At 71.2% G+C, this 113354-nt stretch carries 105 protein-coding genes, 4 tRNA genes and 1 pseudogene (1 of these 110 only partly in view); 77 read left to right on the top strand and 33 right to left on the bottom strand.

Annotation, left to right across the window (positions count from 1 at the left end):
- The 18 genes from ACGFI1_RS22170 to ACGFI1_RS22085 all read left to right on the top strand — a co-directional run.
- A protein-coding gene (locus tag ACGFI1_RS22170; protein ID WP_392787419.1) for a DUF4229 domain-containing protein crosses the window boundary here: on the top strand, positions 1–159 show its 3' portion. 81 nt of this gene lie to the left of the window's left edge; only the last 159 of its 240 coding nucleotides appear in the window; its start codon lies beyond the left edge, outside the window; it ends in the stop codon at positions 157–159.
- An 85-nt stretch (positions 160–244) separates the two neighbouring features.
- The gene (locus ACGFI1_RS22165) at positions 245–946 is read left to right on the top strand and encodes a demethylmenaquinone methyltransferase (protein ID WP_392787416.1); all 702 of its coding nucleotides are present in this window, start codon (positions 245–247) and stop codon (positions 944–946) included.
- A gap of 136 nt (positions 947–1082) precedes the next feature.
- Entirely contained in the window at positions 1083–2339 is a 1257-nt protein-coding gene (locus tag ACGFI1_RS22160; RefSeq protein ID WP_364545938.1) for a geranylgeranyl reductase family protein, read from the top strand.
- 181 nt (positions 2340–2520) lie between these two features.
- The gene (locus ACGFI1_RS22155) at positions 2521–2880 is read left to right on the top strand and encodes an NADH-quinone oxidoreductase subunit A (protein WP_138636821.1); all 360 of its coding nucleotides are present in this window, start codon (positions 2521–2523) and stop codon (positions 2878–2880) included.
- Position 2881: 1 nt separating this feature from the next.
- Positions 2882–3427 carry a NuoB/complex I 20 kDa subunit family protein gene (locus tag ACGFI1_RS22150; RefSeq protein ID WP_089324571.1) on the top strand — a complete coding sequence of 182 codons (546 nt, stop codon included), beginning with the start codon at positions 2882–2884 and terminating at the stop codon, positions 3425–3427.
- Positions 3428–4207 carry an NADH-quinone oxidoreductase subunit C gene (locus ACGFI1_RS22145; protein ID WP_392732729.1) on the top strand — a complete coding sequence of 260 codons (780 nt, stop codon included), beginning with the start codon at positions 3428–3430 and terminating at the stop codon, positions 4205–4207.
- A complete protein-coding gene (locus tag ACGFI1_RS22140; RefSeq protein ID WP_138636824.1) occupies positions 4204–5550 on the top strand; it encodes an NADH-quinone oxidoreductase subunit D in 1347 nt (448 codons plus the stop codon). The genes ACGFI1_RS22145 and ACGFI1_RS22140 overlap by 4 nt, the downstream gene beginning before the upstream one ends.
- Positions 5547–6326, top strand: coding sequence for an NADH-quinone oxidoreductase subunit NuoE (gene nuoE / locus ACGFI1_RS22135; protein WP_386874589.1), 780 nt, complete (start codon positions 5547–5549; stop codon positions 6324–6326). Before ACGFI1_RS22140 ends, nuoE begins: the two co-directional genes overlap by 4 nt.
- Positions 6323–7621: an NADH-quinone oxidoreductase subunit NuoF gene (gene nuoF / locus ACGFI1_RS22130; RefSeq protein WP_138636826.1), complete on the top strand. Its 1299-nt coding sequence runs from the start codon at positions 6323–6325 to the stop codon at positions 7619–7621. Before nuoE ends, nuoF begins: the two co-directional genes overlap by 4 nt.
- Positions 7618–10080: an NADH-quinone oxidoreductase subunit G gene (locus tag ACGFI1_RS22125; protein ID WP_392787412.1), complete on the top strand. Its 2463-nt coding sequence runs from the start codon at positions 7618–7620 to the stop codon at positions 10078–10080. Before nuoF ends, ACGFI1_RS22125 begins: the two co-directional genes overlap by 4 nt.
- The gene (gene nuoH, locus ACGFI1_RS22120; RefSeq protein ID WP_138636828.1) at positions 10077–11417 is read left to right on the top strand and encodes an NADH-quinone oxidoreductase subunit NuoH; all 1341 of its coding nucleotides are present in this window, start codon (positions 10077–10079) and stop codon (positions 11415–11417) included. Before ACGFI1_RS22125 ends, nuoH begins: the two co-directional genes overlap by 4 nt.
- On the top strand, positions 11404–11958 hold the full coding sequence (gene nuoI / locus ACGFI1_RS22115; protein ID WP_138636829.1) for an NADH-quinone oxidoreductase subunit NuoI: 555 nt from the start codon (positions 11404–11406) through the stop codon (positions 11956–11958). The genes nuoH and nuoI overlap by 14 nt, the downstream gene beginning before the upstream one ends.
- Entirely contained in the window at positions 11955–12863 is a 909-nt protein-coding gene (locus ACGFI1_RS22110) for an NADH-quinone oxidoreductase subunit J (protein ID WP_392787409.1), read from the top strand. Before nuoI ends, ACGFI1_RS22110 begins: the two co-directional genes overlap by 4 nt.
- Positions 12860–13159, top strand: a complete 300-nt coding sequence (gene nuoK, locus ACGFI1_RS22105) for an NADH-quinone oxidoreductase subunit NuoK (RefSeq protein ID WP_392787407.1) — start codon at positions 12860–12862, stop codon at positions 13157–13159. The genes ACGFI1_RS22110 and nuoK (ACGFI1_RS22105) overlap by 4 nt, the downstream gene beginning before the upstream one ends.
- A 10-nt stretch (positions 13160–13169) precedes the next feature.
- Positions 13170–15086 (top strand): NADH-quinone oxidoreductase subunit L, encoded by a 1917-nt coding sequence (nuoL, locus tag ACGFI1_RS22100; protein WP_386874586.1) that lies wholly within the window; start codon positions 13170–13172, stop codon positions 15084–15086.
- Positions 15083–16663 carry an NADH-quinone oxidoreductase subunit M gene (locus tag ACGFI1_RS22095; RefSeq protein ID WP_364545954.1) on the top strand — a complete coding sequence of 527 codons (1581 nt, stop codon included), beginning with the start codon at positions 15083–15085 and terminating at the stop codon, positions 16661–16663. The genes nuoL and ACGFI1_RS22095 overlap by 4 nt, the downstream gene beginning before the upstream one ends.
- Positions 16660–18246 (top strand): NADH-quinone oxidoreductase subunit NuoN, encoded by a 1587-nt coding sequence (gene nuoN, locus ACGFI1_RS22090; RefSeq protein WP_138636833.1) that lies wholly within the window; start codon positions 16660–16662, stop codon positions 18244–18246. The genes ACGFI1_RS22095 and nuoN overlap by 4 nt, the downstream gene beginning before the upstream one ends.
- A gap of 9 nt (positions 18247–18255) precedes the next feature.
- Entirely contained in the window at positions 18256–19296 is a 1041-nt protein-coding gene (locus tag ACGFI1_RS22085; RefSeq protein ID WP_138636834.1) for a polyprenyl synthetase family protein, read from the top strand.
- Here the strand turns inward: ACGFI1_RS22085 and ACGFI1_RS22080 are convergent.
- Positions 19272–20504 carry an MFS transporter gene (locus tag ACGFI1_RS22080; protein ID WP_392787405.1) on the bottom strand — a complete coding sequence of 411 codons (1233 nt, stop codon included), beginning with the start codon at positions 20502–20504 and terminating at the stop codon, positions 19272–19274. The two genes, ACGFI1_RS22085 and ACGFI1_RS22080, sit on opposite strands and share 25 nt — an antisense overlap.
- 96 nt (positions 20505–20600) lie before the next feature.
- On the opposite strand from ACGFI1_RS22080, the gene ACGFI1_RS22075 reads away from it, so the two are divergent.
- Complete coding sequence (locus tag ACGFI1_RS22075) at positions 20601–21545, top strand: LysR family transcriptional regulator (protein ID WP_392787403.1); 945 nt, start codon at positions 20601–20603, stop codon at positions 21543–21545.
- Here the strand turns inward: ACGFI1_RS22075 and ACGFI1_RS22070 are convergent.
- From ACGFI1_RS22070 to rarD, 9 genes are all read right to left on the bottom strand, one after another.
- Positions 21542–22153 carry a GTP-binding protein gene (locus ACGFI1_RS22070; protein ID WP_364545964.1) on the bottom strand — a complete coding sequence of 204 codons (612 nt, stop codon included), beginning with the start codon at positions 22151–22153 and terminating at the stop codon, positions 21542–21544. The genes ACGFI1_RS22075 and ACGFI1_RS22070 overlap by 4 nt on opposite strands.
- Positions 22134–22565 (bottom strand): DUF742 domain-containing protein, encoded by a 432-nt coding sequence (locus ACGFI1_RS22065; protein ID WP_138636838.1) that lies wholly within the window; start codon positions 22563–22565, stop codon positions 22134–22136. The genes ACGFI1_RS22070 and ACGFI1_RS22065 overlap by 20 nt, the downstream gene beginning before the upstream one ends.
- Positions 22562–22987: a roadblock/LC7 domain-containing protein gene (locus ACGFI1_RS22060; protein ID WP_138636839.1), complete on the bottom strand. Its 426-nt coding sequence runs from the start codon at positions 22985–22987 to the stop codon at positions 22562–22564. Before ACGFI1_RS22060 ends, ACGFI1_RS22065 begins: the two co-directional genes overlap by 4 nt.
- Positions 22984–25596, bottom strand: coding sequence for a sensor histidine kinase (locus ACGFI1_RS22055; RefSeq protein ID WP_392787400.1), 2613 nt, complete (start codon positions 25594–25596; stop codon positions 22984–22986). The genes ACGFI1_RS22060 and ACGFI1_RS22055 overlap by 4 nt, the downstream gene beginning before the upstream one ends.
- 229 nt (positions 25597–25825) lie before the next feature.
- A complete protein-coding gene (locus tag ACGFI1_RS22050; protein ID WP_392787397.1) occupies positions 25826–27472 on the bottom strand; it encodes a prenyltransferase/squalene oxidase repeat-containing protein in 1647 nt (548 codons plus the stop codon).
- Positions 27469–28371, bottom strand: coding sequence for a terpene synthase family protein (locus ACGFI1_RS22045; protein ID WP_392787396.1), 903 nt, complete (start codon positions 28369–28371; stop codon positions 27469–27471). Before ACGFI1_RS22045 ends, ACGFI1_RS22050 begins: the two co-directional genes overlap by 4 nt.
- Positions 28372–28377: 6 nt before the next feature.
- Positions 28378–29748 (bottom strand): cytochrome P450, encoded by a 1371-nt coding sequence (locus ACGFI1_RS22040; protein ID WP_138641433.1) that lies wholly within the window; start codon positions 29746–29748, stop codon positions 28378–28380.
- A gap of 275 nt (positions 29749–30023) precedes the next feature.
- Entirely contained in the window at positions 30024–30365 is a 342-nt protein-coding gene (locus ACGFI1_RS22035; RefSeq protein ID WP_392787392.1) for a hypothetical protein, read from the bottom strand.
- A 47-nt stretch (positions 30366–30412) separates the two neighbouring features.
- On the bottom strand, positions 30413–31267 hold the full coding sequence (rarD, locus tag ACGFI1_RS22030) for an EamA family transporter RarD (RefSeq protein WP_392787546.1): 855 nt from the start codon (positions 31265–31267) through the stop codon (positions 30413–30415).
- Positions 31268–31477: 210 nt separating this feature from the next.
- On the opposite strand from rarD, the gene ACGFI1_RS22025 reads away from it, so the two are divergent.
- The 3 genes from ACGFI1_RS22025 (at position 31478) to ACGFI1_RS22015 (ending at position 33342) form a co-directional block, all read left to right on the top strand.
- Positions 31478–31966: a DUF1877 family protein gene (locus ACGFI1_RS22025; protein WP_392787391.1), complete on the top strand. Its 489-nt coding sequence runs from the start codon at positions 31478–31480 to the stop codon at positions 31964–31966.
- Between the two features lie 237 nt (positions 31967–32203).
- Complete coding sequence (locus tag ACGFI1_RS22020) at positions 32204–32974, top strand: methylenetetrahydrofolate reductase (protein ID WP_205719717.1); 771 nt, start codon at positions 32204–32206, stop codon at positions 32972–32974.
- Positions 32971–33342, top strand: a complete 372-nt coding sequence (locus ACGFI1_RS22015; RefSeq protein WP_240808578.1) for a thioesterase family protein — start codon at positions 32971–32973, stop codon at positions 33340–33342. The genes ACGFI1_RS22020 and ACGFI1_RS22015 overlap by 4 nt, the downstream gene beginning before the upstream one ends.
- Before the next feature lie 261 nt (positions 33343–33603).
- Here ACGFI1_RS22015 and ACGFI1_RS22010 read toward each other — a convergent pair whose 3' ends face one another.
- The 3 genes from ACGFI1_RS22010 to ACGFI1_RS22000 form a co-directional block, all read right to left on the bottom strand.
- Positions 33604–34434 (bottom strand): ABC transporter permease, encoded by an 831-nt coding sequence (locus ACGFI1_RS22010; protein ID WP_392787389.1) that lies wholly within the window; start codon positions 34432–34434, stop codon positions 33604–33606.
- Positions 34431–36908, bottom strand: coding sequence for a CocE/NonD family hydrolase (locus tag ACGFI1_RS22005; RefSeq protein ID WP_392787386.1), 2478 nt, complete (start codon positions 36906–36908; stop codon positions 34431–34433). Before ACGFI1_RS22005 ends, ACGFI1_RS22010 begins: the two co-directional genes overlap by 4 nt.
- Before the next feature lie 68 nt (positions 36909–36976).
- A complete protein-coding gene (locus ACGFI1_RS22000; RefSeq protein WP_392787383.1) occupies positions 36977–37663 on the bottom strand; it encodes a TetR/AcrR family transcriptional regulator in 687 nt (228 codons plus the stop codon).
- Positions 37664–37776: 113 nt separating this feature from the next.
- On the opposite strand from ACGFI1_RS22000, the gene ACGFI1_RS21995 reads away from it, so the two are divergent.
- Positions 37777–40356, top strand: coding sequence for an MFS transporter (locus ACGFI1_RS21995; RefSeq protein WP_392787381.1), 2580 nt, complete (start codon positions 37777–37779; stop codon positions 40354–40356).
- A 94-nt stretch (positions 40357–40450) separates the two neighbouring features.
- A complete protein-coding gene (locus ACGFI1_RS21990; protein WP_392787379.1) occupies positions 40451–41248 on the top strand; it encodes a YceI family protein in 798 nt (265 codons plus the stop codon).
- Between the two features lie 10 nt (positions 41249–41258).
- On the opposite strand, the gene ACGFI1_RS21985 is transcribed toward ACGFI1_RS21990, so the two are convergent.
- The 5 genes from ACGFI1_RS21985 to ACGFI1_RS21965 all read right to left on the bottom strand — a co-directional run bounded on the left by ACGFI1_RS21985 (position 41259) and on the right by ACGFI1_RS21965 (position 48521).
- Positions 41259–42044: a SecDF P1 head subdomain-containing protein gene (locus ACGFI1_RS21985; protein WP_392732714.1), complete on the bottom strand. Its 786-nt coding sequence runs from the start codon at positions 42042–42044 to the stop codon at positions 41259–41261.
- Between the two features lie 379 nt (positions 42045–42423).
- Positions 42424–43455 carry a 2-oxoacid:ferredoxin oxidoreductase subunit beta gene (locus tag ACGFI1_RS21980; RefSeq protein WP_392787544.1) on the bottom strand — a complete coding sequence of 344 codons (1032 nt, stop codon included), beginning with the start codon at positions 43453–43455 and terminating at the stop codon, positions 42424–42426.
- Between the two features lie 73 nt (positions 43456–43528).
- Positions 43529–45370 carry a 2-oxoacid:acceptor oxidoreductase subunit alpha gene (locus tag ACGFI1_RS21975; RefSeq protein ID WP_138640513.1) on the bottom strand — a complete coding sequence of 614 codons (1842 nt, stop codon included), beginning with the start codon at positions 45368–45370 and terminating at the stop codon, positions 43529–43531.
- A 326-nt stretch (positions 45371–45696) separates the two neighbouring features.
- A complete protein-coding gene (locus ACGFI1_RS21970; protein WP_392787377.1) occupies positions 45697–47172 on the bottom strand; it encodes a hypothetical protein in 1476 nt (491 codons plus the stop codon).
- 278 nt (positions 47173–47450) lie between these two features.
- Positions 47451–48521, bottom strand: a complete 1071-nt coding sequence (locus ACGFI1_RS21965; protein ID WP_387075484.1) for a hypothetical protein — start codon at positions 48519–48521, stop codon at positions 47451–47453.
- A gap of 366 nt (positions 48522–48887) precedes the next feature.
- Here ACGFI1_RS21965 and ACGFI1_RS21960 point away from each other — a divergent pair, with 366 nt between their 5' ends.
- From ACGFI1_RS21960 to ACGFI1_RS21945, 4 genes are read left to right on the top strand one after another with little or no spacing between them, the layout of a single operon-like run.
- Positions 48888–49259 (top strand): NADH-quinone oxidoreductase subunit A, encoded by a 372-nt coding sequence (locus ACGFI1_RS21960; protein ID WP_138642371.1) that lies wholly within the window; start codon positions 48888–48890, stop codon positions 49257–49259.
- Between the two features lie 27 nt (positions 49260–49286).
- Complete coding sequence (gene nuoB, locus ACGFI1_RS44375) at positions 49287–50237, top strand: NADH-quinone oxidoreductase subunit NuoB (protein ID WP_449202371.1); 951 nt, start codon at positions 49287–49289, stop codon at positions 50235–50237.
- Positions 50234–50785: an NADH-quinone oxidoreductase subunit C gene (locus tag ACGFI1_RS21950; protein ID WP_301173971.1), complete on the top strand. Its 552-nt coding sequence runs from the start codon at positions 50234–50236 to the stop codon at positions 50783–50785. Before nuoB ends, ACGFI1_RS21950 begins: the two co-directional genes overlap by 4 nt.
- Entirely contained in the window at positions 50778–51734 is a 957-nt protein-coding gene (locus ACGFI1_RS21945) for a complex I subunit 1/NuoH family protein (RefSeq protein WP_301173970.1), read from the top strand. Before ACGFI1_RS21950 ends, ACGFI1_RS21945 begins: the two co-directional genes overlap by 8 nt.
- A gap of 15 nt (positions 51735–51749) precedes the next feature.
- Here ACGFI1_RS21945 and ACGFI1_RS21940 read toward each other — a convergent pair whose 3' ends face one another.
- A complete protein-coding gene (locus ACGFI1_RS21940; RefSeq protein WP_392787374.1) occupies positions 51750–52346 on the bottom strand; it encodes a helix-hairpin-helix domain-containing protein in 597 nt (198 codons plus the stop codon).
- Positions 52347–52682: 336 nt separating this feature from the next.
- On the opposite strand from ACGFI1_RS21940, the gene ACGFI1_RS21935 reads away from it, so the two are divergent.
- From ACGFI1_RS21935 to htpX, 7 genes are all read left to right on the top strand, one after another.
- Positions 52683–53243 carry a NuoI/complex I 23 kDa subunit family protein gene (locus tag ACGFI1_RS21935; RefSeq protein WP_392787372.1) on the top strand — a complete coding sequence of 187 codons (561 nt, stop codon included), beginning with the start codon at positions 52683–52685 and terminating at the stop codon, positions 53241–53243.
- Positions 53240–53830 carry an NADH-quinone oxidoreductase subunit J family protein gene (locus ACGFI1_RS21930; protein ID WP_392787369.1) on the top strand — a complete coding sequence of 197 codons (591 nt, stop codon included), beginning with the start codon at positions 53240–53242 and terminating at the stop codon, positions 53828–53830. Before ACGFI1_RS21935 ends, ACGFI1_RS21930 begins: the two co-directional genes overlap by 4 nt.
- Positions 53830–54210, top strand: a complete 381-nt coding sequence (gene nuoK / locus ACGFI1_RS21925; RefSeq protein WP_392787366.1) for an NADH-quinone oxidoreductase subunit NuoK — start codon at positions 53830–53832, stop codon at positions 54208–54210. Before ACGFI1_RS21930 ends, nuoK (ACGFI1_RS21925) begins: the two co-directional genes overlap by 1 nt.
- The gene (locus ACGFI1_RS21920) at positions 54207–56216 is read left to right on the top strand and encodes an NADH-quinone oxidoreductase subunit 5 family protein (protein WP_392787364.1); all 2010 of its coding nucleotides are present in this window, start codon (positions 54207–54209) and stop codon (positions 56214–56216) included. Before nuoK (ACGFI1_RS21925) ends, ACGFI1_RS21920 begins: the two co-directional genes overlap by 4 nt.
- 5 nt (positions 56217–56221) lie before the next feature.
- Entirely contained in the window at positions 56222–57715 is a 1494-nt protein-coding gene (locus ACGFI1_RS21915; protein WP_392787541.1) for a complex I subunit 4 family protein, read from the top strand.
- Positions 57715–59169, top strand: a complete 1455-nt coding sequence (locus ACGFI1_RS21910) for an NADH-quinone oxidoreductase subunit N (protein WP_392732707.1) — start codon at positions 57715–57717, stop codon at positions 59167–59169. Before ACGFI1_RS21915 ends, ACGFI1_RS21910 begins: the two co-directional genes overlap by 1 nt.
- A 65-nt stretch (positions 59170–59234) precedes the next feature.
- A complete protein-coding gene (htpX, locus tag ACGFI1_RS21905; RefSeq protein ID WP_301173963.1) occupies positions 59235–60089 on the top strand; it encodes a zinc metalloprotease HtpX in 855 nt (284 codons plus the stop codon).
- 98 nt (positions 60090–60187) lie between these two features.
- Here htpX and ACGFI1_RS21900 read toward each other — a convergent pair whose 3' ends face one another.
- Positions 60188–60676, bottom strand: a complete 489-nt coding sequence (locus tag ACGFI1_RS21900) for a YajQ family cyclic di-GMP-binding protein (RefSeq protein ID WP_138641835.1) — start codon at positions 60674–60676, stop codon at positions 60188–60190.
- A 113-nt stretch (positions 60677–60789) separates the two neighbouring features.
- On the opposite strand from ACGFI1_RS21900, the gene ACGFI1_RS21895 reads away from it, so the two are divergent.
- Positions 60790–60871, top strand: a tRNA-Tyr gene (locus ACGFI1_RS21895).
- A gap of 121 nt (positions 60872–60992) precedes the next feature.
- On the opposite strand, the gene ACGFI1_RS21890 is transcribed toward ACGFI1_RS21895, so the two are convergent.
- The 3 genes from ACGFI1_RS21890 to ACGFI1_RS21880 all read right to left on the bottom strand — a co-directional run bounded on the left by ACGFI1_RS21890 (position 60993) and on the right by ACGFI1_RS21880 (position 63067).
- Positions 60993–61508: a hypothetical protein gene (locus ACGFI1_RS21890; protein ID WP_392787362.1), complete on the bottom strand. Its 516-nt coding sequence runs from the start codon at positions 61506–61508 to the stop codon at positions 60993–60995.
- A gap of 32 nt (positions 61509–61540) precedes the next feature.
- Positions 61541–62047 carry a class F sortase gene (locus ACGFI1_RS21885; protein ID WP_392787360.1) on the bottom strand — a complete coding sequence of 169 codons (507 nt, stop codon included), beginning with the start codon at positions 62045–62047 and terminating at the stop codon, positions 61541–61543.
- A gap of 462 nt (positions 62048–62509) precedes the next feature.
- Positions 62510–63067, bottom strand: coding sequence for a hypothetical protein (locus ACGFI1_RS21880; protein WP_392787357.1), 558 nt, complete (start codon positions 63065–63067; stop codon positions 62510–62512).
- 232 nt (positions 63068–63299) lie between these two features.
- On the opposite strand from ACGFI1_RS21880, the pseudogene ACGFI1_RS21875 reads away from it, so the two are divergent.
- Positions 63300–63766, top strand: a pseudogene (locus ACGFI1_RS21875) (hypothetical protein); the annotation flags it as partial.
- Between the two features lie 63 nt (positions 63767–63829).
- On the opposite strand, the gene ACGFI1_RS21870 reads toward ACGFI1_RS21875, so the two are convergent.
- The 5 genes from ACGFI1_RS21870 to ACGFI1_RS21850 all read right to left on the bottom strand — a co-directional run bounded on the left by ACGFI1_RS21870 (position 63830) and on the right by ACGFI1_RS21850 (position 67331).
- Positions 63830–64348 carry a hypothetical protein gene (locus ACGFI1_RS21870; RefSeq protein WP_392787552.1) on the bottom strand — a complete coding sequence of 173 codons (519 nt, stop codon included), beginning with the start codon at positions 64346–64348 and terminating at the stop codon, positions 63830–63832.
- Between the two features lie 158 nt (positions 64349–64506).
- Entirely contained in the window at positions 64507–65079 is a 573-nt protein-coding gene (locus ACGFI1_RS21865) for a cadmium resistance transporter (RefSeq protein ID WP_392787355.1), read from the bottom strand.
- Positions 65080–65137: 58 nt separating this feature from the next.
- Positions 65138–65302: a hypothetical protein gene (locus ACGFI1_RS21860; RefSeq protein ID WP_301173961.1), complete on the bottom strand. Its 165-nt coding sequence runs from the start codon at positions 65300–65302 to the stop codon at positions 65138–65140.
- Positions 65303–66673: a glycosyltransferase gene (locus ACGFI1_RS21855; protein WP_392787353.1), complete on the bottom strand. Its 1371-nt coding sequence runs from the start codon at positions 66671–66673 to the stop codon at positions 65303–65305. It abuts the gene before it with no gap.
- Between the two features lies 1 nt (position 66674).
- Positions 66675–67331 (bottom strand): class F sortase, encoded by a 657-nt coding sequence (locus ACGFI1_RS21850; RefSeq protein WP_392787352.1) that lies wholly within the window; start codon positions 67329–67331, stop codon positions 66675–66677.
- Between the two features lie 542 nt (positions 67332–67873).
- Between ACGFI1_RS21850 and ACGFI1_RS21845 the strand changes: the two genes are divergently transcribed.
- Positions 67874–68605: a hypothetical protein gene (locus ACGFI1_RS21845; RefSeq protein ID WP_392787350.1), complete on the top strand. Its 732-nt coding sequence runs from the start codon at positions 67874–67876 to the stop codon at positions 68603–68605.
- Positions 68606–68608: 3 nt separating this feature from the next.
- Here the strand turns inward: ACGFI1_RS21845 and ACGFI1_RS21840 are convergent, their stop codons facing one another.
- On the bottom strand, positions 68609–69640 hold the full coding sequence (locus tag ACGFI1_RS21840; protein WP_386874549.1) for a hypothetical protein: 1032 nt from the start codon (positions 69638–69640) through the stop codon (positions 68609–68611).
- Between the two features lie 86 nt (positions 69641–69726).
- On the opposite strand from ACGFI1_RS21840, the gene ACGFI1_RS21835 reads away from it, so the two are divergent.
- The 9 genes from ACGFI1_RS21835 (at position 69727) to ACGFI1_RS21795 (ending at position 75346) form a co-directional block, all read left to right on the top strand.
- Positions 69727–70857, top strand: coding sequence for an acyl-CoA dehydrogenase family protein (locus ACGFI1_RS21835; protein WP_392787348.1), 1131 nt, complete (start codon positions 69727–69729; stop codon positions 70855–70857).
- A gap of 116 nt (positions 70858–70973) precedes the next feature.
- A tRNA-Thr gene (locus ACGFI1_RS21830) sits at positions 70974–71046 on the top strand.
- 330 nt (positions 71047–71376) lie between these two features.
- Positions 71377–71450, top strand: a tRNA-Met gene (locus tag ACGFI1_RS21825).
- 117 nt (positions 71451–71567) lie between these two features.
- Positions 71568–71732 carry a 50S ribosomal protein L33 gene (gene rpmG / locus ACGFI1_RS21820; RefSeq protein ID WP_089324515.1) on the top strand — a complete coding sequence of 55 codons (165 nt, stop codon included), beginning with the start codon at positions 71568–71570 and terminating at the stop codon, positions 71730–71732.
- Positions 71733–71920: 188 nt separating this feature from the next.
- Positions 71921–72358 carry a MaoC family dehydratase N-terminal domain-containing protein gene (locus tag ACGFI1_RS21815; RefSeq protein ID WP_138640885.1) on the top strand — a complete coding sequence of 146 codons (438 nt, stop codon included), beginning with the start codon at positions 71921–71923 and terminating at the stop codon, positions 72356–72358.
- Complete coding sequence (locus ACGFI1_RS21810) at positions 72358–72783, top strand: MaoC family dehydratase (RefSeq protein WP_089324513.1); 426 nt, start codon at positions 72358–72360, stop codon at positions 72781–72783. The genes ACGFI1_RS21815 and ACGFI1_RS21810 overlap by 1 nt, the downstream gene beginning before the upstream one ends.
- A gap of 81 nt (positions 72784–72864) precedes the next feature.
- Entirely contained in the window at positions 72865–73932 is a 1068-nt protein-coding gene (locus ACGFI1_RS21805; RefSeq protein ID WP_386874547.1) for a UDP-N-acetylmuramate dehydrogenase, read from the top strand.
- A 103-nt stretch (positions 73933–74035) separates the two neighbouring features.
- A complete protein-coding gene (locus ACGFI1_RS21800; RefSeq protein ID WP_392787345.1) occupies positions 74036–74737 on the top strand; it encodes a GntR family transcriptional regulator in 702 nt (233 codons plus the stop codon).
- A gap of 33 nt (positions 74738–74770) precedes the next feature.
- Positions 74771–75346 (top strand): TetR/AcrR family transcriptional regulator, encoded by a 576-nt coding sequence (locus tag ACGFI1_RS21795; RefSeq protein WP_205719253.1) that lies wholly within the window; start codon positions 74771–74773, stop codon positions 75344–75346.
- A 6-nt stretch (positions 75347–75352) separates the two neighbouring features.
- Here ACGFI1_RS21795 and ACGFI1_RS21790 read toward each other — a convergent pair whose 3' ends face one another.
- Positions 75353–76411: an adenosine deaminase gene (locus ACGFI1_RS21790; RefSeq protein ID WP_138636775.1), complete on the bottom strand. Its 1059-nt coding sequence runs from the start codon at positions 76409–76411 to the stop codon at positions 75353–75355.
- Between the two features lie 241 nt (positions 76412–76652).
- Between ACGFI1_RS21790 and ACGFI1_RS21785 the strand changes: the two genes are divergently transcribed.
- From ACGFI1_RS21785 to ACGFI1_RS21775, 3 genes are all read left to right on the top strand, one after another.
- Positions 76653–77615 (top strand): hypothetical protein, encoded by a 963-nt coding sequence (locus tag ACGFI1_RS21785; protein ID WP_392787342.1) that lies wholly within the window; start codon positions 76653–76655, stop codon positions 77613–77615.
- Between the two features lie 119 nt (positions 77616–77734).
- Positions 77735–78244 (top strand): SigE family RNA polymerase sigma factor, encoded by a 510-nt coding sequence (locus tag ACGFI1_RS21780; RefSeq protein ID WP_138636777.1) that lies wholly within the window; start codon positions 77735–77737, stop codon positions 78242–78244.
- A gap of 3 nt (positions 78245–78247) precedes the next feature.
- A complete protein-coding gene (locus tag ACGFI1_RS21775; RefSeq protein ID WP_387072170.1) occupies positions 78248–79003 on the top strand; it encodes a hypothetical protein in 756 nt (251 codons plus the stop codon).
- A gap of 186 nt (positions 79004–79189) precedes the next feature.
- On the opposite strand, the gene ACGFI1_RS21770 is transcribed toward ACGFI1_RS21775, so the two are convergent.
- Positions 79190–80401, bottom strand: a complete 1212-nt coding sequence (locus ACGFI1_RS21770) for a pyridoxal phosphate-dependent aminotransferase (protein ID WP_138636779.1) — start codon at positions 80399–80401, stop codon at positions 79190–79192.
- 279 nt (positions 80402–80680) lie between these two features.
- Between ACGFI1_RS21770 and ACGFI1_RS21765 the strand changes: the two genes are divergently transcribed.
- From ACGFI1_RS21765 to ACGFI1_RS21650, 24 genes are all read left to right on the top strand, one after another.
- Positions 80681–80753 (top strand) — tRNA-Trp (locus ACGFI1_RS21765).
- Between the two features lie 123 nt (positions 80754–80876).
- On the top strand, positions 80877–81146 hold the full coding sequence (gene secE / locus ACGFI1_RS21760; RefSeq protein WP_138636780.1) for a preprotein translocase subunit SecE: 270 nt from the start codon (positions 80877–80879) through the stop codon (positions 81144–81146).
- Positions 81147–81245: 99 nt separating this feature from the next.
- Positions 81246–82103, top strand: a complete 858-nt coding sequence (gene nusG / locus ACGFI1_RS21755) for a transcription termination/antitermination protein NusG (RefSeq protein ID WP_171069023.1) — start codon at positions 81246–81248, stop codon at positions 82101–82103.
- Between the two features lie 386 nt (positions 82104–82489).
- The gene (gene rplK, locus ACGFI1_RS21750; protein WP_089324503.1) at positions 82490–82918 is read left to right on the top strand and encodes a 50S ribosomal protein L11; all 429 of its coding nucleotides are present in this window, start codon (positions 82490–82492) and stop codon (positions 82916–82918) included.
- A 59-nt stretch (positions 82919–82977) separates the two neighbouring features.
- Complete coding sequence (gene rplA / locus ACGFI1_RS21745; protein WP_138636781.1) at positions 82978–83694, top strand: 50S ribosomal protein L1; 717 nt, start codon at positions 82978–82980, stop codon at positions 83692–83694.
- Between the two features lie 122 nt (positions 83695–83816).
- On the top strand, positions 83817–85361 hold the full coding sequence (locus tag ACGFI1_RS21740; protein ID WP_392787339.1) for a class I adenylate-forming enzyme family protein: 1545 nt from the start codon (positions 83817–83819) through the stop codon (positions 85359–85361).
- A 154-nt stretch (positions 85362–85515) separates the two neighbouring features.
- A complete protein-coding gene (locus tag ACGFI1_RS21735; protein WP_392787337.1) occupies positions 85516–86385 on the top strand; it encodes a hypothetical protein in 870 nt (289 codons plus the stop codon).
- A gap of 154 nt (positions 86386–86539) precedes the next feature.
- Entirely contained in the window at positions 86540–87391 is an 852-nt protein-coding gene (locus ACGFI1_RS21730; RefSeq protein ID WP_387072179.1) for a hypothetical protein, read from the top strand.
- A 116-nt stretch (positions 87392–87507) separates the two neighbouring features.
- Positions 87508–88386 (top strand): DUF6612 family protein, encoded by an 879-nt coding sequence (locus tag ACGFI1_RS21725; protein WP_138636784.1) that lies wholly within the window; start codon positions 87508–87510, stop codon positions 88384–88386.
- Positions 88387–88730: 344 nt separating this feature from the next.
- Positions 88731–89321 (top strand): 50S ribosomal protein L10, encoded by a 591-nt coding sequence (gene rplJ, locus ACGFI1_RS21720; RefSeq protein ID WP_138636785.1) that lies wholly within the window; start codon positions 88731–88733, stop codon positions 89319–89321.
- Between the two features lie 55 nt (positions 89322–89376).
- Positions 89377–89766 (top strand): 50S ribosomal protein L7/L12, encoded by a 390-nt coding sequence (gene rplL, locus ACGFI1_RS21715; protein WP_138636786.1) that lies wholly within the window; start codon positions 89377–89379, stop codon positions 89764–89766.
- A gap of 561 nt (positions 89767–90327) precedes the next feature.
- Positions 90328–91449: an ABC transporter ATP-binding protein gene (locus ACGFI1_RS21710; protein ID WP_301173941.1), complete on the top strand. Its 1122-nt coding sequence runs from the start codon at positions 90328–90330 to the stop codon at positions 91447–91449.
- Positions 91449–92300: an MlaE family ABC transporter permease gene (locus tag ACGFI1_RS21705; protein WP_392787334.1), complete on the top strand. Its 852-nt coding sequence runs from the start codon at positions 91449–91451 to the stop codon at positions 92298–92300. The genes ACGFI1_RS21710 and ACGFI1_RS21705 overlap by 1 nt, the downstream gene beginning before the upstream one ends.
- The gene (locus tag ACGFI1_RS21700) at positions 92300–93148 is read left to right on the top strand and encodes an MlaE family ABC transporter permease (protein WP_138640892.1); all 849 of its coding nucleotides are present in this window, start codon (positions 92300–92302) and stop codon (positions 93146–93148) included. The genes ACGFI1_RS21705 and ACGFI1_RS21700 overlap by 1 nt, the downstream gene beginning before the upstream one ends.
- Before the next feature lie 6 nt (positions 93149–93154).
- Positions 93155–94462 carry an MCE family protein gene (locus ACGFI1_RS21695; RefSeq protein WP_240808472.1) on the top strand — a complete coding sequence of 436 codons (1308 nt, stop codon included), beginning with the start codon at positions 93155–93157 and terminating at the stop codon, positions 94460–94462.
- Complete coding sequence (locus ACGFI1_RS21690) at positions 94459–95490, top strand: MCE family protein (RefSeq protein WP_138640893.1); 1032 nt, start codon at positions 94459–94461, stop codon at positions 95488–95490. The genes ACGFI1_RS21695 and ACGFI1_RS21690 overlap by 4 nt, the downstream gene beginning before the upstream one ends.
- Positions 95491–96552, top strand: a complete 1062-nt coding sequence (locus ACGFI1_RS21685) for an MCE family protein (protein WP_138640894.1) — start codon at positions 95491–95493, stop codon at positions 96550–96552. It begins immediately after the preceding gene.
- A 15-nt stretch (positions 96553–96567) separates the two neighbouring features.
- Positions 96568–97842, top strand: a complete 1275-nt coding sequence (locus ACGFI1_RS21680) for an MCE family protein (RefSeq protein WP_392787332.1) — start codon at positions 96568–96570, stop codon at positions 97840–97842.
- Positions 97839–99149 carry an MCE family protein gene (locus tag ACGFI1_RS21675; protein WP_392787329.1) on the top strand — a complete coding sequence of 437 codons (1311 nt, stop codon included), beginning with the start codon at positions 97839–97841 and terminating at the stop codon, positions 99147–99149. Before ACGFI1_RS21680 ends, ACGFI1_RS21675 begins: the two co-directional genes overlap by 4 nt.
- Positions 99146–100603 carry an MCE family protein gene (locus tag ACGFI1_RS21670; protein ID WP_387072187.1) on the top strand — a complete coding sequence of 486 codons (1458 nt, stop codon included), beginning with the start codon at positions 99146–99148 and terminating at the stop codon, positions 100601–100603. Before ACGFI1_RS21675 ends, ACGFI1_RS21670 begins: the two co-directional genes overlap by 4 nt.
- Positions 100604–100613: 10 nt before the next feature.
- Complete coding sequence (locus ACGFI1_RS21665) at positions 100614–101102, top strand: hypothetical protein (protein ID WP_240807729.1); 489 nt, start codon at positions 100614–100616, stop codon at positions 101100–101102.
- Entirely contained in the window at positions 101099–102007 is a 909-nt protein-coding gene (locus ACGFI1_RS21660) for a hypothetical protein (protein WP_392787327.1), read from the top strand. Before ACGFI1_RS21665 ends, ACGFI1_RS21660 begins: the two co-directional genes overlap by 4 nt.
- 574 nt (positions 102008–102581) lie before the next feature.
- Entirely contained in the window at positions 102582–106058 is a 3477-nt protein-coding gene (gene rpoB / locus ACGFI1_RS21655; RefSeq protein ID WP_386874536.1) for a DNA-directed RNA polymerase subunit beta, read from the top strand.
- 19 nt (positions 106059–106077) lie between these two features.
- Positions 106078–109950 (top strand): DNA-directed RNA polymerase subunit beta', encoded by a 3873-nt coding sequence (locus ACGFI1_RS21650; RefSeq protein ID WP_364546080.1) that lies wholly within the window; start codon positions 106078–106080, stop codon positions 109948–109950.
- 142 nt (positions 109951–110092) lie between these two features.
- On the opposite strand, the gene ACGFI1_RS21645 is transcribed toward ACGFI1_RS21650, so the two are convergent.
- Both ACGFI1_RS21645 and ACGFI1_RS21640 read right to left on the bottom strand, forming a co-directional pair.
- The gene (locus ACGFI1_RS21645; RefSeq protein WP_392787324.1) at positions 110093–110428 is read right to left on the bottom strand and encodes an SUKH-4 family immunity protein; all 336 of its coding nucleotides are present in this window, start codon (positions 110426–110428) and stop codon (positions 110093–110095) included.
- Between the two features lie 104 nt (positions 110429–110532).
- A complete protein-coding gene (locus ACGFI1_RS21640) occupies positions 110533–111006 on the bottom strand; it encodes a carboxymuconolactone decarboxylase family protein (RefSeq protein ID WP_138637360.1) in 474 nt (157 codons plus the stop codon).
- Positions 111007–111419: 413 nt separating this feature from the next.
- On the opposite strand from ACGFI1_RS21640, the gene ACGFI1_RS21635 reads away from it, so the two are divergent.
- From ACGFI1_RS21635 to ACGFI1_RS21625, 3 genes are all read left to right on the top strand, one after another.
- Positions 111420–111908 (top strand): phytanoyl-CoA dioxygenase family protein, encoded by a 489-nt coding sequence (locus tag ACGFI1_RS21635; RefSeq protein WP_392787322.1) that lies wholly within the window; start codon positions 111420–111422, stop codon positions 111906–111908.
- Between the two features lie 34 nt (positions 111909–111942).
- On the top strand, positions 111943–112983 hold the full coding sequence (locus ACGFI1_RS21630) for a DNA polymerase IV (protein WP_392787318.1): 1041 nt from the start codon (positions 111943–111945) through the stop codon (positions 112981–112983).
- Positions 112984–113090: 107 nt separating this feature from the next.
- Positions 113091–113342 (top strand): hypothetical protein, encoded by a 252-nt coding sequence (locus ACGFI1_RS21625; RefSeq protein ID WP_392787315.1) that lies wholly within the window; start codon positions 113091–113093, stop codon positions 113340–113342.
- Positions 113343–113354 lie beyond the last annotated feature (12 nt).

The raw sequence follows: 113354 nt of genomic DNA, 5'->3' as shown, positions 1-113354 counted from the left end.
CGCGGCTTCCTGCTCCTGCTGCTGGCCCTGCTGATCAGCGGCATCGTCAGCTACGTACTGCTGTCCGCGCAGCGCGACCGCATGTCCGCCGCCGTCACCCGCGGCGTCCGCAGCGGACGGAAGAAGTACGAGAAGTCCCTCACCAAGGAAGACGCGTGACGGCTTCCGCCGGGCCGTCGCGCCCGTAGGGAACCAAGGGGGACCACGGGCGCGCACGGGTCCGGGCAGTCTCTAGGCTGGAGGCATGACCCGCGCCTCTCTTGACAAGCAGCCGGCCGACGTGGCGGCGATGTTCGACGGCACCGCCGAGCGGTACGACCTGCTGAACACGCTGATGACCGGCGGGCAGGACCGGCGGTGGCGGCGGGAGGTCGTGCGGGCGCTGGACGCGCGGCCGGGCGAGCGGATCCTCGACCTCGCGGCGGGGACGGGCACGTCCTCGGTGCCGTTCGCGGAGGCGGGCGCCGACACGGTGGCCTGCGACTTCTCCCTCGGGATGCTGCGCGTCGGGGTGCGTCGGCAGGAGGGCGTGCGGGGGCTGCGCTTCGTGGCCGGCGACGCGCTGTCGCTGCCGTTCGCGGACGGCTCGTTCGACGCCGTCACGATCTCCTTCGGGCTGCGCAACGTCGCCGACACCGTGAAGGCGCTGCGCGAGCTGCGCCGGGTCGCGCGGCCGGGCGGGCGGCTGCTGGTGTGCGAGGTGAGCCACCCCCCGAACGCGCTGCTGGCGCTCGGCCACAAGGCGCACCTGAGGTACGGGCTGCCGCTGCTGGCGCGGGTCAGCTCCAATCCCGACTCCTACCGCTACCTCGCCGAGTCGACGCTCGCCTGGCCCGACCAGGCGGGACTGGCGCGGCTCATCCAGGACGCCGGCTGGGACGCGGTGCGGTGGCGCGACCTCACGTTCGGGGTGGCCGCGATGCACCACGCGGTCAATCCCGGCTGATCGCGGCGGCGGGCGGTTCGGACCGGTCCAAAGTCAGACCGACCCAGAAGTACCCACCAGTCGTGATAAAGGAATAGACTCCCCTGTCGGATCCTTGTGAAGTGCTTCACAAGCGAACGAGCTGAAGAGGAACGCCGTGACCGACTCCACCCGACACGCGGACGTGATCGTCGTCGGGGCAGGCCCCGCCGGATCGTCGACCGCCTACTGGTTGGCGCAGGCCGGCCTGGACGTGTACCTGCTGGAGAAGGCCGTCTTCCCGCGGGACAAGATCTGCGGTGACGGGCTCACCCCCCGCGCCGTCCGCGCCCTCATCGGCATGGGCGTCGACATCAACGACCCGGGCTGGGGCCGCAACCGGGGGCTGCGCATCTACGGCGGCGGCGTCAAGGTCGAGCTGCCCTGGCCGGAGCTCGCGTCCTTCCCCGACTTCGGGCTCGTCCGCAAGCGCACCGACCTCGACCAGCTGCTCGCCGAGCACGCCGCGAAGGCCGGCGCGCGGCTGCTGCAGGGCTGCAACGTGACCGGTCCCATCCTGGACGAGCGCACCGACCGCATCATCGGCGTCACCGCCGTCCTCGACGGCGAGGAGACGGAGTTCCGCGCGCCGCTCGTCGTCGCCGCCGACGGCAACTCCACCCGGCTGTCGCTCGCCATGGGGCTGCGGCGGCGCGAGGACCGGCCGATGGGCGTCGCGGTCCGCCGCTACTTCCAGTCGCCGCGCCACGACGACGACTTCATGGAGGCGTGGCTCGAACTGTGGGACGGCGAGCGACTCCTGCCCGGCTACGGCTGGGTGTTCGGCGTCGGCGACGGCACGTCCAACGTCGGCCTCGGCCTCCTCAACACCAGCAAGGCGTTCCAGAACGTCGACTACCGGGGCATGCTGAAGCGCTGGTGCGCGCAGATGCCCGAGGACTGGCAGTTCGACGAGGAGCACGCCACCTCCAAGATCCGCGGCGCGGCGCTGCCGATGGGCTTCAACCGGCAGCCGCACTACACCCGGGGCATGCTGCTGGTCGGCGACGCCGGCGGCATGATCAACCCGTTCAACGGCGAGGGCATCGACTACGCGCTGGAGTCCGGCCGGCTGGCCGCCGACATCATGGTGCAGGCGCTCGCCCGCCGCACCCCGGCGCAGCGCGAGCGGACCCTCTACGAGTACCCGCGCATCCTGAAGGACGAGCACGGCGGCTACTTCACCCTCGCGCGCGTCTTCGTGCAGGCGATCGGCGACCCGCGCGTCATGAAGTTCCTGACCTCGCACGGCCTGCCGCACCCGACGCTGATGCGCTTCACGCTCAAGCTCCTGGCCAACCTGACCGACCCCAAGGGCGGGGACGCGATGGACCGGGTCATCAACGCGATGCAGAAGGTGGCGCCGGCGGCATGAGCGAACCCCGTACGACGCTCCTGATCGAGCTGATCGAATTGAAGCTTCCGCAGGTGAGCGGACTACAGTGCAGTACCCGAGCCCCTGAGGGGAGCGCTATTGATCACCTTGGTTAGGGTGGCGGGTCGCCGGCGGCCCGTCCCGTACAACGTCGTACGTCCCGAGGAGAGGTCGTAGAGGCATGGATCTCTATATTCCGATCATCGTGCTCGGGGTGCTCGCCTTCGCCTTCGCGGCGGGCTCGGTGCTGATGGCCGCGTTCACCGGGCCGAAGCGGTGGAACCGCGCCCGGCTGGACGCCTACGAGTGCGGCATCGAGCCGACTCCGCAGCCGGTCGGCGGCGGGCGTTTTCCGATCAAGTACTACCTGACGGCGATGCTGTTCATCGTCTTCGACATTGAGATCATCTTCCTTTACCCCTGGGCGGTCGCGTTCGACCGGATGGGGCTCTTCGGCCTTGTCGAGATGGTCCTTTTCATCGTCACCGTGCTCGTGGCGTACGCCTACATCTGGCGGCGCGGCGGTCTGGAGTGGGACTGACATGGGTCTAGAGGAGAAACTCCCGAGCGGATTCCTGCTGACCACGGTCGAGCAGGTCGCGGGATGGGCGCGCAAGAGCTCGGTGTGGCCGGCGACGTTCGGCCTCGCGTGCTGCGCGATCGAGATGATGGCGACCGGGGACCCCCGGCACGACTTCTCCCGGTGGGGGATGGAGCGTGCCTCGGCGACGCCGCGGCAGGCCGACCTGATGATCGTCGCGGGCCGGGTGAGCCAGAAGATGGCGCCGGTGCTGCGGCAGATCTACGACCAGATGACCGAGCCCAAGTGGGTCATCGCGATGGGCGTGTGCGCCTCGTCCGGCGGCATGTTCAACAACTACGCGATCGTGCAGGGCGTGGACCACATCGTCCCGGTCGACATCTACCTGCCGGGCTGCCCGCCGCGGCCGGAGATGCTGCTGGACGCGATCCTGAAGCTGCACGACAAGATCCAGAACACCAAGCTCGGGCCGCAGCGGCAGAAGCAGATCGCCGAGCTGGAAGAGGCCAAGCGCCGCCAGCTCCCGCTCCTGGGTCAGGGGGCCTAGATGAGTTCTGAGCACCCCGAGCAGAAGGCCGAGCAGGCCGCCGACCAGCTTCCCGCGCAGACCGAGGAGGAGCGCCGGGAGCAGCCGATCGCCCGCAAGGGCATGTTCGGCGCGAAGACCACCGGCGACACCTCCGGCTACGGCGGGCTGGTCGTCCGGCAGAGCCCGAAGGTGTCGGCGCCGCGCCCCTACGGCGGGCCCGGCGGTGCGGCCGAGCGCGGCGAGTTCGACGACATCGCCGACGAGCTGGAGCGGGCTCTGCGGGGTCCGGGGTCGTCCCCGGAGAAGACAGGGCCCGACTTCGGGGACGCGATCGAGCGGGTCGTCGTGCACCGCGGCGAGCTGACCTTCCACGTCAAGCGCGAGCACCTGCGCACGGTCGCCACGACCATGCGGGACGAGCCGTCGCTGCGCTTCGAGCTGTGCTCGGGCGTGTCCGGCGTGCACTACCCGAAGGAAGAGGGCGCCGAGCTGCACGCGGTCGTGCACCTGCTGTCGATCACGCACAACCGGCGGGTCCGGCTGGAGGCGAGCTGCCCCGACGCCGACCCGCACATCCCCTCGCTCGTCCCGGTCTACCCGACGAGCGACTGGCACGAGCGCGAGACCTACGACTTCTTCGGGATCGTCTTCGACGGCCACCCGGCGCTGACGCGCATCGAGATGCCCGACGACTGGGTGGGGCACCCGCAGCGCAAGGACTACCCCCTGGGCGGCATCCCCGTCGAGTACCGAGGAGCGGAGATCCCGCCGCCGGACGAAAGGCGGTCGTACGTATGAGTTCGACGAAGTACACCGAGTACGACGCCTACGCCGCCGAGGAGGCGGCCGAGGGCAAGGTCTTCGACGTCAACGGGCAGGACTGGGACAAGGTCGTGTCCGCCGCCGAGGAGGCGGGCGACGAGCGGCTCGTCATCAACATGGGGCCGCAGCACCCGTCCACGCACGGCGTGCTCCGGCTGATCCTCACGCTCGACGGTGAGACGGTGAACGAGGCCCGGGTGGGCATCGGCTACCTGCACACCGGCATCGAGAAGAACATGGAGTTCCGCACCTGGACGCAGGGCACCACGTTCTGCACCCGGATGGACTACCTCGCCCCGCTGTTCAACGAGGCGGCGTACTGCCTGAGCGTGGAGCGGCTGCTCGGCATCGAGGACAAGATCCCGGAGCGGGCCCAGATCATCCGCGTGATGATGATGGAGCTGAACCGGATCTCCTCGCACCTGGTCGCGATCGCCACGTTCGGGCTGGAGCTCGGCGCGACGACCGTCATGCTGAACGGGTTCATCGAGCGCGAGTACACCCTCGACCTGTTCGAGGAGATCACCGGCCTGCGGATGAACCACGCCTACATCCGCCCCGGCGGCGTCGCGCAGGACCTCCCGAGCGGCGCCACCAGCAAGATCCGCGACTACCTGGACCGGATGCCGAAGCGGATCCAGGCGCTGCGCAAGCTGATGGACGACAACCCGGTCTTCAAGGCCCGCACGCAGAACATCGCGTACCTGGACCTGACCGGCTGCATGGCGCTCGGCATCACCGGCCCCGTGCTGCGCTCCACCGGCCTGCCGTGGGACCTGCGCAAGTCGCAGCCCTACTGCGGCTACGAGACCTACGACTTCGACGTCCCGACGCAGGACACCTGCGACGTGTACGGCCGCTACCTCGTCCGGATGGACGAGATGGAGCAGTCGCTGCGGATCGTCGAGCAGTGCCTGGACCGGCTGCAGTCGGTCAAGGGCCCGGTCATGATCGAGGACAAGAAGATCGGCTGGCCCGCGCAGCTCGCGATCGGCGCCGACGGCATGGGCAACTCGCCCCGGCACATCGCGCACATCATGGGCACCTCGATGGAGGCGCTGATCCACCACTTCAAGCTGGTCACCGAGGGCTTCCGGGTCCCGGCGGGCCAGGCGTACGCGCCGATCGAGTCGCCCCGCGGCGAGCTCGGCGCGCACGTGGTCAGCGACGGCGGCACCCGCCCGTACCGGGTCCACTTCCGCGAGCCGTCCTTCGTCAACCTGCAGGCCACCCCGGCGATGAGCGAGGGCGGCATGGTCGCCGACATCATCGCGGCCGTGGCCAGCATCGACCCGGTCATGGGGGGAGTGGACCGATGACGTACGAACCCGAGGTGCGCGAGCGGCTGGAGCGGGACGCCAAGGAGATCATGGGCCGGTACCCCCGGCCGCGGTCGGCGCTCCTGCCGATGCTGCACCTGGTGCAGTCGGTCGACGGCCACGTCACCCAGCACGGCGTGGAGTTCTGCGCCGAGATGCTCGGCATCACGCCCGCGCAGGTGATGGGCGTCGTCACGTTCTACACGCAGTACAAGCAGGAGCCGGTCGGCGACTATCACGTCGGCGTCTGCACCAACACGCTGTGCGCGATCATGGGCGGCGACCAGATCTGGGACGAGCTGAGCGAGCACACCGGCGTCGGCCACGACGAGGCCACCCCGGACGGCAAGATCAGCCTGGAGCGGGTCGAGTGCAACGCGGCCTGCGACTTCGCCCCCGTGGTGATGGTCAACTGGGAGTTCTTCGACAACATGACTCCCGCGAAGGCCAAGCAGCTCGTCGACGACCTGCGGCTGGGCAAGGACGTGCTCCCCTCGCGCGGGCCGAACCGCCTGGCCACCTGGCGGGAGGCGTCCCGCGTCCTCGCCGGGTTCCCCGACGGACTCGCCGGCGAGGGCGTCCAGGCCGGGCCGGAGTCGCTGGTCGGCCTGAAGCTCGCGCACGAGCGCGGGTGGACGGCGCCGTCCGCCGACACGGGCCGCGAGCGCCCGGACGAGCCGGTCAAGCCCGAGCAGATCGCCGAGCCGCCGCACGAGCCCGGCAAGCCGATTCCGGGCGAGGCCAAGCCCGGCAGCCAGGAGGGACGGAACAAGTGACCACGCTGACCCCCGTCCTCACGAAGAACTGGGACCGCGCCGACTCCTTCACCCGGGCGGGCTACGAGCGCGACGGCGGCTACGCGGCGCTGCGCAAGGCGCTGCGGATGGAGCCCGACGAGATCGTCCAGGCGGTCAAGGACTCCGGGCTCCGCGGCCGCGGCGGCGCCGGGTTCCCCACCGGGATGAAGTGGGGCTTCCTGCCGCCGTCCAGCCCGAACCCGCGCTACCTCGTCGTCAACGCCGACGAGTCCGAGCCGGGCACGTGCAAGGACATCCCGCTGATGATGGCGAACCCGCACGTCCTCGTCGAGGGCGTCATCATCAGCGCGTACGCGATCAAGTCGAGCCACGCGTTCATCTACGTGCGCGGCGAGGTCCTGCACGTCATCCGCCGCCTCCAGCAGGCGGTGGCGGAGGCGTACGAGGCCGGCTACATCGGCAAGGACATCCTCGGCTCCGGCTACGACCTCGACGTGGTCGTGCACAGCGGCGCCGGCGCCTACATCTGCGGCGAGGAGACGGCGCTGCTCGACTCCCTCGAGGGGTTCCGCGGCCAGCCCAGGCTGAAGCCTCCCTTCCCCGCGGTCGCGGGCCTGTACGGCGGCCCGACTGTCATCAACAACGTCGAGTCGATCTCCTCGGTTCCCTCGATCGTCGAGAACGGGCCGGAATGGTTCGCCTCGATGGGCACCGAGAAGTCGCAGGGCTTCGGGATCTTCTCGCTGTCCGGGCACGTCACCCGGCCCGGCCAGTACGAGGCGCCGCTCGGCATCACGCTGCGGGAGCTGCTCGACATGGCGGGCGGCATCCGGGAGGGCCACCGGCTGAAGTTCTGGACGCCCGGCGGGTCGTCCACGCCGATCTTCACCGACGAGCACCTGGACGTGCCGCTGGACTTCGAGTCCGTCGGCGCCGCCGGGTCCATGCTCGGCACCCGGGCGCTGCAGATCTTCGACGAGACGACCTGCGTCGTCCGGGCGGTGCTGCGCTGGTCGGAGTTCTACGCGCACGAGTCGTGCGGCAAGTGCACGCCGTGCCGCGAGGGCACCTACTGGTACAAGCTGATGCTCAAGCGGCTCGAGGCGGGCGACGGCACCGAGGAGGACCTGGAGACCCTGCTGGACATCTCCGACAACATCCTCGGCCGCGCGTTCTGCGCCCTCGGCGACGGCGCGACCAGCCCGGTCGTGTCGTCGATCAAGCTGTTCCGGGACGAGTACCTCCAGCACTTCGAGCAGGGCGGCTGCCCGTTCGACCCGGCCAAGTCCACCCTCTGGGGAGGTGCCAAGTGACCGTCACCGACGACAAGTCGGCGGTGGAGAAGGTCGAGATGGTCTCCTGCACCATCGACGGCTTCGAGATCGAGGTGCCGAAGGGCACGCTGATCATCCGGGCCGCCGAGCTGCTCGGCATCCAGATCCCCCGGTTCTGCGAGCACCCGCTGCTCGACCCGATCGGGGCGTGCCGGCAGTGCCTGGTGGAGATCCCGGACGCCGGCAACGGCCGCGGGATGCCGAAGCCGCAGGCGTCCTGCACCACCGCGGTGATGCCGGGCATGGTCGTCAAGACCCAGCTCACCTCGCCGGTGGCCGACAAGGCCCAGCACGGCATCATGGAGTTCCTGCTCATCAACCACCCGCTGGACTGCCCGGTCTGCGACAAGGGCGGCGAGTGCCCGCTGCAGAACCAGGCGATGTCGAACGGGCGCGGCGAGACCAGGTTCCAGGAGGCCAAGCGCACCTGGCCGAAGCCGATCCCGCTGTCCAGCCAGGTGCTGCTGGACCGGGAGCGGTGCATCCAGTGCACCCGCTGCACCCGGTTCTCCGAGCAGATCGCCGGCGACCCGTTCATCGACCTGTTCGAGCGGGGCGCCAAGGAGCGGGTCGCGGTCGCCGACGACCGGCCGTTCCACTCCTACTTCTCCGGCAACACCGTGCAGATCTGCCCGGTGGGAGCGCTCACCGGCACCGCGTACCGGTTCCGGTCCCGGCCGTTCGACCTCGTGTCGCAGCCGAGCGTCTGCGAGCACTGCGCGTCCGGCTGCGGGCTGCGCACCGACCACCGGCGCGGGAAGGTCACCCGCCGGCTGGCCGGCGACGAGCCGCAGGTCAACGAGGAGTGGAACTGCGACAAGGGCCGCTGGGCGTTCACCTACACCACGCAGCCCGACCGGCTCACCACGCCGCTCGTCCGGAACGAGGACGGGGTGCTGGAGCCGGCGTCGTGGCCGGAGGCGCTGACGGTCGCGGCGCGCGGCCTCGCGGCGGCGCACGGCTCGGCCGGCGTGCTGGCCGGCGGCCGCGTCACCCTTGAGGACGCCTACGCCTACGCCAAGTTCGCCCGGGTCGCGCTCGGCACCAACGACGTCGACTTCCGGGCCCGGCCGCTGTCGGACGAGGAGTCGCGGTTCCTCGCCTCGTCGGTCGCGGGACGCTCCATCGAGGTGTCCTACGCCGACCTGGAGAAGGCGCCCGCCGTCCTCCTCGCCGGCTTCGAGCCGGAGGAGGAGTCGCCGATCGTGTTCCTGCGGCTCCGCAAGGCGCACCGCAAGAACCGGCTGAAGGTGTACGCCGCCGCCCCGTTCGCGACCCGCGGGCTGGGCAAGGTCGGCGGGACGCTGCTGCCGACGGCGCCCGGCGCGGAGGCCGAGACCCTCGGCTCCCTCATCGGGGACGACGCCCGCTCCGACGTCCGGACGCTGCTGGAGACGCCGGGCGCGGTGATCCTGGTCGGCGAGCGGCTCGCCGCCAGCCCGGGCGCGCTGACCTCGGCGGTCCGGGTGGCGCAGGTGACCGGCGCGAAGCTCGCGTGGGTGCCGCGCCGGGCCGGGGAGCGCGGCGCGGTGGAGGCCGGGGCGCTGCCCGGGCTGCTGCCGATCGGCCGCCCCGTCGCCGACCCGGCCGCGCGCGCCGAGGTCGCCCGCACCTGGGGCGTCGCGGAACTGCCCGCCGACCCCGGTGAGGACACCGCGGGCATCATCGCCGCGGCGGCGCAGGGCCGCCGGGGCGCGCTGCTCGTCGGCGGCGTCGACCCCTACGACCTGCCCGACCCGGACGCGATGCTCCGGGCGCTCGATGCGACCCCGTTCGTGGTGAGCCTGGAGCAGCGGCCGAGCGCGGTCACCGACCGCGCCGACGTGGTGCTGCCGGTCGCGGCCGTCGCGGAGAAGGCCGGCACGTTCGTCGACTGGGAGGGCCGCGGCCGCCCGTTCGACATCGTGCTGAAGCAGGCCGGGCGGATGTCCGACCTGCGGGTGCTGGACGCGCTCGCCGACGAGATGGACGTCCATCTGGGCCTGCCCGGCCCGGAGGCGGCGCGCCGCGAGCTGACCGGCCTCGGCGCGTACCGCGGCGAGCGTCCGGACGCGCCGAACGTGGCGCAGGAGCTGCCGCCGCACCCCGAGCAGGGCGAGGCGCTGCTCGCGACGTGGCGGCTGCTGCTGGACCGGGGCCGCCTGCAGGACGGGGAGCCGTTCCTCGCGGGCACCGCCAAGGCGGCCGTCGCCCGGCTGTCGCCCGCGACCGCCGCCGAGATCGGCGCGACCGACGCGGTGACGGTGTCGGCGGCGCGCGGCGAGGTGACGCTGCCGCTGGAGATCACCCCGGACATGCCCGACCGGGTGGTGTGGCTGCCGACGAACTCGGCCGGCTGCGCCCTCTACCGGGATCTGGGCGCCGCCGCGGGCGGCGTCGTCAAGATCGCGAGCGGGGTGCTCGCGGGCACCGCGCGGAACGTGGGAGGTGGCGAATGAGCCCGCTCGCCGCGGCGCCGGCCGCCCAGCCGCCGCTGCAGGACTTCGGGCACGACCCGTGGTGGCTGATCGGCGGCAAGGTCCTGGTCATCTTCGCGTTCCTCGTGGTGACCGTGCTGCTGACGATGTGGATCGAGCGGCGCGTCATCGGCCGGATGCAGCTGCGCGTCGGCCCGAACCGCGCCGGGCCCTTCGGCCTGCTGCAGGGCCTCGCCGACGGCGTCAAGCTGGCGCTGAAGGAGGACATCGTCCCCCGCCAGGTGGACAAGGTGGTGTTCATCCTGGCGCCGGTGATGGCGGCGGTGCCGGCCTTCATCTCGTTCATCATCATCCCGTTCGGCCCGACGGTGTCGATCTTCGGCCACCAGACGGCGCTGCAGGGCACCGACCTCCCGGTCGCGGTCCTGCTGGTCCTCGCGATGTCGTCGATGGGGATCTACGGCGTGGTGCTGGCCGGCTGGTCGTCGATGTCGCCGTACTCGCTGCTCGGCGGGCTCCGCTCGTCCGCGCAGATGATCTCCTACGAGATCGCGATGGGGCTGTCGTTCGTCGCGGTGTTCATGTTCGCCGGGTCGATGTCCACCTCGGAGATCGTCGCGGCGCAGCAGGACAAGTGGTTCGTGCTGCTGCTGGCGCCGTCCTTCATCATCTACGTGATCACGATGATGGGCGAGTCGAACCGCATCCCGTTCGACCTCCCCGAGGGCGAGGGCGAGATCGTCGGCGGCTTCCACACCGAGTACTCGTCGCTGAAGTTCGCGATGTTCTTCCTCGCGGAGTACATCAACCTCACGACGCTGTCGGCGCTCGCCACCACGATGTTCCTCGGCGGCTGGCGCGCGCCCGCGCCGATCTCCACGGTGTGGGCCGGGGCCAACTCCGGCTGGTGGCCGGTGCTGTGGTTCCTCATCAAGATCTTCCTGTTCATCTTCTTCTTCATCTGGCTGCGCGGCACGCTGCCGCGGGTCCGCTACGACCAGCTGATGAAGCTCGGCTGGAAGGTGCTGATCCCCGTCTCGCTCGGCTGGATCCTGCTGGTCGCCGCGATCCGCGCCTTCAAGAACGAGGGCTACGACATGCAGCAGATCGCGATCGGCACCGCGATCGCCGCCGCGGTCGTGCTGGTGGCGACGGTGATCTGGGAGATGGTCCGCGGCGGCGAGGACGGCAAGGAGATCGTCCCCGGCGCGGCGGAGGGGCCGCGCCCCGACCCGGCCGCGGGCGGGTTCCCGGTGCCGCCGCTGGACGCGCCCCACTACCACGGCCGCGCCCGCGAGCCGGTCCGGCCCGCCACGATCGAAACCCCTCCTGAGGAGGTCACCAGTGGGACTCACTGATTTCCTGAACCCGGTCAAGGGGTTCGGGGTCTCGTTCCACCAGATGTTCATGAAGAGCGAGACCGTTCAGTACCCCGAGGTGAAGAAGCCGACCGCCCCGCGCTTCCACGGGCGGCACCAGCTGAACCGGTGGCCGGACGGGCTGGAGAAGTGCATCGGCTGCGAGCTGTGCGCGTGGGCCTGCCCGGCGGACGCGATCTTCGTCGAGGGCGCCGACAACACCGAGGATGAGCGGTACTCGCCCGGTGAGCGGTACGGCCGCACGTACCAGATCAACTACCTGCGCTGCATCCTCTGCGGGCTGTGCATCGAGGCGTGCCCCACCCGGGCGCTCACGATGACCAACGAGTACGAACTCGCCGACGACAGCCGGGAGAGCCTGATCTACACCAAGGACATGCTGCTCGCGCCGCTGCGCGAGGGCATGGAGACGCCGCCGCACGCCATGCGGCTCGGCGACACCGAGGAGGACTACTACCGCCTCGGCCTCCAGTCCGACGAGTCGCCGGCCGGGCCGGCCGAGGGCGGTGAGGGCAGATGAGCGCCGCGCACGTCCTCGCCGCCGAGGTCGCCGACAAGCAGTCGGGCGAGCCGTTCTTCTTCTGGCTGCTCGCCGTGGTGTCGGTCGCCGGCGCGCTCGGCATGATCTTCGTGCGGAAGGCGGTGCACTCGGCGCTGCTGCTGGCGACCGTGATGCTCAGCCTCGCCGCGCTGTACGCGATCCAGAACGCGCCGTTCCTGGCCTTCGTCCAGGTGATCGTCTACACCGGCGCGGTGCTGATGCTGTTCCTGTTCGTGATGATGGTCGTCGGGGTCAGCTCCACCGATTCGCTGGTGGAGACGATCCGGGGCCAGCGCTTCTGGGGCGTGATCGCCGCGATCGGGTTCATCGCCCTGCTGACCGCGGGCCTCGGCAACGCGGCGCTCGGCGACTCGGCGGGCCTGAACCAGGCCAACGCCGAGGGCAACGTCGTCGGCCTGGCCCGGCTGCTGTTCTCCAAGTACGTGTTCGCGTTCGAGGCGACCAGCGCCCTGCTGATCACCGCGGCGCTGGGCGCGATGGTGCTGGCGCACCGGGAGCGCACCGAGCCGAAGCCGACCCAGAAGGACCTGTCCAAGGGCCGCTTCCTCAGCGGCGACCACCCGGGCCCGCTGCCGGGCCCCGGCACCTACGCCCGGCACAACGCCGTCGACATGCCGGCGCTGCTCCCGGACGGGACGCCGTCGGAGCTGTCGGTCAACCCGGTCATCGCGGCCCGCACCGACACCGCCGAGCGGCACGCCGACCTGCACGGCGGCACCGAGGAGGAGGCGATGGAGCGGGACGTGGCGAAGGTCAGGGCGGTCACCGCCGAGGCCGCCGAGGCCGACGCCGAGGAGCGCTCCGTGAAGTCGGGGACGCCGGCCGCGGGCGGCGGCGCGAGTGAAGGCGAGGCTGGTCAATGAGTCCGGGGCACTACCTGGCTCTCTCGGCGATCCTGTTCACCATCGGAGCGCTCGGCGTCCTCATGCGGCGCAACGCGCTCGTGGTGTTCATGTGCATCGAGCTCATGCTGAACGCGACGAACCTGGCGTTCGTCTCGTTCTCCCGCATGCACGGCAACCTCGACGGCCAGATCATCGCGTTCTTCGTGATGGTGGTGGCCGCCGCGGAGGTCGTGGTGGGCCTCGCGATCATCATGACCATCTTCCGGACCCGCAGGTCCTCGTCGGTCGACGACGCGAACCTGCTGAAGTACTGAGAGGTCGGGAATGCAAGCGGAAGGCATCCAGGCCGCGTCCTGGCTTCTCATCGCGCTCCCGCTCGCGGGCGCCGCGATCCTCCTGCTCGGGGGGAGGCGCACCGACAAGTGGGGCCACCTGCTCGGCGTCACCATGTCGGTCGCGTCGTTCGCGGTGGGCGTCGCGATGTTCGCCCAGATGCTCGGGTACGACGCCGCGGAGCGGCGCCGCACCCTGCACCTGTGGGACTTCATCGACGTGGGCTCGTTCAAGGTCGGCATGGACCTGCTGGTGGACCCGCTGTCCATCAGCTTCGTCCTGCTGATCACCGGGGTGGGCTCGCTCATCCACATCTACTCCATCGGCTACATGGCCGAGGACCCCCACCGCCGCAAGTTCTTCGCGTACCTGAACCTGTTCGTCGCGGCGATGCTGCTGCTGGTGCTGGGCAACAACTACCTGGTCATGTTCCTCGGCTGGGAGGGCGTGGGTCTCGCGTCCTACCTGCTGATCGGGTTCTGGCAGCACAAGCCGACCGCGGCGACCGCGGCGAAGAAGGCGTTCGTCGTCAACCGCGTCGGCGACATGGGGCTGATCATCGCGATCGCGCTGATGTTCGCGACGTTCGGCACCATCGACTACGGGCCGATCCTCGGGCTCGGCCCCGAGCACGCCGGCCTCGCGAACCAGCTGAGCTCCGGCACCGCCACCGCGATCGGGCTGCTCCTGCTGCTCGGCGCGTGCGGCAAGTCGGCGCAGCTGCCGCTGCAGTCCTGGCTGCTGGACGCCATGGAGGGCCCGACCCCGGTGTCGGCGCTCATCCACGCCGCCACGATGGTGACGGCGGGCGTCTACCTGATCGTCCGGTCCGGGCCGATCTTCGAGATGTCGGAGACCGCGCAGCTCGTCGTGACGATCGTCGGCGCGGCCACGCTGCTCGCCGGTGCGATCATCGGTTGCGCGAAGGACGACATCAAGAAGGCCCTCGCCGGGTCGACGATGTCGCAGATCGGCTACATGACGCTGGCCGCCGGGCTCGGCAAGGCCGGGTACGTCTTCGCCATCGCGCACCTCATCGCGCACGGCTTCTTCAAGGCGGGCCTGTTCCTCGGCGCCGGCTCCGTCATGCACGGCATGAAGGACGACGTGAACATGCGCCACTACGGCGCGCTGCGCGGTGTCATGATGGCCACCGCGGTGACGTTCGGGCTCGGGTACCTCGCGATCATCGGGTTCCCGTTCCTGTCCGGCTGGTTCACCAAGGACGCGATCATCGAGGCCGCGTTCGACAAGGGCGGCACGTCCGGGGCGATCCTCGGCACCTGCGCGGTGGTCGGCGCGGCCGTCACCGCCTACTACATGTCGCGCGTCATGTTCATGACGTTCTTCGGCGAGAAGCGCTGGGCGGACGACGTCCACCCGCACGAGTCGCCGAAGGTCATGACGATCCCGCTGATGCTGCTCGCGGTCGGCTCCGTCGCCGCCGGCGGGTTCCTGATCCTCGGCGGGTTCGCCGACTTCCTGGAGCCGGTCGTCGGGGCGCCCGAGCACGAGCACGAGTTCGCGTTCATCACCGGCCCGGGCGTCGCGGTCTTCGTCCTGATGATCGCCGGCGCGGTGATCGCGTGGCGGCAGTACGGCGCCCGCAAGGTGCCGCGCGAGGCGCCCAAGGGCTCGTTCGTCACCGTCGCGGCCCGCAAGGACCTGTACGGCGACGCGATCAACGAGTCGCTGCTCATGCGTCCCGGCCAGTGGCTGACCCGCCTCGCGGTCTGGTTCGACGGGCGCGGCGTCGACGGCCTCGTCAACGGCACGGCCGCCGGGGTCGGCGGCAGTTCGGGCCGGCTCCGCCGCGTCCAGACCGGCTTCGCCCGTTCGTACGCACTCTCGATGCTGGGCGGCGCGGCCCTCGTGGTCGCGGCGCTCCTGGTGGTGAACGTTTCATGAGCGACTTTCCCTGGCTGAGCGTCCTCATCGGACTGCCACTGGTGGGCGCGCTGCTGCTCATCGCCATCCCGCGCCAGCGGGAGGCGCTGGTCAAGCAGTTCGCGCTCGGCGTCTCCATCCTCGTCGCGGTGCTCACCGGCGTCATGGCGGCGGGCTTCGACGCGGGCGGGGCGCGCTTCCAGTTCGAAGAGAAGTACTGGTGGATCAAGGAGTTCGGGGTCCACTGGGCGCTCGGGGTCGACGGCGTCGCGCTGACGCTGATCCTGCTGTCGGTCATCCTCGTCCCGCTGGTCATGCTGGCCTCCTGGAACGAGGCGGACCGCTCCGGCGGCACCGACGTGCCGGCGAAGCGGTCGGTGAAGACCTACTTCGCGCTGCTGCTGTCGCTGGAAGCGGCCATGATCGGCGTCTTCGCGGCGACCGACGTGTTCCTCTTCTACGTCTTCTTCGAGGCGATGCTGATCCCGGTGTACTTCATCATCGGGTCCTACGGCGGCGCGCAGCGCTCCTACGCCGCGGTGAAGTTCCTGCTGTACTCGCTGTTCGGCGGGCTGCTGATGCTCGTCGCGGTCATCTGGCTGTACCCGCTGTCGGCCAAGTCCGTCGCGGACGGCGGCCTCGGCCACGGCACGTTCATGTTCGACGAGCTGTCGAAGATGAACATCGACCCGACGACGGCGAAGTGGCTGTTCCTCGGCTTCTTCGTCGCGTTCGCGATCAAGGCGCCGATGGTGCCGGTGCACACCTGGCTGCCGGACGCGGCGCAGCAGTCCCCGGCCGGGGCGCTGGTGCTGATCGTCGGCGTGCTGGACAAGGTCGGCACCTACGGGATGCTCCGGTTCTGCCTGGAGCTGTTCCCCGGCGCGGCCAAGTGGGCGACGCCGGCGGTGCTCGTGTTCGCGGTCGTCAGCATCATCTACGGCGCGATCCTCGCGATCGGGCAGGTCGACATGAAGCGGCTGATCGCCTACACGTCGATCTCCCACTTCGGGTTCATCGTGCTCGGCATCTTCGCGATGACGTCGCAGGCCCAGTCCGGCGCGGCGCTCTACATGGTGAACCACGGGTTCTCCACCGGCGCGCTGTTCCTGATCGTCGGGTTCCTGATCGTCCGGCGGAAGTCGGCGCGGATCTCCGACTTCGGCGGCGTGCAGAAGGTCGCCCCGGTGCTCGCCGGGACGTTCCTGATCGCCGGCCTGTCCGGGCTGTCGCTGCCCGGCCTGTCGCCGTTCGTGTCGGAGTTCCTGGTCGTGGTCGGCACGTTCAGCCGCTACCAGTGGGCCGCCGTCGCCTCCATCATCGCCATCGTGCTCGCCGCCATCTACATCCTCTGGATGTACCAGCGGACCATGGGCGGCCAGCCGGTGGCCGCGGTGGAGGGCATGAAGGACCTGTCCGCCCGGGAGAAGTGGGTCATCGCCCCGATCATCGCGATCATCGTGGCGATGGGCTTCTTCCCGCAGCCGGTGCTGCACGTGATCAACCCGTCGGTGGACCACACGCTGGCCAGGGTCGACCAGCACGACCCGGCGCCGGACATCACCGGTAACGTCGCCGAGAACGGAGCCCGTCCATGAGCACCTCCAGCCAGGTGAGCGCGGTCCTCGCGCAAGGGGGTGACATCCCCGCGCCGCACATCGAGTACGGGCAGATCGCCCCGCTGCTCCTGGTCCTCGGCGCCGCCGTCGTGGGCGTGCTCGTCGAGGCGTTCGTCGGCCGCAACGCGCGCTACTACGTGCAGGTTCCGCTCGCGTTCCTCGGCCTCGCCGGCGGTTTCGGCTGGACGGTCGCGCTCGCGTGGCGCGACAACCCGCACCACGTCGCGGCCGAGGGCGCGATCGGCGTGGACGGGCCGACGCTGTTCATCCAGGGCACCATCCTGCTGCTGGGGCTGGTCAGCCTGCTGCTGATCGCCGAGCGCGGCGGCCACGCGACCGGCGGGCACTTCGCCGCGCAGGCGTCCGCGCTGCCCGGCAGCGAGGCCGAGCAGCGGACCGCCGAGGCGGGGGTCACCCAGACCGAGGTGTACCCGCTGATGATGTTCGCCGTCGGCGGCATGATCATGTTCCCGGCGGCGAACGACCTGCTCACGATGTTCGTGGCGCTGGAGGTCATGTCGCTGCCGCTGTACCTGCTGTGCGGGCTCGCCCGCCGGCGGCGCCTCCTCTCCCAGGAGGCGGCGGTCAAGTACTTCCTGCTCGGCGCGTTCTCGTCGGCGTTCTTCCTGTACGGCGCGGCGCTGCTGTACGGGTACGCCGGGTCGGTGCGGCTGGCGGACATCTCCGCCGAGATCGGCAAGGACGCCGGCAACGAGACGCTGCTGCTCGCGGGCGCCGCGCTGCTGTCGGTCGGGCTGCTGTTCAAACTCGGCGGCGTCCCGTTCCACATGTGGAAGCCGGACGTCTACCAGGGCGCCCCGACCCCGATCACGGCGCTGATGGCGTCCGGGACGGTCGTCGCCGCGTTCGGCGGGATCCTGCGGGTCTACTACGTGGCGTTCGAGACGCTGCGCTGGGACTGGCGGCCCCTCATGTGGGGTGTGGCGATTCTCACGATGGTCGCCGGGTCGATCATCGCGATCACGCAGACCGACATCAAGCGGATGCTGGCCTACTCGTCCATCGCGCACGCGGGCTTCCTGCTCATGGGCGTGATCGCCAGCTCCGCGAACGGCCTGTCGAGCACCCTGTTCTACCTGCTCGCCTACGGTTTCACCTCGGTCGGCGCGTTCGCCGTCGTCACGATGGTGCGGGACGCGGGCGGCGAGGCCGGGCACCTGTCCCGGTGGGCCGGGCTCGGCAAGCGCTCCCCGGTGGTCGCGGGCGTGTTCGCCTTCTTCCTGCTGGCGTTCGCGGGCATCCCGCTCACCAGCGGGTTCACCGGGAAGTTCGCGGTGTTCAAGGCCGCCGTCGAGGAGGGCGCGACGCCGCTGGTCATCGTCGCGGTCATCTCGTCCGCGGTCGCCGCGTTCTTCTACGTCCGGGTGATCGTGGTGATGTTCTTCAGCGAGCCGGACGCCGAGGGACCGGTCGTGGTGGCCGGGCCGGCGACCGCGGTAGCGGTGGCGCTCGGTGTGACGGCTACTGTGGTACTCGGCGTGATCCCGCAGCCGGTCCTGGACCTCGCGGGTCAGGCCACGACCCACATGTTCGTCCGTTAGGGAGTCTGGGTGAGCAACCCATCCGCGGAGAAGTCCGGCGGGCCGGCCGTCAAGGGGACCGGCCCGTTCGGGCTTCCCATCGACGCCGCGCTCGCGTCCGACGCCAAGGCGCGCCTGACCGACGTCGAGGCCCTGCTGCTCGACTGCGTGCGCGGCGAGGACCCGCTGCTCACCGAGGCTTCCGAGCACCTCGTCGAGGCGGGCGGCAAGCGGTTCCGGCCCATGCTGGTACTGCTCGCCTCCCACTTCGGCGACCCCGCCGCGGCCGGCGTGGTGCCCGCCGCCGTCGTCGTCGAGCTGACCCACCTCGGCACCCTCTACCACGACGACGTGATGGACGAGGCGACCGTCCGCCGCGGCCAGCAGTCCGCCAACTCGCGGTGGACGAACACCGTCGCGATCCTCACCGGCGACTACCTGTTCGCCCGCGCGTCCGACCTGCTCGCCGACCTCGGCCCGGAGGCGGTCCGCATCCAGGCCCGCGCGTTCGCGCGGCTCGTCCGCGGCCAGATCCAGGAGACGGTCGGCCCGGGCGAGGACGCCGACCCCCTCAAGCACTACCTCCAGGTCGTCGCCGACAAGACCGCGTCGCTCATCGCCGTCTCCGGCCAGTTCGGGGCGCTGCTGGCGGGCGCCCCGGCGCACGTCGTCGACACGGTCACCTCCGCCTGCGAGAAGATCGGCATCGCGTTCCAGCTGTCCGACGACATCCTCGACATCGACTCCGAGACCGAGGAGTCGGGCAAGACCCCCGGCACCGACCTCCGCGAGGGCATCCGCACGCTGCCGATGCACCACGTGCTCGCCGGCGTCGGCTCCGGCCCGGACGACGCCCGCCTCCGCGAACTGCTCGTCCAGGACCTCACCGACGACGCGCTGCACGCCGAGGCGCTCGCCCTCCTGCGCGCCCACCCCGCGATGGACCGCGCCCGCGCCGACCTGCGCCGGTGGGCCGAGGACGCGCGCACCGAGCTCCTCACCCTCCCGGACGTCCCGGCCCGGGAGGCGTTCACCAACCTCTGCGACTACGTCGTCTCCCGCACCGGCTGACCTCCGTCGGCCGGTTCCGCCGGGCGGGCCCGCACCTCGCCGCCACCGCGATGGCCGAGTGTCATCGCGGTGGCCAGGGCGAGCACGGCCAGCGCGCCGCCCAGCCACATGACGCCTTCCTCTCCCGCGGTGTCGGCGACGCGTCCGCCCGTCAGCGCTCCCAGCGAGATGGCGATGTTGAACGCGGCGACGAACAGCGCCGACACGGGTTCGGGTGCGTCGGGGGCGGCCCGCAGCAGCCAGTTCTGCAGGGTGACCGAGACGCCGCCGTAGGCGATGCCCCACAGCATCAGCAGCGCCACTGCCGGGAGCGGGTTCCGGCCTGCGACGGGGATCAGCAGGGCGGCGGGTGCGAGCAGCGCGGTGAGCGTGATCAGGGTGCGGCGCGGGTCGCGCGCTGAGGCCGTCCCGGCGGCGAAGTTCCCGGCGACGCCCGCGATGCCGTAGCCGAGCAGCAGGGTGCTGATCAGGCTGGCGTCCACGCCCGACACCCGTTCCAGGACGGGACGCACGTAGGTGTACGCCGCGAAGTGCCCGGTGACGAGCAGCATCGTGACCAGCAGCCCGGCCCGCACGGCGGGCACGCGCAGCAGCTCGGGCAGCCGCCGCAGACCCGCCGGGCCGGTGCCGGGCAGCGGCGGCAGCAGCACGGCCAGCGCCGCGCAGGCGGCGGCCGCGGACAGCCCCGCTACGGCGAACGCGGCCCGCCGGCCGGCCAGGTCGCCGAGGAGCGTGCCGGCGGGGACCCCCACCACCGACGCCACCGCGATCCCGCCGAAGATGACCGAGGTGGCGGTGCCGACCGAGCGCGCCGGCACCAGCCGGACCGCCAGCCCGCCGGCGATCGCCCACACCCCGCCGATCGCGACGCCGACCAGGATCCGCGCGACCAGCAGCACCTCCAGGTTGGGCGCGGCGGCCGAGGCGAGGTCGGCGGCGGCCAGCAGGCCCGCGAGGACGGCCAGCACCGTCCGCCGGTCGTATCGGGCGGTCGCGGCGGGAAGCACGAGGGCGGACAGCGCGGCCACGAGGCCGGGCACGGTCATCGCCAGCCCGGCCGTGCCCGCGGACACCCCGAGGTCCGGGCCGATCGAGGTGAGCAGCCCGACCGGCAGCATCTCGCTGGTGACGACGAGGAACGTCGTCGCGGCGACCGCGACGACCGCCGGCCGACCGCGCCGGGGCGCGGGAAGGGGAGCGTACGTCATGCTCACGACCCTGCTGCGCGGGCGCGCCGGGAACAACGGCGAAGTTCGCAACCTTGTATGAGCGAGACTGATCGATCACCGACCCGGAGGAGCGCGGTGCCCGAGATCGAGGCCCGGGAGCTGGAGTGCTTCCTCGTCCTCAGCGAGGAGCTGCACTTCGGCCGCACCGCCGAACGCCTCTACCTCTCCCAGAGCCGCGTCAGCCAGCTGCTGCGCGCGCTGGAGCAGCGGGTCGGGGCCCGGCTCGTCGAGCGCACCAGCCGCCGGGTGCGGCTGACCCCGCTCGGCGCGAGCCTGCGGGACGAGCTGGAACCCGCGTACGCGGCCGTCCTCGGTGCCGTCGACCGGGCCAGGGCCGCCGCGCGCGGAGTCGGCGGCGTGCTGCGGGTCGGCTTCCTCGGCGTGCTGGACGAGGAGCTGATGGGCTTCGTCGCCGCGTTCGAGCGCGCCCACCCCGGCTCCGAGGTGCACACCGTCGAGGTGCCGCTCGCGGACCCGTTCGGCGCCGTCCGGGACGGAGACCTGGACGCCGCGATCGTGCTCGCGCCGGTACGGGAGCGCGGCCTCGCCACCGGCCCGGTCTTCAACGAGGCGCCGCTGAGCCTCGCCGTCGCGGCCGGCCACCCGCTCGCGGACCGCCCGTCGGTGGACGCCGAGCAGCTCGCCGGGCACCCGCTGGTCAGGATCGCCCGGCCGGCGCCGCGCTACTGGCGGGAGGCGCAGTCCCCGGGGGTGACGCCCGGCGGGCGGCTGATCCCGTCCGGCCCGGCCGTCACCACGATTCAGGAGGCGCTCGCGCTGGTCGCCGTGGGGCGCGGGGCGATGCTGCTGTGCGTCCCGACCGCCCGCGTCCAGGCGCGCGGCGACATCGCCTTCGTCCCGGTCACGGGGCTGCCCCGCTCGGCGCTCACGCTCGTCTGGCGGCGGGAGCGCACCACCGCGACCCTCCGCGCCTTCGCCGCCGCGCTGACCGGCGGCCCGGACGCGACAGGGGCCGGCGAGCGCGGCCTCCCGCTGCTCGCCGGCCCCGGTCGCGGCTAGACGTTCTGCGGTTCGGGCTCCTCGGTGACCCCGCGGGCCTTCATCGCGTGCAGGACGAGGTCGATGAGGACCTCCTTGCAGGAGTCGATGCTGCGGGCGTCGCAGAGCATGACGGGGACCTTGGGGCCCAGGTTCAGGGCCATCTGGATCTCCGCCAGGTCGTAGCGCTGCGCGCCCTCGAAGCAGTTGACGGCGACGATGAACGGCGTGCCGCGCCGCTCGAAGTAGTCGACCGACGGGAAGCAGTCCGACAGCCGGCGGGTGTCGGCGAGGACCACGGCGCCGAGCGCGCCGAGGACGACCTCGTCCCACATGAACCAGAAGCGCTCCTGGCCGGGGGTGCCGAACAGGTAGAGGACGTACTCGTTCCGCATCGTGATGCGGCCGAAGTCCATCGCGACCGTGGTGGTGCTCTTGCGCTCCACCCCGGACACGTCGTCCACGCCGATGCTCTGGTCGGTCAGGAGTTCCTCGGTGCGCAGCGGCTGCGTCTCGGAGACCGTGCCGACCATGGTGGTCTTGCCGACGCCGAAACCGCCCGCGATCACGATCTTGACCGCGGTGGGGAGCCGGCGGGCGCGTATCCCCCTAGAGGGCCCGGAGACCATCGATCACCGCCTTGTAGAGCCTGATGTCGTGCATGTCCGCCTCCGGTTCGGGTTCCTGCATGGAGACGAACCCCTTGTCGAGGAGGTCGCCGAGCATCACCCGCACCGTCGCGACGGGCAGGTTGAGATGGCCGGTGAGTTCGGCGACGGAGATGACGTTCTGGCAGAGCCGGAGGATCGCCAGGTGCTCGGGGCCGAGCCCGATCGCGGTGTCCGGCTCGGGGCCGGAGGCGACCACCAGCGTGATGAGGTCGAACTTGCCGCGGGTCGGCTCGATGCGGCCGCTCGTCATCACGTACGGGCGGACCATCGGGCCGGCGTGCTCGTCGAGCCAGCGCTCGGCCTCCGTCTCCGGGGGACGCGCCGGATCCTCCGACCAGAACTCGGGGGAGGGGTCCTCGGGCGGCATCATGTCGGGCGGCCCTCCGCGGCGCTCTCGGCGCGGGACGGGGAGGTCAGGTGGTGGCCCATGCTCGTGACGAGCATCGCCATCTCGTAGGCGATGAGGCCGACGTCGGCGTCCTCGTCGGCCAGCACCGCGAGGCAGGCGCCCTTGCCCGCCACCGTCACCAGCATGAACTTGGTCTGCATCTCGATGATCGTCTGCCGGACGGGGCCGCCGCCGAACCGCGTCCCGGCGCCCTTGGCCAGGCTCTGGATGCCGGCGGCCACCGCGGCCAGGTGCTCGCCGTCGTCCTGGCCCATCCCCTCCGATGAGGCCATCAGGAGGCCGTCCGCGGACAGGACGACCGCGTTGTGGGCGTGCGGCACGCGGTGGACCAAGTCGTCCAGCAGCCAGCCCAGATCGGACGGCGAACCTGCCTTCTGCTTCACTGCTCGTCCTCGCCTTCCACTGCTTCGTTGCCGCGGGATTCGACCGCCGTCCTCGCAAGGCGGGTGCCGCGCTGGTAGGAACCCATGATTCGCTGGATCTCCTCGGGGGAGCGGCCGGGGACGTCCGGCTCGTCCGGCTCCTGCGCGACGACGGGCTCGTCGGTGCGCAGCGGCGCCGCGAGGTTCGCCTGCGGGACCCGGACGGGCAGGCCGGACGGGGTGGTGCTGTCGGTCACGGGTGGCTGGTCCTCCGGGTGGCTCGTCGCGGAATCCCCGCCGCCCGTCGCCGCGAGACCGCCGGGCGGAGCTGGTTCGCCCGGGGGACGCGACGGGGCGGGTGCACCGGCGGGAGCGGTCTGCGGGCCGGTGGTCTGGGGCCCGGTGGCCGTGGTGACGGTCTGCGGGCCGGTGGTGCGCGGTTCGGCGGCCTGTGGGCCGGTGGTGTTCGGGTCGGCCAAGGGGCCGGTGGTGTTCGGATCGCCGCTCAGAGGGCCGGTGGTGGTCGGGTCGCCGCCGCGCGGGCCGCTGGGCTGCGGGGCGGGCGCGTCGTCCGGCTCGGGGGCGGGCGGGGGCACGGCCACCAGGGCGGGCGGCGAACCGGCCTGCCTGGTGAGCGTCACGACGCTGCCCGACCCCTCGCGGCCCTGCTCGGAGGCCCCGGCCGGGACCGCGGCCGGCTGCCGGACGGCCAGGCCGTTCTCGGTGGTGGCGGCGGGCGCCTGCGCGGTGCCCGCCTCGACGACCAGGTCCTGCGGGATGACGACGACGGCGGTGGTGCCGCCGTAGGCGGACCGCTTCAGCGAGACGCGCACGCCGTAGCGCTCGGCGAGCTTCGCGACCACGAACAGGCCGAGCTGGACGGAGCTGCGCAGGTTGAACTCGGGCGGGTCGACGATCCGCTCGTTGATCTCGGCGAGCTTCTCGTCGGTCATGCCGAGCCCGCGGTCCTCGATGTCGATGGCGAAGCCGTTGGCGACGAGGTGGCCGCCGACGTGCACGGCGGTGTCGGGCGGCGAGAACGACACGGCGTTCTCGATCAGCTCGGCCAGCAGGTGGGTGACGTCGCCGACCGCGCGTCCGGCCAGCTCGACCGGGCCGAACGGCAGCACGGTGACGCGGGTGTAGTCCTCGACCTCGCCGACGGCGGCGCGGACGACGTCGATCATCGGGACGGGCTGCCGCCAGCCGCGGGCCGGGATCGACCCCGAGAGCACGATGAGGTTCTCGGCGTTGCGCCGCATGCGGGTGGCGAGGTGGTCGAGCCGGAACAGCTCTTCCAGGTCCTTCGGGTCGATGTCGCGCTTGCGCTCCATCGTGTCGAGCATGCTCAGCTGCCGGTGCACCAGCGCCTGCGTGCGGCGCGCCAGGCTCAGCAGGACGTCGCGGATGCCGCGGCGCAGCTCGGCCTGCTCGACGGCGGTGCGGATCGCGGTCTCCTGGACGGCGTTGAACGCGCGGCCCACCTGCCCGATCTCGTCGCTGCCGAACTGCAGCGGGGGCGCCTCGACGGCGACGTCCACCTTCTCGCCGTGCCCGAGCCGTTCGACCACGCTCGGCAGCCGCTGCTCGGCCAGCTCCCACGCCGCGCCGCGCAGCCGCTCCAGCTGCCGCACCAGGGCGCGGGCGGTGGTGATGGACACGACGATGGACGCGATGACCGCGAGCAGCCCCAGACCGCCGGCGAGGACCAGCCGCAGGATGATGCCGAGGCTGACCGGACCGGCACGTTCCACCAGCTCGTCACCGCCGGTGAGGACGAGCTTCTCCAGCCCCTCTTGGGACGGGCCCACCGCGCCCTGCCAGTCCGTGCCGTTGACCGGCGGGCGGAGCGTGGCGCGCTGGAGGATGCGGTCCTCGACGGCGCGGAGCCGGGAGAAGGCGGGGCCGTTGACGAGCTGCTCGTAGCGCGCGAGGTCGGCGGGCGGGAGTTCCGCCGCGGCCTCCTCGGTGAGGAAGCGGGAGGTGTTCACCAGCCCGACGAAGCGTGCGTGCTCGCCCGGCTCGTACTTGCGGGCGGCGATCGCGCCGGCGAGCAGCGCGTCCTCCCGGGACAGCACCTCCTTGGCGCGGGTCATCGCGTTCAGCGTGCGGCTGTCCTTGGAGATGCCCTCGTCGTTCAGCACGGCGCCGGTCGAGTTGAAGACGCGGAACGCGGTGTCGATGATCTTGTTGTAGGAGGTGGCGGCCTGGATCCGGGTGCCGCGCCCGGCGTCGACGACGGCGCGGCCCGCGCGCAGGTCGTCGAGGGACTCGAACATCTCGTCGATGCGGCGCTCCAGCGCGTCGCTCGCCGCGCGGCCGACGTCGCCGCCGGACGCCGTCGTGCGCACCTTCGCCGCGGCCTTGTCGGTCTCGGAGCGCTGCGCGAGCAGCGACTGCCGCTGCTGCTGGCCCGGCGAGGCGAGGTAGACGACGGACGCGCGGCGCTCGTTCTGCAGGGCGGTCACGAGCGACACGGTCGGCCGGCTGATCTTGGTGTCCAGCGTGTTGGCCCAGAGCAGGCCCAGACCTTCGCGAAGTGTCACCCACGCGGCGAACGCCCAGAGCGCCGTCAGCGACAGCAGCAGCGCAGTGATCTTGGTCCGCAGACGAGAATTGCGGAGGCGCATTGACGACCCGTCCCAACGAGAGTGAGCAGGACCCGCGATCCCGGGGGTGTCAAGGGCCAGCGAGTCTCTGTTGTCCGAGTGCGCGATGGGGCAGGAGGGGCGCCAGCGCACACACCGGAGCACCTTAGCAACGCAGCATCACGTGAAGACGTCAATTTTCACTATTTGAGCAGGACGAGGCCCAGATCAGTGTGGTGCGTCTCACGTCCTGGACGCCTCCCGCGCGACGCTACTCGGGACGGGTGAGATGGAGGGCGCTCAGGATCGTCGAATGGACGATCGCCTTCGGCAGGTACAGGTCCTTGTCGTGCCAGAGGGCCGGGCCGTCCGTCCAGTGGGGGGAGCGCAGCAGCCACGCCCGGCCGCGCGCGGCGGCCCGCAGGTGCGCGAGGCGGCGCGCCGACTCGTTCCCCGCCCGGCCGGACGGCAGCAGGACGAGCATGGCCTCCGCGGTCTCCTCGGCGGTGCCGTCCCACCAGCCCCAGGATCCGTCCGGACGCTGGGTCTCGGTCACCCACCGCCGGGCACGTTCCACGGACGCGGCGGCCTCGGCGCCGCCGAACGACTGGAGCGCCTGTACCGCGCACGCCGTCGCGTAGTAGGGGGAGACGTGCCAGCGGTCCGTCCAGCTCCCGTCCGGCTCCTGGCGGGCGCGCAGCCAGCTCGCCGCCTTCGCCATGGCGGGCGCGTACCGGGCGCGGGCGGCGGGGCGGAGGCGCGCGTACTCGCCGAACGCGTCGAGGACGTGCGCGTTCGTCGTGACCGACGCGCCCTGCTCGCCCTGCCAGGTGCAGAAGCGGTCGTCCAGCTCGTAGGCCAGCAGGCTGTCGGGCTCCCGCGGCGCGCCGAGCAGCGCGAGCGCGTACAGGGTCACGGACGTGGTGTCGGCGTCCGCCGGGAGGCCCTCGCCCGCCGGGGTGCCGAGCGGGCCGACGGCCGCGTCCAGCGAGGCGGTCAGCTCGTCCGGCACGGTGATCGGGACGCCCGTCCGGCGCAGGCCGCTCAGCACCCACGCCCGCTCGAACACGGTGATCGGGTAGCCGCAGGGCACAGGGCCGCCGTGGTGCGCCGCGACGGTCTCCAGGAAGCGGCGGGCGGGGTCGTCCGCCGGCGGGGCCTCGTCGCCGCCGATCCACGCGGCCGTCGCGGCCGGTGAGGCGCCGACGCCGCCGGTGCGGGGGCCCGGCCGGGTGGAGCCGGTCCGGCGGGCGGCGGGCCCGGCGACCTCCAGCGCGTGGAACAGCTTCTCCGGGACCTGCCCGCCCGCGCTCAGCAGCTCCCGCAGCGGGTCGAGCGCGGCGTCCGCCCAGCTCTCGGGGGCGCGCACCCGCACCCCCGCCGGACGCGGACCGGACGCGCCCGGCGGGCGGGCGTCGAGCCACTCCAGATGGTCGTTGATCAAGCGAGCCAGATGGGCGGAGATCAGCTCCACCGCGGGCATGTCGGGGATCGCGTCGCCGGACGCGTCGTCCAGCAGCGCCGTCAGCGCCTGGAGCCCGCGGTCGGCCGCCTTCGCCAGGACGTCGCGCTCGATCCCGGAGCCGTCCCGGCCGGTCCCGGACGCGTCCCGCCGGAAGGCCGAGAGGATCGCCTCGGTCGCGCTCAGGGTCGGGACGAGGGAGTACCCGCCCGGCGCGCCCCACCCGCCGTCGGCGCGCTGCGCCGCGAGGAGGAACCGCAGCCGCTCGGTGTGCCCGATGAGCCACGGGGCGAGGGCGACCACGCGCCCGGTCTCGTAGATGGAGGGGGACACCTGCCCCCAGGGGTCCGCGAGGAGGCCGCGGACCAGTGCGTCGGCGCCGGCGACCGGGTCCGCCGCCGGCGCGGGTTCTGACGGGTCCGGGACGTCCTCCGCCTCACCGCACTGGACGCTCACAGCTCACCCCAGTAGTCCGTCCGGCCGTAGAAGCCGGTGCTGAACCCGATCTGGCGCTCCAGGTACCGCGCCTCCTTCGGGCACGGCTCCCGCAGCGGAGCCAGTTCGTCCAGGCACTCCTTGACGAGGAGGTCGATCTGGTCGGTCACCTCGGCCCGGCCGACGCCGAGGGCGAGCGGGTTGAGGTCGCCCCAGTCGAGGTCCCGCTGGAGGGTGGCGAGGTCGTTGAGCAGCCGCAGGATCCGTTGCACCGTTCCGCTCGCGGCCCACAGCGCGTCGATGTGCCGGAGCTCGTCCGGGCCGGACGTGCAGATCCAGTGCGAGAGGTTGACGAACGAGGACCCGAAGTTGTCGGCGTTGCCGACGTACTCGGCGAACGTCGGCGCGGGGCCGTCGCCCGACTTCCGCGCGGCGTGCCACTCCCACTCCCGGGCCATCGCCGCGAAGTAGCGGTCGAGCTGGGCGCGCCACCGCTCCCGCAGTTCGGCGAACGCGGGACGCGCCGCGAGCGTGTCGCGGATCTCGGCGAGGAACCGGGCCAGCGGGACGTCCGGCGGCGGCTCCGCGCCGTCCGCGACCGCGAGGCACGCCGCCGCCTGGACGTCGACGTCCGCCCGCGTCTCCGCGACGTAGTCGACGAGCCAGTCCGCGGCGAAGACCCACAGCGACGTGCGGCAGGCGACGCTCAGCTCCTCGGCGGCCGCCCACGGCGACCCGAACGCGTTGGCGAGGGCCACGCCGCTCAGCAGCCGCGGGTCGAAGGGGCCGCCGGGGAAGAGGACGGCGTGCTCCTTAGCGCACGCCGCCAGGTCGCGCTGGCAGTCCACGGCGAGCGCGCTGGTCCTGCCCTCCTCGATGACGGTCCGAAGTTCACCGGTCGGTGCGGCCGGGGTTCCCATGTGCGCCTACCTGCCGTCGACGGGGTTCAGTGAGATCTTGATCGGCTGCCGCGGCTTGAGGGTGAGCCCCGCCTGGGGCTCGACGCCCGCCGGCCCGTGCAGGGTCGGGCGCAGCCGGCTGATCATGCTGGCGACGATCAGCTGCGCCTCGACGGTGAAGAAGACGCTGCCCACGCACTGGTGCGGGCCCGCGCCGAAGGCGAGGTAGGCGAAGCGGTGCCGGGAGTTGCCCGGCGCGAACCGCTCGGGGTCGAACCTGTGCGGGTCGGGCCACACGTCCGGCACCCGGTGGGTGAGGTAGGGGCTGACCGCGATCGTGGCGCCCCGGTGCATCCGGACGCCGTCGATCACGTCGTCCTCGGCCACGATGCGGGGGATGATCCAGCCGACGGAGTAGATCCGCAGCAGCTCCTGGAGGACCATCTTCGTGTAGCGGAGCCGCGGCAGGTGCTCGCGGGTGGGGCGGGCGCCGTCCAGGACGTCCTCGATCTCCGCGCGGAGCCGGACCATCACCTCGGGATGCGCGTCGAGCACGACCCACAGCCAGCTCAGCGCCGTCACCGTGGTCTCCGTGCCGGCCACGAACAGCGAGACGACCCCGTCGCGGACGCCCTGGTCGTCGAGTGCGTTCCCCTGCTCGTCGCGGGCCCGCAGCAGCAGGGACACGATGTCGTGGCCCTCGTCGCCCCGCTCGTGCACGCCCTGCCGGCGCGCCTCCTCGATGACGGGGAAGATGATGTCGTCGACGTTCTGCACCGCGCGGTGGAAGGCGTGGTCGCCGGGCAGCGGCACCGCGTGCGGGACGAACGGCAGCAGCATCCGGGACCGGAACGACGACGTGGTCGCGATCGTGATCGCGTCCCCGAGCCGGTCGGCGTCGGCGAGCGAGAGCCGGTCCCCGATGAAGATCCGCAGGATGGCCCGGTAGACGATGCGGGTCAGCTCGTCGCTGCAGTCGATCGGGGTGCCGGCGCCGGTGCGGCGGCCGAGTTCGTCGACGTTGTCGGCGATGTTGGCCGCCATCTCGTCGGTGTAGGTCGCGATCTTCTTGCCGGTCAGCAGTGTCTGGAAGATCCGCCGCTTGAGCGGCCAGGCGGGGTCCGCGCCGGACGGCTCGCCGACGAGCCTGCTGAGGGGCTTCCACATCAGCCCCTCGCGCCGGTAGTTCGCCGCGTTGTCGCGCAGGATGTGCTGGACGTGCTCGGGGCGGGTCACGAGGTACGGGCGCAGCATGCCCAGGTTCACGCGGGTGATCTCGCCCTGGGACTCGCGCCCCATCTGCTCGATGGCACCCAGCGGGTCCCGTAGCAGTCTCGGCAGGCTCTGATGGAACGGAATGGTTCGCGGTTCCCTGACGGAGCCGACGCCGACCGACATACTCGACTGTCCCCTCACTAGGCAGTGGTGCGGGTCACGGGGCGAGATGATCTCGGGCTATGGCCGCTGGTGCGGCATTTGTGAAACATGGGCGATTCGTCCGGAAGTATCACATGATCATTTGACGAAGACAACCGTCCGAGAGGTAGGAAAGCACTACATCTGTGCGTGATCTAGGTCACTTTTCAAGGGATGTGCCGGTGAAGTCAACGCCACGCTGACAAAGTGATGGCTGCGTATGCGCACCGGCCGACGGCGGCCCTTGACGCCCGCGGTCAGTGGTCGGTCGGCAGGATGTCGGGCCACCCGACCCGGCCCGCGACCCGCACCTCGCCGGTCACCTTCCGCGACCCGCAGCGCGCCGCCACCGCGTACTCGCCGGGGACGGCATCGGCCTTCACGGTCGCGGCGCCGTCCACGGCCCGCCCGGCGAACACCTCGGACTCGACCCGCGCCCCCGCGCATCCCGGCACCGAGACCCGGACGTGCTCGCCCGGCCGCACCATGCCGGGCTCCACCGCGACACCGCCGCCGCCCGTCGCCTCACCCGTGGCCGGAGCCAGCATCCCGGCCGCGACCAGCGCGGTGCCCAACACGCTGACGGTGACCAGACGCAACGAGACTCCTCGAAATCCGGCAAATGACGTCCGGCACTCTAGTCCCTTCAGACGGGCTCGGGCACCGCTTCCCGGCGGCTCAGCCCCTCCCACGTCAGCGTCACCAGCGCGAGCCACACCAGCAGGAACCCCGCCCACCGGCTCGGCGGCATCTCCTCGTGCTGCACCAGGAAACCGATGGCGAACTGCAGCACCGGGGCCAGGTACTGCAACATCCCGAGCGCCGTCATCGGCAGCCGGATCGCCGCCGAGTTGAACAGCATCAACGGCACCGCCGTAACGACACCCGCCCCCGCCAGCAGCACCGCGTTCGCCACCCCCTCGTGCCCGAACGCGGCGTCCCCCTGCGCCTCCAGGAAGAACACGAACCCCAAGGCGGGCAGGAACATGACGGCCGTCTCCACCGCCAGGCTCTCCGCCGACGGCATGTCCGCGAACTTCTTCAGCAGCCCGTACAGGCCGAACGCGAAGGCCAGCACCAGCGCGATCCACGGCGGCCGCCCGTAGTCGACGGTCAGCACCACCACCGCGACCGCCCCCAGCCCGACCGCCGCCCACTGCCACGGCCGCAGCCGCTCCCGGAACACCACCACCCCGAACACCACGCTGATCAGCGGGTTGATGAAGTACCCGAGCGACGCCTCGATCGTCCGCCCGCTGTTCACGGCGTAGATGTACGTCCACCAGTTGACACTGATCACCACGGCCGCCGCGACCAGCAGCAGCATCTGCCGCCGCCCGACCCGCGCCCACGTCCGCCGCACCGCCAGCACGGCCCCCACGGCGACCAGCGACCACATGATCCGATGCGCGAGGATCTCCCCCGCCCCCGCCGGCTTCAACAGCGGCCAGTACAGGGGAAAGAGCCCCCACATCACATAAGCCCCGACACCGGCCGCCATGCCCCGCTTAATCACGACCGAACCCTACGCGGTAACCACCCAACCAGTAAGACACCCCTGAACGGAGGCGCACGAGGTGGCTCGCTCGGCCTGCGAAGCGCAGTGTTCGAGCCCTCCGTGAGGATCGCGGCTGGAGCCAGAGCGAACTGGCATGACGCAGTCGGCCGTGGCCAGGTCCGAAGCCGGCGGCACCGTCAGTAGGGTGGCGGGGTGTTGGGTGTGCATTTCGCTGTCAGTGCCGATCAGGAGCGGCTTTTGCTCGCGGCCGGTGATGAGGGCGGTGCGGGCGCCGTGGGGGAGCTTCTCGAAGAGATCGAGGAGGGGTGGGCCGACGCGGATCTGTCGGTGTCCACTGACAAGGCGTGGGACGCGATTCAACGTTGCCTGGGAGACGGAACTCTCGATCCTGACGGCGGTGCCTATCCGCTGTCGCATGCCGTCCTCGGCGGGCGGCATATGCACGAGGACTACTACGTCGTCTACGTGACCGCGGCCGAAGTCCGGGATGTCGCAGACGAACTCCAGCGGGTCGAAAAGGTGTGGCTGCGGCGGCGGTTCGACGCGATCGACGACCCGGAGTACCGCGGGTCGCTTGACGATGACGACTTCGCGTACACGTGGCAGAACTTCGTCGATGTGCGGGGGTTCTTCGAGCGGGCGGCCGAGGCCGGGCGGGCGGTCATCTTCACGGCGACCTGATTCGTACCGGTTGGATCTGCTTGCAGTCATGCGTGGCCGGGCTGTTGCGCGGGGTGTGGCGGGTGATCCCCAGGGCGGGGAGTGTTGTCCTGAAATGCCTGTTAAGGGGCTGCTCGACGGAAGTTAGGTCCACACGTCTCCTGGCCATGGGGCTGCGGGGGTGTTCTTTGGGGGAGAAGGCTAATGTGAGGCGGTGTCGGTTGTGCGCGTCGTCACGTCGATCTGGGAGTAGGGCTCGTGGGGTTCGAGGTTGTTTGTGAGGTCGAGCCGCCTACCCGGCCTGATCTGCGGAAGGTGCGGCATCAGATCGGGGTGTTGAGTCCGGTGGCGGACTCGTTTCTGATTCCCGACAACCACATTGGGCGGGCCACCGTGTCGAGCGTGGCCGTCGCGCACGAGGTGCAGGCCATGGGGGCGCGGGGGATCGCGTGTTTGAACTCGCGTGACCGGAACCTGCTCGGGTTCCGGCGGGATCTGCTCACCGCGGCCGCGTACGGGGTCGAGCGGTTTCTGTTCGTTTATGGGGACAAGCCGAGCGCGGGCGGGCGGACGAGTGAGCTGACCGTCCGGGCGATGATGGAGGAGGCGCGCGCGGCGAGTGAGGACGCGGTCTTCGACGGGTGCGGGGCGTTCCAGGTCGGCGTTACGTCTGGGTTGAGGCGGGTGCCCGAGTGGAAGCGGGCTGCCGACTTCACGTTCGTGCAGGTCAGTTACTCGGTGGAGAACCTCTTGCGGTGGCGGGAGAGCGCGGAGATCGACGGGCCCGTCTACGCGGGGGTCATGGTGCTGGCCAGTGCGGGGATGGCGCGGAATCTGGCTGCGGCCATTCCCGATATCGACATTCCCGGGGAGCTCGTCGAGGCCGTCGAGCGGGACCGGAGTGCCGGAGTCGCGGCTGCCTGTGAGCAGGTGCTCGCGATCCGGGACAGTGGGGCGTTCGACGGGGTGCATCTTGTGCCGGTGAGTCGCTACCGGGAAGTCGCGGCGCGGCTGGAAGGGGAGTTGTGAAGCCGGGGCTGCACGGCCAGGTGTCCCTCGTGGTGGGGGACGACGACACGGCGGTCGCGTTGGGCAGTGGTGATGTGCCCGTGCTGGCGACGCCCCGGTTGCTGGCGCTCGCCGAGGCCGCGACCGTGGAGGCCGTCAAGGGCGAGCTCGGGGACGGCCGGACGTCCGTGGGGACGCGGGTCGCGCTGGAGCATCGCGCGGCCAGCCCGGTCGGTGTGCGGGTGACCGTGGAGGCGGAGCTCGCGGAGGTCGACGGGAAGCGGCTCGTGTTCGCGGTCAACGCGGTGGACGAGCGCGGCCCCGTGGGGAGCGGCCGTGTCGAGCGCGTGGTGGTCGAGCGGGAACGGTTCCTGGCGCGGCTTCAGTAGGGGAGCAGGCGGCCCGAGGGCGTGCGGAGGTCGGGCTGGCTCGGTTGACGTGGGGGCTTGGGGCGCTTGATGAGCTGCTGCCGTGCCATGGTGATCATCTCCCCCCAACGGGCCCGGCTTAATCGTCACTGCCTCGTGTGACGCGGCCGATGGGCGCGCGGTTCGCCGAGCTTATGCGACGAACGCTGCCGGTTCGACCGATTTTCGAGGCCGAATTGTCGACGCGGAGTTGTTGGATAGTGACAATGCGTGCCCAGTTTTTCAGGAGACGATGTCGCGGGTGCGGAAGCGGCGGAAGGCCAGTGCGAACAGTATGAGCGCGTAGGAAAGGGATATCGCGGCGCCCTTCGCCATGCCCGTCCACTGGATCTGGGGTTGCAGGGCGTCCATCCACGAGTACATCCAGTGCGTCGGGAGGAAGTCGCGCCAGGAGCCGAGGGCGGTGACGGCGTCCAGGATGTTGCTGACGATGACCAGGCCGACGGCGCCGCCGACCGCGCCGAGGGGCGAGTCGGTGGTGACGGACAGCAGGAACGCCAGGGCGGCGACGACGAGCTGGGCGATCAGTGAGTAGCCGACGATGATCGCCATCCGGCCGAGCGCGGTGCTGACGGGGACGGTGCCCCCGGTGGGAAGCTCCACGTCGCCCCAGCCGAAGCCCGCCGTGCCGGCGACCAGGGACATCAGCGGCAGGCTGACGACGGCGACGACGGCGTAGGAGAGCGCGACGATCAGCTTCTGGCGCAGCAGGCGGGCGCGGGGCACGGGCGCGGCCAGCAGGTAGCGCAGGGACGACCAGCCCGCCTCGCTCGCGACGGTGTCGCCGCAGAACAGGGCGACGGCGACCACCAGCAGGAAGCCGGTGGAGACGAACAGGGCGAACAGGGCGAAGTTCAGGGCGCTGGAGGTGGCGACGTCGACCAGGCTGGGGACGCCGTCCGGGCCGGGGTCGCCGCCGAGCTTGAACGCGAGCACCAGCACCCACGGCAGGACGAGCAGGATCCCGAACGCGACCAGGGTCCGGCGGCGCCGGAACTGCCGGACGGCCTCGACCCGCAGCGGCAGCGTCCGCCGGACGTGGTAGGTGGTCATGACGTCTCTCCGATGATCTCCAGGAACGCGTCCTCCAGGCGGCGGCCGGAGCCGACGATCTCGCTGACGGGCCCGGCGGCGACGCGGCGGCCGCCCGCCATGACGACCGCGTGCGTGCAGGTCTGCTCGACTTCGGCGAGGAGGTGGCTGGAGACGATGACGGTGCGCCCTGCGGCGGCGTACTTGACCAGCACCTCCCGCATCTCGCGGATCTGGGGCGGGTCGAGGCCGTTGGTGGGTTCGTCCAGGACGAGGAGGTCCGGTAGGCCGAGCATGGCCTGGGCGATGGCGAGCCGTTGCCGCATCCCTTGGGAGTAGGTGCGTACGGCGCGGTCCAGGGCGGAACCCAGGTCGGCTATCTGCAGCGCCTCTTCGAGGTGGGCCTCGTCCAGGGGGCGGCCTGTGGCGCGCCAGTAGAGGTCGAGGTTGTCGCGGCCGGAGAGGTGGGGCAGGAAGCCGGGTCCCTCTACGAAGGAGCCAAGGCGGGACAGGACGGGCGCACCGGGAGTGACCCGCTGACCGAAGATGCGGATCTCGCCCGAGTCGGGGTGGATCAGCCCCATGAGCATGCGCAGCGTCGTGGTCTTGCCTGCACCGTTCGGGCCGAGCAGGCCGAGAACCTGACCCTTCTCTACACGGAACGACAGGTCGGCCACGGCTTGGTGGCCGTTCTTGTAGGTCTTGGTAAGGCCGGTTATCTCCAGCGGGACGTCGCTGCTGGCGTCGGCGGTGCGTCTGCGTCGTCCGGGCAGGAGGATGGCGGCGGCCACGGCGAGCGCCCCCAGGGGCAGGACCCAGACCCAGGCGGGCAGCGGTGACGAGGCCGTGGCGAGGGACGGCACCGTGGGGACGGTCAGCGGCGAGACCACCTGCACCTTGTAGGACGAAGGCTCCGCGGGCGTCGCGAAGCCCATGTCGGTCGTCGCGATGACGAGACGCAGGCGGTGGCCCCGGTCGAAGCGGTAGTCCATCGGCGGGAGCGTCACGGTGACGTCGCCGTCCGACACGCGGAACGGGGCCGCCAGGCGCCGCGCCGGAGCGGCGCCGCCGCCGGGCGGGACGTCGTAGAGCTTCGCGAAGAGCGGCCCCTTGCCCTGCACCTTGAGGCGCACGGTGGCCGCGCCGGTCAGCCGGACGGGACGCTCCAGCGGAGCGGTGTCGAAGATGGCGGTCTGGCCCGGCATGTCGGCCGGCAGCGACCCGCCGAGCCCGCCCGCCGCGCCGAGCGACCCGAGGGAGCCGAGCGCGCCCAGGCCGGGCACCGCCGAGATCGACGCCGGCGACCCGCCCGCCGGGTTGAAGATCGTCTGTTCGCGGCCGGTGAGCCGCAGGGCGACCGGATCGCCGGAGAGGCCGGGATACCGGGTCGCCGTCGCCTCGTCCACGACGACCTCCTGCGTGGACGAGTCGAGCCCGCCCGCGCGCGTCACCGTGAAGGCGTCGAGGGCGGGGCCGGAGCGGCGGAGGCGGGCGTCGAAGAAGTCGCGCACCAGCCCCTCGACGCGCTCGGTCTCCGGGTCGCCGCCGTCGTGGCCGCCCTGGAACCACACCACCGACACCGGCGCGCCGTTGCGGGCGATGGCCCGCGCGTTGGCGTCGGCCTGGTCAAGCGGGAACAGCGAGTCGGCCTGCCCCTGGACGAGCAGCGTCGGCACCCTGATCCGGTCGGCGACGGAGGACGGGCTCGACCGGCGCAGCGTCGCGATCGCCGACTCGGTCGGGCGCCCCTTCTCCGCGACCTCCTGGTACATCTCGCACAGGGACGGCAGGAAGCGTCCGCAGGCCGTCCGGGTGGCGCTGCCGGTGAAGAAGATCCCCGCCCACAGCTTCTTGAACACGCCGTCGGTGGACGGCGCGCCCTCGGCGGTCGTCGGGAACAGTGCGTCCGCGAGGTCGTTCCAGGTGATCTGCGGGGCGATGGCGTCCACCCGCTGGTCGTAGGCGGCGGTCATCAGCGCGATCGCGCCGCCGTACGACTGGCCCGCCATGCCGACGCGCGGGTCGCCCGGCCCGTCGAGGACGACCTCGGGCCGTTTCGCGAGCCAGTCGATGAGCTGCCGGGTGTCCTTCACCTCGTAGTCGGGGGAGTTCAGCGCGATCTCCCCGGTCGAGCGCCCGAAGCCGCGCGCCGACCAGGCCAGCACCGCGTACCCGGCGCGGGCCAGCTCGCGCGCCTCGCGAGCCACCTCCTGCTTCGAGCCGCCGAAGCCGTGCGCCAGCAGGACCGCCGGGCCCTTCGCCCGCCCGGCGGCCGGGCGGTAGAACGTCGTGTCGAGCAGGACGCGCTGGTCGTCCTTCGGCCCGTCCACCACGGGGATGCGCTGCTCGGACGTCCGGACGCGCGGAGCGTCGCCCGCGACCGCGCCCCAGCCTGCCGCCGTGCCCGCGAGCACGACCGCCGCGCCCGCCGCCGTCCAGCGCGCGGCCCGCCCCGTCCTGCCCCACCGCTCGCGGAGAGCGCCCCCCAGCCTCATGGTCGACAACCCTATGCCGGGGTGCCGGGCGCGCCGCTCCGCCTTCAGGCCGAGCCGGCCGAGCCGCGCTACTCCCGGTGGCGTACGGGCGGGCCGAGCGCGGCGGTGAACATGGCGGTGAGCCGGTCGGTGACCTCGGCCGGGTCGGCGGCGCGCAGGTCGTCCAGGCCGAACAGCCGCCGGACGGGCCCGCCGCCCATGATGATCGTGGACGCGAGCAGCGCGCGGGCGCGGGCGTCCGGGCCGTCCAGCTGGGCGATGATCGGCTGGACGATCCGGTCCTCCAGGTAGTGGAGCAGGGCCTCCTTGACCTCGGGCTGGCCGGCCGACCGGTCCAGGATCCGGGACATGGTGGTGACGGGGCGCTGGTCGATCTGCCGGACGAAGTGCTCGGCGAGCCGGCGCGGCAGCCCGGCCGGATCGCCCGCGATGACGCCGCGGATCACCGACTCGCCGGCGAGGACCTCCTCGAACAGGGCCGCCTTGGAGCCGAAGTACCGGTTGACGAGGGCGACGTTCGCCTCCGCCCGCGCCGCGATCATGCGGACGGTGACGCCGTCGTAGCCGTGCTCGCCGAACAGGTCGCGGCCCGCCTCCAGGATGCGCCGCCGGGTGGCCTCCCGGTCCCGCTTGGGCCGCCGCCGGCCGGCCGCCCCCGGCCCGCTCGCCGCGGGCGCGTCCGCCTCGGGCGCACTCGTTTCGGGTGCACTCGTTTCGGGTGCGCTCGCGCGCTCGTCCTCGACCCGCATCCCCATCCCCGGAACTGTCGGTAACGGTCAGTGTTCAGTATCCAACGAGTTGCAAGTAAACAAGCGTCTACCTAAGATACATGCACGGAACAGGTAATTCCGTATCGCATGGGGGCAGGGTGGCTCGAACCAGCGTGGCGTCGCACGGCCCGGCGGCGTCCGAGCCCGCGCGACCGCACTACACGCACCGGCAGATCCTGGAGATCCTCGCCGGTCTGATGATGGCGATGCTGACGTCGATGATCTCGACGTCGGTCGTCGCGACGGCGCTGCCGACGATCGTCGGCGACCTCGGCGGCCAGGACCAGCTGGCCTGGGTCGCCAGCGCGTCGCTGCTGACGATGACCGCCTCGACCCCGCTGTGGGGCAAGCTGTCGGACATCGCCGGGCGCAAGCTGATGTTCCAGACCGCCCTGCTGATCTTCGTGCTGGCCTCGGTGGGCGCCGGGCTGTCGCAGAACATCGGCCAGCTGATCGCCGCCCGCGCGTTCCAGGGCCTCGGCGTCGGCGGCCTGTCCGCGCTCGCCCAGGTCATCCTCGGCGACGTCGTCGAGCCCCGCCAGCGCGGCCGCTACGCCGGCTACATGGGCGCCGTGTTCGGCGTCTCGACGGTCGCCGGCCCGCTGCTCGGCGGGTTCATCGTGGACGCCGACGGCCTCGGCTGGCGCTGGTGCTTCTACGTGTGCGTCCCGCTCGCGGTCGTCGCGTTCCTCGTCATCCAGCGGGTGCTGAAGCTGCCGAAGGTGAAGCGCGACACCCGCGTGGACGTGTTCGGCGCGTTCACCATCACCGGCGCCGCCGCGCTGCTGATGCTCGTCCTGTCGATGGGCGGCACGGAGTTCGCGTGGAACTCCAAGTGGACCTACATCATGCTCGGCGCCGCCGCCGCGCTGGCCGTGCTGGCGGTCGTCGCCGAGCGCATCGCGCACGACCCGATCCTGCCGCCGCGGCTGTTCCGCAACCCGACGTTCGTGCTGACCTCCTTCATCTCCATCTGCGTCGGCATGGCGATGTTCGGCGCGATGATCTACATGCCGCAGTACCTGCAGATCGTCAAGGGGATGAGCCCGACCGCGTCCGGGCTGATGACGCTGCCGCTCGTGCTCGGCATGCTGATCACCTCGACCGGCTCCGGGCAGATCGTCACCCGGTCCGGCCGCTACAAGCTGTTCCCGGTGATCGGCATGGTGTGCATCGCGGTGGCGATGTACCTGCTGTCGCGGCTGCACACCGACTCGTCCGAGCTGCTCATCGGCGCCGACCTCGCCCTCCTCGGCGTCGGGATGGGCCTGACGCTGCAGATCCTGATCCTCGCCGCGCAGAACGCCGCCGCGCCCGCCGACCTGGCCTCGACCACGTCCGGCGTCTCGTTCTTCCGCAACCTCGGCGGCGCGATGGGCGTGGCCGCGTTCGGCGCCATCCTCACCAACCGGGTGGCGGACGAGATCGCGTCCGGGCTGCGCGCCGCCGGCCTCCCGATGCCGACCGGCGCGTCCGGGGAGCTGGGCTCGCCCGAGGAGATCCAGAAGCTGCCCGAGCCGCTGCACGGGATCATCCAGGACGCGTTCACCAAGGCGATGGAGGCCGTCTTCCTGGTCGGCGTCCCCGTCGCGGTGATCGGCTTCATCGCGGTCCTCGCGCTGAAGGAGCTGCCGCTGCGCGGCTCGGCCGACCGCGGCAAGGCCGCCGCCGCCAAGGAGCCCCCCGCGAGCGCCGTCCCCGGCGAGGACGGCGTCGTCCGGCCCCCGTCCCCGGTGGCGCACACGGGCGCCGTCGGCGCGGTCGGCGCCGGCCGGCACGCGCGCGACAACGGCCACGACCCCGAAGCGCGGCTCGCCACCGCCGCCCCGCCCGCACCCGCGGCGGCGCCGGCCGCGTCCGACCTCGCGGCGCAGGCACGGCTCCTCGCGCAGCAGAACGGGCACGGCGGCCACGACGGCGGCGTCCCCGTGCGCGGCGTCGTGCGGACCGGCGACGGCGCGCCCGTCCCGTCCGCCGCGCTGACCCTGATCGGCGTGGACGGGCACCAGCTCGCCCGCGCGGTCACCCAGGAGGACGGCCGGTACGCGCTGCCCACCCCCGGCCCCGGCAGCTACGTGCTGATCGCCGCGACCGGCGAGCACGAGCCGCAGGCCGCGACGCTCGTCGTCGGCGACCGGCCCGTCGACTTCGACCTGCTGCTCGCGGGCAACGGCGGGCTCGCCGGGACGGTCCGCGGCGGCGACGGCGCCCCGCTCGCGAACGCCATGGTCGTCGTGACCGACGTGCGCGGCGACGTCGTCGGCACCGGCCGCACCGACGTCGACGGGCGCTACCTGTTCAAGGACATCACCTCCGGCGCCTACACGCTCGCCGTGTCCGCCGCCGCGCACCGCCCGGTCGCGCTGCCGGTCGAGGTCGTCGGCAACGGGCAGACCCGGCAGGACGTGGAGATGCCGCCCGGCGCCCGGATCCGCGGCACCGTCCGCACCGAGTCCGGCGACCCGGTCGGCGACGCCCGCGTCACGCTCGTGGACGCCGCCGGCAACGTCGTCGCGATGGTGATCACCGGTCCGGACGGCGAGTACGCGTTCACCGACCTGACCGGCGGCCAGTACACCGTGATCGCGTCCGGCTATCCTCCGGTCGCGACCGGTCTGTCGCTTTCGGGCAGCGGGCTCGACGAGCACGACCTCAAGCTCGGCTACCCCGACGAATGACCGACTCGATCCCGGGCCGCCCGGCGGCGGCCCGGCCGACACGAAGCTGGAGTGCGGGCGGTTGAAGGACGCTGAGCGGGGTCTGCGCGGAACCGTGCGGACGAAGGACGGCTGGGCGGTGCGGCACGCCGTCGTCACGGTGACCGACCTGGCCGGGAACCAGGTTGCGCGGGAGCGGACCGGGGAGGACGGCGTGCTCGCCGCCGGTCCGCTGCCCGCCGGCACCTACACGGTGATCGTGACGGCGATGGGCTTCCAGCCGGCCGCAGCGACGCTGATCGTGTCGACGTCCGGCACGGCCGACATCGGGAAGGTGGTGCTCGGCCGCGCCGGCGGCACCGAACTGCCGCCGCCCGGCACCTGGACGATCGACCCGGCGCACTCGGCGGTCGGCGCCGTCGCGCAGCACCTCGGACTGTCCAGCGTCCGCGGCCGGTTCGCCGCGTTCGAGGGGCGGATCGAGGTCGCCGAGCCGGTCGAGGCGTCGCGGGTGACGGCGCGGATCGAGGCCGCGTCCATCGACACGGGCAACAAAATGCGCGACGACCACCTGCGCTCCGCCGACTTCCTGAGCGCCGACGCCAACCCGTACATCACCTACGAGGGCGACGGGCTGACCGCCGCCGGGCCCGACCGCTGGACGGTGCACGGCCGCCTCACCCTCAACGGGATCACGCGGCCGGTCGACCTCGACCTGACCTACCTCGGCAGCGGCACCGACCCGTGGGGCGGCGTGCGGGCCGCGTTCCGCGCGACGGCCGAGCTGCGCCGCGCCGACTTCGGCATCCGGTTCAACCAGATCCTGGAGGCGGGCGTCGCGATGGTCGGCGAGAGCCTGCGCGCCGAACTGGAGATCCAGGCCGTCCAGGGCGAGGAGCTCTCGGCGGGCTGAGCCACGCGGCCTAGCGGCCGCCCTTGAGGTCGCGGACGAGCCGGTTCGCGGTGGTCCGGTCCGGCGAGCCGGTCACGACGACCTTCCCGTCGGTGATGGCCATGTCGACGCGGGGCAGGGTGACGAGCCGGTCGCGGACGACGAACGCGAGGTCGCGCCCGACGGTCGCGCGGGTCAGCCGGGCGAACGCGTCCCGGTCGACCGGCCGCAGCGTCAGCGCCACGTCGTAGCCGCCCGGCTTCACCCGCGACTTCTGGACGTTCAGGCCGGCGACCTTGTGGATGGCGATGCCCTGGGTGAGGCGGTAGCAGGTCGGGCCGGTGCCGGCCTGCCCGGTGATGCCCGCCGTCCCGGCGGGGCACGGCCCCGGCGTCGCCTCGGAGACGGGGTAGATGTGCAGCGGCGCGGCCAGCGCCACCGGCCGGGTCCGCATCGAGGACGCGAACAGCCCGCCGGTCACCGCGACGGCCGCGATCAGCAGCCCCAGCGTCAGCACCATGATGAGCAGCGCCGACCGGTGCTGGTCGGCGGCCTTGGCCGGCGTCGGGGGGACGGTCTGCCGGCGGGGCCGGCGCCGTCCGGCCCGGCTCCGCTTGACCTCCGCCGCCTGCCGCCGGCGCTCCGCCGCCCGCGCCCGCCGTCGCGCGGCCTCGTCGTCCGGGACGGGCAGCACCGCGGTGGCCGTCTCCGTCTGCGCCCCGCCCGGCGAGCTCTCCTGCCCGAGCGCTTCCTGCGGGCCGCCCGCGCCGCCCGCGCCGCCTGCGGGCAGTGGCCGTGTGGCCGCATCCGGCCGCACTTCGGTGCCGCCCGGCTCGGCCTTGCCGACGGGTTGCGTGGCATCGGTGGGGGATGCGGGAGCGGGAGGCGCCGTTTCACCAGGAGGCGACGCGGACTCGTCCCCTGGACGATCCTTGTTACGGCGCGGAATGACCCGCATCGTCACCTCCCGGCTCCATGATCTCCGACAGTCTGTCAGGGTGAGACGCCGTCCCGCACCGTGTCTCGTGTGAAGACCGTGTCCCGCCCAGAGACCGCGGCGACGCGTCCGACGGCCGTCATGAGCATCAGTGCCCCGTTCCCCGCTATTCAATACGTGTGCAATAGGCGTGAAAAGGCCCGGTCCCGGGACAAACCGGGACCGGGCCTCCGCGAAAGCGGTCAGGTCGTGCCGTGGACTAGTCGATGCGCCAGGTGTCGCCGGAGCCGAGCAGCGCGGCGAGGTCGCCCTCGCCCTGCTTCGCGACGGCCTCGTCGAGCTGGGCCCGCATCAGCTCGTCGTAGGACGGCCGGTCGACGTCCCGGAAGATGCCGATCGGGGTGTGCTCGAACGCCGGCTGGTCCAGCCGCGACAGCGCGAACGCCTGCGACGGGTCCGGGTTGTGGGCGTCGTGCACGGCGATCTCGGACGGGTCGACGTCCGCGGTCTTCACGACCTCGAACGACCCGGTCGGGGTGCGGCGCAGCGCCTTGGAGCGGTCCGCTCCGAAGACGATCGGCTCACCGTGCTCCAGCCGGACGGTGACGTCGTCGCGGACGTCCGCGTCCTTCAGCGGGTCGAACGCGCCGTCGTTGAAGATGTTGCAGTTCTGGTAGATCTCGACGAGCGCGGTGCCGCGGTGCTGCGCCGCGGCCCGCAGCACCGACTGCAGGTGCTTGCGGTCGGAGTCGATGGTGCGGGCGACGAACGTCCCCTCCGCGCCGATCGCGAGCGACAGCGGGTTGAACGGGGCGTCCAGCGACCCCATCGGCGTCGACTTGGTGATCTTGCCGAGCTCGGACGTCGGCGAGTACTGCCCCTTCGTCAGCCCGTAGATCCGGTTGTTGAACAGCAGGATCTTCAGGTTGACGTTGCGGCGCAGCGCGTGGATCAGGTGGTTGCCGCCGATCGACAGCGAGTCGCCGTCACCGGTCACCACCCACACCGACAGGTCCGGGCGGGACGTGGCGAGCCCCGTCGCGATCGCGGGCGCGCGGCCGTGGATCGAGTGGAACCCGTAGGTGTTCATGTAGTAGGGGAACCGCGACGAGCAGCCGATGCCCGAGATGAACGTGATGTTCTCGCGGCGCAGCCCGAGCTCCGGCAGGAAGGACTGGACGGCCGCGAGGATCGCGTAGTCACCGCACCCGGGGCACCAGCGCACCTCCTGGTCGGTCTTGAAGTCCTTCAGCGTCTGCTTCTGGTCGGTCTTCGGGACGAGGGAGAGCAGCGACTTCCCGTTCCCGTTCCCGTTGGCGCCGTTCCCGTTGGCGACGGCGCCGCTGCCGTTGGGGGAGCCGTTCTCACTCACTATCGATCACATCCTGGATGACGCCCTGCAGCTCTTCCGCCTTGAAGGGCAGGCCGCGGACCTGGTTGTAGCCGATCACGTCGATGAGGAACCGGCCGCGCAGCAGCAGGGCGAGCTGGCCGAGGTTGATCTCCGGGACGATGACCTTGTCGTAGGAGCGCAGCACCTCGGGCAGGTTCGCGGGGAACGGGTTGAGGTGCCGCACGTGCGCCTGCGCGATGTCCCGGCCGGTCGAGCGGACCCGCCGGACGGCCGCGGAGATGGCCCCGTACGTCCCGCCCCAGCCCATCACCAGCACGCGGGCCGCGCCGGACGGGTCGTCCACCGCGAGCGGCTCGATGTCGTTCGCGATGCCGTCCACCTTGGCCTGGCGGAGCCGGACCATCGTGTCGTGGTTGGACGGGTCGTAGGAGATGTTGCCGGACCCGTCGGCCTTCTCCAGGCCGCCGATCCGGTGCTCCAGCCCGGCCGTGCCCGGGATCGCCCACGGGCGGGCGAGGGTCTCCGGGTCGCGCTTGAACGGCTGGAAGTCCTCCTGGGACGGCGCGGCGAAGTTCGGCTCGATCTTCGGCAGCGACGCCACGTCCGGCAGCCTCCACGGCTCGGAGCCGTTCGCGAGGTAGCCGTCCGACAGCAGGATGACCGGAGTGCGGTACTTCACCGCGATCCGGGCGGCCTCGATCGTCGCGTCGAAGCAGTCCGACGGGGACTGCGGCGCGACCACCGGTACCGGGGCCTCGCCGTTGCGGCCGAACATGGCCTGCAGCAGGTCGGCCTGCTCGGTCTTGGTCGGCAGGCCCGTGGACGGCCCCGCCCGCTGCACGTCGATGACCAGCAGCGGCAGCTCGGTCGCGACGCCGAGCCCGATCGTCTCGCTCTTCAGCGCGATGCCCGGACCGGACGTCGTGGTGACGCCGAGCGACCCGCCGAACGAGGCGCCGAGCGCCGCGCCCACGGCGGCGATCTCGTCCTCGGCCTGGAACGTCCGCACGCCGAACTTCTTGTGCTTGGACACCTCGTGCAGGATGTCGGACGCCGGGGTGATCGGGTACGAGCCGAGGAAGATCGGCAGCCCGCTCTGCACGCCCGCGGCGACCAGCCCGTACGCGAGCGCGAGGTTCCCGGTGATGTTGCGGTACAGGCCGGGCGCGTGCTCGGCCGGCTTGATCTCGTACTGCACCGAGAACGCCTCGGTGGTCTCCCCGTAGGACCAGCCCGCCTGGAAGGCCGCGATGTTGGCCTTCATGATCTCGGGCTTGCTGGCGAACTTCTTCTCCAGGAAGCCGAGCGTCCCCTCGGTGGGACGGTGATACAGCCAGGACAGCAGCCCCAGCGCGAACATGTTCTTCGCGCGCTCGGCGTCCTTCTTGGAGATGTCGAAGTCCTCGAGGGCCTTCACCGTCATCGAGGTCAGCGGCAGCGCGTGCACGCGGAACTCGCTCAGCGAGCCGTCCTCGACCGGGCTGGCGGCGTAGCCGACCTTGGCGAGGTTGCGCTTGGTGAACTCGTCGGTGTTGACGATGAGGTCGGCGCCGCGCGGCAGGTCCGCGAGGTTGGCCTTGAGGGCGGCGGGGTTCATCGCGACCAGCACGTTGGGCGCGTCCCCGGGGGTGAGGATGTCGTGGTCGGCGAAGTGCAGCTGGAAGCTGGACACGCCGGGCAGCGTCCCGGCCGGGGCGCGGATCTCGGCCGGGAAGTTCGGCAGCGTCGACAAGTCGTTGCCGAACGCCGCCGTCTCCTGCGTGAAGCGGTCACCGGTCAGCTGCATGCCGTCGCCGGAGTCGCCGGCGAAGCGGATGATGACGCGGTCGAGTTGCTGGACCTGTTTGGTCACAGAGGAAGACCTCCTCGACGGGCAGCAACCGTCCCGGGGGAGGCACCCGGGATCGTGATGCTACTTAGGCTTACCTTCATGGTATGTCCGGGATCGGATGGTGCTATCGGGACGACCGCTCACCGGGAGGTACGACCTGGGGCGGACGCCTAGTTCATCCCGAACACAGGCTGCTGCGCTGCCGGCACAGGTCGACGTGCAGCCGCCGCACCAGCCGCCGCGCGGGGCTCGTCGAGGAGCCGCGGCTCCCCAGGGGCGTGGAGTTCACGTCCCGAAGTGTAGACAGCGAGGCTAAAGGCGGACCGCACCGACCCGGGATGCACGCGTCACGGGCGTCCCGGTGACTGAGATGTAGCCGCCTCCGCACCTTCTGACCGATTCGCCGACGGCCCCTGCGTCCCTTCCGTCCCGCCCGTGGCGGACGGTCCCGGCGTGGCCGGTTTCGGCTTGAGCACGGCCTTGCGCTCGCGGTCGACCCGCGCGAGCAGTTTCGGCACGTCCGCCGCGGACAGCGCCTCCCCGACGACGCGGGCGGACGCCTCGTACGGGTAGGAGCCGGGGTTGTCGAGCGCGTTCTTCATCCACGTCCGCCACAGCCGGCCGGTGACGGTGCAGCCCAGCAGCACCGAGCGGCCGGTCCCGACCTGCTCCGACGCCTCGCAGGAGCCGAGCGGCGCGCCGCGCGAGGTGATCGACGCCCGCAGCGCGGCCCGCGTCCCCTCCGGCACCGACCCCGAGGGCGCGGTCATCGTGGCGGGCAGCTGCACCGTGCAGCCGTTGGTGTTCTGGTCGCAGTCGCTGAACGTCAGCGTCCCCGGCCGGAACCGCACGGTCGGGTCGCCCGCGCCGCCGAGCGCGGCCACCCGCGGGCGCAGCTCGGCGAACATCGCCGCGGGCGCCGCCACGGGCGCGGCTGTGAAGTCCGGCGCGTTCTGCCCGGCGGGGCGCACCGCCAGCAGCCGGTACGGGGCGGCGGCCGTCACCAGGTAGTCGGCGGCCGGCGTCTTGACGCGATATGCCCGGACGCCGCCGACGTCCTCCGTCGGCGGGTTTCCCGACGTCTTGGCCAGCGCCTTCGCGATGGCCTCGGGCCCCAGGACTCCCGGCACGTCGAACCCGGGCATCGACGCGGGCGCCTTCGACCAGCGCCCCGCGTAGTAGTCGGGGTGCGGGACCTCGCCGGCGTAGGCGCGCCAGAACGCGAGCCCGGCCTTGATGTAGGTGGTGCCGTCGATCGCGACGACGTCCGCCGTCAGCGTGCCCGCGACCAGCCGCCCCGTCGCCGAACCCGACGGCGCCACCTGGAGGCGCGCCCGGACGGTGCCGCCCTTCAGCGTGAGGGTGCCGTTGTAGCGCAGGCCCGTCCCGCGCTTGAGCCTGCGGCCCAGCGCGGCCGTCCACGCCGGCGGCGCGGCGGCCGCGGTCGCCGTGGGCTTCTTCTTGGCGGGCTCGTCGTCCCCGCCGAGCGCGACCGCCGCCACGGCACCGGTCGCGACCACCGCGAGGGCCGCCGCCCCGGCGACCACCAGCAACCGCGCGCGCCGCGGCCCGGCCTGCCGCCCGCCCTTGCCGGGCAGCACCCCGCCCGGCGGAACCGGGCCACCGGGCCGTCCGGACGGGCCGGGACCACCGGTCTGACCATGCTGGGGCCGCCCGCCGGGGTGCGCCGGCGGGCGCTGCGGCGCACCGGCCACGCGGACGTCCTGCGGATGGCGCCGGGCGCCGAAGGGGCGCCCCGGCGGGGGCGGGGGGCGGTGCGGGGACGGAGACGCCGGTGACGGCTCGTCCTGTTCAGCGCTCACGGGGGACTCGCTCTGCCCTTCTCACTTCCGGGGCCCGGGTTCGGCCCGACCGTCGGCAACAAAGCAAGGGGGTGCGGGAGGCGTCCACCCGAGGGTGCCGGCGAGGCTCGGGACCGTCGCGGGGGGATGAGGGGCGGCCGCCGGGCCCTGGAGGGGCGTCCTCACAGAGCATAAGGGTGCCCGGCGGCGCTTCCTCCGGAAGTGGAGGAGCGCCGCCGGGCACCCGGGTGGCCGGGGGTCAGCGCGCGGTGCTCCGCGCCGCGCGCCTCACCTGCGGCTCATTCGCTGTCGAGACCGTTCTGCAGGGCCTGCACATCGGCGGACGTGGCGCCGATCACCTTGTACTGGGCGTGCTTGTAGAAGGTGCCGCCGGTGCCCTTGGCCCAGCTCTTCCACGCGGAGGTGGCGACCCGGCAGCTGGCCCACTGCGAGGCGCTGCCGCTGATCGTGATCCGGGTCGTGCAGTTGCCGAGGTCCCGGCCGGTCAGCGTGCCGGCGGTGATCCGGAACCGGACGTCGATCGTGACGGGCTTCTCCACGCCGATCGGCGGCCGGATCCGGGCCTGGACGGTGCAGCCGGAGTCGCCGTTGCAGCCGCCCTTCTTCCACTCGTCGACCGACGGCCGCGCCGAGCCGTTGAAGGCGTCCTTCAGCTCGCCCATGCTCGACCGCATGTCGGAGATGAGGGACGAGGCGCCGCCCGAGTCCTGCGGGGTGACGTCGACGGCGACGCGCGGGGTGGTGGCCTCGTAGCGCAGCAGCTCGGCGTCGTCCTCGTCGGTGATGTAGAGGGTGGAGGAGAAGGTGCTGAACTTCAGCGCCTTCTTGCCCTGCCACGTCGTCTCCAGGGGCTTCACCCGGGACGTCCTGGCGGAGCGGAGCTTGCTCGCCAGCGCGGCGGGCGACAGCTGGGTCTTGAAGTCGAGGTCGAGCTCGTCGTCGTCCAGCCGGCCCCACTGCTCGCCGGACTGGAGGTAGAACGGGTCGTCGGTCGAGGAGATCTCCTTCGCCCAGTACGACTTGTCGGCCTTCACGAACACCTTGCCGTCGGCGGCGAGGAGGGTGACGTTGTCGCCGCCCCAGGTGACGGGCCCCATCACGCGCCCGCCCTTGGTGACGTTCAGCTCGCCGCGCAGCGACTCCGAGGAGCTGAAGGTGCCCTTCAGCTCGACCGCGCGCGCCGCGCCGATGCTGGCCGCCGCGGCGGTCAGCTTCTCCTCGGGCGACTTTCCTCCGCCGCCCACGGACACCGCGTACACGACGACCGCGATGATGATGAGGACGACGAGGCCGCCGCCGATCAGCCCGATGACGAGGCCGCCGCCGCCACCGCGCTTCGGCGGGGGCATGGCGGGGCCCATCGGGGCGCCGGGGGGCGGCGGGAAGAAGGGCGGCGGCGTGCCCGGGCCACCGAAGCCGCCGGGCGGCGGAGGTCCGCCCGGGGCGCCCGGGCTACCGGGTCCGCCCGGACCGGGACCGCCCGGGCCCGCCGGCGGCGGCGGGGGCGGCCAGGAGGCACCGCCCGGGGATTCCCAGCCCGGGGGAGGCGGGGGGTTGCTCATCCGGTCACGTCCTTCCAGGTCAACCTGACCCAATGCAAATCTAGTGTGCAGCAAAATCATGGCATCGTGGTCCCCCGGGGTGGAGGTACGACGTCACACTCCCCTGATCCTGCGCCGGGGGATACTGGATCAGACGCAGACGAGGAGGATCTGGTGCATAACTATTTCGACACATATGTCGTTGTGGTCGTCCTCCTCCTCGTCGGCGCCGGAATCGTCGGCGGGGCACTGGGCGCGAACCGGATGCTCCGTCCGCATCGTCCGACCGCGGAGAAACTGACCACCTACGAGTGCGGCGTCGACCCGGTGGGCGAGGGCTGGGCCCACTCCTACGTGCGGTATTACGTCTTCGCCTACCTCTACGTCGTGTTCGCCGTGGACGCGGTGTTCCTCTTCCCCTGGGCGACCGTCTTCTCCGCGCCCGGCTACGGGGCGACGACGCTCGCCGAGATGTTCATCTTCCTCGCGTTCCTCGCCACCGGGCTCGCGTACGCGGGCAAGAAGGGCGTCCTCTCCTGGGTGTGAGGCCCCGGCCGCTGTAACAATGGCGCTGTGGGCACCATCGATCTACCGCCGCCGAGCGTGGGACCGCTGTCCCGGCTCGCGCCGAAACCGGTCAAGTTCGTGCTCAACTGGGGCCGCCGCTACTCGCTGTGGGTCTTCAACTTCGGGCTGGCCTGCTGCGCCATCGAGTTCATCGCGACGTCGATGAGCCGGCACGACTTCATCCGGCTCGGCGTCATCCCGTTCGCGCCGGGGCCCCGGCAGGCCGACCTCATGGTCGTCTCCGGCACCGTCAGCGACAAGATGGCGCCCGCCGTGCGGCGCCTCTACGAGCAGATGCCGGAGCCCAAGTACGTCATCTCGTTCGGCGCCTGCTCCAACTGCGGCGGGCCGTACTGGGACTCGTACTGCGTCACCAAGGGCGTCGACCAGATCATCCCGGTGGACGTCTACGTGCCCGGCTGCCCGCCCCGTCCCGAGGCGCTGCTGCAGGGCATCGTCCATCTGCAGGAGAAGATCGCGGCCGAGTCGCTCGGCGAGCGCTACGACGGCGGCGACCCGCTCAGCCCGCCGCCCCCGCCGCGGCCGCTGTCGGCGACGGTGCTGCGCCGCCCCCTCCAGCCCCCGCCCGAACCTCCCGCGCCGGACGAGCCCCCGCCCACCCCCGCGCCGGACGAAGAGGCCGCGCACGAGCCGGTGGGGCCCGCGGACGAGACGGTGCCCGTCCACCCCCTCGGCGAGGACGACCAGGCCACCGTGCCCGTCCCGACGGTGGAGGACGAGCCCGCTCCGGCCGAGGAGCCCCCTCAGGCCGACGAGCACCCTGCCGACGAGCCTCCTCGGGCGGAGCAACCGGCCCAGGCCGAGGAGCCGGTGGGGGACGACGAGCCGGCGCCGCCGCGCGGCGGGAGGCGGGGCTGGTCGCCCGACCACGACCCGTCCATCATCCCCGGGCTGGTCGACGACGACCACGACGACCGGATCGGGCGCGACCGGTGAGCGCCGAGTTGGCGGACGCCTGGACGGCCCGCTTCGGCGACGAGGTCAGCTCCGAGGAGACGTTCGGCGGCCTCGCCGTCGGCGTCCCGCCCGAGCACTGGCTGGCCGCCCTGACCTTCGCCCGCGACGACCTGTCCTGCGGGTTCTTCGACTGGCTGACCGGCGTCGACGAGCTTGAGGACGGCTTCGCCGTCGTCGTCCACGTGTACTCGCTGGAGCGCCGCCACCACCTGCTGGTCCGGACGCGCGTCCCGCGGCGGGCCCCGGTGCTGGCGACGGCGACGGGCGTCTACCGGGGCGCCGCCTGGCACGAGCGCGAGACGGCGGAGATGTTCGGGATCCTGTTCGAGGGCCATCCGAACCTCGTCCCGCTGCTGCTGCCGGACGGTTTCGAGGGCCACCCGCTGCGCAAGGACTTCGTGCTCGCGGCCCGCGTCGCCAAGCCGTGGCCGGGGGCGAAGGAGCCGGGCGAGTCGGGGCACGGGGCGCCGAGCCGCCGCCGCGTCCGGCCGCCGGGCGTCCCGGAGAACTGGGGGCCGGATGCTTGAGATCGTCGTCAAGCTGGTCCTCGTCGCGGCGGCGTTCGCGGTGCTGCCGCTGCTGGTGGGGCAGGCCGAGCACAAGGTGATGGCGCACATGCAGGGCCGCCTCGGCCCGATGTACGCGGGCGGGTTCCACGGCTGGGCGCAGCTCGTCGCCGACGGGGTGAAGTTCGCGCAGAAGGAGGACGTGGTCCCGCGCGACGCCGACCGGTGGGTGTTCAAGCTGGCGCCGGGCGTCGCGCTCGTCCCGTACCTGCTGGTGCTGCTGGTGATCCCGATCGGGCCCGGCGGGCAGGTCGCGCTCGACCTCGGGCCCGGGATCTTCTTCGCGCTCGCCGTGATGGGCGTCGGCGTCATCGGCGCGATCATGGCGGGCTGGGCGTCGGCGAACAAGTACTCGCTGCTCGGCGGGATGCGGGTCGCCGCGCAGCTGATGTCGTACGAGCTGCCGATGGTGTTCGCGGCGTCGTCGGTCGCGATGGCGGCGGGCACGCTGTCGCTGCAGGGCGTCGTGGAGGAGTGGCGCTGGTGGTGGCTGCCGTGGCAGGCGGTCGGCGGCGTGGTGTTCTTCGTCGCGGGCCTCGCCGAGCTGCGCCGGCCGCCGTTCGACATGCCGGTCGCCGACTCGGAGATCATCTTCGGCCCGTACACCGAGTACGGCGGGCTGCGGTTCGCGCTGTTCCTGCTCGCCGAGTACGCCGGGATCGTGGTGCTCTGTGCGCTGACGACCGTGCTGTTCCTCGGCGGGTGGAAGGGCCCGTTCCTGAACACCGAGCTGGGCTGGCTCTGGACGCTGCTCAAGGTCGGTGCGCTGGCATTCTGCGTCATCTGGCTGCGGGTCAGCTACCCGCGCATGCGCGAAGACCAGTTGCAGAAGCTCGCCTGGGCGTGGCTCGTCCCGCTGTCGCTCGCGCAGCTGGCGCTGACGGGCGTGCTCAGCGTCGCCCTGGCCTGACCCCGGCCGTGCGCCTCAGCGCAGGAAGATCGTGAACTCGGCCATCTCGGGCAGGAGGTCGGGCGGGATGTCGGCGTCCACCGCCATCTCCTCGGCGGACACGAACCCGCCGTGCTCCTCGCGGTGGCGGACGACGCGCTCCGCGATCTCCGGCGTCATGCCGGGCAGCGCCTCGATGATCTCGCGCGGGACGTGGTTGACGTCCACCAGCCCGCCGTCGTCGTAGGTGCGGGGCGCGTCGGGGCGGCCGATCCGCAGCTCGCGGGCGAGCGCCGGGTCCTCGGCGGCGAGCGCGCGGGCCTGCTCGCGCAGCGTCCGGCGGTACTTGGCGATCTCGATGGCGCGCTCGTTCTGCCGGTTGCGGGGCGCCTCGCGGGGGAACACCGACGTCCGGACGGCGAACGCGTGCCCGGTGCCCGCGAGCCACAGCAGGATCGCCACGAACGACCCGAAGACGGTGAGCAGCGGGTCGCCGGACTGGACCATCGTCAGCACGGCGGCCGTGCCGGCGCCGTACCCGGCGGCGACGGCGCCGTACTTCCACGAACCGCGCCGGATCGCCGCGTAGAGGAACGAGACCGGCGTCCCGTAGCCGAGTGTGATGAACGGCACGGCCGCCCACACCACACCGCGGGCCGTCTCCCCAACTGGGGCCATCGCGGGCGGCGGAGGCGCCGGAACCGGCGGGCCGGGGAAGGGCGCCCCGGGGCGGCGGGGAGTCCCAGGCCGGGGCGTGCCGGTGGGCGGCGTTCCAGGGAATGGAGGCCGCCAGGACTGGGAGCGGTGCGGCGGCCGCGGCGCCGGGCCCGGCTCGGGGTCGTAAGGGCGGTCCGCGTGATGACTCACATCGCCTCCCTGCACGTAAGCGCGCCCCTTACCACGCGTCCTACTCCTGGTAGGACGAACGCCGCGCCCATCGCGTTCCCCCCGAGCCCATCGTGCGCAATCATGGGGCGCGTGGGACGGCTACCAGGAGGCGGGCTGGCCAAGGGGCTGGCGGTCACGTTGCGGACGATGACGCGGCGGTCCATAACGCGTCAATACCCCGAAGTGCAACCGGAGTTGCCGCCGCGCAGCAGGGGCGTCATCGCCCTGTTCGAGGAGAACTGCACCGTCTGCATGCTGTGCGCCCGCGAATGCCCCGACTGGTGCATCTACATCGACTCCCACAAGGAGACCCTCCCGGCCGAGGGCGGCGGGCGCCCCCGCACCCGCAACGTCCTCGACCGGTTCGCGATCGACTTCGCGCTGTGCATGTACTGCGGGATCTGCATCGAGGTGTGCCCGTTCGACGCGCTGTTCTGGTCGCCGGAGTTCGAGTACGCCGAGTACGACATCGCGGAGCTGACGCACGAGAAGGAGCGGCTGCGCGAGTGGATGTGGACCGTCCCGCCGCCGCAGGCCCACGATCCGGCGGCGGAGCCGCCCAAGGAGGTCGCCGCGGCGGAGAAGGCGGCGGCGCGGGCCGCCCGCCGGCCGCCGGGGTCGGGCCCTGGGGTGGCGCGGTGAGCGGCCAGGAGATCGTGTTCACGCTGCTCGGCGTGGTCGCGGTCGGGTCGGCGGTGCTGGTCGTGACGACGCGGCAGCTCGTCCACGCGGCGCTGTGGCTGGTGGTGTCGTTCGGCGCGCTCGCGGGCGGCTACCTCGTGCTGACCGCGGAGTTCGTCGCCTGGGTGCAGGTGCTGATCTACGTCGGCGCGATCGTCGTGCTGCTGCTGTTCGGGATCATGCTGACGCGGGCGCCGATCGGGGAGTCCGCCGACCTGGACTCCGGGAACCGGTGGGCGGCGCTGGCCGTCGCCGCCGGCACGGCCGCCGTCCTGGTCACCGTGGTCGTCCTCGGCTTCCGGGACGCGCGGATGCCGCTGCGCGCGGGCGGCGGGTCGGCCGAGGAGTTGGGCGCCGCCGTGTTCCGGACGTGGGTGCTCCCGTTCGAGGTGCTGTCGGTGCTGCTGCTGGCCTCGCTGGTCGGCTCGATCGTCCTGTCGCGCTCCGACATCGGCCCGCCCGCCCCCGGCGCGGAGCCGAACCCGGACCCGACCTCGACCTCGAACCCGAACCCGAACCCGAACCCAGACTCGGGGGAGGACGCCTGATGCATCTCGCCTACCCGACGGTCGTCGCCGCGCTGCTGTTCTCCGTCGGCGTGTACGGGGTGCTCGCCCGCAGCAACGCGATCCTCGTCCTGATGTCGGTCGAGCTGATGCTGAACGCGGTGAACCTCAACCTCGTCACGTTCGACGTCTGGTACCGGGACCGGCTGCACGGCGGCCAGGTCCTCACGCTGTTCACCATCGTGATCGCGGCGGCGGAGGTCGGGCTCGGGCTGGCGATCGTCCTGCTGGTGTACCGGAACCGGAAGATGGTCGACGTCGACCGGCTGCGCACGCTGGCCGAGGACGGCGAGGACGGCGAGGACGACCCGCGTCCCGCCGCCGGGCCGGAGTCCGATACCGAGGCGGTCGACGCGCGATGATCTGGCTGGCCTCCCTGACGGCGCTGCTGCCGTTCCTCGCCGCGTTCGCCGGGATGCTGTTCGGGCCGTCCCTCACCCGGGTGCTGCGCGGCGTGCCGGGCGGCGGCCCCGGCGTGCTCGCCTGCGCGCCGGTCGCGGTGTCGCTCGTCCTGTCGGCGGTCGTCGCGTTCGCCGTGTGGCGCGACCCGGGCGAGCGGACGGGCACGCTCGCGCTGGTCGACACGGGCTCCGTGCCGATCCGGATCGGGTTGCAGGTGGACGGCCTGTCCGCCGTGGTCGGGCTCATGGTGTGCTGCGTCGCCGCCGCCGTCCAGGTGTACTCGGTCGCGTACATGAAGGGCGACCGCCGGTACTCGTCCTACGCGGCGTTCATCTCGCTGTTCACCTCCGCCATGCTCCTGGTCGTGTACGCGGGCGACCTGCTCGTCCTGTACGCGGGCTGGGAGGTCATGGGCATCTGCTCGTACTTCCTGATCGGGCACCACTGGGAGGAGCGGGCGAACTCGCGGGCGGCCGTGAAGGCGTTCCTGGTCACGCGGCTCGGCGACGTCGGCTTCCTGATCGGCGTGATCGTCCTCGGCGTCGGCGCCGGGACGTTCGAGATCTCCGGGATCCTCGCGCGGGCGGGCGACCTGCCGTCCTCGACGGTCACCGCCGCGGCGCTGCTGCTGCTCGCCGGCGTCGCGGGCAAGAGCGCGCAGTTCCCGCTGCACACCTGGCTGCCGGACGCGATGGCCGGCCCGACGCCGATCAGCGCGCTGATCCACGCGGCGACGATGGTCGCGGCGGGCGTCTACGTCGTCGCCCGGCTGTACGGCGTGTTCCTGCTGACCCCGGGCGCCCGCACGGTGCTGGCCGTCATCGCGGTGGTCTCCATGGTCGGCGCGGCGTGCGCGGCCCTCGCGCAGGACGACCTGAAACGCGTCCTGGCGTACTCGACGATCAGCCAGCTCGCCGTGATGGCCGCCGGGCTCGCGGTCGGCGCGAAGACCGCCGCGGTCTTCCACCTGCTCACGCACGGCGCGTTCAAGGCGCTGCTGTTCCTCGCCGCCGGATGCGTCATCGTCACCGCCGGGTCGAACCTGCTCGCGCACTACGGCGGGCTGTGGCGCGCCATGCCCGTCACGTTCTGGTCGATGACGGTGGGGCTGGCCGCGCTCGCGGGCGTCCCGCCGTTCAGCGGATGGTTCAGCAAGGACTCGATCATCGAGGCGGCCCAGCACTCGGCCACGCACGGCGGATCCCTGCCGGAGCAGGGGGTGTCCGTCCATGCGGCGGGCTGGGTCGACTACGCGCCGCCTCCGGAGATCGCGAGCCCGCCGAAGTGCGCCGCCGCCTCACATGTCTGCGAGGCGCTGGTGGCGAAGATCCAGGCACCGGCCGGGCCCCTGGCGGCGAGCGTGGTGACCCTGCCGGGCGGGGCGGCGTGGCTGGTGTACCTGGGGCTGCTGCTGACCGTCGTTCTGACCGCCGCCTACGCGATGCGCACCTGGCTGATGACGTTCTTCGGCGAGCAGCGCGGTACCTACGAGCCCCGTGACCCGTCGCGCTTCATGTCGTGGACGGTCGCCGCCCTGGCCGTCCCTGCCGCGATCCTCGGATTCTTCGGGCTCGGTGCGGCAGAGCTCCGTCCCCACCTAGGAGCGTCGTTGCTCAGCGCCGTGTTGGTGGTCCTTGGGGCGGGAGCCGCCTTCCTCCTGTGGAACCGTGACCCCGCCTTGGACCCTGCGCGCGCGCTTGGCCCGGTGCGTCCCGTCTTCGCGCGGGCCTTCTTCGTGGACGAGCTGTACGCCGTGGCGATCGTCCGTCCCGTGCGGGCCCTGGCCCGGTACGTCGTCGCGTTCGACCGGCGCGGCGTGGACGCCGCCGTCATCGGCACCGCCCACGGCGCGCGGCGCCTCGCCGGTGTCCTCCGCGTCCCGCAGAACGGCAACCCGCAGACCTACCTCACCGGCCTGCTCGCCGGCGTCGTCGTCATCGTGGCCGGGGTGGTGATCTTTCTTTGATCTTCGTGCTGATGATGGCGATCCCGCTGTGCGGGGCGCTGGCGCTGCTCGTCCCGGCGGACAAGTTCCTGCGCACCGACTTCGCCGTCCGCGCGTTCGGGACGGCGGTGTCCGGCGCGACGCTGCTCGTCGCCGTCTCCGCGCTGACCGCGTTCGACTTCGGCGCCACGCACCGCATGCAGCTGGAGGTCGACCGGTCCTGGTCGCCCGCGATCGGCCTGCGCTTCCACCTCGGCGTGGACGGCATCTCGCTGCCGCTGGTCGTCCTCACCGCGCTGCTGACGTTCCTGTGCTTCCTCTACACGCTGCGGCACCCGCCGGCGGGCGACCGGATCCGGCTGCTGACCGCGCTCCTGCTCGTCCTCGAGATCGGGATGCTCGGCACGTTCACCGCCCTCGACCTCGTGCTGTTCTTCGTGTTCTTCGAGACCGTCCTGGTCCCGATGTACGTGGTGATCATGCTGTGGGGCGGGCCGGGACGCCGCGCCGCCGCCACCAAGTTCATCCTCTACACCCTGCTCGGCTCCGGGCTCCTCCTCGCCGGGATGCTGCTCGTCGGCGCCGAGGCGGGCACGCTCGACATGACCGCGCTCGCCGACCGGCACGGGGCCGGGCTGGCGCGCGGCCTGCAGATCACGGCGTTCGCGCTGATGGGCCTCGGGTTCGCCGTCAAGGCGCCGATGTGGCCGCTGCACACCTGGCTGCCGGACGCGCACACCGAGGCGCCGACCGTCGGGTCCGTCCTGCTGGCCGGGGTCCTGCTCAAGATGGGCACCTACGGGCTGGTCCGCGTCGCGCTGCCGCTCGCCCCGGACGGGGCCGCGTTCTGGGCGCCCTGGCTCGGCCTCCTCGCCGTCATCGGGATCATCTACGGCGCGCTCGCCTGCCTCGCCCAGCGCGACCTCAAACGGATGATCGCCTACTCGTCCGTCGGGCACATGGGGTTCGTCCTGCTCGGCATCGCGACCCTCACCCCCGTCGGGATCAACGCGGCGCTGTTCGGCAACATCGCGCACGGCCTGATCACCGGCCTGCTGTTCTTCCTCGCCGGCTCGGTCAAGGAGCGCTGGGGCACCACCGACATGGCCTCGATCGGCGGCGGCATGCTCGGCACCTCGCCCCGGCTGGCCTCCATCCTGACCTTCGCGTCCGTCGCGTCCCTCGGGCTGCCGGGGCTCGCCGGGTTCTGGGGCGAGGTCCTCGCGCTGATCGGCGCGTACCGGCCGCACGCCGACCTGCCCCGCGAGACGTTCGTGACGTTCATGGCCGTCGCCGCGCTCGGCACCGTCCTCACCGCCGCCTACTTCCTGCGGATGCTCGCCAAGCTGACCCACGGCCCCGTCTCCCGCCCGGCGGAGGCGCCGATCGCCGCCGTCTCCATGCAGGAGTACGCGGCCTGGGTCCCGCTGATCGCGCTCACGCTGCTCATCGGCCTGTGGCCGAAGACCCTGCTGGACGTGACCACCGGACCCGTCCGCGCGCTGTTCGGAGGCGGCTGATGATCCAGGGCATCGACTACGCGGCGATCGCGCCGCCGCTGATCCTCGCCGCCGCCGCGCTCGGCCTGCTGCTCGCCGACGCGTTCGACGCGCCCCGCCGCGCGCTCTCCCTGCTGTCCGGCGGCTCCCTCGTCGCCGCCCTGATCGCCGTGATCGTCCTGGCGTCCGGCGACCGCCGCGCCACGTTCTGCCTGCCGGACGGCCTGCGCTCCGGCGGCCCGCCGTCCTGCTCCTACGTCGCCGACGACTTCACGCTGCTGTTCCAGGGGATCGTCCTCGCCGCCGCCGCGATCGTCGTCCTGCTCTCCCTCCAGGAGATCACCGACTCCCGCATGCCGGTCGGCGAGTACCACTTCCTCCTGCTCGCCGCCGTCATCGGCGCCCTCGCGCTCGTCGCCGCCCGCGACCTCGTCCTCCTCCTGGTCGCGCTGGAGACCCTCACCCTCCCCGTCTTCGCGCTGACCGCCCTCCGCCGCTACGACGGGACGGCGTCCGAGGCGGCGCTGAAACTGTTCCTGATCTCCGTCATCTCCACCGCGGTCATGCTGTTCGGGATCAGCCTCGTCTACGGCGCGACCGGCGCCATGCACCTGGACCGCATCGCGCCCGCCCTCGCCGACCTCCCCTCCGACCTGGACCCGGTCGCCTCGGTCGGCTCCGTCCTCGTCCTCGCCGGGTTCGCGTTCAAGGTCGCCGCCGTCCCGTTCCACTTCTGGGCGCCGGACGTCTACCAGGGCGCCCCGCTCCCCGTCGCCGCGTTCCTGTCCGTCGTCTCGAAGGCCGCCGGCTTCGCCGGGCTCGTGATCGTCCTCGCCCTAGGCCTGCCCGCCTACGGACACGTCTGGGGCCCGATCCTCGCCGTCCTAGCAGCCCTCACCATGACCGTGGGCAACCTCCTGGCCCTACGCCAGCGCACCCCGATCCGCCTCCTCGCCTGGTCATCGGTCGCCCAGTCCGGCTACATGCTCGCGCCCCTCGCCGTCGGCTCGCACCGCCTCGCCGAGGCCACCGCCGCCACCGTCGCCTACGTCGCCCTCTACGCCGTGATGAACCTCGGCGCGTTCGCCGTCGTGATCGGCCACCACCGGCGCCGCACCCTCGACGACTACCGCGGCCTCGCCCGCCGCAGCCCCGCCGCCGCCACCGCCCTCGCCTTCTTCCTGATCTGCCTCGCCGGCCTCCCGCCCGGCGTGATGGGCCTGTTCGCCAAGGTCGTCGTCTTCCGCGCCACCGTCGCCGGCGGCGTCACCTGGCTCGCCGTCATCATGGCGATCAACACGGTCATCGGGCTGTACTACTACCTGGCCTGGGCCGTCCGCCTGTTCAGCCCGCCCCTTCCCGGGCAGCACCAGGACACGGGACCCGGCCTGCCGGTCCGCGCCGCGATCACCGCGACCGCCGCCGGGGCGATCGTGCTGTCGATCGCGCCGCAACTCGTCCTGCAGGCCGTCTGACCGGGAACGTTCACCCAGGTCAAACCGTTGATGTTCATGCCGGAGTCGACGGGGAGGCAACGGAAGTGCACCACAACGGCGTCAAGACGGCAGCACTGATCGCCGCGCTGTCCGCCCTGATGCTCGTCGCCGGATGGACGTTCGGCGGCGCCACCGGGCTGACGATCGCGCTGGTGATCGCCCTCGGCACCAACGGCATCGCGTACTTCTTCAGCGACCGCATCGCGCTGCGCTCCATGCGCGCCCACCCGGTCGGCGAAGTCGAGGCCCCGACCCTCTACCGGCTCGTCCGGGAACTCTCCACCGCCGCCCGCCAGCCGATGCCGCGGCTCTACATCTCCGAGACCCGCCAGCCCAACGCCTTCGCCACCGGCCGCAACCCGCGCAACGCCGCCGTCTGCTGCACCCGCGGCATCCTCCACATCCTCGACGAACGGGAACTGCGCGCCGTCCTCGGCCACGAGCTCTCCCACGTCTACAACCGCGACATCCTGATCTCCTCGGTCGCCGCCGCGATCGCCACCGTGATCACCTACCTGTCCCACCTGGCGATCTTCCTGCCGATCGGCCGCGCCGACGACGACGACGGCCCCGGCATCCTCGGCGCCCTCCTGATGCTCGTCCTCGGCCCGGTCGCCGCCGCCGTCGTCCAGATGGCGATCTCCCGCACCCGCGAGTACTCCGCCGACGCCGCCGGCGCCCGCCTCACCGGCGACCCGCTCGCCCTCGCGTCCGCCCTCCGCAAGATCGACGCCGGCACCCGCGCGATGCCGCTGCCCCAGGACCCCGAGCTCGCCACCACCAGCTCCCTGATGATCGCCAACCCCTTCACCGGCGCCGGCATCGGCAGGCTCTTCTCCACCCACCCGCCCACCGCCGACCGGATCGCCCGCCTGGAGCGCATGGCCGGCCCCCGCTGAAATCCGCCCGAACCATCCCGGCCGCCGCCGCGTCATAACACACGAGAGCGCGCCGGCCCCTTTCTGCGGGGGATGGGGCCGACGCGCTCCTCAAGCGACTACCGGTAGTTGACGAACTGCAGCGCCACCTCGAGGTCCTTGCCCTTGAGCAGCGCGATGACCTGCTGCAGGTCGTCCTTCTTCTTCGCGCTGACCCGCAGCTCGTCCCCTTGGACCTGGGCCTTCACACCCTTCGGCCCCTCATCCCGGATGATCTTCCCGATCTTCTTCGCCTCGTCCTGCGCGATGCCCTCCTTGAGCCCCACGCTCAGCTTGTGCACCTTCCCCGAAGGCTTCGGCTCACCGGCGTCGATCGACTTCAGCGAGATCCCCCGCTTCACGAGCTTGTCCTTCAGCACGTCCAGCACCGCGTTGGCCCGCTCCTCGGTGTTCGCCTGGATCTCGATCGACTCACCCGACCACTTGATCCCCGCGTCCACGTTCCTGAAGTCGAACCGGTTGGCCACCTCCTTGGCGGCCTGGTTCAACGCGTTGTCGACCTCCTGCCGGTCGAGCTTGCTGACGATGTCAAAGCTGGAGTCGGCCACGGCCCACACATCCCCTCAGCAGCAACTTCCCGATCCACAGAGCGTATCGACTCCCCACCCCGCCTCGATGTCACACCCACTCCCGCGGTCCGCTATTCTTTCAACGACACCACGGCGGGTTGCCCGAGTGGCCAATGGGAGCGGACTGTAAATCCGTCGGCTTAGCCTACCCAGGTTCGAATCCTGGACCCGCCACACCAGCAGAAACAGCCCCTGACCAGCACAAACACGGTCAGGGGCTGTTCTCGTCGTGTCCGGCTGTCTCTGATCGTCAACGGTCTCCTACGGCCGTCTGTGCCGAATACGTGCCGAAGTTCTAAGGCGTCTTTGGCCTGGTCGCTTCGCTGATTCGGCGCTTGGCGTCCTCCTCCTGCCCGGCCACGCACTTGGCGTAGACGCGCAGCAGGACGGCGACGCTATGCCCCGCCCACTCGGCGACCTGAGCCGGAGGGACACCCGCGCCGAGCCACGTCGACACGGCCGCGTGCCGGAGGTCGTACGGAGTCTTGGCCAGCGGCGAGGCTGCCTCACGCTCGCTGAGCGCCGCCGCCCTCGCCTTGTGCCAGGCCCCGAGGTACGTCCGGTCAGTCATGATCCCGCCGCGCGGCCCGACGAACAGCCGGCCCCCGGCCGGGATGTTGAACTCCTTGATGTGGTGGCGCAGCAGCGTGACGAGCTCCGGATGGATCGGCACGGGCCGGGTCTCACCGGGCGCGCGATGCTTGAGGGGCTGCCTGTCTCGGGGCTTGCCGCTGTCGGTCCACCGGGAGCCGCTACGCGGTTCGGCGTGCGTCAGCCGCATCTCACCCCAGCCGTCATCAGGCAGGCTCACCCCGGGCCTCACACCGCAGGTCCACCGCTTCTTCAGGACGCAGCGCGGCCGGGGATCAAGGACGCGTAGACGATGACGTTGTCCTCGTAGTGTCCTCGCTTGCGGTCGAAGTTGCCGCCGCAGGTGACCACACGCAGTTCCGGTTTCCCTTCGTCCCCGTAGACGCTCTCGGTCGGGAACTTGTCCTTGGGGACACGCTTGACGCCGTCGACGTGGAAGGCCGCTGTCGTGCCGTCCTTGCGGACGACCTCGATCAGGCGTCCCTGGCGCAGCGCGCCCAGTTTGTAGAAGACACCCGGCTCCTTCTTGGAGTCGACATGGCCGACCAGGACGCTGCGGCCGTTCTCGCCCGGCGTTGGCCCGGACCTGTACCAGCCGACCTGGTCGACGCGGCTCAGCGGTGGTACCCCGAGCGTCCCGTCCCGCTGGACGTCAACCGGGACGACCGGTGCGTCGACCTTGATGGACGGAATCTTGATCTGTGTCGGGATGGACGCGGGAAGCGCCTGCACCTGGTTCGGTGCCGAGTCCTTGGGCATCTCCGCGACCGACTGGGGTGGTTGCGGTGGTGCGTCTGGGGCGTTCAGCCGAAACCCGACGACACATAGGGCGACGCCCGCCAAGGTGATCACGCCGGCCAGCCAGTACTGCAGACGGACCGATAGGCCGCGTCGTCGTCTAGCTTCACTCATGGGCTAGCCGAGACCCATTGCGCTGCAGCGGACCCGCCGCCCGGCGTGACGCGGCGATCAGTCCGCTCCCGGCCCCCGTCGGCCCGGGCACCGTGCCGGTGCACGTTCTCATCTCCATCTCTCCCTCAAAGTAATAACCCCCCTGAGTCGATAGCGCCACATTCTCGTGTTCATGCTCATTGGCGAAAGGTCGAAATTTGTTCATCTCGAATTCGGCATGTTATTGCTCAGGTCGGCGGTCGGAAGGGGACGGCGGTCGGTCGCCGCCCTGGGTGGGGCGACCGACCGCCGAACAGTTCGCTCCGCAGCTCAGGCGACGTTCTTCACCTGGCGGCGTCGCGCGGAGATCGCGGCGCCCGCGCCGAGGGCGAGCACGCCGATGCCGACACCGCCCAGTGCCGAGTTCGCCGCCACGGAAGTGCCGCCGCCGCCGGCGGAGACTCCGCCAGCGGGCTTGATCCGCTTCAGGTACTTCGCGAAGACCCAGCCGTGGCGCTGGGACACCGGCACACCTCCGTGCAGTTCGACCCAGCCGCCGTGGCTCGCCTTGCAGTCCGCGTCGACGCGCGTGCGGAACTTCAGTGCCGGGGGGATCACCTTGCCTCGCGGCGTCTCGTGAACCCTGAGCCCGTGCCGCGCGGTGACCTCGTAACGGCAGATGTCGCCGGCGGCGGGCGGCCCTTCTGGCGATGTGGCGGTGATCGCCGCCTGGGCGGCGGCAGCGCCGCCCAGCATGGTCAGGCCGCCCGCCGCCCCGGCCACCGCGACCGCCAATCCGGTACGCGCACTTCTCCTCATCCGTTCTCCTTCGAACAAGTGATCTCTCCGCGTTTGCCGGACGTGTCCGGCATCGCTTTTCTTGATCACGCTGCCCTGATAGGACACGGCACATGCAACTCTGGTTGCAAATAATGGGAATAGTGATCGGCGGGCATTGCGAAACGTCCGGCAAGGATGTTCTCGGATCTGCAAAGCGGATCATGTGGGGCAACGGCTGCGTCTTTGGTGCTCCAATTGAACTGAGAATGTCTCCTATGTGGTGATTTGGGCAGCTTCTAAGGTCGTGTCTTGATTGGTGATGAATTGTTGGCCAGGCGCGCTGAGCCTTGAGGAACGGCTGGTGCCGGACGAGTTGTGGGAGTTGTTCCAGCGGGTCGTCTCTTCCGCGCCGTCGTGGCAGACGGTGCGCTGCGGGTTCGCCGAGTGGAGCGCGGCGCGGGTGCGGGCCCAAGTTGCACCGGGTCCTGGCGGACGATTTCGGCGTGGCCGGTGAGTTGGACTGGTCGCGGTGCGCGATCGACTAGGTCAGCGGCCGCGCTGGCAGAGGGACAACTGACAGGCCCGAAGTGTGTCGACTGCGGCAAGCCCGGGTCGGAGATCCACGTGCTCACCGCCCGTGCCGGTTTGCCCATCTTCGTCGGAGTCTCAGCGGCCAACACCCAAGACATGCTCGGTCGGCACCGGTAGGTGGTCGAGTGCACGGTGTCGTGGATGAACCGCTGTCGTCGGCTGCACCGCCGCTATGAGCGCAAGGCCGAGCACTTCCTGGCCCTTGTCGGCATCGCGGAACTGGTCAGGGGACTTGTGGGGGCGGGCTTGGACGGCTCTGATCCTGCTAGGGGCAGAAGTTCACCGGCGGGCAGGCTTGCCGTAGAGGGAGACCCTGTCGTCGCGTTCGAAGTTGTGTCGGCGATTGAGGAACATCGTGCTCTGAGGCGCTTCGTGGGCAATGCTGACTGTCCAGTCGTAATAGGTCCAGGTCATTGAATAGCCAGAGAGCCGGAAGTTGGCCCGGTACCGCGCGCTTTGGCCAGGAGAGAGGGTTCCCAGGTGGAGCATCCGTCTGGTCACAGGGTAGGAGGCCCAAACCGGACTGCGCTCAATTCGTATCGCGCCGCTCGGTTCGCGTTTCAGGCTGAGCCAGTCCACTCCAGAGAGATTGCTGTGGGTGTGGAGTTCTTCGGACGGGACGTACCCATCGGCCTCTTCCATCCAGACCTCGTGGACAAGTACTTCCCCGCTGCCGTCACTGTCGGGGAGCGGGAATGCCTTGGGGAGTCGGCCGCGTACGGTCGCCTCAGCCGCGCCTCTGCCCCGTCCGGTCCAGACGATGCGAACCCGTTGGATGACCAACACGACACCGATCATGCCACCCGGTAGAAGCCAAGTACGTCCAGGCGGGGGGCAGGTTGGCGGGTGGTTCAGCGCGAGTTGGAGGTGACTGGTCATCCTCTTGCTGGCGAGTAGAGGGGCGGGATCAGTCGGAGCCTGGGCAGAGGCTTGCGCAAGCGTTGAGTTCGGTGTGGCTAGAGGGTGCTGGCGAGGATCAAAGCGCCGATGGTGATGAAGACGGCAGGGACCAGCCAGTGGCCGTAGCGGTCGAGCAGGGCGATCAGTTTTTTGTGGGAGGCGAGGCGGGAGGCCGTCCAGCACCAGAGGGCGACGCCTAGGGCGAAGACGGTGATGGTTATGAGGGTGGAGGCGGGGCCGATGGTGCGGAAGACCGGGGTGTAGACCGCGATGTTGTCGGCACCGTTGGCGATTGTCAGGGCGGCGATGGAGATTGGGCCCGAGGCCATTGGGGGTGCGGCGTCCGAAGGGGAGCGGAAGGCCGTGATCAGGGCTCGGATGCCCAGGGCTATGGGGATCAGGCCGAGGAGGTTGACATGCTCGTCGGGGACGATCGTCAGGCCGAGTGCGGCTGTTACCGAGATGACGATGAGGGCCGCGATGCCTATGTACTGGCCTGCCCAGATGTGCCACGGACGGCCGGTCGCGTGGGCGGCCGGGAAGAGGATCGTCAGGACGATCAGGTCGTCCACGTTCGTGCCGGCGAACATGCCGCAGGCGCTGAGGATGGTGCCCGTGATCCCGTTCACGGCGGGAATCTAGTCGGTCGAGGGAAGGCCGGGGGGCGGGGCCCCGGCCTTCCAGGGGTCAGCCCTTGCGGGCGGGGAGGATCCGCTTCACGGCGAGGCCGGCGGAGACCAGGGTGAACAGGGCCAGGCCGATCCAGAGGGCCTGCACGCCGAGCCACGGGGAGGCCGCGGCGGCCCCGCCGAAACCCGCGGCCACGCCGCCGATGGGGGGTGTGTTGTACATCTACCATTTCCTTTCTTTGCGCCAGGCGGCCTGCCAGAAGGCACGGGCCTGGACGATCTGGAGGAAGACGTCGAAGATCATTTCGACGACGATGGTGCCGGCGAGGGCCATCTGGACCTTGCCGCGCTGCCGGACGGTGACCACGCGCTCCACCATGAAGATCACGGTGACGCCGGCCCAGATCGGGCTTATCTGGATGCCGCCCAGCCAGATCGCCGAGTAGGCGAGCGAGGAGAGGTAGGCGGTGATCACCAGGATGCCGATCAGGGAGAGGAGCTGGCGTCCCCAGTACGGGCGGGTGATGGGCGTCCAGCCGTAGTCGAGGAGGTTCTCCAGGGCGCCGCGCTTCCAGCGGAGGCGCTGCTGGGCCAGTTCGCGCCAGGTGGGCATGACCTCGGTGGTGAGGGTGCATTCCGGCGGGCACAGGATGCGGAAGCCCAGGTGGAGGATCGCCAGGGTCAGTTCGTTGTCCTCGGTCAGGACCCGGACGTCGTAGACGTGGGGCAGGCCGGGGAGGCGTTCGGAGCGGCGGGCCGCGACCACTTCCTGGAGGGTCGTGGCGCGGAAGATGGTCGCAGTGCCGGTCAGGACGAGGGCCTTGCCCTGGAGGCGCCGGACGTCGCGCGCGTAGCGGGCGTACTCGTTGCGCTGGAACATGCCGACCGCGCCGCCGCCGGGCTTGCCGGTGAACGTGCCGCCGACGGCGGCGTAGCGGCCGTCGGCCAGGTAGTCGATGCCGTGCCGGATGAAGCCGGGGTCGAGGGCCGAGTCGGCGTCCATGACCATGATGGCGTCTTCCGGGCCGAAGATCGGGAGCAGCTGGTCCAGGACCTGGTTCAGCGCGCCGGCCTTCTTGTGCTTGTTGCCGCGCGTGCCGACGATCTCGACGCCGCAGAGCTGCGCGAACGCGGCGGTGGCGTCGGTGCAGTTGTCGGCGATCACGATGATGTGGTCCGGCGGGCGTTCCTGGCGGCGCAGCGACGCGATCGTCTCGGTGATCTGCTTGGCCTCGTTGTGGGCCGGGATCAGCACTGTCACGCGCATCGCCGCTGCGGGGATGCGCGGTAGGTCGCGTTTGCCGTCCTTGCCGGTGGGGCTCGGGCGGGGCTTCTGGCGTTGCTGGACGGGCGGTGCCGGTGGTGGGGCCGCAGGGCGGTGGCGTGGCGGGGCCGCGGTGGTGCGCAGCGGCGGGACGATCGGGGGCGCCGCGCGGTCGGGCAGGGTTTCCAGCGGGGAGCCCAGGAGCCGCCGGGGCGTGGTGGGCGGTCGAACGGTTCCGTGGCGGGGCAGCCGGTGGCGTCCAGCGCGGTCGGGGATGGTCGTGTTGCAGTCGGAGCCGGTGAAGGCCGCGGGGTCGAAGGTCGCGGGCATGTCAGCGCGCCGCCTCGGAACGCAGGAGGTGGCCGTAGGCGATGACGTTGTCGACGTAGTGGCCGCTGCCCCGGTCGAACCGTCCACCGCAGGTGATCAGGCGGATCGCCGCGTAGCCGGGGTCGCTGTAGACGCGCCGGGTGGGGAAGTCGTCCTTGCCGACGCGTTCGACGGAGTCGATCCGGAACACGGCGGTGCGGCCGTCTTCACGGAGCACCCGGGCGGTGTCGCCGGGGCGCAGGTCGCCGAGCCGGTAGAAGACGGCGGGGCCGGTGGCCGTGTCGACATGGCCGATGAGCACCGCGGCGCCGCGGCTCCCGGGCGCGGGGCCGAGCCGGTACCAGCCGGCCACTTGGGCGCGGCTCAGCGGTGGGGTCTCGACGGTCTGGTCGGCGTTCTTGGCGAGGGTCATCAGCGGTGTGCGGACGTCGATCCGCGGCACTTCGAGGCGGACCGGCGCCGAGCGGGGCAGTGCGGGGGTCGTGGTGGGGACGGCCGTGCCGGGCGCGGTGGACGCGTCGGGCGCCGGCATGGGCGGCGCGGCCGTCGCCGTGTGGCCCTGGAACGCCTGCACGGCGAGGAAGGTGGCCGTGACCAGGCCCGTCAGCCCGATGGCGAGGGCCGTCAGCGCACGCGCGCGCCGACCATGACGTTCCACAGACCCCGCTCCTCGCCCCTTGGACCCCGATGTCGTCACCGCGCGCGGCGGCGACGGGTGGAACCGTAATGCCTCGCGGTGAACATTTGGGATGTTGGACGGGTAAAGCCGCAGATGAGAGGCATGGGACGGTGGAGGCGGCTGGTTCTCCCGGAGCGCCGTGACCGGCCCATCGCGTATGGACCATCAGGGCCGTGCGGTCGTCGTGATCACGGCGGTGAGCTGGGCAAACGTCAGCATGTCTGAGATGTCTGCTTTGTTTGGCGGGGCGGCTCCGGCGCGGCTGCCGGACGGCGCGGATACACGAATCGATGACCGGAAGTGGCCTTCTTTGCGACCGAAAAACGATCTCCCCAGGTGGTTGACCTGCATGAATGGTCCGCAATGGTGTCCGAAACGTGGGGCGTCCGGTGGACCATGTCAGCCGGCGGCGCGCGCGCCCGTCCGATACCGGAGAGCGGTGGGGCGGCGGGCCGGGGTTGCGGGTTTGGTCTACCGGTCCCCGGCCGGCCGCTTCACCGGGTAGACCTGCATTCGTGCAGGTGAGTTATGTGAGTGAGGCGACGCCGGGGCGGCCGAACGAGGATTTCGTGGCGGCCGGGCCCGGCTGGGTGGTGCTGCTGGACGGGGCGACGGCGCCGCAGGGGGTGGACAGCGGGTGCCGGCACGATCCGGCGTGGCTGGTGCGCCGGCTGGGCGGCGGGATCGCGGCGCTGCTGGCGCTGGAGGACGGCAAGCCGCTGCCCGACCTGGTCGCGGAGGCGATCAAGGTGACGGGGGAGGCGCACACGGGGACGTGCGACCTGCAGAACCCGGACAGCCCGTCGGCGACGGTGTCGCTGCTGCGCCGCCGCGGCGCGGCCGTGGAGTGGTTCGTCCTCGCCGACTCCCCGATCGTGGTGGACGTCGGCGAGATCATGGTCTTCCGGGACGACCGGGTCGACCATCTGCCGAGCTACACCCTCGAAGGCGTGCGCAGGTCGCGCAACAGCCCCGGCGGGTTCTGGGTGGCGAGCACCAAGCCGGAGGCCGCGTACGAGGGGCTGACCGGCGACGTGCCGGTGGACGGCCTGCGGCGGGCGGCGGTGCTGAGCGACGGCGCGTCCCGGCTGGTCGAGCGGTTCGGCCTGATGGGGTGGGACGAGCTGCTCCGGCTGCTGGACGAGGAGGGCCCGAGGGAGCTCGTCCGGCGCACCAGGGCCGCGGAGGCGGCGGGCACGAAGCCCAGGGGCAAGCGGTACGACGACGCCACCGCCGTCCTGGTGCGCTTCTAGCGGTCAGCGCGTCGCCGGCTTGATGTTCGGCCACCAGGCGCCGAGGTCCTCCGGCAGGTGCATCCCGTCGACGCGGAGCGTGGCCGGCATCAGCGGGAAGCGCCGCCCGGCGGGGAACGTCCGGTTGTAGGACGGCGGGTCGATCACGACGACGCGGGTGCCGTTGACGGCGGGGATGTCGGCGGGCACGCCCTCGTTCCAGATCCATTCGCCGTGCGCGTCGACGAGGTTCCACGGGCTGGACACGATCGGCGGTCCGGGCGGGGCGTCGGCGTTCAGGAAGCACGCGAGGATCTCCGGCGCGGGCCGCTCGCCGGTCAGCCCGCCGGGACGGCCGATGAGGGCCCCGCCGAGCAGCATGTGCAGCTGGAAGTTGTCGCCGATGCCGCCGATCGTGACCGTCCAGCCCTGGCGGCTCGCCCGGTCGAGGACGAGGAGGCGCTCGCCGTCCAGGACGCGCAGCAGCGCCTGGTAGTGCTCCATCTGCCCGAGGTACCGGGACGCCTCCCCGGCGGCGCGGAGGTGGAGGTCGCGGTCGCCGAGGGACGCCCGCAGGCCCGGTGCCATCTGCAGGAGGGTGCAGCCCGCCATCGCGTACTGCGGCAGCGCGAACCACGCCATCATCGTGACGACCGCGCCGTCCCCGAGGACGGGGCCGACCGTGTCGACCGCCCGCTGGGACGGCTGCTCCTCCTGCATGTCGGGCGGCGGTTCGCCGCCGGTGGCCTCCGTCCAGGCGTTGCCGAACGCCAGCGCGGCGGCGGTGACCTCGGTGATCCGCTGGACGAGCGCGGGTCCGACGGGCGCGGGGTCGGCGCCGTTCTCGATCCAGGCGCCGGAGATCACGGCGAGCCAGCCGCCGAGGTTCGGCGGGGCCTGCGCGATGCCCTCGGCGAGGCGGGGCAGCGCGGCGGTCATCTCGGCGGGGGACGCGGTCCGGGACGCGTCCATGAGGGAGGGCAGGAGGTCGCCGAAGGAGCGGTCCTCGGCGATGGCCGCCCGGACGGCCTCCTCGACGGCGTGCTGTAGCGGCATGGTTGATCACCTTCGCACAGCGGGCGGGGCGCACGGGAATCGGCCGGAACCGCCCCCATCTTGGAATCTGATTCTAGAATGAGGCCATGGAGCCACAGGATTTCGACGACGTGCTCAAGGCCGTCCGCAGCTTCGTCCGCGAGCAGGTCATCCCGCGCGAGGACGAGATCGAGGAGACCGACGCGATCCCGGCGGCACTGCGCCGCACGTCCCAGGACATGGGCCTGTTCGGGTACGCGCTGCCCGAGCAGTACGGCGGCCTCGGCCTGTCGCTGAGCGAGGAGGTCCGGCTCGTCTTCGAGATCGGCTACGCCAGCCCGGCGTTCCGCTCCATGTTCGGCACCAGCAACGGCATCGCCGGGCAGGTCCTGGTCAACTCCGGGACCGAGGCGCAGAAGGACGCGTGGCTCCCCAAGCTCGCGTCCGGCGAGGTCGTCGGCGCGTTCGCGCTCACCGAGGCCGAGGCCGGCTCCGACCCCAGCACGCTCGCCACGACCGCCGCCCCCGACGGCGACGGCGGCTACGTCATCAACGGCGCGAAGCGGTTCATCACCAACGCCCCCGAGGCCGACGTCTTCATGGTCTTCGCCAGGACGGGCGGCGCCGGCTCGCGCGGCATCTCCACGTTCCTCGTCGAGAAGGGCGCGGACGGCCTGAGCGTCGGCCCGTCCGACGAGAAGATGGGCCAGCGCGGCGCCCACACGGCCGAGGTCTTCTTCGACAACGTGCGCGTCCCCGCCGAAGCCATGGTCGGGACGGAGGGAACGGGCTTCCGCACCGCGATGGCGTCCCTCGCCCATGGGCGGCTCAGCATCGCCGCCGTCTGCGTCGGACTCGCCCAGAGAATCCTGGACGAGACCGTCGCCTACGCAAAGGAACGCAGCCAGGGCGGTAAGACGATCGGCGAATACCAGCTCGTCCAAGGGCTCATCGCCGATTCCCAGACCGAGCTGTACGCCGGACGCTCCATGGTGCTGGAGGCCGCCCGCGCCTACGACGCCGGTGAGGACACCAAGCTCGGGCCGTCCTGCGCCAAGTACTTCTGCTCGGAGATGGTCGGACGTGTCGCCGACCGCGCCGTGCAGGTCTACGGCGGCATGGGCTACATGCGCGGCGTGGCCGTCGAGCGCTTCTACCGCGACGTCCGGCTGTTCCGGATCTACGAGGGGACGAGCCAGATCCAGCAGCTCGTCATCGCCCGCGGCCTGCTGCGCTGACGCGGCCCGCCGCGCCGACGGCGCCCGCCCCGCTGACCAGCGCGGACGCCGGCCGGGCAATCCGGTTCGCACCACGCGCTCAGTCCGTGTATGGTTTCACTGCGCGAACGACGCAAGCCCCTTTAGCTCAGTCGGCAGAGCGTCTCCATGGTAAGGAGAAGGTCTACGGTTCGATTCCGTAAAGGGGCTCACGGCATCCCGGCCGCCATCCGATCTCATCGGACGGCGGCCTTCGTCGTCTCCACCGGCGAGGCGGGGTTCCGCCGCGAAGCAGCGCCGCGAAGCAGCAGGCCGCCGCCCCGGAGGCGGAACGCGCTGATTCGCTCCTTACCAGGCGCTGTGGTACCGTCCCACCGGTTCCAGCAGGACGTTTCGCAGCCCACCGGAGCACCCGGTATTCTGGGAGGCGGTCCAGCGGAACCCGCGAAACCGAAGCCCCGATCTCGGTCCGGGTTTTCGCGTTTCCAGGGTTCGGTGAGCATCCGGTATCCTTGCAATCCGGTCCACACCGACCATCACGGCGGGGTAGCTCAGTCAGGCAGAGCAAGCGGCTCATAATCGCTGTGTCGCCGGTTCAAGTCCGGCCCTCGCTACTACCCATGTCTCTCACCTCCTCCGGGAGGTGAGCAGGCTGGGTCGAATCGCCGGCCGCCCGCCCGGGCGGCCGAGGTCCGTAGATCCATGTCCCTTACCCAGAAAGGCACTCCATCGTGGCTGCCACCGACGTCCGGCCGAAGATCACGCTGGCCTGCCAGGAGTGCAAGCACCGCAACTACATCACGCGGAAGAACCGGCGCAACGACCCGGACCGCCTTGAGCTGAAGAAGTACTGCCCCAACTGCCGCTGCCACCGCCCGCACCGGGAGACCCGGTAGCCGAGCGCCGCACGGCCGGCTGAAAACGGCGCCTTCTTCGCGCGCTTGCCCTGACATCGTTCAGCCCGTCCCCGCCAGTGAGACCCGGCGGGGGCGGGCTGAACGTCATTCTGTTACCGTCCGACGCGAAGACGGAACAGGCGGGCGCCCGGGCAGCGCGGCCCGTTCGACCTGGAGGGACGGATTGCATGGCACTCAACCGCGATTTCATCGGGCGGAGCTTCCCGCCCAGCGAGCCGTACGAGGTCAGCCGGGTGAAGATCCGCGAGTTCGCGGACGCGATCGGCGACCGTAACCCGGTCTACCGCGACCAGGAGGCGGCCAAGGCGGCCGGGTACCCCGACGTCATCGCGCCGCCCACGTTCCCGATCGTGGTCTCCCTCGGCAACCCCGGCCTCGCCGACCCCGACCTCGGGCTCAACTACGCGATGGTCGTGCACGGCGAGCAGCGCTTCGAGTACACCCGCCCGCTGCACGCCGGCGACGTCGTGACCTGCACGTCCACGATCACCGAGATCAAGTCGATCGGGAACAACGAGAAGATGGTCGTCGAAACCGACGTCAAGACGACCGAGGGCGAGCTGATCTGCAAGACCTACAACACGATCGTGGAGCGGGGGGCCTGATGACCGCCAAGGTGAACTACGCCGACGTCGAGGTCGGCACCGAGATCCCCGCGCAGAGCTACGCGGTCGACCGCGCCAACCTCGTCATGTACGCGGGCGCGTCCGGGGACTTCAACCCGATCCACTGGCGCGAGTCCGTCGCGAAGGCCGTCGGCCTCCCGGACGTGATCGCGCACGGCATGTACACGATGGCGCAGGGCGGCCGGTTCGTCACCGACTGGGCCGGCGATCCGGGTGCGGTCGTCGACTACGGGGTACGGTTCTCCTCTCCGGTGGTCGTCCCCGACGAGGGCGGCGCGACCCTGGAGATCAGCGGCAAGGTGGAGGAGAAGCTCGACGACAACAAGGTCGTCGTGGCGCTCACCGCCAGGTCGAACGACCAGAAGGTCCTCACGCGCGCGCGGGCGGTCGTCAAGCTCGCCTGACGGACGGTGACGCATCGGCCGGGGCGTCCCGGCCGATGCCGTCGCGGGGGCCGCGGCACGCACGGCTAGGGGGAGGACGACGTGGCGGTGTTCGCCGAAGACGTGAACCTGGCGGGATACACCACGCTGCGGCTGGGCGGCCCCGCCCGGCGCTTCGTCGAGGCGACGACCGAGGACGAGCTGGTCGCCGCGGTCCGCAAGGCCGACGACGAGGGCGAACCGCTCCTCGTGCTCGGCGGCGGCAGCAACCTGGTCGTGTCCGACGACGGCTTCGCCGGCACCGTCGTGCACGTCGGCACCCGCGGCACCGAGCGCGCGTCCGCCGAGGGCGACACCGTCCTCGTCCGCGTCCAGGCCGGCGAGGACTGGGACCCGTTCGTCGCCCGCTGCGTCTCCGACGGCCTCGCCGGGGTCGAATGCCTGTCCGGCATCCCCGGGCGCGTCGGCGCCACCCCCATCCAGAACGTCGGCGCCTACGGGCAGGACGTCAGCGAGACCATCGTCGCGGTGCGCGCCTACGACCGGGAGGCCCGCGCCGTCGTCACCCTCGACCGCGACGCCTGCCGCTTCACCTACCGGCACAGCGTCTTCAAAGGCAACGACCGGTACGTCGTGCTGGACGTGACGTACGCGCTGCACGAGGCCGAGGAGTCCCAGCCGGTCGCCTACGCCGAACTGGCGCGCAAGCTGGGCGTCCAGCCGGGGGACAGGGTCACCCTCAAGGAGGCCCGGCACGCCGTCCTCGAACTGCGGCAGGGCAAGGGCATGGTCCTGGACCCGGCCGATCCCGACACCCGCAGCGCCGGATCGTTCTTCACCAACCCGATCCTCGACCCCGGCCAGCTCGCCGAGCTGGAGCGCCGCGTCGCCGAGCGGCTCGGCCCGGACGCGGTGTTCCCCCGCTTCCCGGAGGCCGGCGACCGGGTCAAGACGTCCGCCGCCTGGCTCATCGACCGCGCCGGTTTCGGCAAGGGCCACGCCCGCGGCCCGGCCCGGATCTCCACCAAGCACACCCTCGCGCTCACCAACCCGGGCGACGCCCGCACCGCCGACCTGCTCGCGCTGGCCCGCGAGGTCCGCGACGGCGTCCGCGACGCGTTCGGCGTCGAACTCGTCAACGAGCCCGTCCTCGTCGGCGTCGCCCTCTGACCCGCCGGCCCGGCTGAAACGGGCCGGGAGCGGGAACCATGAGGGCAGGGCCCTCGACCACCGCGGGGCGCGGCCGCGGAAGGGCCCGGACGGGAGTACCGCCGTGGCCCTACCCGCCCCCCTGCCCCCGCCCCGGCGGGCGCTCGGCACCCGGCCGCAGCTGAGCGACGAGGCCGCCGCGCGCATCCGCGAGCTGATCATGGACGGCCGGCTCCGCCCCGGCGACCACCTGCGGCTGGAGCGCCTCGCCGTGGAGTTCGGCATCAGCGTCACCCCCGTCAGGGAGGCGCTGAAGTCGCTGCGCAGCGAAGGGTTCGTCGTGCTGGAGCCGCGGCGCGGGTTCGTCGTCGCGCCGCTGTCGAAGCGGGACGTCCAGGACCTGTTCTGGGTGCAGGCGGGCATCGCCGCCGAACTCGCCGCGCGCGCCACCCCGCGGATCGGCGCCGCCGCCCTCCGCGAGCTCGCCGACCTCCACCGCGCGCTGGAACGCGCCCAGGCCGCCCGCCGCCCCGACCTGGTCGAGGAGTACGACCACCTCTTCCACCGGGAGATCAACCTGGCCGCCGACTCCCCGAAGCTCGCCTGGTCGCTCGGGACGGTGGCCCGGTACGCCCCGCGCGGCATGTACGGCCGGCTCCCCGGCTGGCCCGCCCTCGCCGTCCGCGACCACGCCCGGATCCTCACCGCGCTCCGCACCGGGGACGCGCCGGACGCCGCCGCCGAGATGCGCGCCCACATCGTCCGCGCGGGAGCCCTGCTGACCGCCCACCTGGAACACCGGGGCATGTGGACCCCCACCGACTGACCCGGCGGGCGGGACGGCACTACGTTGGACGGTATGAGCCCGAGGATGAGCGCCGCGGAGCGTCGCGAGCTCGCGGTGCGGGCCGCGATCGCCGAGTTCGCCGAAGGCGGCTACGACGGCACCTCCACCTGGACGATCGCCCGGCGGATCGGCGTCTCGCAGCCCTACATGTTCCGGCTCTTCCCGTCCAAGCACGCGCTGTTCCTCGCCGCCGCCGAGCGCTGCTTCGACGACCTGGAGCGCGTCCTGCGGGACGCCGCCGCCGGGCTGCGCGGCGACGCGGCGCTCGACGCGACGGCGCGCGCCTGCGCGCGGCTGCCGCGGGACGCGCCCGCGCTTCCCCGGCTGCTGCTCAAGATCTACGCGGTCGCCGTCCGAGACGCCGACACCGCCCGGCTCGGGCGCGTCCGCTGGGCGCGGCTGTGGCGGCTCGTCGGCGACCTCACCGGCGCGCCGCCCGAGGAGATCGCCCGGGTCCTGTCGGCGGGGCTGCTCGTGCACGTCCTCAGCGCCCTCGGCGTCCCGTACGGCGACGACGTGCCCGGCTCGACCGCGGCCTGGGCGGACGGCCTGCGCGGCGTCGAGACCTTCGCCGACTCCGGCGGCTAGGCGGGGTCAGCCCGCCAGCCAGGCGTCGACCCCCGCCAGCAGGCGGCGGCGCAGGGCGTCCGGTGCCGCCGACGCCCTGATCGACTGCCGGGCCAGCTCCGCCAGCTCCTCGTCGGTGAACCCGTGCTCGGTGCGGACCAGCTCGTACTGGCGCGCCAGCCGCGACCCGAACAGCAGCGGGTCGTCGGCGCCCAGCGCGATCGACGCGCCCGCCTCGAACAGCCGCCGTACCGGGACGTCGCCCGCCGTCGCCGCCACGCCGAGCCCCACGTTCGACGCCGGGCACACCTCCAGCGTGACGCCGCGGTCCACGATCGACGCCAGGAGGCGCGGGTCCTCCACGGCGCGGACGCCGTGGCCGATCCGGTCGGCGTCCAGCGTGTCCAGGCACTCGCGGACGCTCGCCGGGCCGAGCAGCTCACCGCCGTGCGGGTCCGACAGGAGCCCGCCGCGCTTGGCGATCCGGAACGCGCCCTCGAAGTCGTAGGCCCGGCCGCGCCGCTCGTCGTTGGACAGCCCGAACCCCACCACGCCCTCGCCCGCGTACCGGACGGCCAGCCGCGCCAGCGTCTTGGCGTCCAGCGGGTGCCGGGTCCGGTTCGCGGCGATCACCACGCCGATGCCGACGCCGGACGCCGCCGACGCCTCCCGCGCCGCGTCCAGCACCAGCTCCACGGTCGGGGTCAGCCCGCCGAACCGCGCCGCGTAGCCGCTCGGGTCGACCTGGATCTCCAGCCAGCCGGACCCCTCGGCCGCCTCGTCCTCCGCGGTCTCGCGCAGCAGCCGGCGCAGGTCGTCGGGGGTCTGCAGCACCGAGCGCGCGATGTCGTACAGGCGCTGGAACCGGAACCAGCCGCGCTCGTCGGTCGCGTGCAGCTTGGGCGGCCAGTCCTCGACGAGCGCGTCCGGCAGGTGGACGCCGTGCAGGTTGGCGAGCTCCACCAGCGTGGAATGCCGCATCGACCCGGTGAAGTGCAGATGCAGGTGCGCCTTCGGGAGCAGGCCCACGTCCGGACGGGCGGTGCCCCGCGGGACCGGACGGAGTGAAACGGTACTGGCCTCCATGAGCCAATGTTGCCGGATCATCGGCCCGGCCGAACCCCGGACCCGCAGGATCATCACACCGGACTACCTCGCATGACACCGCGCGGCCATCGCGTCCCATGGGCATCCCGAAAAAACTTTGGAATCGCGTGCAACCCCCTCCGGGCACCGTGCGTATACGAGGGGCGCCAGAGAGATACGGGCGACCCGCCCCCGCTAGCACCCCCCGCTGGAAAGACCCGGGCAGAAAGGGACACACACCATGATCACCCTGAAGGCCGCCTTGATCGCCGCGTCCGCCGTCGGAACCGTCGCCGTCGGCGGCGGCGCGACCTGGGCGATGACCGGTTCCCACCACGAGGCGGGCCTCCAGTCGCACGACGCCAAGGCCCCCACCTCCGTCGAGCGCACGGTGCGGGACGCGCCGAAGACCCTGCCGACCTGCGTCCCGGCGAAGCTGCCCAAGGCGGGCGCCCCCGCGGCCGGGATCCCCGAGACCGACGCGAAGAAGCAGCTGGAGCAGCAGCGCAAGCAGGTCGAGCAGCAGCTGAAGCAGAACGGCGCGAACCTGCCCGACACCGGCGTCCCCGCCCCCGGCCTGCCGAAGGGCGAGCTGCCGAAGGGTGAACTGCCGAAGACCGACCTGCCCGGGGCGAAGGTCCCCGGCGTCGAGGTCCCGGCGGACGCCAAGGGCAAGCTCCCCGCCAACCTCCCGACCTGCGTGCCGTCCACCAAGGACGCCCCCGCCAACGCCCGGTCGGCTCCGCCGGCCGCGCGCGTCCCCGCCAAGCCCGGCCTGCCCGCCGTGCCGAAGCTCGACTGCAGCACGCTGAAGCCCGCCGTGAAGGTCGGCAGCGCCGCCGAGAAGGCCGCCATGCTGACGAAGGGCCTGCGTTACGCTTCCACCGTTCCGGGCTCGGCCGAGCTCCGCGAGCAGAGCGTCTGCGCGGTCACGCAGAAGTGGGTCGGCAAGGCCGGCCAGTGGGTCACCGTCGAGACCCTGAAGACGCCCGCCGGCATGTCCCAGGCCGAGCTGCGGAAGGCGCTGAAGCTGCCCGAGGGCGGCTCCCCGGTCGCCGTCGCCGGCCTCGCCGCCTGGCAGAGCCCGAAGGGCGGCGGCGTGCTGCTGTTCGACCCGAACGGCTACTCGATGTACCTCGACGGCAGCCCCGTCCTCGCCGGCGGGCTGCCGGACATGGCCACCGCCCTGCGGCAGGCCCGATAGCGCGGACCCGGGAACCGGGCCCGCCGACACCAAGAGACGGGGGCGGGCGGCCCAGGCGCGGGGCCGTCCGCCCACGGCACATCGCAACACCGGAACCGCACTAGCCGGGACGGAGCACAGTGGGGCGTCGAGACGACGAGTCGTTCGTGGAGTTCGTGGCGGCACGCGGCGATGCCCTGCTGCGCACCGCGGCACTGATGTGCGGGGCGCGGCAGGACGCCGAGGACATCCTGCAGACCGCGCTGGAGAAGGCCTACCGCCACTGGGGGCGGCTGGAACCGGGCAGCGATCCGGAGCCCTACGTCCGCCGGATCCTGGTCAACCTCGTGATCAGCCGGTCCCGGCGGTGGAAGGTGCTCCGGGAGATCCACATGGCGCGGCTTCCGGAGACCCCGGCGGCCTCACCGAACCACGCCGTCGAGCTGAGGGGGACGCTCATGGAGGAGCTGCGCAGGCTCGGCCCGCGCCAGCGGGCCGTGCTCGTCCTGCGCTTCTGGGAGGACCTCTCGGAGGCGGAGACGGCACAGGCTCTCGGCTGTTCGGTCGGAACGGTCAAGAGCCAGGCGTCCCGGGGGCTCGCCAGGCTCCGGGAGCGCCTCGACTCGAACCTGGCGCCATTGGGGAGCTGAGCGATGGACCTGGAGAGTGAACTGCGGAAGGCCATGGCCGAGCAGGTGGCCGGGGCGACCGCGTCACCGTCGCTCGTCGCCGACGTCAAGCGGCGGCACCGGCGCCGCAGGGCCCGCGTGCACGCCGCCGCGGGCGTCGCCGCCGCATCGGTCGCGGCGCTCGCCCTCGTGCCCACCTATCAGTCGTTCCGGGCCACACCGGCCGGGAGCACGGAGACGGCCCGCCCCACCGGGACCGCCTCCGCGTCCCGGCCGCCGGAACGGCCCCCCGCTTCGGGCCTCCCCGCGTCCCCGCCGTCCAAGGGGAGGCCCGAGGCGGGCGCTTCGCCGAAACCGGAGGCGCACCCGTCGTCCGGCGGCGGCGACACGGCACCGCACAAGCCCGGTGCCGGCGGCGTGGTGGACAGGCTGCCGGACTGGATCACCTACATCCCGGACGGGCTGGCCGCCGACGGCCCCTGCGCCGTCGCCGGCGACGCCGGGCGCAAGACCACGACGTGCGCGTGGCGCGGCGACGCCGGCTCGGTGGAGATCGCGCTCGTGACGGGCAGCGGGCTCACCGGTCCGCGCGACCTCATGCGGACGCCGGGCCTCCCCGGGCACACGTCCGTGCGGGGCATGCCGGCGCTGGTCGGCGACGGACCCGACGCGACGCGGCAGATCTCCTGGATGGTGCGGCCCGGCGTCGGCGTCACCGTCACCGCCAAGGGCACGACCAAGGACCGGCTCATGCGCATCGCCGAAGGCGTCCGGCCGTAGGAATCACCGACCCTTGCCCTGGCAGGGCGTCCGCCGGCGTTGAGGGGCCGCTGCGGAGCCGCCCGCCGGGCGATCCCGGACGGGGCCGGGCACGCCCCGTCCGCACAGAACCGGCCCCGGGCGAAGTGCACGCCCGGGGCCGGTTCTCTTTCCCGCTCTGCGGTGCGGTCAGCCTCTGCGGTGCGGTCAGCTCGCCTCGGAGAGCAGCTTCGCGACCCGCGAGACGCCTTCGGTGAGGTCGTCGTCGCCCAGCGCGTAGGAGAGGCGGAAGTAGCCGGGCGTGCCGAAAGCCTCGCCCGGCACCAGCGCGACCTCGGCCTCCTCCAGGATCAGCGACGCCAGCTCCACCGACGTCTCCGGGCGCTTGCCGCGCAACTGCTTGCCGAGCAGCGCCTTGACCGACGGGTAGGCGTAGAACGCGCCCTCCGGCTCCGGGCAGACCACGCCCGGGATCTCGTTCAGCATCCGCACGATCGTCTGGCGGCGCCGGTCGAACGCCTTGCGCATCTCCGCCACCGCCGACAGGTCACCGGTCACGGCGGCGAGCGCGGCGGCCTGGGACACGTTCGCCACGTTGGACGTCGCGTGCGACTGGAGGTTCTGCGCGGCCTTCACCACGTCCGCCGGGCCGATCAGCCAGCCCACGCGCCAGCCCGTCATCGCGTACGTCTTCGCCACGCCGTTCAGGACGAGCGTCCGGTCGGCGAGCTCGGGCACCACGACCGGCATCGAGTGGAACTCGGCGCCCCCGTACACGAGGTGCTCGTAGATCTCGTCGGTGACGACCCACAGGCCGTGCTCGTCCGCCCAGCGGCCGATGGCCTCGATCTCGTCGCGCGAGTACACGGCGCCGGTCGGGTTGGACGGCGACACGAACAGCAGCACCTTCGTGCGGTCGGTGCGGGCCGCCTCCAGCTGCTCGACGGTCACCTTGTAGCCGGTGGTCTCGTCGGCGACGACGTCCACGGGCACGCCGCCCGCCAGCTTGATCGACTCGGGGTAGGTCGTCCAGTACGGGGTGGGGACGATGACCTCGTCGCCCGGGTCGAGCAGCGCCGCGAACGCCTCGTACACCGCCTGCTTGCCGCCGTTGGTCACCAGGACCTGGTTGGCCTCCACCTTGTAGCCGGAGTCGCGCTCGGTCTTCTCGGCGATGGCGGCGCGCAGCTCGGGCAGCCCGCCCGCCGGCGTGTACTTGTGGAAGCGCGGCACCCGGCAGGCGGTCACCGCCGCCTCGACGATGTAGTCCGGGGTGGGGAAGTCGGGCTCGCCCGCGCCGAACCCGATGACCGGGCGGCCCGCCGCCTTCAGCGCCTTGGCCTTGGCGTCGACGGCCAGCGTGGCGGATTCGGATATCGCGGCGATGCGCTTGGAGATGCGAGGACGGTCAGTGCTCATGTCCCTATCGTTACAGACGCGGCCTCGTGACCCGGGACATATATCCGGGCCGGTCGGACGGGCTTCGCCGCGGCGCCCGCCACCGCCCCGCCGCGGCGCCGCGAAGGATCTGCGGGTATCGGTTCGACGCGGGGCGCTCCGGCACGTAGACTCACCCTCCAAGTGACACGTCACCGGTATACGAGCCTGTCCGCACGCGGGCATCACGATGAGGCCGTAAGCTGGGACGCGGCACCACCCCGGCCGTGCGGCCGGGTGTTCTCCTTAGCCGGAGAATGAAGGGCAGTGGCTCAATTGGTAGAGCTCCGGTCTCCAAAACCGGCGGTTGGGGGTTCGAGTCCCTCCTGCCCTGCGAGGTGCGGTGCGCGCACCCGTGCCGGCCGCGCCACGGCGGCGCCGTGGCGGAACGCGGCACGGGACCGCGCGGCAACCACGTCGGTGGTTGGATCACGACCTATGAGGTGAACGGCGGCAAATGGCGACTGAGACGCGCGACGAGCGCGACGAGCCCGAGGCCAAGGACGAGGGCAAGAACAAGGGCAAGAAGAAGTCCGCTTCCCGGCGGACCGGGCCCGCGCTGTTCGTCCGTCAGGTCATCGCCGAGCTGCGCAAGGTCATCTGGCCGACGCGGCGCGAGCTGGTCACCTACACGACCGCCGCGCTGGTCTTCGTGCTGATCATGGTCGCGATCGTCTCGGCCTTCGACTACGGCCTGCAGAAGGGCGTCTACGCCGTCTTCGGCTGACGCCGCGCGGCCGCCGCGCGCGATTCCGGCGAGTCCGCCGTACCCTGGTAAGACCATCACCGGTAACACCATCACCGCAGTCCGAGAGAAAGAGTCACCGTGTCCGAGTCCTCACAGCCCTACGACGAGGCCGTTGAAGAGGCCCAGTCCGCTGCGGCTGCTGCGGCCGACCTGGCGGCTGAGCCCGCCGACGAGACGGCCGAGGCGGTCGTCTCCGCCGGCGACGGCGAGCCCGCGGACACGAAGCTCGAGGGCGAGGGTCCCGCGCAGGACGCCGCCGAGGGCGCCGCGGAGCTGGCCGAGGCCGTCGAGGGCGAGGACGAGACCGACGGCGACGACGAGGAGGGCCCGGCCGAGCCGCCGGCCGACCCGTACGCCGACTTCAAGATGCAGCTCCGGCTCCAGCCGGGCGACTGGTACGTCGTGCACTCCTACGCGGGCTACGAGAACCGGGTCAAGACCAACATCGAGACCCGGACGCAGACCCTCAACATGGAGGACTACATCTTCCAGATCGAGGTCCCGCAGCACGAGGTGACCGAGATCAAGCAGGGCAAGCGGCAGAAGGTCAACGAGAAGGTCCTGCCGGGCTACATCCTCGTCCGGATGGAGCTGACCGACGAGTCCTGGGCCGCCGTCCGCAACACCCCGGGCGTCACCGGCTTCGTCGGCCTGCTGAACAAGCCGTCCCCGCTGAGCCTCGACGAGGTCGCCAACCTGCTGGCCCCCGAGCCGGAGGAGGGCGCCACCAGGGTCGCCAAGGAGCAGGCGAAGACCGCGGCCACCGTCGACTACGAGGTCGGCGAGTCCGTCACCGTCATGGACGGCCCGTTCGCCACCCTCCCCGCGACGGTCAACGAGATCAACGCCGAGCAGCAGAAGCTCAAGGTCCTGGTCTCCATCTTCGGCCGCGAGACCCCGGTCGAGCTCTCGTTCAACCAGGTCTCCAAGATCTGACCGAGCCTTTCAGGCCACCTTCGGGCCGTTTCCGCTCTCGCGGGGACGGCCCGAACACGTGCCGGCCCCCGCCGCACCACGCCGCCGGACGGCCCGAGCGGACCGACTCACCCCGCCGAGGCCGTATCCTGTACGGGTTGTCCTCGGTAACGCGAGGACGGGTTGGATCTCGGCTCTCACTTTGGGAGCGAGACACCACGGCCCCGCACATGCGGGGATGACCCTAAGATCGCTGCGCTCGTCAAGGTGCAGCTTCACTGCTCCCCGTGCACGCGGGGATGTGGGGTCGGCCAAAGGTCCCAACACAGCGGTTACGTTCCGACCGCCGTGTTGCCCGGGCATCCGGGAGTCGGGACCAGAGCAGAACGGAACGCTGAGGGAGAGGCATGCCTCCGAAGAAAAAGGTCGCCGCGCTCGTCAAGGTCCAGCTGCAGGCCGGGCAGGCGACTCCGGCGCCGCCGGTCGGTACCGCGCTCGGTCCGCACGGCGTCAACATCATGGACTTCTGCAAGCAGTACAACGCCGCCACGGAGTCCCAGCGCGGCAACGTCATCCCCGTAGAGATCACCATCTACGAGGACCGGTCGTTCAGCTTCGTCACGAAGACCCCGCCGGCCGCGCAGCTCATCCTGAAGGCCGCGGGCGTGGAGAAGGGCAGCGGCGAGCCGCACAAGAACAAGGTCGGCTCGGTGACCCGCGACCAGATCCGCGAGATCGCCACGACCAAGATGCCCGACCTGAACGCCAAGGACCTGGACGCCGCCGAGAAGATCGTCGCCGGCACCGCCCGGTCCATGGGCATCGACGTCAAGTAACACCGTCTGTGGAAGGGCCGGCGCTGGCCCGCACCACGAGTTCCACTGGAGGAACGCACATGAAGCGCAGCAAGGGCTACCGCGCCGCAGCGGAGAAGATCGACCGGGAGCGGCTGTACACCCCGGCCGAGGCCGTGAAGCTGGCCAAGGAGACCGCGGTCACCAAGTTCGACGCGACCGTCGAGGTCGCGCTGCGGCTGGGCGTCGACCCGCGCAAGGCCGACCAGATGGTGCGCGGCACCGTCAACCTGCCGCACGGCACCGGTAAGACCGCCCGCGTGCTGGTCTTCGCCGTCGGCGCGAAGGCGCAGGAGGCGGAGGCCGCCGGCGCCGACCTGGTCGGGTCGGACGACCTGATCGAGCGGATCCAGGGCGGCTTCCTGGACTTCGACGCGGTCGTCGCCACGCCGGACCAGATGGGCAAGGTCGGTCGCCTCGGCCGCGTGCTCGGCCCGCGCGGCCTGATGCCGAACCCGAAGACCGGCACCGTCACGATGGACGTCGCGAAGGCCGTCACCGACATCAAGGGCGGCAAGATCGAGTTCCGTGTCGACCGGCACGCGAACCTGCACTTCATCATCGGCAAGGCGTCCTTCGACGAGCGCCAGCTGGTGGAGAACTACGCGGCCGCGGTCGACGAGATCCAGCGTCTCAAGCCGTCCGCCGCGAAGGGCCGGTACGTGAAGAAGGCGTCGCTGACGACGTCGATGGGCCCGAGCATCCCGGTGGACCCGAACGCGGTCCGCAATCTGACCGCGGAGCTCGAGACCGCCTGATCGCGCCACGCGTCACGCATCACCGGAAGGGCGTCCCCGCTGCGGCGGGGGCGCCCTTCCGCCGTTCCGGCCACCGGTATCGCGGCGGCCCGCCCGGCCGCGTGCTCGGTAGATTCGCCGGGATGCCCAGCACAGTGATGGACGGTTCGCCGCGCAGCCTCTACGACGTGCTCGCCGCGGCGGCGACGCGGACCCCCGACGCCCCGGCGCTGTCGGTGGACGGCACCACGTGGACGTTCGGGGAACTGCGCGCGCGCGTGGACGCCCTGAGCGCATACCTCTCCGCACGCTGCTCGCTGGGGGCGCGCGTGGCGCTGCTGGCGCACAACCGGCTCGAATACATCGCCGCCTACTACGGCGTTCCGCGCGACGGCCGAGTCCTGGTGCCGCTCAACCAGCGGTTGCATCCCCGCGAATGGGCGGACCAGATCGCCCGGAGCGGCGCCGAGCTCGTCCTCGGCGAGGGGGATCTGCTCGACCGGCTGGCCGCCGAGGGCGATCTGCCCGCAGGCCATCCGCCGCTGATCGGCATCGATGACCTGCCCTGGGACGGCCCCGCGCACGCCGCCGCCACGTCCGAGGCCGACGACGTCGCGTGGTTGATGTTCACCAGCGGCACCACGGGCCGCCCGAAGGGCGTGCGCCTCACGCACCGGAGCCTGCTCGCGGGGATCGAGGTCACGGCGTCGGGCCGTCCCGTACGCGCGGACGACGTGTTCTGCACGCCGTTCCCGCTGTGCCATGTCGCCGGATACCAGGTCGTTCTGCACCACCTGTTCGGGCGGCATGCCGTCGTCCTGCGCCGCTTCACCCCGGCCGCGCTCGTGGACGCAACGCGCCGGCACGGCGTCACGAACCTCTCCCTGGCCCCGACGATGCTGGAGGACCTCCTCGCCCACGCGGCGGACGACCCGGACGCGCTGGCGCTGCTGCGCGGCAGCATCCGGGTCGTCGCGTACGGGTCGGCGCCGATGCCGGTGCCGCTGCTGCGCCGCGCCGGCGACGTGCTCGGGTGCGACTTCAACCAGGGCTACGGGATGACCGAGCTGTCCGGGAACGCGACGTTCCTCTCCCCGGACGACCACCGCGCCGCGCTCACGACACGGCCGGAGCTGGCGGAGTCGGCGGGACGTCCCGCCGGGGGCGTCGAGATCGCGGTGCTGGCCGAGGACGGGACGCCGGTCCCGCCCGGCGCGCTCGGCGAGGTCGCCGTCCGGGGCCCGCAGGTCACGCCCGGCTACTGGGACGACCCCGGCGCGACGGCGGAGGCGTTCGCCGGCGGCTGGTTCCGCACGGGCGACGCGGGCCGGGTCGACGCCGACGGCTACCTCTACCTGGTCGACCGCCTCAAGGACGTGATCATCACGGGCGGCGAGAACGTGTCGTCGCGGGAGGTCGAGGACGTGCTGCGCACGGTCCCCGGCGTCGCGCAGGTCGCCGTGATCGGGCTCCCCGACCCCCGCTGGGGCCAGACGGTCTGCGCGGTCATCGTCCCGGACGGCGTCCGGCCGAGCGAGGAGGACCTGGTCGCGGCCTGCCGGGCCCGCCTGGCCGGGTTCAAGACGCCGCGCCGCATCGAGTACGCCGCCGCGCTGCCGCGCACCACCACCGGCAAGATCCGCAAGTCGGCCCTCCGCGCCCGCCTCACCGGACCCGGACCCGTCTAGCCGGCCGGGCAGGGGACGCCCCGTGGCATCCTGTGGCTCTCCGTGACCCCATTACCACCGAGCACGACGGATACATAGATCGCAGTCCGGATTCGGACAATTCGATTCCCGATCCCTTTGTTACCGGCGAGGAACCTGGTGTTGAATTGGGCTCGTGAAGCGTCGCACCGACCGGGCCATCGCCATCTCCGCCGTCGTGGCCGTCGCCGTCGTGCCCACGGCCGTCCTCATGGTCGTCAAGGTCGGCGGGGACTCGGCGAAGGACGCCGGTTCGATGCCCCCGGCGGCCGTCATGGCCCAGCAGGGCCAGACCAACCCGAACGGCGCGGCGTCCGGCACCGTGTCCCCGGGCGCGACCGCGCCGGGCACGAGTCCGGGCAGGCCGGCCGGTCCGGGCGCGCCCGCCGCCGGGAACGGCGCCGTCCCGCACGGCCTGCCCACGGCACCGCCTCAGCCGGGCCCCAGCCTGCACGCCTTCACCCGCAAGACGGAGATGAAGGTGAAGATCGGGGAGGGCGGTGACTACAAGCACGCCGTCGAGACGGCCTCGTTCACCCTGTGGCCGAAGTTCGCGATGAGCGCCACCGGCGTCACCAAGACGGTGCTGGACGGCGAGGCCAGCGAGATCACGCAAAAGGTGGTCGTGAGCGGGAACGTGCTCAAGGGCTTCGACGGCGCGAAGTGGACGCAGTCCACGCTCAGCGCGGCGCAGCTGGGCCAGCTGCAGAACGGCTCCGACCCCCGGCAGTTCACCTACATGATCGGGACGCTGCCCGGGACGACCGCGAGCGAGCCGGACGCGTCCGGGCGCACCCACTTCGCCGCGCAGGCGCTGATGAGCAGCGTGTACGCGCTGCTGCCGCAGGACGCCGCGACCCAGATCCGGCCCGTGATCCCCGACTCGACCGGCTGCGGGATCGACCTGTGGGTCGACAGCAGCGCCCGGCCGACGACGATCAAGCTGTCCTCGCAGGCGCCCGCCGCCGTGCTCGACGGCACGATGTCCTTCGGCTCCTACCGCTGACCCTCCCGTCCTCCGGCGCCCCGGTGCGGGCGCGCGGGCTACGCCGTTGGTCGTACCGCGGGGTGACCCGTTCGTACCACCGGGGGATGCCCGCGGTGCCGGCGTCCCGCGACACTGGGGATACCAGGAGGACGACTTAGGAGGCCAAAACCTCATGAACCGACGACTCGTGGTGGCCGCCGGCGGTACCGCCGTGGGTGCCGCGCTGGTCCTGTCCGGATGCAACGGGGACGGGTCGGCGAACACGGACAACATGAAGCTCAGCGCCGGGCAGGCGCTGCTCAAGACGTCTGAGAAGACGGCGAAGGCCGACGCGTTCAAGGCCGACCTCACCGTGACCGGCACCGGCGACGAGTCCGGCAGGATCCACGCCGACGGGCAGTTCCAGCTGCGCCCCTCGCTGCAGTTCAGCGCCAAGCTGGACGAGGTCAGCCGCAACGGGCAGACGATGCCGGGCGCCAAGGGCCAGGCGGTCTTCAAGGACGACGTGCTGTACGCGAAGGTCCCGCAGCTCGCCCGGTTCGTCAGCGGCGGCAAGCCGTGGCTGCGGGTCGACGTGAACCAGGTGTCGCAGCACACGGGCTTCGACGTGCGGAACCTGGTCGACCAGGTGCAGAAGGTCGACCCGGCCGAGCAGACGAAGATGTTCACCGGCTCCAAGGACGCCCGCAGGGTCGGCACCGAGACCATCGACGGCGTGAAGACGACGCACTACGCCGGCACGGTCACCGTCGACGACGCGCTCAACCGCCTCGACGCCCAGGCGCGCGAGAAGGTCGGCAAGTGGCTGCCGAAGGACCGCGCCAACGGCAAGATCAACTTCGATCTGTGGACGGACGGCGACAACCTGCCGCGCAAGATCGTCTCGAAGGCGGACGGCGAGGGCGGCGACACCGCCTCGGTCACTGTCCTATACAGCGACTACGGTAAGACCTTCACGGTGAACCCGCCGCCGTCCGACCAGGTGGGTCAGCTCACGCTCGGCTCCCTCCTCGGCGGGAACTGAGCGCGACCGCACCGAGCCGGCCGAGGCGGCGGATGAACCGCGGGGGCCGCTCCAGCGTCTGACCCAGTGTTCGGCCCGTGCGCCCGGGCGACCAGACGCAGAAGGAGAACCCCCCCATGATCCGTCGTTTCGCCGCCGGCACGGCGCTGGCCACCGGCCTCGCCCTCTCGCTGACCGGCTGTCTGGGCGACGCCGGCAACAAGGTGGACGAGGCCGGCAAGAACATCAAGCTGACGGCCGCGCAGGTGCTCGGCAAGGCCGCGGAGAAGACCGGCGACGTCAACTCGTTCAAGGCCGTCCTGTCGATGCAGATGTCCGGCACGCCCCAGGGCGACGTGACGATGAACGGCGACATGCAGTACCGGACGAAGCCCAATATCGCCTACAGCATGAACTTCAGCGACATGACCGTCGCGGGCAAGGCGACGGGCGGCATGGAGCAGCGCCTCGTGGGCGGCAACATGTACATGAAGATGCCGATGCTGTCGCAGCTGCCCGGCGGCGGGGGCGGCAAGCCCTGGCTCAAGTTCTCGCTGGACGAGCTGAGCAAGCAGTCCGGCATGAACCTCGACCAGATGCTGCAGCAGTCCCGCCAGATGGACCCGGTGCAGAACACCAAGATGCTGACCGCGTCCAAGGACGCGCGCGAGGTCGGCGAGGAGACGATCGACGGCGTCAAGACGACGCACTACACCGGCACCTACCGCATGGAGGACGCGATCGCGAAGCTGCCTCCGGAGCAGCAGGAGGCCTACCGCAAGACGCTCGCCCAGGTGGGCATGCAGAGCATGCACTTCGACCTCTGGGTGGACGGGCAGCAGCTGCCGCGCCAGATGACGATGAAGTCCGACCAGGGCGCCCAGGGCGACCTCACCGTGACGACGAAGTACCGCGACTTCGGCAAGCCCGTGCAGATCGACGAGCCGCCGGCGAGCCAGGTCACCGACTTCAGCGAGCTGATGGGCAAGCTCGGCACCGGAATGCCGCGCACCTGACCCCGCGGCACCGGCCGCACGACCGAGGGACCGCGACCCCGCACGGGCCGCGGTCCCTCCGCGTCCGCCCCCTCAAGCCAATCGATTTGGCCTGACGCGGCGGGCGACGTATTCTGTCGGATGCCGAAGACCGCCGGTCGTCACCTCATGTCCGTGGGGTGACCGAAGGACCCGACTCTGTTCGGGCGGCCTGCGTAGGTGAGACGAGAGCTTCCGCATGGCCTCCGTGCCGTGCCTGGACGCCCCGTGCGCCTGCGCCGGGGCGTTTTTTGGTGGATCGGCGCCCCCTCCCGCGAGGGCGGACGGGCGCGGATCGGACCACCCAGGTAATCGGAAGGAGGGCTATGGCCAAGGCCCACAAGGACGCGGCGATCGCCGAGCTCAAGAGCGAGTTCGAGAGCTCCAGCGGCGCCGTGCTGACCGAGTACCGCGGGCTTAGCGTCGCGCAGGTCAAGGAGCTGCGCGACAACCTCGGCGAGAACGCGCGGTTCCGCGTGGTGAAGAACACGCTGACCAAGCGCGCCGCGAACGAGGCCGGTGTCGACGAGCAGTTCCGTGCGCTGCTCGAAGGCCCGTCGGCCATCGCGTTCGTGCGCGGCGACGTGGTCGAGGCCGCCAAGGGCCTGCGCGACTTCGCCAAGGCGAACCCGATGCTGGTGATCAAGGGCGGCTTCATCGACGGTCAGTCGATGGACGCGGCCGAGGTCACCAAGCTGGCGGACCTCGAGTCCCGCGAGGTTCTCCTCGCCAAGCTGGCCGGTGCGATGAAGGGCTCGATGGCGAACGCCGCCGCGCTGTTCAACGCGCTGCCCACGCAGGCGGCCCAGCTCGCCGAGGCGCTGCGCGCCAAGCGCGAGGCCGCCGGCGAGACCGCCGAGGCCGGTGCCGCCGAGGCGCCCGCCGAGGCCGCAGCCGAGGCACCCGCCGCCGAGTAGGCGCACCCGCGGTTCCGTATCACCCGAGATTTCAAGCCATAGCGGAGGAAACATCATGGCGAAGCTCAGCACCGACGAGCTGCTCGACGCTTTCAAGGAGATGACCCTTCTCGAGCTCTCCGAGTTCGTGAAGCAGTTCGAGGACGTCTTCGACGTCAAGGCCGCCGCCCCGGTCGCGGCCGTGGCCGCCGCCCCCGGTGGCGCCGCCCCGGCCGCCGAGGAGGCCGCGACCCAGGACGAGTTCGACGTCATCCTCGAGGGTGCCGGCGACAAGAAGATCCAGGTCATCAAGGAGGTCCGCGCCCTGACGAGCCTCGGCCTCAAGGAGGCCAAGGACCTGGTCGACGGCGCGCCGAAGCCGCTGCTGGAGAAGGTCAACAAGGAGACCGCCGACAAGGCCAAGGAGGCCCTGGAGAAGGCCGGCGCCTCGGTCACCGTCAAGTAAGGACGGCTCCAGAGCTCCCGAGCCTCGCGGCTCGACCGCTCTCCCAAGGAGGCGGTCACCCCACCTGGGGTGGCCGCCTCTTTCGCGTTCGCGGGGAACGCGCTGTCCCGAGGTGCGCGAGCGGGTGCCCGTTTCCTGTACCGGAGTGATAAAGGCCGGGCCAAAAGCGTGTGCCGTGACGGGTTGTGCGGCCGTCGGCGGGCGGCGTACCGTCCCGTTTCGACACCGTGGTCACACCAGGTGGTCCGCGTCCCCGCCGTCCGGGTCGGGCGGGCGGCCGGCGGCCCGCGGCCGGCCGGAGCCCGCGGGCTTGAGGTGCTGGTTCTTAGACCACTAGTCTCATAGGCGTCGTAAGTAACGATTGTCTTACGACGTCGCATTTAGCCGCTGATCTGGACCGGAACCCCTTCCATTTGGACAGCGGCCCGCTAACGTAGTGGAACCCGGCGCGGCTACCGGACGGTAGCAACACGGCGGACACGCCGTGTGACGACAGCAAGAGCCTGAGTGCTACTCGCTCATTGGTTCGGGATTCCCCCCGGCCTGGACGAAAGGTGACGAGTGGGCGTCGAGATCAGAGTCGAGGGCCTGACCAAGTCCTTTGGCCGCCAGGTGATCTGGCAGGACGTGTCGCTGACCATTCCCGCAGGTGAGATCTCCGTTCTTCTGGGCCCGTCCGGTACCGGCAAGTCGGTGTTCCTGAAGTCCCTCGTCGGGCTGCTCAAGCCCGACCGCGGGCATATCTGGATCGGCGACAGGGACCTGCCCCATCTGCCCGAGTCCCAGCTCTACGAGACCCGCAAGCTGTTCGGCGTCCTGTTCCAGGACGGCGCGCTGTTCGGCTCGATGAACCTGTTCGACAACATCGCCTTCCCGCTGCGCGAGCACACCAAGAAGTCCGAGTCCGAGGTCAAGCGCATCGTCCTCGAGAAGATGGACATGGTCGGCCTCCTCGGCGCCGAGCACAAACTGCCCGGCGAGATCTCCGGCGGTATGAAGAAGCGTGCCGGCCTCGCCCGCGCCCTCGTGCTGGACCCCGAGATCCTCCTGGTGGACGAGCCGGACTCCGGCCTCGACCCGGTCCGCACCGCGTTCCTGAACCAGGTGTTCATCGACCTGAACGCGCAGATCGGCGCGACGTTCCTCATCGTCACCCACGACATCAACACGGCCCGTACCGTCCCGGACAACATCGGGCTGCTGTACCAGCGCAACCTCGCGATGTTCGGGCCCCGGGAGATGCTGCTGTCCAGCGAGGAGCCGGTCGTCCGGCAGTTCCTCAACGCCAGCAAGGTCGGCCCGATCGGCATGTCGGAGGAGAAGGACGCCTCCGAGCTGGAGGCCGAGGCCAAGATGGGTCTCGACTCGGGCAAGCTGCCGCCCATCCCGCCGCAGCAGATGCCGAGCAACGGGATGCTGCGCGCCGGCATGCACGCGCCCGGCGCGTGGTGCGCCGCGCACGGCGTCACGCCGCCGCCCGGCTCGTTCATCGACGACCTCGGCCGCAACTGGGTGGAGGAGTGGCCGCGGTACGTGGCGTCCATGGCGCCCGTCGGCGCCCCCGCTCCCGGCGGCCCCGCAGGTCCTCCTCCCGGCCCGCCGCCCGGCGGCCCCGCCGGCCCTGGCGGCCAGTTCCCGGGTAACCCGCCGCCTGGACGTCATGCAGGTGGTGCAGGGTACTGATGTCCACTCCTGGTATCGGCGCGGACCAGCGAGAGGGGAAGAGCGGCGGCGGATCGTCGGCGACGTTCCGCAAGATCGGGGACGGCGCGGCCAACGTGGTCGTCAAGGAGCCCGGGCGGTTCTTCGCCCTGTGCCTTGACGTCGCGCGCGCGACGTTCCAGTGGCCGTTCCAGTGGCGCGAGTTCATCCAGCAGGCCTGGTTCATCGTCAGCGTCACCGTCGTCCCCACCATGCTGGTCGCCATCCCCTTCGGCGGCGTGCTGTCGCTGCAGGTCGGCGGGCTGATCCGGCAGCTCGGCGCGCAGTCCTACACCGGCGCGACCGCGGTCGTCGCGATCGTCCGGGAGGCCAGCCCGCTGGTCACCTCGCTGCTGGTCGCGGGCGCCGCCGGGTCGGCGATGTGCGCCGACATCGGGTCCCGGAAGATCCGCGAGGAGATCGACGCCATGGAGGTGCTGGGGATCAACCCCCTGCACCGCCTGGTGGTCCCGCGGATGTTCGCCTGCGCGTTCGTCGCGCTGTTCCTGAACGGCCTGGTGTCGGTGGTCGGCCTCATGGGCGGCTACTTCTTCAACGTCATGCTGCAGGGCGGCACGCCCGGCGCCTATCTGGCGTCCTTCAACGCGATCGCGCAATTGCCCGACCTGCTGCAAGCGGAGTTCAAGGCATTCGTGTTCGGCATTACCGCCGGCTTGGTGGCCGCTTATAAGGGGTTGAACGCCAAGGGCGGCCCGAAGGGCGTCGGTGATGCGGTCAACCAGACCGTCGTCATCACCTTCATGCTGCTGTTCCTGGAGAACTTCCTGATCTCCACGCTGTACTTCCAGTTCGTCCCGTCGAAGGGGATGTGATGGCTGCCCCTGGAAAGACGGGCAAGGCGGTCAGCCGCGTGGTGAACGCGCCCCTGGAACGGCTGGACGACTTCGGCCACCAGATGTCGTTCTACGCCCGCGCCTTCGCGTGGGTGTTCCGGGTGCTGCGCCGCTACCGCACCGAGGTGCTGCGGCTGCTCGCCGAGGTGAGCCTCGGCACCGGCGGCCTCGCGGTGATCGGCGGCTCGGTGGTGATCGTCGGCTTCATGACGTTCTTCACCGGCAGCCAGGTCGGCCTGCAGGGCTACGAGTCGCTGAACCAGATCGGCACGGCCGCGTTCACCGGATTCGTCGCGTCCTACTTCAACACCCGCGAGATCGCCCCGCTGGTGTCGGCGCTGGCGCTGTCGGCGACGGTCGGCTGCGGCTTCACCGCGCAGCTCGGCGCGATGCGGATCTCCGACGAGATCGACGCGCTGGAGGTCATGGCCGTCCCGTCGATGCCGTTCCTCGTCACGACCCGGATGCTGGCCGGGATGATCGCGGTCGTCCCGCTGTACATCGTGGGCCTGCTCGCCTCCTACGGCGCGACGCGGGTGATCGTGACGGTGTTCTACGGGCAGTCGACCGGCACCTACGACCACTACTTCCATCTGTTCCTACCGCCGAACGACATCCTGTGGTCGTTCGGCAAGGTGATCATCTTCGCGGTGCTGGTGATGCTGATCCACTGCTACTACGGCTACCACGCGTCCGGCGGCCCGGCCGGCGTCGGCGTCGCGGTGGGCCGCGCGGTCCGCACCAGCATCGTCGTGATCAACGTGGCGGACCTGCTGCTCGGCATGGCGATCTGGGGCACCACGACTTCCGTCCGGATTGCGGGGTAGCGCGCGATGAGCACCCGTGTGCGTTACCGCCTGCTCGGCATCTCGATGGTCATCGTGATCGCCCTGCTGCTGGCGCTGACCGTGGCGTTCTACAACAAGGCGTTCACGCCCGTCACCGAGGTGTCGGTGAAGACCGAGCGGGCCGGGCTGCAGCTGCTGCCCCACTCGGACGTGAAGGTCCGCGGGCTGATCGTCGGCGAGGTCCGCGGCACCGACGCGACCTCCGACGGCGCCGTGCTGCACCTCGCGCTCGACCCGGGCAAGGCGAAGCTGATCCCGCGCAACGTGCAGGCGCGGCTGCTGCCGAAGACGCTGTTCGGCGAGAAGTACGTCGACCTGCAGATCCCGGCGCAGGCCGGCCCGGCCGGGCTGCGGGAGGGCCAGGTCATCCAGCAGGACCGCTCGCAGACCGCCGTCGAGATCGACAAGGTGCTGAACGACCTGCTGCCGCTGCTGCAGGCGGTGAAGCCGGCGGAGCTGAACGCGACGCTGAACGCGCTCGCCACCGCGCTGCAGGGCCGCGGCGACCAGCTCGGCGAGAACTTCGAGCAGGCCGACGCGCTGCTGAAGAAGATCAACCCGCAGCTCGGCACGCTGGTGCACGACCTGCACGGGCTGGCGGACGTGTCCGACATCTACGCCCAGGCGGCGCCCGATCTGCTGCAGACCCTCCGCAACCTCAACGTGACCAGCCGCACGATCACCTCGAAGAAGGCGACGATCGAGCAGCTGATCCCGGCGACGACCGCGCTCGCGCAGGACGGCGACGCGTTCATGCGGCACAACGGCCCGAAGATCATCGGCGTGAACATCGCGAACCGGGACGTGGCGAGCCTCGTCGCCCGGTACTCGCCGTCGCTGCCGTGCGTGTTCGCCGGGCTGATGAAGCTGAAGCCGGAGGCCGAGCGGGTGGCCGGCGGGGGCGGGTCCAAGACCTTCAACCTGACGATCGAGATCGTCAAGCCGCGGCCGGGCTACAAGAACCCCCTCGACAGGCCGGAGGCCAAGGACCGGCGCAACCCGCGCTGCTACGGCCTGCCGAACCCGAAGACGCCGTTCCCGGACTACCTGGCCCTGGACGGCACGCAGGACGACCTGTGGTGGAAGAACCCCGACGACCCGAACGGCGGTGGCGCGAGCCGCGGCCGGGCGCTGTCGAACGTGTTCGTGGACACCGGGTCGCTGACCCCCGAGCAGCAGCTCAAGAGCGTCCTCGGGCCGCTCACGCGGACCCCCGCCGATGAGCTGTCGGACGTGTCGCAGCTGATGTTCGGGCCGCTGCTGGGCGACGGATCGGTGGTGACGATCAAGTGAAGACGACGAGCGCGGCGATCAAGCTGCTGACCTTCGTGGTCATCACCTCGGTGGCCACCGGCGTGCTGGCGATGACGATCTCCAACATGCGCTTCAAGGAGACCCGCGAGTACAGGGCGGTCTTCTCGGACGTGGCCGGGCTGCTGGACAACGACGACGTCCGCATCGCGGGCGTCCGGGTCGGCCAGATCGAGGACATCGAGCTCTACCAGGGCGACAAGGCCGTGGTGACGTTCAGCGTCGAGCAGGACGGCCCGCTCAAGGCCGGGATCCCCACGTCCACGCAGGCGCAGATCCGCTACCGCAACCTGATGGGGCAGCGGTACCTCGCGCTGACCGACGGCGCCGGGCAGGCCAACGCCTACCTGAAGCCGGGCGGGACGATCCCGATCGCCCAGACCAAGCCGGCGCTGGACCTCACCACGCTGTTCAACGGGTTCCGGCCGCTGTTCCGCGCGCTGGAGCCGAAGGACGTCAACACGCTGGCGATGCAGATCGTCCAGGTGCTGCAGGGCGAGGGCGGGACGATCAACAGCCTGCTCGCGCACGTCGCGTCGCTGACCAACACGCTCGCCGACCGCGACAAGGTCATCGGCCAGGTGGTCGACAACCTGAACACGGTGCTCGGCACCATCGACCAGCGGCACCAGCAGGTCGACCAGCTGGTGCGGGACCTGCGCAGCTTCGTCAGCGGCGTGTCCGGCGACCGCAAGGCGATCTTCGACTCGGTCGCGGCGATCAACGACCTGACGGGCACCACGCAGAGCCTGCTGTCGGACGCCCGCCCGGACATCAAGGACGACATCGCCGGGCTGCGCAAGCTCGCCGGCACGTTCGCCGCCAACGAGGAGGCCCTCGACGGCGGGCTGAAGCGGTCGCCGAAGCGGCTGGAGGGGCTCGTGAACATCTCCTCCTACGGGTCCTGGTTCAACATGTACATCTGCGGTCTCGACGCGCGGGTGCGGCTGCCGGGCGGACCGGTCTACCAGACGCCGGCGATCGTGAACGAGAACGCGAGGTGCAAGTAGATGAGGATCCCGTTCCGGGAGCGCAACCCGGTCCCCATCGGTCTCTCCGCGTTCGCGATCATCGCCGTGCTGGTGCTGCTGGCGATGAACCTGGAGAGCATCCCGCTCGTCGCCGGCGGCAGGACCCACACCGCCGCCTTCAAGGAGGCGGCGGGGCTGAAGGCCGACGAGGAGGTCCGCATCGCGGGCGTCAAGGTCGGCAAGGTCACCGCGCTCGACCTGGACGGCGACCACGTCAAGGTCACCTTCCGGGTGGACGACGGCGTCCGGCTCGGCGAGCGCACCGAGGCCGGCATCAAGATCAAGACGATCCTCGGCGCGCACTACCTGGAGCTCACCCCGCGCGGGAAGGGCAAGCTCGGCCGCAACATCCCGATCGAGCGGACGCACACCCCGTTCGAGGTCGTCCCGGCGATCAGCGAGCTGAGCCAGCGGGTCGGCGCGATCGACGTCCAGCAGGTCGCGAAGTCGTTCGACGTGCTGTCGGACACCTTCAAGAACTCGCCGGAGGAGGTCCGGGCGTCACTGCAGGGCCTGCGGCGGCTGTCCAACACGGTCGCGTCCCGCGACGACGAGCTGCACGAGCTGGCCGGCAAGGCCAAGGACGTCTCGCAGCTGCTCGCCGACCGCAACCAGGACTTCGCCAAGCTCGTCCAGGACGGCGACAAGGTGCTGCAGGCGGTGCAGGCGCGCCGCGCCGTGATCCACCAGCTGCTGATCAACACGGTCACGCTGTCCCAGCAGGTCAACGCGCTGATCAGGGAGAACGAGAAGCAGCTGCGGCCGATGCTGGACAACCTGGCGAAGGTCAACCGGATCCTGCTGCGCAACCAGAGCAACCTGGACCGGATCCTGCAGCTGTTCGCGCCGTTCGCGCGGCAGTTCTCGGACGTCACCGGCACCGGGCGCTGGTTCGACTCCTGGATCCAGAACCTGATCCCGATCCCCGCCTCGATCCAGGACGCCCCGAAGAGCGGCGGGACCACGACGAAGAAGCAGGGCGGACAGAACGGCAACCAGACCGGCAACTCCAGCGACAACCCGTTGCCGTTCCTCCCGTGAGCAGGCAGGTCACTAGTGCGTAACTCAGGAACCATCCTCCGCCTCGGCGGCGCGGTCCTCGCCGTCGCAGTGCTGGTGGCCGCGCTCCTGCTGATCTTCCAGGAGCCGAAGCAGCGCCACCTCACGGCGTACTTCACCAAGACCGTCGGCCTCTACAAGGGGGCGGACGTCCGCATCCTCGGCATCCCCGTCGGGGAGGTCACCAGCGTCGAGCCGGTCGGCGACGCGGTGAAGGTCGAGCTGAAGTACGACGCCAAGTACAAGGTCCCCGCCGACGCGCAGGCCGTCATCATCAACCAGACGCTCGTCGCCGACCGGTACATCCAGCTGACGCCCGTCTACCGGAACGGCGCCGCCGTCCTCGCCGACGGCGCGACGCTGACCACGAGCCGCACCGCCGTCCCGGTCGAGGTGGACGAGGTCGGCGGCAGCCTGAACGACCTCACCAAGGCCCTCGGCCCGGAGGGCGCGAACGCGCCCGGCGCGGACGGCCAGCAGGGGTCGCTGTCGCGGCTGCTGCAGGTCGGCGCCGCGAACCTGGAGGGGCAGGGCGACGACATCCGGCAGACGATCGCGGACGCGTCCAAGGCGCTCAGCACGCTGAGCACCGACCGCGGCGACGTCGCCGCGACGATCCGGAACCTGCGGATCATCACCGACGCGATGAAGGCGAACGACCAGCAGATCAAGTCGTTCAGCGGGCACCTCAACGGGGTGTCGGCGCAGCTCGCGGGGGAGAAGGAGGAGCTGAGCGCGGCCCTCAACACGCTCGCCCCGACGCTGCGGAACGTGCAGCGGTTCGTGAAGGACAACCGCGGCGAGCTCGCCGCGAACGTCCGGCAGCTCGCGCAGATCACCGGGGTGCTGGTGAAGGAGAAGGACGCGCTCGCCGAGATCCTCACCGCCGGCCCGCTGGCCGTCAACAACCTGGCCCGCGCCTACGACCCGATCAGCGGCACCATCCACACCCGGGACAACTTCCGCCAGTTCCACGACCTGGCCGACTGGATCTGCTCGCTGGCGTACTCGGTGGGCACGCCCGCCAAGGAGTGCCTCGACTTCGTCGAGCCGTACAACGGCATCGGCAAGGCGCTGACCGGCTTCAGCCTCGACCTGTCCTGGATCACGGCGCTGACCACGCACTACGACCCGGTCCCGATCCCGCCGGACGCCTACGGCCCCGGCGGCAGGACCGGCAAGACCAGCAAGACGAGCACGACGAACAAGACCGCGACGCGCAAGCAGCCCGCCGGCGACCTCAGCGCGCTGCTGCCGGGAGGTGGCCGATGAGCAGGACACGGCCGATGCGCCGCGCCCGCCTGCTGGGCGCCGCCGCGCTCGCCGCGACGACGGTCCTGTCGGGCTGCTCGTTCAACGGCGTCGCGTCGCTGCCGCTGCCCGGCGGCCCCGACCTCGGCTCCCATCCCATCACCGTCAAGATCGAGTTCGCGAACGTGCTGGACCTCGTCCCGCAGTCGGCGGTCAAGGTCAACGACGTCTCGGTGGGCAAGGTCGAGGAGATCAAGCTCGCCGGCGCGCCCGGCGCCACGACCGGGCAGAACGGCTGGCACGCCCTGGTCACCATCAAGATGCGCGGCGACGTCAAGCTGCCCGACAACGCGATCGCGACCGTCAGCCAGACGAGCCTCCTCGGCGAGAAGTTCGTGCAGATCGAGCCGCCGAAGGACCAGGCGCCGTCCGGCACGCTCGCCTCCGGCGACCTCATCCCGCTGAACCGCACGTCCCGCGGCACCGAGATCGAAGAGGTGCTGTCGGCGATGTCGCTGCTGCTGAACGGCGGCGGCCTGGAGCAGGTCTCCACGATCAGCCACGAGCTGCAGGCCGCGATGAGCGGCCGGGAGACGACGATCAGGTCGGTGCTGGAGCGGGTCGACACCTTCGCCGGCACGCTGGACCGCAACCGCGCCGCGATCACCCGGGCGCTGGACAGCATCGACCGGCTCACCGGCAAGCTCGCGGCCGAGCGCAAGACGATCCGGGACACGATCGACGAGACGGGCCCCGCGATCGCCGTCCTCGACCGCAACCGCGCCGACCTCACCAAGATGCTGGTCGCGCTGAACAAGCTGAGCCGCACCACCACCAACGTGATCGACCGCTCGAAGGCCGACCTGCTGGCGAACCTGCGGAACCTCGACACGATCCTGCGGAACCTCAACAAGGCCGGCAACGACCTGCCGCGGTCGCTGGAGTCGCTGATCACCTTCCCGTTCCCGGCCACGTTCGAGAACGTCATCGAGGGCGACTACGGCAACGTGCGGCTCACCGTCGACCTGGACTTCGAGTCCATCGCCCGCAACCTGCTGGGCGGCACCGACCTCGAAGGGCTGCTCGGCAGCGGCACGCAGATGCGCAACATGCTGCAGGTGCCGAACGTGACCCTGCCGGACTCGCCGCTCGGCGTGCTCCCGCAGGCCCCCGGCGGCGGCCTGCCGGGGCTCCCCGGCCAGTCGACCCCGACCCCGAAGCAGACACCGAAGCAGACGCCGAAGAAGACGCCGACACCGCAGCGGACGGGCGCGCTCGCACCCGATGACGGCGGCCTGCGGACCCTGATGACGGGGGGCCTTTCATGATCCTCAAGCGCGGCGTGATCGTCCAGCTCATCGCGTTCGCCGTCATCACGGTGGTCGGCGTGGTGATCGTCTCGGTGAACTACATCGGCATCGGCCGCGACCTGCTCGGCAAGGAGTACGTCGCCTACGTCGACCTCACCGACTCCGGCGGCGTGTTCACCAACGCCGAGGTCACCTACCGGGGCGTCCCCGTCGGACGGGTCGGGCCGATCGAGCTGACGAAGGAGGGCATCCGCGTCAAGCTGCTGCTCAACCGCGGCGAGCGGATCCCGCGCGACGGCACCAAGGCCGTCGTGGCGAACCGGTCCGCGGTCGGCGAGCAGTACATCGACCTGGAGCCGACCAAGAAGACCGGCCCCTTCCTTGATGAGGGCGACCCCTACACGATCCCGAGGGACCGCACCACGCTGCCGGTGTCCACCGCCGAGCTGCTGCGCAACGTCGACTCGCTCGTCGGCTCGGTCAACACCAAGGACCTCGGCATCATCGTGGACGAGCTGGACAAGGCGTTCTCCGGCTCCGCCGAGGACCTCCAGTCGATCCTGGACGACACGGACCGGCTGCTGAAGACCGCCGAGCAGGCGTACCCCGACACCAAGCGGCTCCTGGACAACAGCGTCACCGTCCTCGGCACCCAGCGCGGTCAGGCCGCCAACATCCGCGGCTTCGCCAGCAACCTGAACGAGCTCACCGCGTCCCTCCGCAAGGACGACCCGGCGCTGCGCAAGACCATCGACAACGTGCCGGGCGCCGTGAGCGAGACGCACAAGGCGATCAACCAGCTGGCCCCGACCCTGCCCACCCTCCTGGCGAACCTCACCACGACCGGGCAGATCGTCACGTCCCGCCAGGCCGGCCTCCGGTCGCTGTTCATCCTGTACCCGGTGACGGTCGCCGGCGCGTTCACCGTGACGCCCGGCGACGGCACCCAGCACCTCGGCCTCGCGCTGAACATCGACGCGCCGCCCGCGTGCACCGAGGGCTACGAGAAGGTCAAGCACCGCTGGCCGCAGGACACGTCCCCGAAGAAGCCCCGCGTGGACGCCGGCTGCAAGGCCCCGCAGGACGCGCCCACCGCTGTCCGCGGCGCGCGCAACTTCCCGAAGGACGAGATCCTGCCGTACCCGAAGGTCCCGGAGGGCGCCACCACCGGCGCCGGCTTCCCCGAGGGCGGCGCGTACGGCACCCGTGAGGACGGGAAGTCGCAGGCCAAGGGCGGCGACGAGGCCAAGACCAAGGCCGCGGCGGCGGCCCCGACAGGGCAGCTCTCCGATGGCCAGCTGATCCTCTCGTATCCGTCGGATTCAGTGGAATTCGCTGGATACGATCCAACGACCGGTGCGGTCTACGGGCCCGACGGCAAGCGATACGTGATGCCGCGCAGCGCCGGAACCCGTCAGTTGGGAGAAGAATCCTCGTGGAAGTGGCTCCTGCTCGGACCGTTGAGCCAGTGAGGCGGGCACGATGAGGCGCCGCCTGCCCATGGTCACCGCGATCACGCTCGGCGTGATCGTGGTCGGCCTCGCCATCGCGTCCGGCTGGCTCGGGGTCGTGACCCTCCGCAACAAGGACGAGGCCGACCAGCGGGCGAAGGCGATCCAGTCCGCGCGCCAGATGGGCGTGAACCTGATGTCGCTGGACGCCGCCACGGCGCAGCGCGACCTCGACCGCATCGTGTCCGGCACCACTGGAGACCTGAAGAACAAGCTCGCGAGCCAGTCGAACGCGTTCATGCAGCAGATCACCAAGGTGAAGGCCAAGTCGACCGTCAACGGCGTCGACGCCGCCCTGGTCTCGATGGACGGCGACTCCGCCGAGGTGATGGTCTCCCTCAACGGGACCGTCACCAACGACAAGGTCAAGAACGGTACGCCGCAGGGCTACCGCTACCAGATGGACCTCACGCGGGTCGACGACCGCTGGCTCGTGTCCGGACTGGAGGTTGTCCCGTGACGATGCTCGGCCGGGGCAAGCGCTCCGCTCCAGACAAGAAGAACGACAAGGCCGCCAAGGCCGAGGAGGCGGCGAGGGCCGCCGAACTGGCGGAGGAGGCCGCGGCGAAGGCCCGCGAGGCCGCCCGCCTGGCTCAGAAGGCCGCCGAAGAGGCCGCCGCGGCCGAGGACGAGGACGACGAGGAAGAGCCGGAAAAGGCCGTCAAGTCCCCGGAGAAGCCCCGCACCCCCAAAAAGGACTCCGAAGTCACGCCCGACCCCGAAGACGCGTCAGAGGAAGCCTCAGCCCCGTCAGAGGCCAACGACGCAGACGACGAGGACGAGGAAGAAGAGCCCAAGCGCCCGAAGCTGTCCAAGAAGCCCAAGCCCGCCGCGAGTGACGTCGACGAAGACGAAGACGACGAACCTCGCAGCTCCCGCCTGGGCGGCCTGACGACGGTCATCGCCGTCCTGGCGGTCCTCACGATCGCGCTGGGCGCGGGCACCACGGCCCTGTACCTGAAGGTCAGTGACCAGAAGGCGACGGAGGAGGCGAGCAAGGAGGCGTCGTTCGCGTCGTCCCGCGCCGCGCAGAAGCTCTCGTCGTACGACTACCAGACCCTCGACGCCGACCTGAAGGCCGCGTCCGCGATGACGACGGGCAAGCTGCACACCGACTACGAGAAGCTCGCCCAGGAGCTCAGGACGGTCGCCGTCCAGCAGCAGGCGGTCTCCAACACGACGGTGATGAAGGTCGGCGTCGTGAGCGCCACGCCCGACAAGGTCGTCACCCTCGTCTACGCCAACCGCTCGTCCCGCACCAAGAGCGACAAGCAGCAGCGCCTCCCCGAGCCGCTCCGCATCAAGATGACGATGGTGCACAAGGACGGCAAGTGGCTGGCCGAGGAACTCAAGGTCATCTCGTAACGCCGCCCCTCCGAACGCACCCCGTGAGCCGCCCAGGGCCACGGGGTGCTGTCGTGAACGAGTAAGAACACACTCTCCTGAATGGGGATCCGAGCAGACCGGAAAACCCCGGCCACGGCCACGGGTCGGCCGGCCGGAGGGCGCCCCAGCGCCCGGAGGTCGGCCGATCCGCCGAGCCGGTCGACCACAGCGCCACGCGAAGACCTGCACGGTCACAGAAGCCGAACCAGTGGCGTGAGGATCGACCGGCTCGTGACGGGGGGATCGGGGGTCGCCCCCCCCAGTAAACTATGGCGTTCCTCACTGCAGGTCAGGGCCCGAAAAGTCCAAGTCCGCTCTTGACTGAGAGGCGCTGAGGGGCGATGCTCCATGGCAACGTGATGCATACTGCGGCGCTAGAGTTGCGAGCGGTGTACCAGTCGGCTACACTGCCCCTTTGCGCTGCCCTCTGACTATCCGCGTGTGAGAGCACCCCTGCCGTGGTCCCTTTTGGACCCCTTTGCGCAGGTCTCGGACGTGGATCGTCTGGCGTGCGTGTCGTCAGTTACGCCGCGAGCCCTCGGAAGGACCACTCTTGGCAGCCTCGCGCAACGCCTCGAATACCGCAACCGGTCCGAACCGCGTCTCCTTCGCGCGCATCAAGGAGCCGCTCGAAGTCCCGGACCTCCTTGCTCTGCAGACCAACTCTGTTGACTGGCTGCTGGGTAACGAGAGGTGGAAGGCCCGGGTCGAGGCGGCCCAGAAGGCCGGAAGTAAGAGCGTCCCGACCCAGTCGGGGCTGGAGGAGATCTTCGAAGAGATCAGTCCGATCGAGGACTTCTCCGGAACCATGTCCCTGTCGTTCCGGGACCACCGGTTCGAGCCGCCCAAGTACTCCGTCGAGGAGTGCAAGGACAAGGACATGACCTACTCCGCCCCGCTGTTCGTGACGGCGGAGTTCATCAACAACACCACCGGTGAGATCAAGAGCCAGACGGTGTTCATGGGCGACTTCCCGCTCATGACCCCCAAGGGCACCTTCATCATCAACGGCACCGAGCGCGTCGTGGTCTCGCAGCTGACCCGCTCGCCCGGCGTGTACTTCGACCGCGCCCTCGACAAGGCGTCCGACAAGGACATCTACGGCTGCCGGGTCATCCCGAGCCGCGGCGCCTGGCTCGAGTTCGAGATCGACAAGCGCGACAACGTCGGCGTGCGCATCGACCGCAAGCGCAAGCAGCCCGTCACCGTGCTGCTCAAGGCGCTCGGCTGGGACGAGGCGCGCATCCGCGAGCGCTTCGGCTCCTACGAGTCGATCAACGTCACCCTGGAGAAGGACCACACCTCCGGCCAGGACGACGCCCTGCTCGACATCTACCGCAAGCTGCGCCCGGGTGAGCCGCCGACGCGCGAGTCCGCGCAGACGCTGCTGGAGAACCTGTACTTCAACCCGAAGCGCTACGACGTCGCCAAGGTCGGGCGCTACAAGATCAACAAGAAGCTCGGCCTCGACCTGGACATGCGCCAGGGCACGCTCACCGAGGACGACATCGTCGCCACGATCGAGTACCTCGTCCGGCTGCACGCCGGCGAGGAGGAGGCGACCATCGGCGCCGTCCCCGTGCCGATCGAGGTCGACGACATCGACCACTTCGGCAACCGGCGCCTGCGCACGGTCGGCGAGCTGATCCAGAACCAGGTCCGGCTCGGCCTCGCCCGCATGGAGCGCGTCGTCCGCGAGCGGATGACCACCCAGGACGTCGAGGCGATCACGCCGCAGACCCTGATCAACATCCGGCCGGTCGTGGCCTCCATCAAGGAGTTCTTCGGCACCAGCCAGCTGTCGCAGTTCATGGACCAGACCAACCCCCTGGCCGGACTGACGCACAAGCGGCGGCTGAACGCCCTCGGCCCCGGTGGTCTGTCGCGCGAGCGGGCGGGCATGGAGGTCCGCGACGTCCACCCGTCGCACTACGGCCGGATGTGCCCGATCGAGACGCCGGAAGGCCCGAACATCGGCCTGATCGGCTCGCTCGCCGCGTTCGGGCGGGTCAACCCGTTCGGGTTCGTCGAGACGCCGTACCGCAAGGTCACCGACGGTGTGGTCACCGAGCAGATCGACTACCTCACCGCCGACGAAGAGGACCGCTACGTCATCGCGCAGGCCAACTCCCTGCTGAACGACGACGGCACCTTCGTCGACGACCGCATCCTCGTCCGCCGCAAGGGCGGCGAGATCGAGCTGGTCCCCGCCCGCGAGGTCCAGTACATGGACGTCTCGGCGCGGCAGATGACCTCGGTCGCCACCGCGATGATCCCGTTCCTGGAGCACGACGACGCCAACCGCGCGCTGATGGGCTCCAACATGCAGCGCCAGTCCGTCCCGCTGCTGCGCAGCGAGGCGCCGCTGGTCGGCACCGGCATGGAGTACCGCGCGGCGACCGACGCCGGCGACGTCATCACGGCCGAGAAGGCCGGCGTCGTCGAGGAGGTCTCGGCCGACTACGTGACCGTCATGAACGACGACGGCACTCGGACGACCTACCGCGTCGCCAAGTTCAAGCGGTCCAACCAGGGCACCTGCTTCAACCAGAAGCCGATCGTCGACGAGGGCCAGCGGGTCGAGGTCGGCCAGGTCGTCGCCGACGGGCCGTGCACCGACAACGGCGAGATGGCGCTCGGCAAGAACCTCCTGGTGGCGTTCATGCCGTGGGAGGGCCACAACTACGAGGACGCGATCATCCTCAGCCAGCGCCTGGTGCAGGACGACGTCCTCTCCTCGATCCACATCGAGGAGCACGAGGTCGACGCCCGCGACACCAAGCTCGGCCCTGAGGAGATCACCCGGGACATCCCGAACGTCTCCGAGGAGGTCCTCGCCGACCTCGACGAGCGCGGCATCATCCGCATCGGCGCCGATGTCGTCCCCGGCGACATCCTGGTCGGCAAGGTCACCCCGAAGGGCGAGACCGAGCTCACCCCCGAGGAGCGGCTGCTCCGCGCGATCTTCGGTGAGAAGGCGCGCGAGGTCCGCGACACCTCGCTGAAGGTGCCGCACGGCGAGCAGGGCAAGGTCATCGGCGTCCGGGTGTTCTCCCGCGACGACGGCGACGAGCTGCCCCCCGGCGTGAACGAGCTGGTCCGGGTGTACGTCGCGCAGAAGCGCAAGATCACCGACGGTGACAAGCTCGCCGGCCGGCACGGCAACAAGGGCGTCATCTCCAAGGTGCTCCCGGTCGAGGACATGCCGTTCATGGAGGACGGCACCCCGGTCGACATCGTCCTGAACCCGCTGGGCGTCCCCGGGCGCATGAACGTGGGCCAGGTCCTGGAGACCCACCTCGGCTGGGTCGCCTCCCGCGGCTGGAAGGTCGAGGGCGACGACGCCGACTGGAAGCGCGCGCTCAAGGAGATCGGCGCCGACGAGGCGCCGCCGTGGACGAACACCGCCACGCCGGTGTTCGACGGCGCCCGCGAGGACGACGTCACCGGTCTGATCGCGAGCACGCTGCCCAACCGCGACGGCAACCGCATGGTGGAGCCGGGCGGCAAGGCACGGCTGTTCGACGGCCGCACGGGCGAGCCCTACCGCGACCCGATCTCGGTCGGCTACATCTACATCCTCAAGCTGCTCCACCTGGTCGACGACAAGATCCACGCGCGCTCGACCGGCCCGTACTCCATGATCACCCAGCAGCCGCTCGGCGGTAAGGCCCAGTTCGGCGGCCAGCGCTTCGGTGAGATGGAGGTGTGGGCGCTGGAGGCGTACGGCGCCGCCTACGCGCTCCAGGAGCTGCTGACCATCAAGTCCGACGACGTCCTCGGCCGCGTGAAGGTGTACGAGGCCATCGTCAAGGGCGAGAACATCCCCGAGCCCGGCATTCCCGAGTCCTTCAAGGTGCTCATCAAGGAGATGCAGTCGCTGTGCCTCAACGTCGAGGTGCTCTCCAGCGACGGCATGTCCATCGAGATGCGCGACACCGACGAGGACGTCTTCCGCGCCGCGGAGGAGCTCGGCATCGACCTGTCCCGCCGTCCTAACGAGGGCGCGATGAGCGTCGACGAGGTCTGAGAACTCAAGGGGAAAACAGTTGCTTGACGTCAACTTCTTCGACGAGCTTCGCATCGGTCTGGCGACCGCCGACGACATCCGCCAGTGGTCGCACGGCGAGGTGAAGAAGCCGGAGACGATCAACTACCGGACCCTCAAGCCGGAGAAGGACGGGCTCTTCTGCGAGAAGATCTTCGGCCCGACCCGGGACTGGGAGTGCTACTGCGGCAAGTACAAGCGCGTCCGCTTCAAGGGCATCATCTGTGAGCGCTGCGGCGTCGAGGTGACCCGCGCCAAGGTGCGCCGTGAGCGGATGGGCCACATCGAGCTGGCCGCGCCGGTCACGCACATCTGGTACTTCAAGGGCGTGCCGTCCCGCCTCGGCTACCTGCTGGACCTGGCCCCGAAGGATCTCGAGAAGATCATCTACTTCGCGGCCTACATGATCACCAGCGTGGACGCGGAGCGGCGCGACCGCGACCTGCCCACGCTGGAGGCGCACATCTCGGTGGAGCGCCAGCAGATCGAGCAGGCCCGCGACGCGCAGGTCGAGGCCCGCCAGCAGAAGCTGGAGGGCGACCTCGCGGAGCTGGAGGAGGCCGGCGCGAAGGCCGACCAGAAGCGCAAGGTGCGCGACGGCGCCGAGCGGGAGATGAAGCAGCTGCGCGACCGCGCGCAGCGCGAGCTCGACCGCCTCGACGAGGTGTGGAGCCGGTTCAAGAACCTCAAGGTCCAGGACCTGGAGGGCGACGAGCTGCTCTACCGCGAGATGCGCGACCGCTTCGGCAAGTACTTCGAGGGCGGCATGGGCGCCGCGGCCATCCAGGCGCGGCTGCAGAACTTCGACCTCGAGGCCGAGGCCGAGAAGCTGCGCGACATCATCCGCACCGGCAAGGGCCAGAAGAAGGCCCGCGCCCTGAAGCGGCTGAAGGTCGTCTCGGCGTTCCTCAACACCCGCAACAGCCCGCTCGGCATGGTGCTGGACTGCATCCCGGTCATCCCGCCGGACCTGCGCCCCATGGTGCAGCTCGACGGCGGCCGGTTCGCCACGTCCGACCTGAACGACCTGTACCGCCGGGTCATCAACCGCAACAACCGGCTCAAGCGCCTGCTCGACCTGGGCGCGCCCGAGATCATCGTCAACAACGAGAAGCGGATGCTGCAGGAGGCCGTCGACGCGCTGTTCGACAACGGCCGCCGCGGCCGCCCGGTCACCGGGCCCGGCAACCGTCCGCTGAAGTCGCTGTCCGACATGCTCAAGGGCAAGCAGGGCCGGTTCCGGCAGAACCTGCTGGGCAAGCGCGTCGACTACTCCGGCCGCTCGGTCATCGTCGTCGGCCCGCAGCTGAAGCTGCACCAGTGCGGCCTGCCCAAGCAGATGGCGCTGGAGCTGTTCAAGCCGTTCGTCATGAAGCGGCTGGTCGACCTCAACCACGCGCAGAACATCAAGTCCGCCAAGCGGATGGTCGAGCGGGCCCGCCCGGTCGTGTGGGACGTGCTGGAAGAGGTCATTACCGAGCACCCGGTGCTGCTGAACCGCGCTCCGACGCTGCACCGCCTCGGCATCCAGGCGTTCGAGCCGCAGCTGGTCGAGGGCAAGGCCATCCAGATCCACCCGCTGGTCTGCACCGCGTTCAACGCGGACTTCGACGGCGACCAGATGGCGGTGCACCTGCCGCTGTCCGCCGAGGCGCAGGCCGAGGCGCGGATCCTGATGCTGTCGACCAACAACATCCTGAAGCCGTCGGACGGCAAGCCCGTCACCATGCCCACCCAGGACATGGTCATCGGCCTGTACTGGCTGACGACGCAGAAGGACGGCGCCGTCGGCGAGGGCCGCGCGTTCGGCTCGGCCGCCGAGGCGATCATGGCCTACGACCGGGGCGAGCTCGACCTGCAGGCCAAGATCAGCATCCGGCTGAAGGACGTCCCGCCGCCGCGCGACTGGATCGCGCCGGAGGGCTACGAGCCGGGCCGTCCGTACCGGCTGGAGACGACGCTCGGCCGCGCCATGTTCAACGAGACGCTGCCGGACGACTTCCCGTTCGTGGACGACGAGATCGGCAAGAAGCAGCTCTCGGCGATCGTCAACGAGCTGGCCGAGACGTACCCGAAGGTCGCCGTCGCCAACGCGCTCGACGCGCTGAAGAGCACCGGCTTCCACTGGGCGACCCGGTCCGGCGTCACGATCGCGATCGACGACGTCATCACGCCGCCGAACAAGCAGGACATCCTGGCCGGCTACGAGCAGCAGGCCGACAAGGTGCAGCGGGAGTACAACCGCGGCCTGATCACCGACGATGAGCGCAAGCAGGAGCTCATCGACATCTGGAACAAGGCCACCGCGGACGTCGCGGTGGACATGGAGAAGGCGTTCCCGAAGGCCAACCCGATCTGGATGATGATCCAGTCGGGCGCCCGCGGCAACCCGCTGCAGCTCCGCCAGATCGCCGGCATGCGCGGCCTGGTCTCCAACCCCAAGGGCGAGACCATCCCGCGTCCGATCAAGTCGTCCTTCCGCGAGGGCCTGTCGGTCGTCGAGTACTTCATCTCGACGCACGGCGCCCGCAAGGGCCTCGCCGACACCGCGCTGCGCACCGCCGACTCGGGTTACCTGACCCGGCGCCTGGTGGACGTCGCGCAGGACGTCATCGTCCGCGAGGAGGACTGCGGCACCGACCGCACGATCCCGTTCGAGATCGTGGAGCGGCAGAACGACGGCAGCCTGATCAAGCTGCCGACCACGGAGACGAGCCTGACCGGCCGCACCATCGCCGAGGACGTCGTCGTCGACGGGACGGTCATCTACCCCGCCGACACCGACCTGTCCGACGCGGTCGTGACCCGGCTGTTCGAGGCCGGGGTGACCAAGGTCCGCACCCGCAGCGCCCTGGTCTGCGAGGCCAAGATCGGTGTCTGCGCCGCCTGCTACGGCCGCTCGCTGGCCACCGGCAAGCGGGTGGACGTCGGTGAGGCCGTCGGCATCATCGCCGCGCAGTCCATCGGTGAGCCCGGCACGCAGCTGACCATGCGCACCTTCCACACCGGCGGTGTGGCCGGTGGCGACATCACGCACGGTCTGCCGCGCGTCCAGGAGCTGTTCGAGGCCCGCATCCCCAAGGGTGTGGCCCCGATCAGCGAGGTCGCCGGCCGCGTCAAGATCGACGAGACGGAGAAGTCGCGCAAGGTCGTCGTCGTCCCCGACGACGGCTCCGACGAGATCGCCTACCCGGTGCCGATGCGGTCCCGCCTCCTGGTCAAGGAGGGCGAGTCCGTGGGCGTCGGCCAGCAGCTCATCGCGGGTGCGATCAACCCGCACGAGGTGCTGCGCATCCTCGGGCCCCGCGCCGTGCAGCTCCACCTGGTCCAGGAGGTCCAGGAGGTCTACCGGTCGCAGGGCGTGTCGATCCACGACAAGCACATCGAGATCATCGTCCGCCAGATGCTGAAGCGGGTGAACATCCTCGAGTCGGGCGACACCGACCTGCTCCCGGGCGACCTGGTCGAGCGTCCGATCTTCGAGGAGACGAACCGGAACGTCGTGGCCGAGGGCGGCACGCCCGCCGCCGGCCGCCCCGTCCTGATGGGCATCACCAAGGCCTCGCTCGCGACCGAGTCGTGGCTGTCGGCGGCGTCCTTCCAGGAGACGACCCGGGTGCTCACCGAGGCCGCGATGCACGCCAAGAGCGACCCGCTGCTCGGCCTCAAGGAGAACGTCATCATCGGTAAGCTCATCCCGGCCGGTACCGGCATGCCGCAGTACCGCAACGTCCGGGTCGAGCCGACCGAGGAGGCGAAGGCCGCGGTCTACTCCGTCGGGTCCTACGACGACGGCGCCGAGTACGCCTTCGGGCAGGGCTCCGGCGAGGCCGTGCCGCTGGAGGAGTACGACTTCGGCCAGTACAACCGCTAGCGTCCCGTCCCGGGGTGCCGCCGCGTGCGGTGCCCCGGCTCGCGGACACCCTGACTGACGACACGCGAGAGGCCCCTTCCGTCCGGGAGGGGCCTCTTCGCATGTCCGGGGCGTGTCGGGCCGCTCAGGGCCGTCCAGGGGGTCAGTAGATGCCCGCGGCGCAGCCGTCCTCGAACAGTTCCGGCCAGTACCGGCGGTCGCCGTCGTCGGCGAGTGGGCGGCAGGCGACGGGGTCGGCGGCGCCGAGGATCCGGATCAGGTTCGCGACGAGCGCGGCCTCCGCCCGGAGGAGGTCGTGGACGGGGTCGAGCAGCTGGACCCGGCGGATCAGCCATTGCGCGAAGGCGACGGTCGAGATGTCGGTGTTGATCGGGTGGGGCCGCGCGGGCTCGTGCGCCACCCCGGAATCGGGCAGCCGCAGCACTCCGTCCGCCCCGAATGGCTCCAGCAGTTGCTCGTGCGTCATCGCCGAACCCATCCGGAATGCCTACCACGGTGTGATTCGCCGGACGGGCCGGAATGGCGGGTTGGAATGACGAAGGCCCCGCCGACCGGCGGGGCCTTCCCAGGGGCGGGCTCGGATCAGCCGAACGAGCCGGCCACGTAGTCACCGGCGGGCTGCCGGGTGATGACGTTCAGCCGGTTCCAGGTGTTGATCATCGAGATGAGGGCGACCAGGGCGCCGAGCTGGTCGTCGTCGTAGTGCTTGGCGGCGTTGGTCCACGCCTCGTCGCTGACGCCCCCGGGGGTGTCGGCGATGCGGGTGCCCTCCTCGGTCAGCTCAAGGGCGGCCTTCTCGGCGTCGGTGAAGACGGTGGCCTCGCGCCAGGCGGCGACCATGTTGATGCGCAGCTGCGTCTCCCCGTGGTGCGCGGCCTCCTTGGTGTGCATGTCGACGCAGAAACCGCAGCCGTTGATCTGGCTGGCCCGGATCTCCACCAGGTGCTGCGTCGTGGTCGGCAGCCCCGAGTCCGCGACGATCTTGCCCGCCGACTGCAGGTACTTCATGAACTTGGGCATGATCGAAACGCCGTAGAGGTTGAGGCGAGCGTCCATGGTGTCTCCTTGAGGTATCTCCGCGTACACCAGGTTGACGTGACAGCCGTTTCGGTTGTGACAGCTCAGCCCTTGTGATCTGCTTCACGCGGGCCGTCCGGCGGAAAACGGCTGGCGGCGGCGGGGCCCGGTTCGGCATCGTGTGATCATGCTCGACGCCGCACAGCCGGACGCCTTCATCGAGGACGGGTTCGTCCGGATCGAGGGCGCGTTCCCCGGCGAGGTCGCGGCCGAGTGCCGGGACGTCATCTGGCAGGACTTGGGCGCCGACCCCGGCGACCCGGCCACGTGGCCGCGCACGGTGGCGGCCCGTCCGGACTACGCGCAGCCGCCGTTCGTGGCCGCCGCCAACACGCCGCGCCTGCACGCCGCGTTCGACGCCCTCGTGGCCCCGCACCAGCCTCGGCGGCTTCGTGATCCGCTTCCCGAGCGGCGAACCGGCCGTCGTGGACGGCTGGCACGTCGACGTGAGCTTCCCGGGCCCCGGTTCCGTCCCGGACGACTACATGACCTGGCGCGCGAACGTCGCGTCCAGGGACCGCGCGCTGCTGATGTTCTTCCTGCTCTCCGACGTCGGCCCGGACGACGGGCCGACCCGGCTGCGTCCCGGCTCCCACCTGGACGTGGCGCGCGTCCTCGAACCCGAGGGGGACCACGGCCTGGACGCTCGGGAGCTGGGCCGGCGGGCGGACGCCGCCACCGCGCACCGGCCGACCGTCCACGCCACGGGTCGTGCGGGTGACGTCTACCTGTGCCACCCGTTCCTGGTGCACGCCGGGCAGCCGAACACCGGGACGAGGCCGCGCTTCCTGGGGCAGCCGAAGCTGAGCCCGGCGCGGCCGCTGCACCCGGACGGCCCTTCGGCCGTGGAGGCGGCGATCAGGCGCGCTCTCGACCGGTAGCGATGTTCCCGCTGGCAGCGGGCACAATCGAGGGGTGGCTCCCTGGGTGCTGCACGTCGATCTGGACCAGTTCCTCGCGGCCGTCGAGGTGCTGCGCCGGCCGGAGTTGCGCGGGCGGCCGGTGATCGTCGGCGGCGACGGCGATCCGACGAAGCGCGGTGTGGTGAGCACCGCCTCCTACGAGGCGCGCGCCTACGGCGTCCACTCGGGGCAGCCGCTCCGCACGGCGGCGCGGCGCTGCCCGGACGCGGTGTTCCTGCCCGTGGACCGCGAGCTCTACGAGTCCGTGTCGGCGCGGGTCATGGAGACGCTGCGCGGGTTCGGCGCCGTGGTGGAGGTGCTCGGCTGGGACGAGGCGTTCCTGGCGGTCGACGGCGACCCGGAGGCGTTGGCGGCGGAGATCCGCGCCCGCGTCAACGCGGCGACGGGCCTCGACTGCACGGTGGGCATCGGCGAGAACAAGCTCCAGGCCAAGATCGCGACCGGTCTCGGCAAGCCGGCCGGGGTCTTCCGGCTCACCGGGGACACCTGGTTCGCGGTCCTCGGCGACCGGCCGACCGACGCGCTCTGGGGCATCGGGGCCAAGACGGCCAAGCGGTTGAAGGAGCTGGAGATCACCACGGTCCGGGAACTCGCGACGGCCGACCCGGGCGCGCTGGCCGAGCGGTTCGGCCCCGTGACCGGCCCGTGGCTGGTGCGGCTCGCCCGGGGCCTGGACGGTTCGCCGGTGAGTGACGCGCCGCACGTCCCGCGCTCCCGGGGCCGGGAGACCACGTTCCAGCAGGACCTGGACGACTGGGAGAACGTGCGCCGCGAGGTCTCCCGGCTGGCGCGCCGGGTCGCGGACGACGTGGCGGACGACGGCGGGAAGGTCGCCCGCGTGATCGTGAAGGTCCGGTACGCGCCGTTCACCACCCGCACCCACGGCAGCACGCTGGCCGCGCCGACAACGGCTCCGGACCGGATCGAGGAGGCCGCCCTGGCCGCGCTGGCCCGGTTCAGCGGCGGCCGTCCGGTGCGCCTGCTGGGCGTCCGCGCCGAGTTCGCCCGGCCGCGTCCCGTCACCGGGGCTTGACCTGCGGAGACACTCGCTTTTCTTGACCTTTTGTCGTGTTTTGGGCGGTTAGGGCCTGGGGATGAAGGTGGTCGTTGCCTGATGTACGCGACGGGGGAGCGAAGCAGATGAAGAGGGTCATGACCGGCGCACTGATCGCAGCCGTGGTCGGGGTCGGGGGCGTGGGCGGCGCGGCCGCCGCCCAGGCGGCCGATCCCGCCCAGGGCAAGGACGCGCGCCAGGACTGCCGCACGTACTCCAGCGTCACCGAGTGCGGCCAGCCGAAGCTGACCGAGAAGCAGCAGTCCTGCGTGAAGACTTCGGTCCAGCAGGGCATGACCGAACGGCGCGCCGTGGTGGAGTGCTCCGCCTTCGGCTGACCGCCGCACCGG

Origin of the sequence: Actinomadura geliboluensis (assembly GCF_043197915.1) — a bacterium.
In the GTDB taxonomy this organism is placed as follows: Bacteria; Actinomycetota; Actinomycetes; order Streptosporangiales; family Streptosporangiaceae; genus Spirillospora; species Spirillospora geliboluensis.
This window is presented reverse-complemented; position numbering and strand designations above follow the sequence as displayed.

What these genes read in the sequence shown, in the direction of transcription:
- ACGFI1_RS22165 (WP_392787416.1), top strand. Translation starts at nt 245, where the DNA reads ATGACCCGCGCCTCTCTTGACAAGCAGCCGGCCGACGTGGCGGCGATG.
- ACGFI1_RS22155 (WP_138636821.1), top strand. Translation starts at nt 2,521, where the DNA reads ATGGATCTCTATATTCCGATCATCGTGCTCGGGGTGCTCGCCTTCGCC.
- ACGFI1_RS22150 (WP_089324571.1), top strand. Translation starts at nt 2,882, where the DNA reads ATGGGTCTAGAGGAGAAACTCCCGAGCGGATTCCTGCTGACCACGGTC.
- ACGFI1_RS22145 (WP_392732729.1), top strand. Translation starts at nt 3,428, where the DNA reads ATGAGTTCTGAGCACCCCGAGCAGAAGGCCGAGCAGGCCGCCGACCAG.
- ACGFI1_RS22140 (WP_138636824.1), top strand. Translation starts at nt 4,204, where the DNA reads ATGAGTTCGACGAAGTACACCGAGTACGACGCCTACGCCGCCGAGGAG.
- nuoE (WP_386874589.1), top strand. Translation starts at nt 5,547, where the DNA reads ATGACGTACGAACCCGAGGTGCGCGAGCGGCTGGAGCGGGACGCCAAG.
- nuoH (WP_138636828.1), top strand. Translation starts at nt 10,077, where the DNA reads ATGAGCCCGCTCGCCGCGGCGCCGGCCGCCCAGCCGCCGCTGCAGGAC.
- ACGFI1_RS22110 (WP_392787409.1), top strand. Translation starts at nt 11,955, where the DNA reads ATGAGCGCCGCGCACGTCCTCGCCGCCGAGGTCGCCGACAAGCAGTCG.
- nuoK (WP_392787407.1), top strand. Translation starts at nt 12,860, where the DNA reads ATGAGTCCGGGGCACTACCTGGCTCTCTCGGCGATCCTGTTCACCATC.
- nuoL (WP_386874586.1), top strand. Translation starts at nt 13,170, where the DNA reads ATGCAAGCGGAAGGCATCCAGGCCGCGTCCTGGCTTCTCATCGCGCTC.
- ACGFI1_RS22095 (WP_364545954.1), top strand. Translation starts at nt 15,083, where the DNA reads ATGAGCGACTTTCCCTGGCTGAGCGTCCTCATCGGACTGCCACTGGTG.
- nuoN (WP_138636833.1), top strand. Translation starts at nt 16,660, where the DNA reads ATGAGCACCTCCAGCCAGGTGAGCGCGGTCCTCGCGCAAGGGGGTGAC.
- ACGFI1_RS22080 (WP_392787405.1), bottom strand. Translation starts at nt 20,504, where the DNA reads ATGACGTACGCTCCCCTTCCCGCGCCCCGGCGCGGTCGGCCGGCGGTC.
- ACGFI1_RS22070 (WP_364545964.1), bottom strand. Translation starts at nt 22,153, where the DNA reads ATGGTCTCCGGGCCCTCTAGGGGGATACGCGCCCGCCGGCTCCCCACC.
- ACGFI1_RS22065 (WP_138636838.1), bottom strand. Translation starts at nt 22,565, where the DNA reads ATGATGCCGCCCGAGGACCCCTCCCCCGAGTTCTGGTCGGAGGATCCG.
- ACGFI1_RS22055 (WP_392787400.1), bottom strand. Translation starts at nt 25,596, where the DNA reads ATGCGCCTCCGCAATTCTCGTCTGCGGACCAAGATCACTGCGCTGCTG.
- ACGFI1_RS22045 (WP_392787396.1), bottom strand. Translation starts at nt 28,371, where the DNA reads ATGGGAACCCCGGCCGCACCGACCGGTGAACTTCGGACCGTCATCGAG.
- ACGFI1_RS22040 (WP_138641433.1), bottom strand. Translation starts at nt 29,748, where the DNA reads ATGTCGGTCGGCGTCGGCTCCGTCAGGGAACCGCGAACCATTCCGTTC.
- rarD (WP_392787546.1), bottom strand. Translation starts at nt 31,267, where the DNA reads ATGGCGGCCGGTGTCGGGGCTTATGTGATGTGGGGGCTCTTTCCCCTG.
- ACGFI1_RS22010 (WP_392787389.1), bottom strand. Translation starts at nt 34,434, where the DNA reads ATGACCACCTACCACGTCCGGCGGACGCTGCCGCTGCGGGTCGAGGCC.
- ACGFI1_RS22005 (WP_392787386.1), bottom strand. Translation starts at nt 36,908, where the DNA reads ATGAGGCTGGGGGGCGCTCTCCGCGAGCGGTGGGGCAGGACGGGGCGG.
- ACGFI1_RS22000 (WP_392787383.1), bottom strand. Translation starts at nt 37,663, where the DNA reads ATGGGGATGCGGGTCGAGGACGAGCGCGCGAGCGCACCCGAAACGAGT.
- ACGFI1_RS21965 (WP_387075484.1), bottom strand. Translation starts at nt 48,521, where the DNA reads ATGCCCCCGCCGAAGCGCGGTGGCGGCGGCGGCCTCGTCATCGGGCTG.
- ACGFI1_RS21945 (WP_301173970.1), top strand. Translation starts at nt 50,778, where the DNA reads ATGCTTGAGATCGTCGTCAAGCTGGTCCTCGTCGCGGCGGCGTTCGCG.
- ACGFI1_RS21935 (WP_392787372.1), top strand. Translation starts at nt 52,683, where the DNA reads ATGGGGCGCGTGGGACGGCTACCAGGAGGCGGGCTGGCCAAGGGGCTG.
- nuoK (WP_392787366.1), top strand. Translation starts at nt 53,830, where the DNA reads ATGCATCTCGCCTACCCGACGGTCGTCGCCGCGCTGCTGTTCTCCGTC.
- ACGFI1_RS21920 (WP_392787364.1), top strand. Translation starts at nt 54,207, where the DNA reads ATGATCTGGCTGGCCTCCCTGACGGCGCTGCTGCCGTTCCTCGCCGCG.
- ACGFI1_RS21910 (WP_392732707.1), top strand. Translation starts at nt 57,715, where the DNA reads ATGATCCAGGGCATCGACTACGCGGCGATCGCGCCGCCGCTGATCCTC.
- ACGFI1_RS21885 (WP_392787360.1), bottom strand. Translation starts at nt 62,047, where the DNA reads ATGCCCAAGGACTCGGCACCGAACCAGGTGCAGGCGCTTCCCGCGTCC.
- ACGFI1_RS21870 (WP_392787552.1), bottom strand. Translation starts at nt 64,348, where the DNA reads ATGATCGGTGTCGTGTTGGTCATCCAACGGGTTCGCATCGTCTGGACC.
- ACGFI1_RS21860 (WP_301173961.1), bottom strand. Translation starts at nt 65,302, where the DNA reads ATGTACAACACACCCCCCATCGGCGGCGTGGCCGCGGGTTTCGGCGGG.
- ACGFI1_RS21855 (WP_392787353.1), bottom strand. Translation starts at nt 66,673, where the DNA reads ATGCCCGCGACCTTCGACCCCGCGGCCTTCACCGGCTCCGACTGCAAC.
- ACGFI1_RS21840 (WP_386874549.1), bottom strand. Translation starts at nt 69,640, where the DNA reads ATGCCGCTACAGCACGCCGTCGAGGAGGCCGTCCGGGCGGCCATCGCC.
- ACGFI1_RS21835 (WP_392787348.1), top strand. Translation starts at nt 69,727, where the DNA reads ATGGAGCCACAGGATTTCGACGACGTGCTCAAGGCCGTCCGCAGCTTC.
- ACGFI1_RS21815 (WP_138640885.1), top strand. Translation starts at nt 71,921, where the DNA reads ATGGCACTCAACCGCGATTTCATCGGGCGGAGCTTCCCGCCCAGCGAG.
- ACGFI1_RS21810 (WP_089324513.1), top strand. Translation starts at nt 72,358, where the DNA reads ATGACCGCCAAGGTGAACTACGCCGACGTCGAGGTCGGCACCGAGATC.
- ACGFI1_RS21795 (WP_205719253.1), top strand. Translation starts at nt 74,771, where the DNA reads ATGAGCCCGAGGATGAGCGCCGCGGAGCGTCGCGAGCTCGCGGTGCGG.
- ACGFI1_RS21790 (WP_138636775.1), bottom strand. Translation starts at nt 76,411, where the DNA reads ATGGAGGCCAGTACCGTTTCACTCCGTCCGGTCCCGCGGGGCACCGCC.
- ACGFI1_RS21785 (WP_392787342.1), top strand. Translation starts at nt 76,653, where the DNA reads ATGATCACCCTGAAGGCCGCCTTGATCGCCGCGTCCGCCGTCGGAACC.
- ACGFI1_RS21775 (WP_387072170.1), top strand. Translation starts at nt 78,248, where the DNA reads ATGGACCTGGAGAGTGAACTGCGGAAGGCCATGGCCGAGCAGGTGGCC.
- ACGFI1_RS21770 (WP_138636779.1), bottom strand. Translation starts at nt 80,401, where the DNA reads ATGAGCACTGACCGTCCTCGCATCTCCAAGCGCATCGCCGCGATATCC.
- secE (WP_138636780.1), top strand. Translation starts at nt 80,877, where the DNA reads ATGGCGACTGAGACGCGCGACGAGCGCGACGAGCCCGAGGCCAAGGAC.
- rplK (WP_089324503.1), top strand. Translation starts at nt 82,490, where the DNA reads ATGCCTCCGAAGAAAAAGGTCGCCGCGCTCGTCAAGGTCCAGCTGCAG.
- rplA (WP_138636781.1), top strand. Translation starts at nt 82,978, where the DNA reads ATGAAGCGCAGCAAGGGCTACCGCGCCGCAGCGGAGAAGATCGACCGG.
- ACGFI1_RS21740 (WP_392787339.1), top strand. Translation starts at nt 83,817, where the DNA reads ATGCCCAGCACAGTGATGGACGGTTCGCCGCGCAGCCTCTACGACGTG.
- ACGFI1_RS21730 (WP_387072179.1), top strand. Translation starts at nt 86,540, where the DNA reads ATGAACCGACGACTCGTGGTGGCCGCCGGCGGTACCGCCGTGGGTGCC.
- ACGFI1_RS21725 (WP_138636784.1), top strand. Translation starts at nt 87,508, where the DNA reads ATGATCCGTCGTTTCGCCGCCGGCACGGCGCTGGCCACCGGCCTCGCC.
- rplJ (WP_138636785.1), top strand. Translation starts at nt 88,731, where the DNA reads ATGGCCAAGGCCCACAAGGACGCGGCGATCGCCGAGCTCAAGAGCGAG.
- rplL (WP_138636786.1), top strand. Translation starts at nt 89,377, where the DNA reads ATGGCGAAGCTCAGCACCGACGAGCTGCTCGACGCTTTCAAGGAGATG.
- ACGFI1_RS21705 (WP_392787334.1), top strand. Translation starts at nt 91,449, where the DNA reads ATGTCCACTCCTGGTATCGGCGCGGACCAGCGAGAGGGGAAGAGCGGC.
- ACGFI1_RS21700 (WP_138640892.1), top strand. Translation starts at nt 92,300, where the DNA reads ATGGCTGCCCCTGGAAAGACGGGCAAGGCGGTCAGCCGCGTGGTGAAC.
- ACGFI1_RS21695 (WP_240808472.1), top strand. Translation starts at nt 93,155, where the DNA reads ATGAGCACCCGTGTGCGTTACCGCCTGCTCGGCATCTCGATGGTCATC.
- ACGFI1_RS21685 (WP_138640894.1), top strand. Translation starts at nt 95,491, where the DNA reads ATGAGGATCCCGTTCCGGGAGCGCAACCCGGTCCCCATCGGTCTCTCC.
- ACGFI1_RS21675 (WP_392787329.1), top strand. Translation starts at nt 97,839, where the DNA reads ATGAGCAGGACACGGCCGATGCGCCGCGCCCGCCTGCTGGGCGCCGCC.
- ACGFI1_RS21670 (WP_387072187.1), top strand. Translation starts at nt 99,146, where the DNA reads ATGATCCTCAAGCGCGGCGTGATCGTCCAGCTCATCGCGTTCGCCGTC.
- ACGFI1_RS21665 (WP_240807729.1), top strand. Translation starts at nt 100,614, where the DNA reads ATGAGGCGCCGCCTGCCCATGGTCACCGCGATCACGCTCGGCGTGATC.
- ACGFI1_RS21645 (WP_392787324.1), bottom strand. Translation starts at nt 110,428, where the DNA reads ATGGGTTCGGCGATGACGCACGAGCAACTGCTGGAGCCATTCGGGGCG.
- ACGFI1_RS21640 (WP_138637360.1), bottom strand. Translation starts at nt 111,006, where the DNA reads ATGGACGCTCGCCTCAACCTCTACGGCGTTTCGATCATGCCCAAGTTC.
- ACGFI1_RS21625 (WP_392787315.1), top strand. Translation starts at nt 113,091, where the DNA reads ATGAAGAGGGTCATGACCGGCGCACTGATCGCAGCCGTGGTCGGGGTC.